This is a genomic window from Phycicoccus avicenniae (assembly GCF_050496545.1).
In the GTDB taxonomy this organism is placed as follows: Bacteria; Actinomycetota; Actinomycetes; order Actinomycetales; family Dermatophilaceae; genus Phycicoccus; species Phycicoccus avicenniae_A.
Map to the genome: position 1 here is coordinate 54,339 of NZ_JBNVZV010000007.1, position 115,343 is coordinate 169,681.

The 115,343-nt window shown below is 70.7% G+C and carries 94 protein-coding genes, 1 tRNA gene and 1 pseudogene (2 of these 96 cut by a window edge); 58 read left to right on the top strand and 38 right to left on the bottom strand.

Annotation, left to right across the window (positions count from 1 at the left end; all coding sequences use genetic code 11):
- The 5 genes from dnaG to ACQZ2A_RS08060 form a co-directional block, all read left to right on the top strand.
- Nucleotides 1-18 carry the end of a DNA primase gene (gene dnaG / locus ACQZ2A_RS08040; protein WP_430209298.1) on the top strand. 1,920 nt of this gene lie to the left of the window's left edge, so 18 of the gene's 1,938 nt are visible here — the last part of the coding sequence; its start codon lies off the left edge, out of view; it ends in the stop codon at nucleotides 16-18.
- A complete protein-coding gene (locus ACQZ2A_RS08045) occupies nucleotides 15-545 on the top strand; it encodes a hypothetical protein (RefSeq protein ID WP_430209301.1) in 531 nt (176 codons plus the stop codon). The genes dnaG and ACQZ2A_RS08045 overlap by 4 nt, the downstream gene beginning before the upstream one ends.
- A gap of 92 nt (nucleotides 546-637) precedes the next feature.
- Nucleotides 638-710 (top strand) — tRNA-Asn (locus ACQZ2A_RS08050).
- Between the two features lie 1,252 nt (nucleotides 711-1,962).
- Nucleotides 1,963-3,339 (top strand): GmrSD restriction endonuclease domain-containing protein, encoded by a 1,377-nt coding sequence (locus tag ACQZ2A_RS08055; RefSeq protein ID WP_430209304.1) that lies wholly within the window; start codon nucleotides 1,963-1,965, stop codon nucleotides 3,337-3,339.
- A 276-nt stretch (nucleotides 3,340-3,615) separates the two neighbouring features.
- Complete coding sequence (locus ACQZ2A_RS08060) at nucleotides 3,616-3,813, top strand: excisionase family DNA-binding protein (protein ID WP_430209307.1); 198 nt, start codon at nucleotides 3,616-3,618, stop codon at nucleotides 3,811-3,813.
- Between the two features lie 681 nt (nucleotides 3,814-4,494).
- On the opposite strand, the gene ACQZ2A_RS08065 is transcribed toward ACQZ2A_RS08060, so the two are convergent.
- The 3 genes from ACQZ2A_RS08065 to ACQZ2A_RS08075 form a co-directional block, all read right to left on the bottom strand.
- Nucleotides 4,495-4,986 carry a hypothetical protein gene (locus ACQZ2A_RS08065; RefSeq protein WP_430209310.1) on the bottom strand — a complete coding sequence of 164 codons (492 nt, stop codon included), beginning with the start codon at nucleotides 4,984-4,986 and terminating at the stop codon, nucleotides 4,495-4,497.
- Nucleotides 4,987-5,581: 595 nt separating this feature from the next.
- The gene (locus ACQZ2A_RS08070; protein ID WP_430209313.1) at nucleotides 5,582-5,854 is read right to left on the bottom strand and encodes a hypothetical protein; all 273 of its coding nucleotides are present in this window, start codon (nucleotides 5,852-5,854) and stop codon (nucleotides 5,582-5,584) included.
- Nucleotides 5,855-6,220: 366 nt separating this feature from the next.
- Nucleotides 6,221-6,715, bottom strand: a complete 495-nt coding sequence (locus ACQZ2A_RS08075) for a hypothetical protein (protein ID WP_430209315.1) — start codon at nucleotides 6,713-6,715, stop codon at nucleotides 6,221-6,223.
- Between the two features lie 152 nt (nucleotides 6,716-6,867).
- Here ACQZ2A_RS08075 and ACQZ2A_RS08080 point away from each other — a divergent pair, with 152 nt between their 5' ends.
- A complete protein-coding gene (locus ACQZ2A_RS08080; RefSeq protein ID WP_430209318.1) occupies nucleotides 6,868-7,416 on the top strand; it encodes a DMP19 family protein in 549 nt (182 codons plus the stop codon).
- Nucleotides 7,417-7,518: 102 nt separating this feature from the next.
- Here ACQZ2A_RS08080 and ACQZ2A_RS08085 read toward each other — a convergent pair whose 3' ends face one another.
- Nucleotides 7,519-8,058, bottom strand: a complete 540-nt coding sequence (locus tag ACQZ2A_RS08085) for a hypothetical protein (protein WP_430209320.1) — start codon at nucleotides 8,056-8,058, stop codon at nucleotides 7,519-7,521.
- A gap of 503 nt (nucleotides 8,059-8,561) precedes the next feature.
- Between ACQZ2A_RS08085 and ACQZ2A_RS08090 the strand changes: the two genes are divergently transcribed.
- The gene (locus tag ACQZ2A_RS08090; protein WP_430209323.1) at nucleotides 8,562-9,191 is read left to right on the top strand and encodes a hypothetical protein; all 630 of its coding nucleotides are present in this window, start codon (nucleotides 8,562-8,564) and stop codon (nucleotides 9,189-9,191) included.
- A 489-nt stretch (nucleotides 9,192-9,680) separates the two neighbouring features.
- The gene (locus ACQZ2A_RS08095; protein ID WP_430209325.1) at nucleotides 9,681-10,328 is read left to right on the top strand and encodes a hypothetical protein; all 648 of its coding nucleotides are present in this window, start codon (nucleotides 9,681-9,683) and stop codon (nucleotides 10,326-10,328) included.
- A gap of 179 nt (nucleotides 10,329-10,507) precedes the next feature.
- Here ACQZ2A_RS08095 and ACQZ2A_RS08100 read toward each other — a convergent pair whose 3' ends face one another.
- Nucleotides 10,508-12,025 carry an AlbA family DNA-binding domain-containing protein gene (locus tag ACQZ2A_RS08100; RefSeq protein WP_430209327.1) on the bottom strand — a complete coding sequence of 506 codons (1,518 nt, stop codon included), beginning with the start codon at nucleotides 12,023-12,025 and terminating at the stop codon, nucleotides 10,508-10,510.
- Here ACQZ2A_RS08100 and ACQZ2A_RS08105 point away from each other — a divergent pair.
- The gene (locus ACQZ2A_RS08105) at nucleotides 11,984-12,745 is read left to right on the top strand and encodes a hypothetical protein (protein WP_430209329.1); all 762 of its coding nucleotides are present in this window, start codon (nucleotides 11,984-11,986) and stop codon (nucleotides 12,743-12,745) included. The genes ACQZ2A_RS08100 and ACQZ2A_RS08105 overlap by 42 nt on opposite strands.
- A gap of 119 nt (nucleotides 12,746-12,864) precedes the next feature.
- Here the strand turns inward: ACQZ2A_RS08105 and ACQZ2A_RS08110 are convergent, their stop codons facing one another.
- Nucleotides 12,865-16,560, bottom strand: a complete 3,696-nt coding sequence (locus ACQZ2A_RS08110; RefSeq protein ID WP_430209332.1) for a DUF4365 domain-containing protein — start codon at nucleotides 16,558-16,560, stop codon at nucleotides 12,865-12,867.
- 593 nt (nucleotides 16,561-17,153) lie between these two features.
- On the opposite strand from ACQZ2A_RS08110, the gene ACQZ2A_RS08115 reads away from it, so the two are divergent.
- The 13 genes from ACQZ2A_RS08115 (at nucleotide 17,154) to ACQZ2A_RS08175 (ending at nucleotide 29,622) form a co-directional block, all read left to right on the top strand.
- Entirely contained in the window at nucleotides 17,154-17,519 is a 366-nt protein-coding gene (locus ACQZ2A_RS08115) for a hypothetical protein (protein WP_430209335.1), read from the top strand.
- Entirely contained in the window at nucleotides 17,476-18,351 is an 876-nt protein-coding gene (locus ACQZ2A_RS08120; RefSeq protein WP_430209337.1) for a transposase, read from the top strand. Before ACQZ2A_RS08115 ends, ACQZ2A_RS08120 begins: the two co-directional genes overlap by 44 nt.
- Nucleotides 18,352-19,525: 1,174 nt before the next feature.
- Nucleotides 19,526-20,038 (top strand): hypothetical protein, encoded by a 513-nt coding sequence (locus ACQZ2A_RS08125; protein WP_430209339.1) that lies wholly within the window; start codon nucleotides 19,526-19,528, stop codon nucleotides 20,036-20,038.
- Nucleotides 20,039-20,066: 28 nt separating this feature from the next.
- A complete protein-coding gene (locus ACQZ2A_RS08130; protein ID WP_430209341.1) occupies nucleotides 20,067-20,750 on the top strand; it encodes an SAF domain-containing protein in 684 nt (227 codons plus the stop codon).
- Nucleotides 20,750-21,574, top strand: coding sequence for a MinD/ParA family ATP-binding protein (locus ACQZ2A_RS08135; RefSeq protein WP_430209343.1), 825 nt, complete (start codon nucleotides 20,750-20,752; stop codon nucleotides 21,572-21,574). The genes ACQZ2A_RS08130 and ACQZ2A_RS08135 overlap by 1 nt, the downstream gene beginning before the upstream one ends.
- A 395-nt stretch (nucleotides 21,575-21,969) precedes the next feature.
- Nucleotides 21,970-23,103, top strand: a complete 1,134-nt coding sequence (locus tag ACQZ2A_RS08140; RefSeq protein WP_430209346.1) for a CpaF family protein — start codon at nucleotides 21,970-21,972, stop codon at nucleotides 23,101-23,103.
- Nucleotides 23,100-23,963, top strand: coding sequence for a type II secretion system F family protein (locus ACQZ2A_RS08145; RefSeq protein ID WP_430209349.1), 864 nt, complete (start codon nucleotides 23,100-23,102; stop codon nucleotides 23,961-23,963). The genes ACQZ2A_RS08140 and ACQZ2A_RS08145 overlap by 4 nt, the downstream gene beginning before the upstream one ends.
- The gene (locus ACQZ2A_RS08150) at nucleotides 23,960-24,877 is read left to right on the top strand and encodes a type II secretion system F family protein (protein WP_430209351.1); all 918 of its coding nucleotides are present in this window, start codon (nucleotides 23,960-23,962) and stop codon (nucleotides 24,875-24,877) included. Before ACQZ2A_RS08145 ends, ACQZ2A_RS08150 begins: the two co-directional genes overlap by 4 nt.
- 56 nt (nucleotides 24,878-24,933) lie before the next feature.
- Nucleotides 24,934-25,128 carry a hypothetical protein gene (locus ACQZ2A_RS08155; protein WP_430209353.1) on the top strand — a complete coding sequence of 65 codons (195 nt, stop codon included), beginning with the start codon at nucleotides 24,934-24,936 and terminating at the stop codon, nucleotides 25,126-25,128.
- A gap of 6 nt (nucleotides 25,129-25,134) precedes the next feature.
- Entirely contained in the window at nucleotides 25,135-25,536 is a 402-nt protein-coding gene (locus tag ACQZ2A_RS08160; RefSeq protein WP_430209356.1) for a TadE/TadG family type IV pilus assembly protein, read from the top strand.
- Nucleotides 25,533-25,970, top strand: coding sequence for a TadE/TadG family type IV pilus assembly protein (locus ACQZ2A_RS08165; RefSeq protein ID WP_430209359.1), 438 nt, complete (start codon nucleotides 25,533-25,535; stop codon nucleotides 25,968-25,970). The genes ACQZ2A_RS08160 and ACQZ2A_RS08165 overlap by 4 nt, the downstream gene beginning before the upstream one ends.
- Nucleotides 25,971-26,002: 32 nt before the next feature.
- Nucleotides 26,003-26,395, top strand: a complete 393-nt coding sequence (locus ACQZ2A_RS08170; protein ID WP_430209361.1) for a pilus assembly protein TadG-related protein — start codon at nucleotides 26,003-26,005, stop codon at nucleotides 26,393-26,395.
- On the top strand, nucleotides 26,392-29,622 hold the full coding sequence (locus ACQZ2A_RS08175) for a LysM peptidoglycan-binding domain-containing protein (protein ID WP_430209363.1): 3,231 nt from the start codon (nucleotides 26,392-26,394) through the stop codon (nucleotides 29,620-29,622). Before ACQZ2A_RS08170 ends, ACQZ2A_RS08175 begins: the two co-directional genes overlap by 4 nt.
- Before the next feature lie 21 nt (nucleotides 29,623-29,643).
- On the opposite strand, the gene ACQZ2A_RS08180 is transcribed toward ACQZ2A_RS08175, so the two are convergent.
- Nucleotides 29,644-29,967 carry a histone-like nucleoid-structuring protein Lsr2 gene (locus ACQZ2A_RS08180; RefSeq protein WP_430209366.1) on the bottom strand — a complete coding sequence of 108 codons (324 nt, stop codon included), beginning with the start codon at nucleotides 29,965-29,967 and terminating at the stop codon, nucleotides 29,644-29,646.
- 430 nt (nucleotides 29,968-30,397) lie between these two features.
- Between ACQZ2A_RS08180 and ACQZ2A_RS08185 the strand changes: the two genes are divergently transcribed.
- The 13 genes from ACQZ2A_RS08185 to ACQZ2A_RS08245 all read left to right on the top strand — a co-directional run bounded on the left by ACQZ2A_RS08185 (nucleotide 30,398) and on the right by ACQZ2A_RS08245 (nucleotide 43,367).
- Nucleotides 30,398-31,183 carry a hypothetical protein gene (locus ACQZ2A_RS08185; protein ID WP_430209370.1) on the top strand — a complete coding sequence of 262 codons (786 nt, stop codon included), beginning with the start codon at nucleotides 30,398-30,400 and terminating at the stop codon, nucleotides 31,181-31,183.
- Nucleotides 31,180-31,962 carry a hypothetical protein gene (locus tag ACQZ2A_RS08190; RefSeq protein WP_430209373.1) on the top strand — a complete coding sequence of 261 codons (783 nt, stop codon included), beginning with the start codon at nucleotides 31,180-31,182 and terminating at the stop codon, nucleotides 31,960-31,962. Before ACQZ2A_RS08185 ends, ACQZ2A_RS08190 begins: the two co-directional genes overlap by 4 nt.
- Nucleotides 31,962-32,258 (top strand): hypothetical protein, encoded by a 297-nt coding sequence (locus ACQZ2A_RS08195; protein WP_430209571.1) that lies wholly within the window; start codon nucleotides 31,962-31,964, stop codon nucleotides 32,256-32,258. The genes ACQZ2A_RS08190 and ACQZ2A_RS08195 overlap by 1 nt, the downstream gene beginning before the upstream one ends.
- Nucleotides 32,258-33,067, top strand: a complete 810-nt coding sequence (locus tag ACQZ2A_RS08200; RefSeq protein ID WP_430209376.1) for a hypothetical protein — start codon at nucleotides 32,258-32,260, stop codon at nucleotides 33,065-33,067. Before ACQZ2A_RS08195 ends, ACQZ2A_RS08200 begins: the two co-directional genes overlap by 1 nt.
- The gene (locus ACQZ2A_RS08205; protein WP_430209379.1) at nucleotides 33,054-34,460 is read left to right on the top strand and encodes a hypothetical protein; all 1,407 of its coding nucleotides are present in this window, start codon (nucleotides 33,054-33,056) and stop codon (nucleotides 34,458-34,460) included. The genes ACQZ2A_RS08200 and ACQZ2A_RS08205 overlap by 14 nt, the downstream gene beginning before the upstream one ends.
- Nucleotides 34,461-34,487: 27 nt before the next feature.
- Nucleotides 34,488-35,978 carry an SCO6880 family protein gene (locus tag ACQZ2A_RS08210; protein ID WP_430209381.1) on the top strand — a complete coding sequence of 497 codons (1,491 nt, stop codon included), beginning with the start codon at nucleotides 34,488-34,490 and terminating at the stop codon, nucleotides 35,976-35,978.
- 1 nt (nucleotide 35,979) lies between these two features.
- Nucleotides 35,980-36,192, top strand: coding sequence for a hypothetical protein (locus ACQZ2A_RS08215; protein WP_430209383.1), 213 nt, complete (start codon nucleotides 35,980-35,982; stop codon nucleotides 36,190-36,192).
- A gap of 200 nt (nucleotides 36,193-36,392) precedes the next feature.
- Nucleotides 36,393-37,712 (top strand): ATP-binding protein, encoded by a 1,320-nt coding sequence (locus tag ACQZ2A_RS08220; protein ID WP_430209385.1) that lies wholly within the window; start codon nucleotides 36,393-36,395, stop codon nucleotides 37,710-37,712.
- 16 nt (nucleotides 37,713-37,728) lie between these two features.
- On the top strand, nucleotides 37,729-38,853 hold the full coding sequence (locus tag ACQZ2A_RS08225) for a peptidoglycan DD-metalloendopeptidase family protein (RefSeq protein ID WP_430209388.1): 1,125 nt from the start codon (nucleotides 37,729-37,731) through the stop codon (nucleotides 38,851-38,853).
- Nucleotides 38,850-39,287 carry a hypothetical protein gene (locus ACQZ2A_RS08230; RefSeq protein WP_430209390.1) on the top strand — a complete coding sequence of 146 codons (438 nt, stop codon included), beginning with the start codon at nucleotides 38,850-38,852 and terminating at the stop codon, nucleotides 39,285-39,287. The genes ACQZ2A_RS08225 and ACQZ2A_RS08230 overlap by 4 nt, the downstream gene beginning before the upstream one ends.
- Before the next feature lie 10 nt (nucleotides 39,288-39,297).
- A complete protein-coding gene (locus ACQZ2A_RS08235; RefSeq protein ID WP_430209391.1) occupies nucleotides 39,298-39,747 on the top strand; it encodes a hypothetical protein in 450 nt (149 codons plus the stop codon).
- The gene (locus ACQZ2A_RS08240; RefSeq protein ID WP_430209393.1) at nucleotides 39,744-41,204 is read left to right on the top strand and encodes a type IV secretory system conjugative DNA transfer family protein; all 1,461 of its coding nucleotides are present in this window, start codon (nucleotides 39,744-39,746) and stop codon (nucleotides 41,202-41,204) included. Before ACQZ2A_RS08235 ends, ACQZ2A_RS08240 begins: the two co-directional genes overlap by 4 nt.
- A 981-nt stretch (nucleotides 41,205-42,185) precedes the next feature.
- A complete protein-coding gene (locus ACQZ2A_RS08245) occupies nucleotides 42,186-43,367 on the top strand; it encodes an IS110 family transposase (RefSeq protein WP_430209394.1) in 1,182 nt (393 codons plus the stop codon).
- A gap of 32 nt (nucleotides 43,368-43,399) precedes the next feature.
- Here the strand turns inward: ACQZ2A_RS08245 and ACQZ2A_RS08250 are convergent, their stop codons facing one another.
- The gene (locus ACQZ2A_RS08250) at nucleotides 43,400-43,834 is read right to left on the bottom strand and encodes a hypothetical protein (protein ID WP_430209397.1); all 435 of its coding nucleotides are present in this window, start codon (nucleotides 43,832-43,834) and stop codon (nucleotides 43,400-43,402) included.
- Nucleotides 43,835-44,232: 398 nt separating this feature from the next.
- Here ACQZ2A_RS08250 and ACQZ2A_RS08255 point away from each other — a divergent pair, with 398 nt between their 5' ends.
- From ACQZ2A_RS08255 to ACQZ2A_RS08265, 3 genes are all read left to right on the top strand, one after another.
- Nucleotides 44,233-44,463 carry a hypothetical protein gene (locus ACQZ2A_RS08255; RefSeq protein ID WP_430209398.1) on the top strand — a complete coding sequence of 77 codons (231 nt, stop codon included), beginning with the start codon at nucleotides 44,233-44,235 and terminating at the stop codon, nucleotides 44,461-44,463.
- Nucleotides 44,464-44,810: 347 nt separating this feature from the next.
- Nucleotides 44,811-45,584: a hypothetical protein gene (locus tag ACQZ2A_RS08260; RefSeq protein ID WP_430209401.1), complete on the top strand. Its 774-nt coding sequence runs from the start codon at nucleotides 44,811-44,813 to the stop codon at nucleotides 45,582-45,584.
- A 929-nt stretch (nucleotides 45,585-46,513) separates the two neighbouring features.
- On the top strand, nucleotides 46,514-46,891 hold the full coding sequence (locus ACQZ2A_RS08265; RefSeq protein WP_430209403.1) for a hypothetical protein: 378 nt from the start codon (nucleotides 46,514-46,516) through the stop codon (nucleotides 46,889-46,891).
- A 64-nt stretch (nucleotides 46,892-46,955) separates the two neighbouring features.
- Here ACQZ2A_RS08265 and ACQZ2A_RS08270 read toward each other — a convergent pair whose 3' ends face one another.
- A complete protein-coding gene (locus ACQZ2A_RS08270; protein ID WP_430209404.1) occupies nucleotides 46,956-47,618 on the bottom strand; it encodes a DUF4304 domain-containing protein in 663 nt (220 codons plus the stop codon).
- A 139-nt stretch (nucleotides 47,619-47,757) separates the two neighbouring features.
- Nucleotides 47,758-48,603, bottom strand: coding sequence for a carbon-nitrogen hydrolase family protein (locus ACQZ2A_RS08275; RefSeq protein WP_430209407.1), 846 nt, complete (start codon nucleotides 48,601-48,603; stop codon nucleotides 47,758-47,760).
- A 344-nt stretch (nucleotides 48,604-48,947) separates the two neighbouring features.
- Between ACQZ2A_RS08275 and ACQZ2A_RS08280 the strand changes: the two genes are divergently transcribed.
- A complete protein-coding gene (locus ACQZ2A_RS08280; RefSeq protein WP_430209410.1) occupies nucleotides 48,948-51,674 on the top strand; it encodes an AAA family ATPase in 2,727 nt (908 codons plus the stop codon).
- On the opposite strand, the gene ACQZ2A_RS08285 is transcribed toward ACQZ2A_RS08280, so the two are convergent.
- The 3 genes from ACQZ2A_RS08285 to mobF all read right to left on the bottom strand — a co-directional run bounded on the left by ACQZ2A_RS08285 (nucleotide 51,671) and on the right by mobF (nucleotide 59,212).
- Nucleotides 51,671-51,979, bottom strand: a complete 309-nt coding sequence (locus tag ACQZ2A_RS08285) for a hypothetical protein (protein ID WP_430209413.1) — start codon at nucleotides 51,977-51,979, stop codon at nucleotides 51,671-51,673. The genes ACQZ2A_RS08280 and ACQZ2A_RS08285 overlap by 4 nt on opposite strands.
- Nucleotides 51,980-52,140: 161 nt before the next feature.
- A complete protein-coding gene (locus tag ACQZ2A_RS08290; RefSeq protein WP_430209416.1) occupies nucleotides 52,141-53,322 on the bottom strand; it encodes a hypothetical protein in 1,182 nt (393 codons plus the stop codon).
- A 583-nt stretch (nucleotides 53,323-53,905) separates the two neighbouring features.
- Nucleotides 53,906-59,212, bottom strand: a complete 5,307-nt coding sequence (mobF, locus tag ACQZ2A_RS08295) for a MobF family relaxase (protein WP_430209419.1) — start codon at nucleotides 59,210-59,212, stop codon at nucleotides 53,906-53,908.
- A gap of 330 nt (nucleotides 59,213-59,542) precedes the next feature.
- Here mobF and ACQZ2A_RS08300 point away from each other — a divergent pair, with 330 nt between their 5' ends.
- Nucleotides 59,543-59,791 carry a hypothetical protein gene (locus ACQZ2A_RS08300; protein ID WP_430209421.1) on the top strand — a complete coding sequence of 83 codons (249 nt, stop codon included), beginning with the start codon at nucleotides 59,543-59,545 and terminating at the stop codon, nucleotides 59,789-59,791.
- A 145-nt stretch (nucleotides 59,792-59,936) separates the two neighbouring features.
- On the opposite strand, the gene ACQZ2A_RS08305 is transcribed toward ACQZ2A_RS08300, so the two are convergent.
- On the bottom strand, nucleotides 59,937-60,599 hold the full coding sequence (locus tag ACQZ2A_RS08305) for a hypothetical protein (RefSeq protein WP_430209424.1): 663 nt from the start codon (nucleotides 60,597-60,599) through the stop codon (nucleotides 59,937-59,939).
- A gap of 537 nt (nucleotides 60,600-61,136) precedes the next feature.
- Here ACQZ2A_RS08305 and ACQZ2A_RS08310 point away from each other — a divergent pair.
- Entirely contained in the window at nucleotides 61,137-62,558 is a 1,422-nt protein-coding gene (locus ACQZ2A_RS08310) for a hypothetical protein (RefSeq protein WP_430209426.1), read from the top strand.
- 464 nt (nucleotides 62,559-63,022) lie between these two features.
- On the opposite strand, the gene ACQZ2A_RS08315 is transcribed toward ACQZ2A_RS08310, so the two are convergent.
- Nucleotides 63,023-63,463, bottom strand: coding sequence for a hypothetical protein (locus tag ACQZ2A_RS08315; RefSeq protein ID WP_430209428.1), 441 nt, complete (start codon nucleotides 63,461-63,463; stop codon nucleotides 63,023-63,025).
- Between the two features lie 648 nt (nucleotides 63,464-64,111).
- Here ACQZ2A_RS08315 and ACQZ2A_RS08320 point away from each other — a divergent pair.
- Nucleotides 64,112-76,699: a CARDB domain-containing protein gene (locus tag ACQZ2A_RS08320; protein ID WP_430209431.1), complete on the top strand. Its 12,588-nt coding sequence runs from the start codon at nucleotides 64,112-64,114 to the stop codon at nucleotides 76,697-76,699.
- 267 nt (nucleotides 76,700-76,966) lie between these two features.
- On the opposite strand, the gene ACQZ2A_RS08325 is transcribed toward ACQZ2A_RS08320, so the two are convergent.
- Entirely contained in the window at nucleotides 76,967-77,686 is a 720-nt protein-coding gene (locus ACQZ2A_RS08325) for a Pr6Pr family membrane protein (protein WP_430209432.1), read from the bottom strand.
- 422 nt (nucleotides 77,687-78,108) lie between these two features.
- Nucleotides 78,109-78,504, bottom strand: a complete 396-nt coding sequence (locus tag ACQZ2A_RS08330) for a hypothetical protein (protein ID WP_430209434.1) — start codon at nucleotides 78,502-78,504, stop codon at nucleotides 78,109-78,111.
- 646 nt (nucleotides 78,505-79,150) lie between these two features.
- Between ACQZ2A_RS08330 and ACQZ2A_RS08335 the strand changes: the two genes are divergently transcribed.
- Together ACQZ2A_RS08335 and ACQZ2A_RS08340 are read left to right on the top strand one after the other, a co-directional pair.
- Nucleotides 79,151-80,110, top strand: a complete 960-nt coding sequence (locus tag ACQZ2A_RS08335; RefSeq protein WP_430209436.1) for an anti-sigma factor RsbA family regulatory protein — start codon at nucleotides 79,151-79,153, stop codon at nucleotides 80,108-80,110.
- A 390-nt stretch (nucleotides 80,111-80,500) separates the two neighbouring features.
- Nucleotides 80,501-80,881 (top strand): hypothetical protein, encoded by a 381-nt coding sequence (locus tag ACQZ2A_RS08340; protein WP_430209438.1) that lies wholly within the window; start codon nucleotides 80,501-80,503, stop codon nucleotides 80,879-80,881.
- A gap of 1,427 nt (nucleotides 80,882-82,308) precedes the next feature.
- Here ACQZ2A_RS08340 and ACQZ2A_RS08345 read toward each other — a convergent pair.
- Nucleotides 82,309-83,565, bottom strand: coding sequence for an amidohydrolase (locus ACQZ2A_RS08345; RefSeq protein WP_430209440.1), 1,257 nt, complete (start codon nucleotides 83,563-83,565; stop codon nucleotides 82,309-82,311).
- Nucleotides 83,566-83,679: 114 nt separating this feature from the next.
- Nucleotides 83,680-84,285, bottom strand: a complete 606-nt coding sequence (locus tag ACQZ2A_RS08350; RefSeq protein WP_430209443.1) for an NADPH-dependent F420 reductase — start codon at nucleotides 84,283-84,285, stop codon at nucleotides 83,680-83,682.
- 134 nt (nucleotides 84,286-84,419) lie between these two features.
- Here ACQZ2A_RS08350 and ACQZ2A_RS08355 point away from each other — a divergent pair, with 134 nt between their 5' ends.
- From ACQZ2A_RS08355 to ACQZ2A_RS08380, 6 genes are all read left to right on the top strand, one after another.
- Entirely contained in the window at nucleotides 84,420-85,619 is a 1,200-nt protein-coding gene (locus ACQZ2A_RS08355) for a sensor histidine kinase (RefSeq protein ID WP_430209446.1), read from the top strand.
- Nucleotides 85,616-86,329 carry a response regulator gene (locus ACQZ2A_RS08360; protein ID WP_430209448.1) on the top strand — a complete coding sequence of 238 codons (714 nt, stop codon included), beginning with the start codon at nucleotides 85,616-85,618 and terminating at the stop codon, nucleotides 86,327-86,329. The genes ACQZ2A_RS08355 and ACQZ2A_RS08360 overlap by 4 nt, the downstream gene beginning before the upstream one ends.
- A gap of 109 nt (nucleotides 86,330-86,438) precedes the next feature.
- The gene (locus ACQZ2A_RS08365; RefSeq protein WP_430209451.1) at nucleotides 86,439-87,359 is read left to right on the top strand and encodes an ABC transporter ATP-binding protein; all 921 of its coding nucleotides are present in this window, start codon (nucleotides 86,439-86,441) and stop codon (nucleotides 87,357-87,359) included.
- Nucleotides 87,356-88,213, top strand: coding sequence for a hypothetical protein (locus ACQZ2A_RS08370; RefSeq protein WP_430209452.1), 858 nt, complete (start codon nucleotides 87,356-87,358; stop codon nucleotides 88,211-88,213). Before ACQZ2A_RS08365 ends, ACQZ2A_RS08370 begins: the two co-directional genes overlap by 4 nt.
- 76 nt (nucleotides 88,214-88,289) lie before the next feature.
- The gene (locus ACQZ2A_RS08375) at nucleotides 88,290-88,721 is read left to right on the top strand and encodes a hypothetical protein (protein WP_430209454.1); all 432 of its coding nucleotides are present in this window, start codon (nucleotides 88,290-88,292) and stop codon (nucleotides 88,719-88,721) included.
- A gap of 632 nt (nucleotides 88,722-89,353) precedes the next feature.
- Nucleotides 89,354-89,923 (top strand): hypothetical protein, encoded by a 570-nt coding sequence (locus ACQZ2A_RS08380; RefSeq protein WP_430209455.1) that lies wholly within the window; start codon nucleotides 89,354-89,356, stop codon nucleotides 89,921-89,923.
- A gap of 23 nt (nucleotides 89,924-89,946) precedes the next feature.
- Here the strand turns inward: ACQZ2A_RS08380 and ACQZ2A_RS08385 are convergent, their stop codons facing one another.
- Nucleotides 89,947-90,744 carry a hypothetical protein gene (locus ACQZ2A_RS08385; protein ID WP_430209456.1) on the bottom strand — a complete coding sequence of 266 codons (798 nt, stop codon included), beginning with the start codon at nucleotides 90,742-90,744 and terminating at the stop codon, nucleotides 89,947-89,949.
- Between the two features lie 128 nt (nucleotides 90,745-90,872).
- Here ACQZ2A_RS08385 and ACQZ2A_RS08390 point away from each other — a divergent pair, with 128 nt between their 5' ends.
- On the top strand, nucleotides 90,873-91,550 hold the full coding sequence (locus ACQZ2A_RS08390) for a response regulator transcription factor (protein ID WP_430209458.1): 678 nt from the start codon (nucleotides 90,873-90,875) through the stop codon (nucleotides 91,548-91,550).
- Between the two features lies 1 nt (nucleotide 91,551).
- Nucleotides 91,552-92,925, top strand: a complete 1,374-nt coding sequence (locus ACQZ2A_RS08395) for a sensor histidine kinase (protein ID WP_430209461.1) — start codon at nucleotides 91,552-91,554, stop codon at nucleotides 92,923-92,925.
- Nucleotides 92,926-92,974: 49 nt separating this feature from the next.
- On the opposite strand, the gene ACQZ2A_RS08400 is transcribed toward ACQZ2A_RS08395, so the two are convergent.
- The 3 genes from ACQZ2A_RS08400 to ACQZ2A_RS08410 form a co-directional block, all read right to left on the bottom strand.
- Nucleotides 92,975-93,667, bottom strand: a complete 693-nt coding sequence (locus ACQZ2A_RS08400; protein ID WP_430209463.1) for a hypothetical protein — start codon at nucleotides 93,665-93,667, stop codon at nucleotides 92,975-92,977.
- Between the two features lie 419 nt (nucleotides 93,668-94,086).
- The gene (locus ACQZ2A_RS08405) at nucleotides 94,087-94,602 is read right to left on the bottom strand and encodes a SigE family RNA polymerase sigma factor (protein WP_430209466.1); all 516 of its coding nucleotides are present in this window, start codon (nucleotides 94,600-94,602) and stop codon (nucleotides 94,087-94,089) included.
- 384 nt (nucleotides 94,603-94,986) lie between these two features.
- Nucleotides 94,987-95,577: a TetR/AcrR family transcriptional regulator gene (locus ACQZ2A_RS08410; protein ID WP_430209467.1), complete on the bottom strand. Its 591-nt coding sequence runs from the start codon at nucleotides 95,575-95,577 to the stop codon at nucleotides 94,987-94,989.
- Nucleotides 95,578-95,655: 78 nt separating this feature from the next.
- Here ACQZ2A_RS08410 and ACQZ2A_RS08415 point away from each other — a divergent pair, with 78 nt between their 5' ends.
- Nucleotides 95,656-96,468, top strand: coding sequence for an alpha/beta fold hydrolase (locus tag ACQZ2A_RS08415; protein WP_430209470.1), 813 nt, complete (start codon nucleotides 95,656-95,658; stop codon nucleotides 96,466-96,468).
- A complete protein-coding gene (locus ACQZ2A_RS08420) occupies nucleotides 96,465-97,337 on the top strand; it encodes an NmrA family NAD(P)-binding protein (RefSeq protein WP_430209473.1) in 873 nt (290 codons plus the stop codon). The genes ACQZ2A_RS08415 and ACQZ2A_RS08420 overlap by 4 nt, the downstream gene beginning before the upstream one ends.
- Before the next feature lie 973 nt (nucleotides 97,338-98,310).
- Here the strand turns inward: ACQZ2A_RS08420 and mscL are convergent.
- The 13 genes and pseudogenes from mscL to ACQZ2A_RS08485 form a co-directional block, all read right to left on the bottom strand.
- Entirely contained in the window at nucleotides 98,311-98,682 is a 372-nt protein-coding gene (gene mscL / locus ACQZ2A_RS08425; protein ID WP_430209475.1) for a large conductance mechanosensitive channel protein MscL, read from the bottom strand.
- A 758-nt stretch (nucleotides 98,683-99,440) separates the two neighbouring features.
- Nucleotides 99,441-99,830 carry a hypothetical protein gene (locus ACQZ2A_RS08430; protein WP_430209477.1) on the bottom strand — a complete coding sequence of 130 codons (390 nt, stop codon included), beginning with the start codon at nucleotides 99,828-99,830 and terminating at the stop codon, nucleotides 99,441-99,443.
- 926 nt (nucleotides 99,831-100,756) lie between these two features.
- Nucleotides 100,757-100,948: a hypothetical protein gene (locus ACQZ2A_RS08435; protein ID WP_430209480.1), complete on the bottom strand. Its 192-nt coding sequence runs from the start codon at nucleotides 100,946-100,948 to the stop codon at nucleotides 100,757-100,759.
- Nucleotides 100,949-102,505: 1,557 nt separating this feature from the next.
- Nucleotides 102,506-102,730, bottom strand: a complete 225-nt coding sequence (locus ACQZ2A_RS08440; protein ID WP_430209482.1) for a hypothetical protein — start codon at nucleotides 102,728-102,730, stop codon at nucleotides 102,506-102,508.
- An 850-nt stretch (nucleotides 102,731-103,580) separates the two neighbouring features.
- On the bottom strand, nucleotides 103,581-104,978 hold the full coding sequence (gene chrA, locus ACQZ2A_RS08445; RefSeq protein WP_430209484.1) for a chromate efflux transporter: 1,398 nt from the start codon (nucleotides 104,976-104,978) through the stop codon (nucleotides 103,581-103,583).
- A 97-nt stretch (nucleotides 104,979-105,075) separates the two neighbouring features.
- Nucleotides 105,076-105,432 (bottom strand): cation transporter dimerization domain-containing protein, encoded by a 357-nt coding sequence (locus ACQZ2A_RS08450; RefSeq protein WP_430209573.1) that lies wholly within the window; start codon nucleotides 105,430-105,432, stop codon nucleotides 105,076-105,078.
- Nucleotides 105,429-106,103 carry a cation diffusion facilitator family transporter gene (locus tag ACQZ2A_RS08455; protein WP_430209487.1) on the bottom strand — a complete coding sequence of 225 codons (675 nt, stop codon included), beginning with the start codon at nucleotides 106,101-106,103 and terminating at the stop codon, nucleotides 105,429-105,431. The genes ACQZ2A_RS08450 and ACQZ2A_RS08455 overlap by 4 nt, the downstream gene beginning before the upstream one ends.
- Complete coding sequence (locus ACQZ2A_RS08460; RefSeq protein WP_430209490.1) at nucleotides 106,100-106,456, bottom strand: ArsR/SmtB family transcription factor; 357 nt, start codon at nucleotides 106,454-106,456, stop codon at nucleotides 106,100-106,102. The genes ACQZ2A_RS08455 and ACQZ2A_RS08460 overlap by 4 nt, the downstream gene beginning before the upstream one ends.
- Before the next feature lie 217 nt (nucleotides 106,457-106,673).
- Nucleotides 106,674-107,297 carry a DUF4396 domain-containing protein gene (locus ACQZ2A_RS08465; RefSeq protein ID WP_430209493.1) on the bottom strand — a complete coding sequence of 208 codons (624 nt, stop codon included), beginning with the start codon at nucleotides 107,295-107,297 and terminating at the stop codon, nucleotides 106,674-106,676.
- A gap of 68 nt (nucleotides 107,298-107,365) precedes the next feature.
- The gene (locus ACQZ2A_RS08470; protein ID WP_430209496.1) at nucleotides 107,366-107,674 is read right to left on the bottom strand and encodes a metal-sensitive transcriptional regulator; all 309 of its coding nucleotides are present in this window, start codon (nucleotides 107,672-107,674) and stop codon (nucleotides 107,366-107,368) included.
- Nucleotides 107,667-109,952: pseudogene (locus ACQZ2A_RS08475) on the bottom strand (heavy metal translocating P-type ATPase). Before ACQZ2A_RS08475 ends, ACQZ2A_RS08470 begins: the two are co-directional and overlap by 8 nt.
- A complete protein-coding gene (locus ACQZ2A_RS08480) occupies nucleotides 109,949-110,131 on the bottom strand; it encodes a hypothetical protein (protein WP_430209498.1) in 183 nt (60 codons plus the stop codon). Before ACQZ2A_RS08480 ends, ACQZ2A_RS08475 begins: the two are co-directional and overlap by 4 nt.
- A complete protein-coding gene (locus ACQZ2A_RS08485) occupies nucleotides 110,128-110,337 on the bottom strand; it encodes a heavy-metal-associated domain-containing protein (protein WP_430209500.1) in 210 nt (69 codons plus the stop codon). Before ACQZ2A_RS08485 ends, ACQZ2A_RS08480 begins: the two co-directional genes overlap by 4 nt.
- A 154-nt stretch (nucleotides 110,338-110,491) precedes the next feature.
- Between ACQZ2A_RS08485 and ACQZ2A_RS08490 the strand changes: the two genes are divergently transcribed.
- The gene (locus tag ACQZ2A_RS08490; RefSeq protein WP_430209502.1) at nucleotides 110,492-111,091 is read left to right on the top strand and encodes a phosphatase PAP2 family protein; all 600 of its coding nucleotides are present in this window, start codon (nucleotides 110,492-110,494) and stop codon (nucleotides 111,089-111,091) included.
- A 6-nt stretch (nucleotides 111,092-111,097) separates the two neighbouring features.
- Here ACQZ2A_RS08490 and ACQZ2A_RS08495 read toward each other — a convergent pair whose 3' ends face one another.
- Nucleotides 111,098-112,213, bottom strand: a complete 1,116-nt coding sequence (locus ACQZ2A_RS08495; RefSeq protein ID WP_430209504.1) for a sensor histidine kinase — start codon at nucleotides 112,211-112,213, stop codon at nucleotides 111,098-111,100.
- Entirely contained in the window at nucleotides 112,210-112,935 is a 726-nt protein-coding gene (locus tag ACQZ2A_RS08500; RefSeq protein ID WP_430209507.1) for a response regulator, read from the bottom strand. The genes ACQZ2A_RS08495 and ACQZ2A_RS08500 overlap by 4 nt, the downstream gene beginning before the upstream one ends.
- A gap of 148 nt (nucleotides 112,936-113,083) precedes the next feature.
- Between ACQZ2A_RS08500 and ACQZ2A_RS08505 the strand changes: the two genes are divergently transcribed.
- The 3 genes from ACQZ2A_RS08505 to ACQZ2A_RS08515 form a co-directional block, all read left to right on the top strand.
- Nucleotides 113,084-113,248, top strand: a complete 165-nt coding sequence (locus tag ACQZ2A_RS08505; RefSeq protein WP_430209509.1) for a hypothetical protein — start codon at nucleotides 113,084-113,086, stop codon at nucleotides 113,246-113,248.
- Nucleotides 113,245-114,744: a multicopper oxidase family protein gene (locus tag ACQZ2A_RS08510; protein ID WP_430209512.1), complete on the top strand. Its 1,500-nt coding sequence runs from the start codon at nucleotides 113,245-113,247 to the stop codon at nucleotides 114,742-114,744. Before ACQZ2A_RS08505 ends, ACQZ2A_RS08510 begins: the two co-directional genes overlap by 4 nt.
- Before the next feature lie 110 nt (nucleotides 114,745-114,854).
- Nucleotides 114,855-115,343, top strand: the 5' portion of a protein-coding gene (locus ACQZ2A_RS08515; protein WP_430209514.1) for a DUF305 domain-containing protein. Its footprint extends 129 nt past the window's final position; 489 of the gene's 618 nt are visible here — the first part of the coding sequence; it begins with the start codon at nucleotides 114,855-114,857; its stop codon lies off the right edge, out of view.

Below are 115,343 nucleotides of genomic sequence, written 5' to 3' on the forward strand. Positions count from 1 at the left end.
GAGGCCTCGAGCTCGTGAGGCTGAAGTGGACCGGGCTGCGCCGCCCGGCCGTCCCCGCCGACGTCGCCGCGGCCATCGCCCCCGATGGCGGGGAGCGGCTGCTGGCGTGGGCCACCGACGACACCGGCCGCACCCTCGTCGCAGGGCGGCACGGGGTCCACCTCGTGGGGCCGGGGGACGACGGCACGCCGGTCCTGCAGCGCTCGCGGCCGTGGCACCTCGTCGACTCCGGCACGTGGTCCGAGGGCGGCGTGCTGCGGCTCGTCTGGGTCGACGGCGAGGCACCGCTGCAGATCGTCCTCACCGAGCCGGGGATGCTGCCCGAGACCCTGCGCGAACGGGTGCAGGCCTCGGTCGTGCTCGCCGAGACCCTCGACCTCGGGCAGCGTCGCAGCGCCAAGGTCGTCGTCCGCCGCGACCTCGCGACGAACGGCCTGCTCAGCCAGGCGGTCCTCGGCCGGGGGACGAAGCCGGACGACCCGGGCGTCGCCGAGGGCGTGCGGGCCGGGCTGGCCCGCGTCCGCGAGCAGGTCGGCCTGGACTGACGGCGCACGGCGGGGCCGCCCCCCGATTTCTGCCGACGGGGCCGGTGTTGCTATCGTTGCGCGCGCTGCTGCGGCGATCCCGCGGCAGCCCTTCCCCTGTAGCTCAATTGGCAGAGCAGCCGACTGTTAATCGGCAGGTTGTTGGTTCGAGTCCAACCGGGGGAGCGCGCTCAAAGGGCCTCTGACCAGCGGAAACGCTGAACGGAGGCCCTTTCGCTTACCCGTTGCATCGGATATGCATCGTTTGCACGCCTGTGCAGAGTGCTTGCAGCGCAGCTGTGAGGCGCCGCTGGTCTCGGGTCGCAGGGTCCCCCCATCGTCGACGGCATGCACCGCGAAAGGCCCGACTGGCTGGACGCGGAGCGCCTCGACGACGGCATCACGCATCACTCCGTGGAACCTCGGCGTCCCGTTAGGGGTGATCGCCGAAGGCCCGAGCAACGTCTGTCGGAGCGCAACGCCGTGGGTGCCCGTCGAATGGCGGAGAGGCGATCACACGCCAGACTTGCAGCGTGAACACGCACCCGGCGCTGGACTGGCTGGCTCGGCGGCGAGCAGGCGAGTCGGCCGCGCTGATCGCGCACAGGGCAGGTGTGCCCGTCCAGAATGTGTGGAGAGCGACGCGCCCGTACGGGCCGTTCCCGCGCCCCACGCAGCGCCTGGGGCCCACGCAGCTCTCCGACGAGGCGTTGAGTGCGCGCGAGCGGCGGTGGGTGGACTCCCGTCGCCGCGGGGTGACGGTCACGGAGATTGCCGAGAGCGAGGGCTTGGCCCACCAGATCGTCAGTGCTGCGACCGTCGATCACGGCCCATTTCCCGCCCTCGAGGTCACCGAGGCCTGGGTGGAGGCGCGTCGGGCGGGTCAGACCCTGTCGCAGGTTGCGGAGGCGGCCGGGGTCAGGGAAGGGGTCGTGCGCGTCGCAACGAGGCCGTACGGGCCCTTCCACGCGGCCAAGGGGCCGAAGACCCCGGCGGGTCTGGAGACGGTCGAGAGCATCGCCCGTCGAGCGAAGGTCAGCGGACCCACCGCGCTCCAGTGGCACAAGGCGGGCCGCCTTCCACCGCCCGACTTCGTGACCGCTCGGGGCCGGCACGTCTGGCTACCCACGACCATCGACCGGTGGTTCGACAGTGACGACGGGCCCTCACACATGTGTGACCGATGCGGAGCGCGGTGCTGGTCCGTGAGTCGTCACGCTGCCCATGCGCACGCCCTCGACGCAGACACTGGGTCGTAGGAACTCCTCGAGCGCTGGAGCTCGCGGCTCGGTGAGCCGCCGGCGGCAACGGGCATCGGAGACCAGTGGCCACGTTGGTGAGCCGCCCCGGACGGGCGCGGTGACCGGCACCGTCCGCGCGTGTCGGCGGGACCGGCTACCGTTCCGGTTGAGACCGAGCAGGGCAGCGGGGGATGGACATGGGCAACAACGCACCGGCAGGGTGGTATCCAACCGAGGCGGGACAGCGGTACTGGGATGGCCAGCGATGGACCGAGCACGTTGTGCCGGCTCCGCCGGTCTACGTCTCGCCGGCACGACCCACCAGTTCGGCTGAGGGTCGCCGTCCGCAGCGCGCCACGCGCCGCATGGGTCCCGCCGCGTGGGCCGGGTGGGGCGGGCTCGCGTTCACGGCCGCGCTCGGCGCAGCGAGCTCCGGTCTGAGCGGCCTCTTCATCCTGACCAGCGTCTACGCCGTCCTGGTCGCGCTCGTCGGCCTGGCCCGTGGACACGTCTCCTGGGCACGTCTGCGTGGCCGCGCCCAGGCCGGAGCTGCGCTGGCTGGCGCGATCGTCCTCGCCGGAGTCGGTGGCGCCACCGCCGACACGTCACCACCCACCCCCTCCGCTGCTGGCCCGTCGGCTACCCCCTCGGCCACCGTGACCAGCACGGTGCCCACCCCCACGGCAACGGCCACGCCGACCCCTACACCCACGCCCAGCGCCACCAGCCCCTCTCCGTCACCGAGCCCCATGCCGGCCCAGACGAAGCCCGCCGCGGGTCGCGGCACCGCTCTCGCTGCGCTGGCCGCGCTCTCGGTGAAAGGCCGCGCACCGAAGACGAGCTACGACCGGTCGAACTTCGGGCAGGCGTGGGCCGACGTGGACGGCAACGGTTGCGACACCCGCAACGACATCCTGCGACGCGACCTGCGGAACTTCACCCTCAAGGCCGGCACCAACGGCTGCCTGGTCCTGTCCGGCGCCCTGCGCGAGCCCTATACCGGCAAGGACATGCGCTTCGTGCGCGGCCAAGGCACATCGTCCGCTGTCCAGATCGACCACGTCGTCGCCCTCTCCGACGCGTGGCAAAAGGGCGCTCAGAAGATGGATGCAACCACCAGAGCGCGCTTCGCCAACGACCCCTTGAACCTGCTCGCTGTTCACGGTCCGACCAACCAGTCCAAGAGCGACGGCGACGCCGCCACCTGGCTGCCTCCGAACAAGAGCTACCGCTGCGCCTACGTGGCGCGGCAGATCGCGGTTAAGGCGAAATACAAGCTCTGGGTCACCGCCGCCGAGCACGACGCCATCGAGCGGATCCTGACCACCTGCCCGACGCAGAAGCTGCCCAGCTCCAACGCGGTCGCCCTCGGTGGCGGGCGGGTGGTGACCCCACCCGCTCCCGCACCCAAGCCGAAGAAGACCACCCCGCCCCCGACCCGCGTAACCGACCCACGCTTCGACACTTGCAAGGCAGCCAACGCCGCCGGCTACGGGCCCTACTACTCCGGCAGAGACCCCGAGTACGACTGGTACCAGGACCGCGACCATGACGGAGTCGTCTGCGAGACCTGAGGTCGATGGAACGCTCGCGCACGCGCTAGGGGACTTGAGCACAGCCGCGCCTCACGCATGCGTTCGTCTTGGCCACGCCGACGCCAACTGACTGGGCGACGTGGACACCCATCTCACGACAGCGTGCCGCACCGCCCACTCGGCCAGGGATGACTCCCCGAAGGCTCGGCATTTCCCAGCGTGAGGACGTCGATTACGGTGCGTTGGCCCACAGCGGGCGGTTAGTGATGTCCACCCAATCCCGTGCGTGGCCATTCGGGGCATGGAGGTGATGACATGACGGTCATCGAGTACCGGCGACTTGAGTCCCTGGCAACGGCGGCCGACCGCACGGGTGTGAGTGTCAAGACTCTGCGTCGGCGAATCGCGGCGGGAGAGCTCGAGGCGTTCCGGAGCGGGCGCCTGATTCGGGTCGAGATCGATGCGGTCGACGCGCTCTTCGTGCCGATCCCCACCCTTGCAAGGATGCCCTGAGGGGCCGTCCGCCGAGGAGCGGCTCGACACTTGCATGACTAGGGGAGCGGGTTACGACACTGCCGACGCGAGTCGGGCTTGCGGGGTGTGACTAGCGTCGCTGACGTGATGCCGACAGAGCACATTGCTCTACGGGGCGGGTATGCGTGCTGCGACCGGCGAAGGAACGCACGTCGAACCATCGCTCATGCCGAACTGCGGGTGTCAGGATGCCGCTGGCCGTGAGTCGAGCGGGGCCGCTCCGACCAGCAGGCTGGGCTGCGGCGCTTTCCAGGGGCCATCCCATGCTTCGCCCATTTCAAATGCGCGGGCCGCGGTTTCCTGCGCTCGATCGCGCTGATCCTCTCCATCGCGGCATCATTCGGGTTGGCCGTAAGCATGGAGCTCAAGGCCCGTAGCTATGGTCTCTGATGGCGATCTGCAGCTCGTTTGACAGCTCATCCAGATTGGCCCCGTGGCGCCGGCGGGCTGGCGGTTCTGTCGTGGGCACCCGAGGATTCCGCTCTTGCCACGCCCCGCACGCTCGATCCCGTACGTGCGGCTCACAACCACCTGATGTCTGTGGAATGCACCTCTACTTCGGTGCTGCCCCAAATAGTCTACGCCGCACCCCGAAGGTGGCGGCGACGAACTCGGTCGCGATCAAGTCGGTGCCTGCTTGGTGCCAGGGCTTTAAAGGTATCATCCGAGATCCTTATCCCCCTCTGGGTCCCGCCAGACTCTGTCGAAAAGCACACCCGCGCCCTTCGGCACGTTCAGACCTGCGCCCACTAAACCCCAAGTGCCGAGAACGGTCAATAGGAGTTCTGAGATCCCGTCCTCCGACACTTGTAAATCGAGGAGTTTCGCGTAGATCACTATCGTCAGGACAAACTGAAAAGCTCGCCGAGCTGTAGCACGGTCATTACTTCCTAAAACGTCCGTTGCGTCTCCGAGTTCGACTAACATGCGCTCGGCCTCGCGGGACGCGAAAAGTATGACGTCTTCTTCGACGATCAGGTTGGGATCGTCAAACGAGAGTGACCGGACTGCTCGACGGATTATTTCGGTAGTACTGGACCCCTCAGCCTCTTGCGCCCGGCGAAGGATCTCGATCGACTCTGGACTCATGAGAACCTTCACGCGCCTTGCTGGAGATCGTGGGCTCGATCCGCGGTCACCTTCGTCGCTCACACACTCAAGGGTAGGCGGGAGCGCGAGCCGACATCAGTTGGTGGGTGCAGGCATTGGTCGGACTCCCCTCCAAGACGATTTTCGCCTCAGCTCACGTGTCCGGGAAGGTCAAGACAGGTCAACTTCGCCACACGCCATCGCCCGCGTTTCACCCGTGGCCTACCAACCAGCGCACCCGTTGCGGGACACTTAGTGCACCAACCAAGGACCCCTCGGTTGGAGTTCAGACCGCTTCGCCTGCCGGAGTGGTTTGGACAGTAGGAAGCCGGGCTTGGCTGCCACCAAGCCCGGCTTCAGAAGACCCGCAATGCCCCGTCGCATCAGGAAGGAGGTGGAGGTCTTGTGTGATCACTGTACCCAGCGAGTGGTGACTGCGCAGCCGCCTGTTCGGCGTGACTGGCTCAGCACAGTCGTGATCATGGTCGCGCTCCTTGCGCAGCACTACAGCGACATTGGCTTCATCTTGCACCGCTGACGCTCTGTCGATGACATGGTCGGCGGTCCTCCCTTCAAGGAGTGCGGGAAGACCGCCGACCAGTCTGGGAGAGCCCTCAGTCAGGACGGAACCGGGGCAGGTAGTACCGCGTCCATGTCTTCACTCGAAGAAGTAGACATGGAGGTGGTTTCGATGCTCTTCAGTCTCGCGATCTGTGACGGACGCATCCCCAACCGAGGTTCCATCCGACCAGGCCCAATTTCTGGCGGCATCATCATCATCATCCTGTGGCTGCATCAGGTTCACGAGGTGACCCTCTCCATCGGGCTGAGGTGGTGAACCTTCGCCATGCATCCAGCGCCGATTCGCCGGGATCATGTCTTCGAGGTTGTGCGGTTCCTCCTGCAGCGCAGCCACTGCTTCCCCGATCATGACGTGATCCGGGCGGGCGAAGAGGCGGCCCTTGACCCCGATGCGACCGAACCCCGGCGTCCCATGCCTCGACCTAAGAGCCCTGTGGGCGTGTCGCACGACGTTGGGTCATTCGGCGGGACGCTCGTAGCCCAAGACAGCGCACTCATCAATTCCACCGTTGACGTCCTCCCGACCGGCGGCCGCTCCCGCGGATCGGTGTGCGCAGCAGGGAGAGCGAGTTTCCACGGCCACCCAGCCCAGCGACTCGGCCCCGTCCGCTCGTCGTTTCTGCGGGCCGCAACCGGATCGGCCGCGATCCGAGTAGTCACAGGCGGCGGAAGGGGTCATGTCGACCCTGTCAGCCAACCCTGACGGTGTTGCGCTTCAGTCTGGATGAACTGCGTTCCAAGGCAGGTAGCAACTCCGGGCGACAACCGCCGTCCGGAAGAAGGCATCCGAGTCTGCGGCGACGAGGACCCAACAATCTGACTCCCAGCCGAGGTTTCCAGCATGAACCCACACCAATGGAGCGGTGCCGTCGTTCGGGCCCGACCCGGTGGCAACCCCTCTGAGGTCAAGGCAGTAGAAGCCACCGGATCCATCCATGCCCACAGGCCAAGCACCCGGCATGTACCGCGAGAACGAGTAGGCAGAGAAGATCGCTGGCCCATTCGAGCCCTCGGCTTGGAACTCGGTCTCCAGTGGTCCAAACGGTCCCGCCGGCAACGCCGCGCCGTCTAACAACAGGAAGTCAGCACCTCCACGCTGACCCTCTATCAGCGCGGCCGGGAGCACAAGCGGCTCGACCAGACCTAGCAGCCGTCCCGCCTCCACGGACATCTCGACGACCCAGACCGGCCCGTTCTCGGCCCCATCCATCACGGGTCCCCCTTCCGACGCATGCATACCCGCGCCAATCTTCTCCATACCCCAGCACCGACGCCAGCAGCTGCCACCGTCGCGGCGGACATACGCTCTTGCTTTCTGATGAGCACGCCACCGACCGCTTCCCCGTTAGGCAGACTCGCCTCGTGAGCATCCTCGACGACATCGCCGATTCGCCTCGGGAGTGGACTGCCGCACTAGTCATCGATCAGGTACTCCTCCACCAGTACGACGAAGCCGACCGCAGACGCGACCCCGACCTTCCGACGTGGCTGCGAGAGATCCTCGTCATCTGCGACCTCGAGACCCAACTGCAGATGGACGGCCTGCTGGGCTGGCTGGAGAACCGCGCCAACGAGGACCTCGACCTTGTCGCCGACGCACTCTCGGCGATCGGTCTGCCGACAGACGCGCACCTCGTCCGAGAGGCAGCGGGCATTATCGACCCCCGCACCCTGTCCGAACAGAACAACTCGCTCCCCGTGCACACGGTCTCTTCGTTCCGGGACCGCCACGGCCAGGTCACTCCGCAGGACTACGAGCGCATCTCCGAGATCCAGGGCAAGCTCTTCGCCAGCGCACCTGACGGCCTCGACATCGAGGCTCTCCTCATCGCCCACGCCCACGCCGGGCTACGTCCCGAGCGAGGAGCGAACGCCTTCGAGGTCGGCGAGAAGCGAATCGACCATCCTTGAAGCGTCCGACTGGCGGCGAAGTGACGCATGTTGAAGCGCCCGCTCATGTAGACGATGAGTGCACGCCCCGAGCCGAGGCTGATCGCACGGCCGCAGCAGCGCTCATTGTGTGATCGGCGGCAGGAGGTAGAGCCACCACACAACCGCCACCGCACCGCAAATGGGCTCGACCACGTCCATCACCGTAAGGCGCCGCCCATTGTGCGCAACTCGGTCGTTTCGCAGTCTGTTCAGTGCACTGACACTGGCCTGAGCCTGTTCTGAAAGAACGGAATCCGTATGAAGCTGAATGAACGCCAGTCGCTCAGGCAGCGTCAACAGTGATCGAGCCCGCTTGGGTAAACCCAGACTTGGCAGAATGGTCTCGGCGCGGTGTGCCGCTAGGACGTCCAAGGCGGTATGGAGATGGAGCACGGCTGCATTGAAGTCTTCATCGCCGTATGCCAGTAAGCCCGCGACTAGGAGGTCAGATGCCTCGAGGCCTGTCGGCGGCGGTGCCCATGTTGTGTGGATCTGGACCTGAGCGGCGGTCCAGTCCGCAACGGTGCGTGGTGGGGTAAGGGGATAGGCATAGAACGCCAGAGGGTCAGTGAGTCCAGGACGCCCGATCGTCTGGCCAGTCACATGGGCGAGCGCCACCATCTTTCGCCCTCGAGGGACATCGTCAGGCAGCGGTGCGCGGTGGCTCCCTCCGGGAGCCGCAGAGTCTCAAACGAAAGTTCAAAGTACTGATGCAGTGGGACGGTCAACCGAATGGTCGCGTGGCCTCCGAGTGCTAGCAGGATTGGTGGCCAAAGGTGCACCACCCGCTGGAGGACGCGGCGGAGCGCGAGCCACGCGGGCTTTTCGTGGCCCTTCCGGCATCGCGTGGTGCCGCCTGTGGCCGCGCGCCGAGCAACTTCGGGAGTCGACACATCGAGCGGTCCCGCGCCACATTCACAGGCCAAACTTCCGGGCACGCCGTCAGTAAGTACCTCGATGGACTCGGTGATCTCTCGCGGTGACCTCGGATCGTTCACGCAAGCAACATCGCACACCCACGAGGGTTTGATGGTGCCCGCCGCGACGCAGAGCTATGCCCCTGACCTCGTAGGAGCCACCCGCTTCGTGACCCGCGCCGAGGGATGAGGCGCTAGCGTCCATGGATGTCGTTCGTGAAGACATCAGGTTCCGCCGAGGCGTTCCTTGGGGTGGCGTTGGGGTCGTGGCCAGACTGGCTCGCGGCCGTCTTCACGTCCTTTGCCTTCTCCATCGCTGCGCTGACATATCTACGGAGTGCACGCGAACGACGGCAAGCCCAAGCGCGGCTCGTGTACGCGAAGATCACTGCGTACCGCACGTTCGAACCAGGGCAGATGGTTCCGCTACCGGAGGGTCTCGGCACGGGGGTCCCGCAACCGGGCGCGGTTCATAACCTTGTCTCGCCAGCTGGCGGAGGTGGCGTTGCCCTGACTTGGGTCGCCGCCACCCGTGTCGTGCGCGTAGTCGTAGAACTCCACAACGCTAGTGACGAACTGGTGCTGCGCTGGCTACCTAGACTCTACGACTACGGGCTTCGCCTCGAGTACGACATCACCTCGACGCCGCTGGGAGTGGTCGAGCCTCACTCTCACTCTTCGGTGATTCTTGTGGCGAACAACCCTCACGCTCAGGGCGAGCCGGGACTGAATGTGAACCTCACGATCGAGGATTCCTCAGGCCAGACATGGGAAAGGTTGCAGTCGAGGCCCATCCGCCGGATCACAAGGCGAGCCCGAGCTTCACAGTGGGCCTGACTGCAGAGCTCAGCGGCACTTCCACGGACCATCGTCTGGCTCACTGAGGATCAGGGTGGGCGACGCACTGAGCAGCCGGTCCCCGGTGGCAAACGTGACTATGCGGCCAACGGCTTCGTCCCCCGTTGACTGTGGAGACAGGGCTTGCATCGCTGGTACTTCGTCCTGCCGATCCGGGGGCTTGGCGCTCACGGGCGGATGCGGGGGTGGCCCGTCGGTGACTACAGGTACCCCACGAGGTTTCGCCCGCGGACGTGTTCGTCGTGACCGGAGGTCCGCAAGTCGTCGGCTAGTTCCACGTCGGATCTGTGGACTGATCTGCTGCGGGCGACAGGCGGCGAAGTGGGGCAGGTCGCAGTCCATAACAGGCTCTGACTTTCTACCGACTTGGTGCCTGTACGTCGTCGCGGGACGGACTGGGCGTTGACGGGCCTCGCGACCTTCCTAACCGCAGGCCCGCCCAGCGCGGCCCGTGGCACGATCACCATCATGCCCGGCCGCCGCGAACCACCAGTGCCGATCTGGCGTGACGGCGGAAGCCTGTGGCTGGAGCACACAGCCTTGACGGAGGCGGACCTGGAATGGCTCCGTCCAGTACGCCGCCTCACTGCGTGGGCTGTGCAGTTCTCGCCGGGGCTACTTGCCCAGCTCCCCGACCTCGAGCTGCTCGATCTGCGCGGGGGCTCCGGAGCCCACATTGAGCAGGTCCGCGGATGCAGCGACTTACGCGTCCTCGTCGTGAATCAGATCCGGGGCGTCACCGACGTCTCCGCCATAGCGTCTCTACCAAGGCTGCATCTGCTCTCCCTCTACGGTCTTCCACGCGTGACGCAGCTGCCCTCGGCCGCACACCTGCCCGAATTGACGCGCGTCGAGCTCGGATCCATGAAAGGCCTCGACGGGCTCGCGCCGTTGCTGGAGGCACCCAGTCTTCGGGAACTGCTCCTGGTTCGTGCCGTGCGGCTCACTGATGCCGACCCGACGGCGATTCGTAACCACCCAACACTGGAGCGCTTCGACTGGTTTGCCGAGGACGTCCCAGTCAAGACCTGGATGCCGGTCCGCGAGACGGTTGGCAAGCCCACGGTCAAGGTGATGCACGTGGGCGATTGGCTCGACAAGCACGGCACTCGCTAGCGCTGCCAGTCACCTGCACCTATCGCTCGACGACTTCCAGCCGGCTGCTGATGCTCAAGCGCGCGTCGACGAAACCCGTGATCCAGGCGCGTGACCGGCGGCGGTTTGACGCCTTCATCTCAAGAGACACGTGGTTCACGAGTCGCGAGGCAGGCGGCACTCCTCATGCCGAGAGCTCCTCAAAACCAGAAATGACCCTGATTCGCCGCAGACTGAAGCACGAGTTGGACGACCGCGTGGACCTCCTCCCTCGGACATCCAGGCAGCAGTGCATTCTGCATCTGCTCGTCATCCTTTAATCGGTCGACGACCGGCATCGTTCGATGGTCGTAGAGCGCTGCGAAGCTGGGGTACTGCTCGGAGGGCCCGCGGCCGCCAGCTGCGGCGACGACACACCATAGGAAGTCTGCCTGGCACACAGAGTCCAACAGCACGTCCTGGTCGGCCGGCGGAGTGCCGACTGGTGGCGGCGCATCGGCGCCGGGGACGTCAGGGCGAAGGGCGGCCACTGACGCGACCTTCTGTCGAGCAACAGCAACGAGGAGGCCAAGAACGCCGGGGTGATCCCCATCAACGTATCGAGCAGCCTGCCCAGTGCGCCCGGCCCAAACATCGGCATGACGGAGCCAGGACCTGTAAACGTAGTTCTGCCCGACAGGGCGCAAAGCAAGAGTTCTGACGGCCGGCCACTCGTCGAGTCGGACGGCGAGTGCCATCGCCGCAAGCACACGGGTTGCAATCTCGAACCAGAGCAGTGGTACCGCGTTGTTATTAGGTGGGGTCCCGTCGAATCCAACGGAGACGTACACAGCGTGCAGAGCGCCGACGCCATGGTTGATGAGGTCGAAGTCCCCCGTGAGAAGGCCAACACCAACGCACGTGATAAGCCGATCCAGCACCGTCAGCAGATCTGCGAAGTCGTCGGATTCGACATCCACGGTGTTAGCCAGTCGCCGGCCTTCGGACGCCATGGTCATCATGACCACCCGCAGCCCGCGAGTGTCTTCAATACGCGAAAGCTCCGTAATGGCGTTGGTGAAGGCGTCTTCGGGCAAACGCCAAGTGATATTGGTGAGGGCTCCCCGTGCAATGGTGGTGCCTTGCTGCTGCTGGGCCAGTTGGGCGACAAGGTCACCGACTCTTGCCTGTTCCTCTCGACGTACAGAGTCGATAAGGGGCTTGAGCAGTGGCAGGAGATCCGTGGTGCGCCAGCGGCGCGATGAGGTCCCGTCGCGCACAATTACATCACCTGCGCGAAGTGGAGTCTTGGTGTTTCCCCTGCTGTCCTTGAAAGTCACGTCGGCCTTGACGATGGGGAACAGGTGGTCGTCGCGACGCCCTAGGAAGATGACTGCCACGTCACCACCGTCGAGGGCGTGGACTTGGCTAGCCACCGGTATGTCGCCCTCCAAGTACTTGGTCAGGATGCTCCGCAGGCTGGCTGAGTCGAACATCGAGGAGTCGAGAGTGGCCCCGATGGGGGTCCCGCGGCCGTCCACCCCGATGACGAGGTACCCGCCGTCCGGTCGTGTGAGCATCGCCGCGCAGTCCTTTACGAACTCCGCTCGCCCGCCGCCCTCCGTGTCGCCGGGGTCGCACGACTCCTTGTAGTCGAGAGCGGGGTATTCGCCCTGTGCAGCTAGGAGGGATTGCAGTTGTTCGAGATCGACGCGACCGTCGACGGCGAATGGCTCCATGCTGGCAATCTTGCCTGCGATCGTCCAGCTCTCGGTAGGCCGCGACCGGTCCTGAGCCCCTCATTGACATTCCCCGAGGCACTCATCGCCTACGGTCGCGGGGTGAGCGTATGGATTACGAAGGACAACGTGGACGTTGTGGTCGCTTGGGCGACGCTGGCCGGCGTGGCCGTCGGCGCCCTGGGGGTGCTAGCTGCGATCCGTCAGTTGGTCCTCATCCGTCGCGATTCTCATGACAGAACTCGGCCGTATGTTCAGCTCGACGTGGTCCCGGGCCTCCAAGGCCCTGGTAGTTGGGACTTGGTGATTGAGAACCGCGGCGCTTCAACCGCCTTGCAGGTTGTCGTCGATCCAGGAGTGATCCACCCTCTGGACCGGGACGACCACATCTCACCGGTTGTGGGCGACTACCTAGAGACTCCAAAGAGCTTGGTTCCAGGTGCGCGACGCAGAGTGATGTGGGGGTACGACTCCGGAGGAGTGAAGGCAGGAGTCCTCGAACCGCGCCACGTCACGGTGACCTACGTCGATGAGCGGCTCGCAGCAAGACGCTGGAGGACGAAGCCATACCGCGAAACGTTGCTCGTTGGGGAGGCGCTCGGACCAGCCGCGTTTCCCGCGCCGTTTGAAGGGCCCAAGCCAACCAGCCAAGACATGCTCGCTCACATTGATCGTGCGATACGCACCCTTAACACCCACGTGGGGGAACTTCGCAGGTAGCGCGGGCCTGCCGCGCACGGGTGCGCGACATCGGGGCGATCACTTGCGACATGCCCGGGCTTTCTTCCCACGCGACGCCTTGGCTGCCATCAGGTCACTTGGGAAAGGCTCCCCGGCTGTCAACCTCCCACGCGTGCGAGCACGGTGGACGTGAAATCGTCGGCGCCAAGCAACCGGCCTTCTTGTTCGTAAACCGTGACGATCAAGGGCAACTGTGCCGCCGGATCAGCGATGCTTTCAGACTCGGCGATGAGTCGGCCGGTTCTGAGCCCGTTCGCGCAGTCCTCCACGTTCGGACCGGAACCAACTCCCTCGATTGCGATCGCAGCAACCATTGCAGCCGCGTACTGAGGGTCCACGTACGCTCGCGCGGCACCCAGCATCGCCGCGTACTGCCAGTGGAGGACGAGGTCTGGCGCATGGGTCGCAACCGAGCTGGCTATTGCGCTCCAATCGGCCAGTCCGCTAAATCGCCATGCCCACCATGCGGGCCTCGTGAGAACCGTAGCCGCCCGTCGCGGCTGCCAGTCTTCGTCACCTGCTAACTGCAGTACGTCGTCCAGTGTGGCGGGCAGGTCTACAACGCCCTCGCGCAGGAGGCGCCTCACCCACGTATGACGAACCGAGACGAGTTTCGCCACTTCGTCGTCGGCAGCTCCCGCTGGGAGCGCCTCGATTTGGGTGTCGCTTAAGGCCTCGAGCAGAGCGGGAGTGCCAAAGCACGCCACGCCTAGCGCGCGGGCGAGTCGGCGTTGACCGATTTCGTCAGTCCACAGAGAGCATTTCTCGTCGTGGGCCAGTTGGATTGCTGCCATCCAACATTCGTTGCCAGGCCTGTCGGCCAAGGTTCCCAGCAGGGGGATCTGGGTCACGACCTGAGACCTTGTTTCGGCTGCTGCGCCTTCCATGGCCTCGACTCGTCTTACGTACTGCAAGTAGTCCGTCGACGAAAGCTCATGGAGAACTGGGCGCCGCGCTGCTGAGTCCCAAGCGAGGGTTCCTGGGCTCGCGGCAAGACCTTGGATTTCGACTGTCGCTCGGAGGATGTCGCGGCGAGCATCAGTTGGGAATCTGAGACGCGCGAACCGTCCACGCAAGGCTGCGCCGTCCTCGACCAGCCCCGTCACCAGTAAGGCCGACGAGTCAACGGCGATCGCCTGTCCCAGAGCCTGTTTCGCATCTTCGACATCGCGATCATGCTCGTCGTCATCTGCCGCAGCGGCGATGATTGGCCCTGCCAGCTCCTGGACCAGGGTTGCTGCGTAGCTTCGCCTGGTCGCCCCCGCGAGAAGGCCGACTGGGACCTTTCCACGCTGTACCTCGCGAAGTAGCTTGACCAAGGCTTCTTGGTTGCGACTCTTCTCCTCAAGCACGCGGGACAGTTCCTCGACGAGATGTTCGTCTGATCCCTCGATCCGTTGGACTGAGGGACTTCCGTCCTCCCGGCGAGCATGCCGATCAATGGCCGCAAATGCATCCCGCCGAATGTCCGCTGTCACCACGGGGCGATGGTCCGGGTCCAGCGTAGGAAGCTCTGAATCTTCCGCCTCCTCAGCGGAGGTTGTCTTGGTGGTTAAGTGCCACAGCAGCGGCAGCGACACGCTGGGCTCATTCTCGAAGCGGAGCGCAAGCGCAAGCGCTTCTGACGCTGTCTCTTGATCCCAAGGCTGGACGATCATGGCGCGCAACCACGTTTCGGCGTCTTCCTGAGTGGACACTCGTGGCCTATAGCGTGTGACCGTCGCCGCCGCACTACGTGAATCCGCCAGGTGCACCTGCGCTCGCACGAGTTGCCACACGTCCGAGTCACGTACTTCGGAATGAAGCGCCAGAACCTGTGTCAACAATTCGACGGCCTCCTCCCATTCGTTCCGCTCCGCGTGTCGTGACGCCAAGAAGGTCAAGAGTCGAGAACGGTCCCGAGGAAACCCCGTACCAGCGACGGCGCGCTGAGCAGCGGCTTCGGCTCGTTGCCACTCTTTCGCGTCAATCAAGAACTGCGCTGACGCGACGAGGAAGTGCGTCTGATGGAACGTCGCGAAGGCATCCTCGGCGGCTTCAGATGCCTCAACCCGCCTACCTGAACGAGCTAGGACCAACATCAGGTGCTCTGCCGAGGCAATGTCCGTGCGGGCCAGAGCGCGCAACTCAGGCAACGCCTCTTCAAGGTCACTTGTCGCACGCGCGGCCACCCCGGCAAGCCGCATGGCCGCCTCAGGAACTATCCTCCGCGAGACGAGTGGACCGAGCCGCTGCGATTGATCGACACCCAGAGATCCCAGGTGCAAGACGGCCGTCACGAGTTTCTGAGAGTCGTCGGAGGCTGCCGCGTCATCAGCGATCATTCCCCAAAGAGATCGCTCGTCATCCTCCGAAAGGGAGATCAGATCGACCCGTGCCCGATCAAGTCGGCTTTGGTCAGAGTCGTTCAGCATCGTCCCAAGTTTCGCCAGATCTTCGTCTAGTCCAAGCTGGTAGGCCGCGATCAGGGCGTAGCGAACAACCTCTTGTCGTAGGGCCTCCTCCGGGGTCGCGGTCCCGCGTGGTGACGTCAATGAGTAGGCAAGCGTGCCCTCGTTGTCGCCGCTGAGGGCGAGTAGTCGCAAGAGCTCCCGCAGGGGCTCGCCGGTGGGGCCGTCCCACGCATGGATCTGGTCCACTGCCGCCATCAACAGTTGGCACGCCTCAGTGAGGTCATCGCGTCCCCCCGAACTGGCCATGGCGCGTCTACCCAACGCCCCCGCTAAGTCACTCATGTAGGCGGAGTTGCCAGGCTCCAACCTCAAAGCTGCTCGAGCGTGATCGACGCTCACATCGAAGTGTCCCGCGCGCAGAGCCTGGTCCCCCAGAAACGCCTGTGCTGCGGCAGACCGCTGCACGGCCGGGTCCAATGGATCGAGAGGTGGCGCCGCAACTCTCGGACCGGCATCCCCCTCGGGATGGTTTAAGAGGGCATAACCTATGCGGACAAGCACGTCGGCCTCCGGGGAGGCGGCCGCGCGGTCCAGCAACTCGCGAGACCAAGCCCTGTCGTCCCCCATGGCGTTCAGGCCCGCCGCTGCTAACAGGGGACCCCGACGGCTGTCATCCCGTTCGGCGGCCACCTCGAAAGCCACAGCGCTCTGGAGCAAGTCGTCGTGGCTCGCGGAGTACGACGCAAGGGCGCGGTAACCGTTTCCGTCCGGTGAGTCGACCCACCATGGCGAAGCAAGGAGAATCGACTCGACCGTGCTGTGAGGGCTACGGCGGCCGTCAGAGAGGTGCATTGCCAATACGGCGGCTGCTGTGGGATCCAGCGACTTCACTCGTTCAATCGCCTCCTGCGTGGACGGGGGCAGGGTCGAGAGGGCCATCTCGTACCGAGCCGTCGCTCGCGCCTCTATTCCACCGGCGATACGAGCCCAGCGGCCCTTCGCTCCTCGAAGTGTGTTTCCGATTGGAACCTGGACCTTGTAACCCTTCCGGGTCTTGCTGAGCGAGGCGTCAGAGAGTTGCTCCCAATACACCTCCTCCGTCTCTGGATTCACCACGACGAGCACAACCGGGAGCGCGTATCCAGTCCAGAGCCCAACCTGCCGCTCCCCAAATCGAAGGATCCATCCCCCTTCCGTTGACTCGCGAAAGTAGCTCGGCCCGCTCTTGATCTGTAGGGCTATGAGCCGTCCCGTCGAACGACCGCCGAGCTTCTCCTCAACCTGCGCATCAATTCCCTCGTCCGAAATCGGTTGCTCGCGAAAGATCCAGCCGAGCTCACGGAGCACGATCCCCTCCACGAGATTCACGCCAAGCCGGCCAGTCAAGTCGGTGTCAGTCAACTCTCTGCCCCTTCATGAACAAGTCAGCGCCAGCTTGCCGTTCCACTCTCACTAACGTACGTGCGAAGAGCCGCCCAGCGGCCGACGACTCAAGCCGTGGCGCGACCCAGTCGAGCGCACTCGTGCCGAAGCTCGGCGGCGGCCTCGGGCGGTAAACCGATTCACGAGTGGACTCTCGACTCGTCCGCGGGCCCTCAAAGGAGCCCAACTTGGTACATGGAACGCCTGAAGGTGTACCAATCACGCGGTGAACTCTGCGCGGTGCAGACTCAATTGCTACACCCTGCGACGAAAGTCCATCGCTAGGCGACTGAGGCACCGCGCCTGGTCGTGAGCCCACAGTGGGCTGAGGGGGACGCCCTTAGTGGGCTACTAGAGACTTCCGGCAGGGCCGGCGTCTGGCCAGACTCGGTCCAGGCACTCGGCGGGACGCTCTCTATTGGGCTGCCCCCCCGCTGCGGGTGTGGCTCACTATCGGACTGCTGCCCGCCGGGTGCCGTGACGAGGCGTGGCTCAAGAAGGGACTGCCCTGCTCCTAGTAGCACTGCCCACCTCGCCGATCACATCGGTTCGAGCGAGGCGGGAGCCAACGCATGGAGAAGGTCATCATCGGGGTCGATCCCCACAAGCTGTCGGCGACGATCGAAGTCGTGGACGAGCACGAGCGCAAACTCGGAGCGGGTCGGTTCACCACCGACAAGGGCGGGTTCGCCGCAATGCGCACCTACGCCAAGGCGTGGCCGGAGCGGGTGTGGGCGGTTGAAGGAGCCAACGGGGTCGGCCGGCCGCTGGCGCAGCGACTGCTCGAGGCCGGCGAGCACATGGTGGACGTCCCCGCGAAGCTCGCAGCCCGGGTCCGGCTGTTCGACACCAGCCGGCCGCAAGACCGACGCCCACGACGCTCACTCGATCGCAATGGTCGCCGTGCGCACCTCCGGTCTTCGGGTGCTCACCGTTGATGGAGAGCTGGAGGCGCTGCGGCTGCTGGTCGAGCGTCGTGACTCGCTGACCCGTCGACGGGTACAGACGGTCGACCGCCTCCAGGCGCTGCTCGCGGAACTGCTTCCGGGACAGTCCAAGAAGGACATCACCACCGGTCAAGCCAAGCGCATGCTTGCCTCGGTCCGTCCCCGCGACATCGCCGGCAAGACCCGACGACGGATCGCCGCCGAGGAGCTGGCTGAACTGATCTCGGTCGAGGCGAAGATGAAGAAGGCCACCGCCGAGCTGAAGCAGATGGTCCTCGCCCGCGGCTCGCACCTGATGGACCTGCACGGCGTCGGTCCCGTCGTCGCCGCCAGGATCCTGGCTGACGTCGGCGACGTCGCCCGGTTCGCCGACCGCAACCGCTTCGCGTCCTGGACCGGCACCGCACCCCTGGACGCCTCCTCCGGGGAACAGTCACGCCACCGGCTCTCCCGCGCCGGGGACCGCCGGGTCAACCACGTCATCCACATCGTCGCGATCAGCCAGCTACGCATCCACACCGACGGACAGACCTACTACCGGCGCAAGCGCGCCGAGGGCAAGAGACCGCTCGAGGCGCTGCGCTGCCTCAAACGCCGAATCTCCGACGCGATCTTCCGACAGCTCGTCAGCGACGCAGAAGCAGCAGCCGAACACGACACGGAAGCGGGTCCGGGAGGGCACCGCGGGGCGTCTCATGTATCCAGCGCGGCCGGCTTACACCCGCACACCAGCACTTTGGATCAGCCACTTCCCGGACCCGCACCCGCGACGCTACGCCCGGCCGCCACCACTGTGAAGAGCCCCCTCGCAGCCACTGGTTGACAACAGAAGGGAGCCGGTATGACGCGGGTCGCTGAGGGATTGCGGCGCTCTGTCAGCTGACGACGGGCACCTCACAGGCGCATGGCTCGGGTGGCTTCCAGTGAGTTATCCACAGGTTCAAGCACCCAGTGACGCCGAGCAAGATCCGTGCCATCTTGTTGATACCACCCCAGAAGTGAGGCGGTAGCACATCGGAGGGGCCGATGGCGAAGTGGTCAGCGAGCGTTCGAGGCGCCCATGTCGGTTGCGCCCTTACCGCGGCGGTGATGGTCACGGCCTGCCAGCCAACCAACGATTCGACGGCGCCCTCGCCGACATCCGCTAGCAGCGCTGTAGCACCTTCGAGTGCCGAGCCGATGCCAAGTGCGTCCTCCGAGACTCAACTCGAACGGAGACACCGGCTCGCAGGCCAGGCCGTCGTGCGGTACTGGGAGGTCGTCAGCGAGGTGGCAGCACATCCAAGTACGGACATCTCCAAACTCGACGCAGTGGCGGCTGACCAAGCCCTCGCCCAACAGCGTGTTGCCGTCTACACGTACCGCGCGCGGGGCTGGACTCAGACAGGCAATCCGACCGTGAGCGCAATTCGCACTTCAGGTGACGCGAGTCCGTTCACAGTTTCGGCCTGTGTCGACGTCAGTAAGGTCGATTTCGTTGACGCGGCGGGCAAGTCGGCAGTCAGCACAAATCGGCCTGACGCGCAGCGATACTCGTACCAAGTGGAAGAGCGAGCCGCTGCATTTGTCGTCGTCGTGGACACCTTCAGGGGCACGCCGTGTTGAGGCGGTTGGCGGCGGTGGTCGCCCTCGGGTTTGTCACGACGGGATTCGCTCAGGCGAACGCGGAACCCATCACCTGCCCTCCCGGCTCTGCGCCCGACCCGCTGGCCGGTCGCTGCGTCATCATCGTCGAGGGGCCCGGACGACCGAGCGACCCTGGCGGTAGCGGGGGTGGCACCGGCTCCGGGGGTGTCAAAGCGTGCACCAGCTCGCTGGGGGGAAAAGGGCGGAAGGTGCCGTGCTCGAGTAGGGCGGGTTGGTGGTCGCAATCCGAGCAGGCGTACTGCAAGGCGGCGGCCCCCCAACCGCCGAAGGGCGACCCCGTTTGGGAAGGGCGGACGGGCGGACAGGTCTATGAGTGCACACGTGTGCTCGATCCGCGCTTGGTGGGGGTCGTGTACCTCGTGTGGCTGCCTGCTCCACCGGACGGTGCACCGCCAGACCCGGCGATGCTCGCAGCTCGGGCCGCGCGCACCATGAATCTTCGAGCTGTCGCGATCGGCATCGTCCCGGAGAGCCGGCCCGAGGCGATCGGGTTGGTCGGGATGCCGGTGTGGATGTGGAACGCGAGTAGTGCGGCCGAGACCTGGGGTCCGGTGACGAAGACCGCCTCCGCCGGTGGCTACTCGGTGACGGCAACAGCGTCGGTCGACAAGGTCGTCTGGTCGATGGGAGACGGTCACGTCGTCCTCTGTCGCAATCCGGGCACGGTCTACCGCGATTCGTTCGGCAGCAGCGAGAGCCCGACGTGCGGTTATCGCTACGACCGTCAGGGCCGGTACACGGTGCGTGCCACCTCGTACTGGCGCGTGGACTGGGCGGGGCTCGGCCAGAGCGGCTCGATCCCGTTGCAGTTCTCCGACACGGCCGTCATCACGGTCGGCGAAGTCCAGGTCCTCACCCAGTAGGACTCAGCACCCAGGCAAAGGGGTCGTCATGACCACGACTGCCGACCCGAAGCGGGCCGACACCTCGCCATCAGCTCCGCCCATCGACGTGCCACCGATCCCCGTCGTGGCAGCGACCAGACGTCGCAGGCGACCGCTCCTGGTAGTGGCCTCTCTGGCGCTGGTCTGCCTGGGCGGCCTGCTGGCGGCGTGGGCGTGGTCAGCCACGAGCTCGACGGTCAGCGTGCTCGCCGCGAGAGCAACGGTGGAGCGCGGTGCCCTCATCACCGAGGGCGACCTCATGACGGTGAGCGTCAACGCGGACCCGGCCCTGCGCCCGGTGAAAGCGGGGGACGCGAACGACATCGTCGGCCGGCGCGCCAGTTCCGACATCGCTGCGGGCACGCTCATCACGCGCAGCCAGGTGGCCGAGAACCTGGTCCCCGCCGAGGGCAGTTCCCTGGTGGGGATCGGGTTGCCTGCCGCTGCCATGCCGGGGGAGCCGTTGCGGCCCGGCGACCCGGTGCGGGTGGTGGCCACGCCCGGTGAGCAGGGGGAGCTGGGCGACGTCGTGCCGGCGGTCACGTCGGCCACGGTGGTGTCGGTGTCATCGGACGAGGTGACGGGGATGCGGGTCGTGACGGTCTCGGTGCCGCAGGGTGACGCGGCGGTCCTGGCGGCGCGGGTGTCGACGGGAAACGTTGCGTTGGTGCTCGATTCGAGGCAGCGCTGATGGTCACCATCGCGTTGTGCTCGGCGGCGGGGTCTCCCGGGGTGACGAGCACGGCGTTGGGGTTGGCGATGACGTGGGCGCGGCCGGTGCTGCTGGTGGAGGCCGACCCGACCGGCGGCTCGGCCGTGATGGCAGGTCATTTTCGTGGGCAGGTCCACCCAGCCGGTTCGCTCGTCGACCTGGCGATGGCCCATAGGTCGGAGGAGCTGGTCGATGCCATCCCGGCGGTGGCGATGACGATCCCCGGGTCCGGCGTCTCGCTCCTGACCGGGACTCGGTCGCACGGGCAGGCTCGCGCGCTCGCGGGGCTGTGGGAGCCCCTATCCGCTGCGCTGGCGCGTCTGAACGACTTCGGTCAGGACGTGATCCTCGACGTGGGTCGTCTCGGCCTGAGCGGGTCGCCCGAGCGGTTGTTGTACGGAGCGGACGTGTGCCTGCTGGTGTTGCGCACCGACCTCGTGGCGTTGGCTGCGGCCCGGTCCTGGGCGGAGACGTTGAGCGAGGGATTCGAGTCCGTCGGTCACGGGCAGGGCCTGTTCGTGGTGACGGTGGGGGAGGGGCGTCCCTACTCGTCTCGGGAGATCGCCAAGGTGCTCGGGTTGCCCGTTGTGGCGAGTGTGGCGTGGGACGAGGTCGCTGCAGCGGTGTTCGCTCGGGGAGAGCCCCGCCCGCGTCGCCTTGCAACGTCCGCTTACGTACGGTCGTTGGGCCGGCTGGGTGAGACCCTGCGCGAGCGTGCGCACGCCGCACGCGGGGGATTGGACGGTGACCGTCAGCCAGTGGCGATGCCTGACGCGCTCCCCAGGGTGGAGGGGTTGGCATGAGCGCGGAGCCGCGAGACCCGGCGGCCGCAGACCCGAGCGCGTTACCCCTGTTCGCCGCCGATGCCGAGGCCCTGCCCCGCGCGGGTCGTGTTCGCGGCTCGTTCTCCCTGACCACGCCGGGAGCGCGGCCTGCGGCTTCTCCGCCGGTGTCGCTGGTGACGTCACGGCCGGCGCCGCTGCCGTACCGCGGGGACCTGGACTGGGGGCAGGTCGCCACCTTGCGGCAGCAGGCGTCCGACCGGCTCGCGGGGACTCTCGGGCACGAGCATGGTCGCCTCGACGTCGCTGCACAGCGTGCGGCTGGCCGCGCCATCATCGTGGACCTGCTCGAGGCCGAGACTGCCGACCGGATCACTGCGGGCATTCCGGCCTGGTCGGCTTCCGAGCAGTCAGCGATGGCTGTTGCCGCCGAGAACGCCCTGTTCGGCCTGGGGAGGCTGCAGCCCCTGGTCGATGACGACGCCGTGGAGAACATCATCATCACCGGTCACGACCGGGTGACCCTCGAGCTGACCGACGGGCGGCTCGTCCCTGGCCCACCGGTCGCCGACTCCGACGCCGAGCTGGTCGACTTCCTCGTCTTCCTGGCCTCGCGCAGCGAAGCCAACGCCCGCCCGTTCTCCGAGGCCCAGCCGCGGCTGCACCTGCGCCTGGACGGTGGCGCGCGGCTGGCCGCGGTGGCGTGGGTGACACCGCGGCCGTCGGTGGTCATCCGCCGGCACCGGCTGCGGCAGGTGAGCCTGTCCGACCTGGTCGCGCTCGGGGCGATGTCGGAGGTCACCGCCTCCTTCCTGTCGGCAGCGGTGAGGTCGCGGCGATCGATCGTGGTCGCCGGCGCCCAGGGCGCGGGCAAGACGACCTTGGTCCGTGCGCTGTGCGCCGAGATCCCTCCGCACGAGGCGATCGGCACGTTCGAGACCGAGTACGAGCTGCACCTGCACGAGCTGCCGGAGCTGCACCCGATCGTCGTGGCGTGGGAGGCCCGCCCGGGCTCGGGGGAGCGGGGCGCGGACGGGCGAGCGGCGGGCGAGTTCACGCTCGCCGAGGCGCTGTTCGACTCGTTCCGGTTCAACCTCTCCCGCCAGATCGTCGGCGAGGTCCGAGGGCACGAGATCCTGGCGATGCTCAAGGCGATGGAGTCCGGCGCCGGGTCCATCTCCACGACCCACGCCCGCTCGGCCGAGGCGGCGATCGCCAAGCTGGTTACCTGCGCCATGGAGGCCGGACCGCACGTGACGCACGAGTACGCCGTACGCGCCATCGCGGCGGCGATCGACGTCATCGTCTACGTCCACATGGAGACCACGCCGAGCCCGGACGGGACGTGGCAGCGACGCCGGTGGGTCGCCGAGGTCGCCACCCTGACACCGGGGGAGCAGGGCACCGGCTACGCGATCCAGCACGCCTTCCGCACCCCGCCCGGGGGACGCGAAGCCGCACCGCACGTCCTCGACGACGACTACCGGGCACTGGCGGCGTACGGCTTCGACCTCGAGGAGTACTACCGCGCCGGGACGGTGCCGTCGTGACCCCGATCGTCCCGGCGCTGGCCGGAGCCTTGGTCGTGGCCGGCCTGCTCGGGACCGTCGCCGGCCTCCGCAAGGTGGGACCCCGCCCGCCCGCGCCGACGCCGCGACCACGCCGCCGGAGAGCTCCTCGGCTGGACCGCCGGACCTGGCTGCTGGCCGCCGGCGGCGCGGTCGTCGGGGCCGCGGTGGCGGCGCTGACCGGCTGGTGGGTGGCACTGATCGTCGTGCCCGCCGCCACCGCCGGCCTCCCGGTGCTGCTCTCCGCTCCCACCGCGGGGACGAGCATCGCGCGCCTGGAGGCGATGGAGGAGTGGACCCGGTCCCTGTCCGGGGTCCTGACCGCCGGCGCCGGGCTCGAGCAGGCGCTCGTGGCGACCCTGCGGTCGGCCCCGGAACCGATCCGTCCCGAGGTAACCCGTCTCGCCGCCCGGCTGCGGGCCCGCTGGTCGACCGAGGACGCGATCCGCGCGCTCGCCGAGGACCTCGACGACGCCACCGGCGATGTCATCGCCGCCAACCTGCTGCTGGCCACGCGACGGCGCGGAGCCGGGCTGGCCAGCGTGCTCGAGGGCCTGGCGGAGTCGGTCGCCGCCGACGTCCGCGCCCGCCGCGAGGTCGAGGCCGACCGTGCCAAGCCGCGCGCGACGGCCCGCTGGGTCACCCTCATCACCGTCGGCGTCCTGACGGTCCTGGCCGTGACGGGCGAGTACGTCGCCCCCTACGCCAGCGGCCCGGGACAGCTGCTCCTCATCGCGCTCCTCGCCCTCTACGTGGCGACGTTGCTGTGGATGCGCCGGATGGCCACCGGCACCCCGCCCGCACGCTTCATCGGCCGACCCACGGAAGGCGGCGTGCGATGACGCCCTCCACCCTGCAGCTGGTCGCCCTGGCCGGCGCTCTCGTCGGGCTCGGCCTGGCCGGCCTGCTCTGGTCCTCCGCGCCGTCGCACCCTGACTTGCGCGACGCCTTGGATCGGCTGACCCCGCATCAGCACCTGCGCACCCCACCGACAGCCCCCCCGGACGCCGCCGGAGACCTGGTCGACCGCCTCGGGCGGTGGGGGGCCACGGCCCTGCCCGGCGCCGCGTGGGGGCCGCTGCCTGCCCGCGACCTGGCGCTCCTGCGCCGCCCGGTCTCCCGCTTCTACGGGGAGAAGGTGGCCTTCGCGCTGCTCGGCCTCGTGATCCCCCCAACGCTGACGGTGCTCTTCAACAGCATCGGGGCCGGGCTCGCGTTCTACGTCCCGGCTGCCGCGAGCGTGGCGCTGGCGGCGGCGATGTTCTGGCTGCCCAACTACAACGTGCGCGACGACGCGCGCCGCGCACGGGCGGAGTTCACCCGGGCGCTGAGCGCCTACATCGACCTCGTCGCCCTCGAGCGGCTCGCCGGCGCCGGACCGCGTCAAGCGATGGAGTCGGCTGCAGCAGTGGGGGACTCGTGGGTCTTCGTCCGGCTCGGGGAGGAGCTGGCCCGGACGCGCTGGTCGGGGCTGACCCCGTGGGAGGCACTGCACGCCCTGGCCGCAGAGCTCGGCGTGCCCGAGCTGGACGACCTCGCCGACATCATGCGCCTGTCCGGCGAGGAGGGCTCGCAGGTCTACGCGAGCCTGCGGGCCCGCGCGGCGGGCCTGCGGACGGCCCTGCTGACGTCCGAGAAGGCTCGGGCCAACGAGGTCGCCGAACGGATGACCATCCCGATGAGTCTGCTGGGGGTCATCTTCCTGGCCATCCTCGTCGCCCCGGCCCTGCTGCGCGTGATGGGAGGCCCCACCTGATCCCGCCCCGCGTCCGCGCCTGCCAGCCAACCTCCCTGTCCCCGAAAGGAAGTCCCATGCGATTCCTCGCCACTGTGCACGTCCTGGGCGTTCGCGCCCTCGAGTCCCTGCGTGCCCGCTCCACCGATCCGGAGCGCGGCTCGGTCACCATCGAGCAGGTGCTGTGGGCCGTCGCGCTCATCGCCATCGTCGGGATCGTCGTCGTGGCCATCAAGAGCTACGTGACCACCGAGGCCGCCAAGATCAAGTAGCACGCCGTGTCTGCCCTTCCCACCGACCAGTACCGCGCACACCGCGCGGAGCGGGGCTCGACCTCGCTCCAGATGGTCGTGCTCATGCCGGTCCTCTTCGCCGTGATGTTCCTCGGGCTGCAGGCGGCGCTGGTCTACCACGCCCGCACCCTGGCCCTGGCTGCGGCGCAGGAAGGCGCGCGGATGGCAGGTGCTGAACGCGGCACGGCAGCGACCGGCGAGAGCGCAGCCCGCGGCTTCCTCGCCGACACTGCCGGTGACGCTCTCGGCGGGTCCGTCGTCCACGGCCGGCGGACCGCGACGACCTCGACGGTGACCGTGTCCGGTCGGGCGCTGAGCGTCATCCCCGGATGGCACCCACGGGTCGACCAGTCGGCCTCGGTGCCGGTCGAACGGATCACCTCATGACCCGCCGGTCCACGCCGGGTGACGAGCGGGGGTCGGCGGCCCTCGAGGCTGCGATCGGCGTTCCCGCGTTCCTGCTGTTCGTCGGGCTCGTCCTGACCGGGGGGCGCATGGCCGTCGCGCACCAGGCCGTCGAGGCCGCAGCGGCCGACGCCGCGCGGGCCGCGTCGATCGCGCGCACCGAGACCGACGCGGACCGGGCGGCGGTCGAGAGCGCCAGGTCCTCGGTCGCCGACCAGCACCTGACGTGCGGAGCCGCCCGGGTAACGGTGGACGTCTCGGGCTTCCGCTCCCGCCCCGGGGTCCCGGCGAGCGCCAGCGTGACGGTCACCTGTCAGGTGCCGCTGGCTGACCTCGCCGTGCCCGGCCTGCCGGGCTCACGAACGGTCAGTGCGAGCGCCCGGTCACCGATCGACACCTACCGGGAGCGGCGATGAGGAGTGCGCGGTGCCGGCCGGAGAACGGCTCGGTGAGCATCTGGCTGGTGACCATGAGCGTCGCGATGATCGTCCTCGTCGGCCTGGCCGTCGACCTCGGTGGCCAGGTGCGGGCCCAGCAGCAGGCCCGTGCGGTGGCCGCTCAGGCGGCACGGGCGGGCGGCGAGCAGCTCGATGCCGCGTCGGCCGTGCGCGGCGAGGCGGTCCGCCCCGACACGGCCCGGGCCGCCCGCGCCGCACGCGCCCTGCTCGCCGAGTCGGGGGTGGCCGGAACGGTGCGGGTGACGGCCGGGACGACGGTCACCGTCGACGTGAGCGACACCTACCGCACCCTCTTCCTCGGCGTCATCGGCCTCAACCAGCTGCAGGTGTCGGGCCACGCCACGGCTCGGGTCACCCGCTCCGTCGAAGGAGTCGAACGATGAGCACCCACCACCAGCCGTCCGGGCGGCAGCGGTTGACCGGGCTGGTCGCCGTCTTCGGCATCCTGGCCCTGGTCGCGGGACTCCCGGCCGCCCTGCTCGCGGTCGGAACGGGGCCGGCGGAGCTGCCCCCTCCCGATCCCGGCCACCTGATCCCCTACCTGAGCGCACCGGACACGGGGGCATTGGCCCTCCTCGCGCTGACCATCGCAGCGTGGGGTGCGTGGGCCGTCCTGACCACCAGCCTGCTGCTCGAGGTCACCGCGCGCGTGCGCCGCAGGCGCACGCCTCAACTGCCGGGTCTGGCCGTGCCGCAGGCGCTGGCGCACAGCCTGATCGGAGCCGCCGTCCTGCTCGTCGCCGCCGGACCCCACGCCATCGCCCCCTCGACGGCGAGCGCGCTGGCCGTCGCTACCGGCGGGCACGGATCGCGACCGACAGTGGACCTGGGACCGCAGGCCGCCCCGAAACCTCTCTCACTGAGAGTGATTGAGCCCGATGTGGCGCCCGAGTCCCCGACGCACACCGTGACCCGCGGGGAGTCGCTGTGGTCGATCGCCGCTGACGAGTTCGACGACGGCACCCGGTGGAGAGAGATCGCCGACCTCAACCCGGGAGACAGCCACGGGCCCGAGCACATCCTGTTCTCCGGCACCGTCCTGCACCTGCCGACCGCCCGCACCGCGGACAGTGCCGACACCGAGTACGAGGTGCACCCGGGGGACACCCTGTCCAGCATCGCGGCCGAGCGGCTCGCGGACCCGGGCCGCTGGCCGGAGATCTACGCCGCGTCCACCGTCGCCGTCCAGCCCGACGGCACGCGCCTGCGCGACCCGGACCTGATCCGTCCCGGGTGGACGCTGAACGTGCCGACCCGCACCGCCGGCCCGGTCAGCCCGACGCTGCCATCCCCGCACGAACCCGGGCAGCGCGAGACGGGTGCCCGACCGCGACCACCGCTGCCCGCTCACGACGAGCGTCGCCCCCCGGGTCCGCCGGCTGCCTCCGAGGGCACCTCGCAGCCCGGCGGCGCCGCGCCTCGCGGATCCGCCCACTCCGGACTGACGGCGGCACCCGCGGTGCCCGCACCGGTGGAGCCCGAGGCGCCGACTGCTGCGTGGCTGCTCGCAGGGCTGAGCGGCGGGGGCCTGCTGGCTGGGTCCCTGTGGCTGCTGCTGCGCCGGCGCCGCGCCGCCCAGTCCCGCCACCGCCGCCCCGGCCACACCCTCGCGTCCCCGCCGCCGGCCCTGGCCCCCGTCGAGAAGAGCGTCGCCACCCTCGGACCCACACGCCACGTCGACGTCGAGCACCTCGACCTCGTCCTGCGCCACCTGGCCGGCGCGCAGGCCGCCCGTCAGAGGCCGATGCCGGTCCTCGCTGCCGTCGAGCTGGGTGCCGCGGGGACCCGCCTGCACCTGGAGCGCACCGCGGACCTCGCTGCGCCGTGGCAGGACGAGCGAGATGGACGGCAGTGGCTGCTCCCGCACGGCGCCGATCCCACCGACATCGGCCCGCTGCGCGCCGACCAGCCGGCGCCCTACCCGCTGCTCGTCACGGTCGGCACCACCGAGGCCACAGCGACCTGGCTCTACAACCTCGAGGACCTCACCGTCGCCCTCGCTGGCAACCCCCTCTACGCGGCCGACTACGCCCGCTACCTCGCCGCCGAGATCGCGTGCAACCCGTGGTCGGACACCGTGCGGCTGGACTGTGTCGGCGTCGCCACCGAGCTGGTCCCGATGAACCCGGATCGGCTGCGGGCCCGACCCGCTGGTGACCGGGAGGCGCTGGGGGAGAGCACCGCCCACGCCCTCGCCAGCACGCAGAGGACAGCCGCTGCCGGCCTCGATCCCGTCGCGGCCAGAGCGCTCGACACCGGCCCGGACGTGTGGACGGCGCGGCTCGTGCTGATGGCCGCGTCCGAGGACACACCGGCCGAGGTGGGGGTGCTGAGCGACCTGATCACCCAGCACACGGGATCGACCAGCTCGGCGCTTGTCCTGCTCGGCGCGCCCCCCGGGGCGGGGATGGTGACGATCGAGCTGACGGCGGGCGGCCGGGCCCGTATCCCGCACGCTGGGCTCGACCTCGTGGCGGTCGGGCTGACCCCGGACGAGGCACAGGGCTGCGCCGCCCTCGTCGCGGCGGGCGCCGGTCTATCGGACGAGCCGGTTCCCCTCCAGGAGAACGAGACCGAGGGCTGGCGGGGCGTCACTGACGACGGGGGCGCGCTACGCCCGGACCTGGTGGCTCGTCGCACCGAACCGGAGGGAGACGACGCCCTCGCGTCTCTGCTCCCGGACCCGGACGAGGACTACCTGGAGGCGGCCGCCACCCGCAGCGAGGACCTCGCCGTCCTCGCCCCGCACGTCACACCCGCGGCCCGTGATCGGGTCGCATCGGCCGACCCCGACCTGGACTCCGACCTCGACGCTTGGTTCGACGAGCAGTGCCCGCTGCCGAGGCTGACCCTGCTGGGACCGGTGAGAGCCAGAACGCGCGGGCGGGCTTTGGCGGAGCGCAAGGCCTACATGACCTCCGTGCTGGCCTACCTGGCCACCCGCCCGCACGGGGTGACCCCCGACGAGCTGGCCGAGGCGTTCGGGGTGTCCGCGACCAAGGCCCGCGTCTACGCCGGGGTGGTCCGGGAGTGGCTGGGGACCAACCCGCGGACCGGGCAGCCTCACCTGCCCGACGCGCGGCTCGCCCCCGCGGCACTCACCCGGGGGGTGCCCGTCTACCAGGTGCAGGACGTCCTCGTCGACGCCGACCTCTTCCGCCGGCTGCGCGCTCGTGGCCAGGCTCGAGGGGCCGACGGGATGGAGGACCTGACCCGCGCCCTGGACCTCGTCGATGGCGAGCCCTTCGCCCAGCTGCGGCCCGGGGCATGGACGTGGCTCTACGACGGGGACCGGCTCGACCAGCACCTCACGTGCGCGGTCGTCGACGTCGCGCACCTGGTCGCGACCCGGGCGCTGCGCGACGGGGACCTGGAGACCGCAGCACTCGCCGCAGAGACTGCCCACCGTGCCGCTCCGAGCGAGCACATCCCTCTGCTCGACCTCGCCGCGGTCGCGGACGCGCGCGGTGACCACCGGGCGAGGGAGTCCGCGCTGACGTCCGTGCTTGGGGCCGACGATGAGGAGCCGGTGCCGGAGGACCTGCCGCCGCGCACCGAGGAGATCCTCCGGCGCCGTGGGTGGACCGGCGGAGCCAGCGCCGCCAGCTGAGAGCTCGGTGCTGGTCTCGGGTCAGCGGGCGGCGAGGGCCGCGGTCGCCGCCGCGGGCAGTCGGCCCCGGTCCTTGACGTCGGGGAAGCCGTTGGCGCGCAGCCAGGCGCGGTCGTCCGCGGTGACTCCGGTCCGGGTCGATGCGCTCCGACGGGGGCTGCGCGTGGTGGTCTTGCGGGCCGCGTCCAGGTAGGGCGCGAGGACCTTCTCGAACGCCGCACGGTTCTTCTTCGACAGGTCGATCTCGTAGATCGCTCCGGCGTAGCCGAAGGAGACCGTCTGGATGTCCCGGCTCTCCTTGCCGTCCAGGTCGTCGGACAGGATCGTCACGGTGCGGCGAGCCATGGTGCTTCTCCTCGGGGTGGGGAAGGTGAAGTGCTAGGCGTCACCCTAGTGAGGCCGTGCTCGAGCACCGCGCCGTGGACCGCCCACGGGGCGCGAGTGGTGGGCTCGCTGCCACCGCCGCGAGCCCTGCTTCGGCACCGCCCCGGTTGGCGCCCATCGACGCACCGGCGATCACGCGGGCGGGCCGGCGGACCGCGGCCAGCTCCCGGCGCGCGTACAGACCAGCCCCAGAGCCTGCCCCCATGGTGAGCCGAGACCGCCGACCTTCGTACGAGTGACTTTCCTGGGTACGACGCATCGCTGCAGGTCAGAGGCATGTACCTCCTGTCGTCGACCCCGCCACCGAGGGGGGTACGACCGGTCCGGGTACGAGTTCGGGGACGTGGGGACGCCACCGTTCTGCCGTCGATGACGGTGGAAGGAGCATGCGATGAGCGTCGCCGGACAGCTGGGGCTGGTCAGTCCCGACGCGGACCTGCTGCGGGCCGCAGAAGAGCGGTGGAGCGAATGGGCGCTCGCCCATCCGGTCCTGGGTTCGGCGCCACCGCCGGGCGAGCTCCACGCGTGGATGCGCACCCTGGACTTCGGCCCGCGCAACGACGTCGTGTGCGCCCTGGGCCGGTTGGGTAGTTGCGCGGGCGCGGACGAGGTCCCGGCAGCAGCAGTGCTCGCGTGGGCGCTGGTGCCGGGCGCGGTCAACGTCGCCCGACGGCTGCACTACGCCTCCCCGAGGATCGACGAGCTGGTGGCGGCGCAGCTGTGGCTCGAGGTGCGCACGCTGCCCGTCACGGCGACCCACAAGGTCGCGGCGAACATCCTCGCGCGGGTGCGGGTCGCCGTCCGCCGCGACCTCGGGCTCGCGCCGCCGAGCGACGCGGCGTGGTCCCGCTCGACGGTCTTGGACCCCTTCGACCCGGCGTGGAGCGCCGTCACCGAGCCGGCGCCGGAACCGACGCCGGAGCGGGAGCTGCGAGCCGTGCTGGACGGCGCCGTCGCGCGCGAGGTCATCAGCGACCGCGACCGGGGACTGCTGCTGCGACTCGCGGACGAGACCCGGCCCGGTGACTGCACCCGGGCACGGGGCGGCCTCGTGAGCCGGCGGGCCGGCCAGGCCGTGGCCGGGCAGCTGCACCTGTCCGACCGGCAGGTGCGGCGCCGCGCGGCACGTGCCCTCGATGCCCTCGCCGGCGGCGTGACGCAGCGGGTGCCGGCATGAGCGCCGTGGCCGCCCGCCGGCCGGTCAGCGTCGCCGAGCTCCAGCGCGCCTACCGCGGCGTGCTCTCCGGCCACTACCGCACACCAGCACCCGGGGCCGAGCGTGCGATCTGGACGTCGGCCGCGCCTGTGCTGCCTGTCATTGGTGCCTGCGCCGGGACCGGCGCCTCGACCCTCGCCCTCGCGGTGGCCACCGCCGCGGGGCGGGCCTGGCTGGTCGAGTGCTCCAGCCCCACTACCTCGCGACTGACGGCAGCCGCGACCGAGGAGCTCGGGCGTGAGGGGGAGTGGGCCCGGGGCGCCCGTGGCCCCGTCACCCTGCTCCGCCCGGCCACTCCCGTGCACACCCTGTCCGAGGTGCAGGTGCCGCCCGACGTCGTGGCCGACGGGCTGTGCGTGCTCGATGTCGGCTGGGACGTCAGCGCCGTCGTGGCCGGTGACTGCTGGCTGACCGACGTCCTGGCCCGGCCCGGTGTGGTGGTGGTCGTCGCTCCCGCCACGGTGCCCGGGGCGCGCCGGCTCGATGCGGTCCTGCGCGTGCTGGACCACGCCGCCGTCACGGTCGCGCTGGTCGGTTCGCGCCGCCCCGCACCCGCGGTGCGGACCCTCCTCGAGACCACCCTGCGCGGGCACGAGGTGGCTGCCGCAAACATCGTCAACGTCGCCCAGGACAGCCGACTCGCCGAACGAGGCGTCGACTCCCGCCCCCTTCCGCCGGCCCTGGTGCGAGCCGCGCAGGCGATCGTCGGCGCGACCCGACAGGCCAGGGGTGCGGCGTGATGACCCGCCGGCTCGTCGTGCCGGCCGACCTGCCGGCACGGATCTGCCCGAAGGCTCCGCCGGGTGCGCAGCAGTACGCGGACCAGCTGATGGGCTACGTGCTCTGGGCGGTGGGGATGCTCTTCGTCCTCGGCGTGGTCGTCGGCATCGGCGGGGCGGTGGCCGGGCGGGTCTTCGGGATGCCGCACGCCTCGAAGGCCAGCGTCGTCGGCATCGTCGTCGTCTTCGTCGCCGTCATCGGCTACCTCGTCCTGCCCGGCATCGTCCGGGCCATGACCGGGTCGGGGTGCGTCTGATGCCCGATGCGCCCGCCTGGAGCCGCCGCCGGGTCGTCGCGGTCCTGGCCGGCGTCACCGCCATGGCCGTCCTGCTCTGCGGGGGACTGGGCTACGCGTGGTGGGACGCCACGACCGACCCGTCCACCTCGGTCCCGAGCACCACGATCACGGTGGACGACAGGCCCGTTGGGCCGCGGGTGCGGGACGAGATCGCGGCCGCGCCCCTCCCGTCCGAGGGGGCCGCGACGGGTCTCGCTGGGCTCGGCAGTCCGGGACCGGCCGCGATGACCGTCCCGGCGCCGACCCGTCTCGGGCCGGCGGGAGTGCCGACGGGGTACCCGCGTACGCCCGCAGGGGCCGTGGGGCAGCTGGCCGCGATCGACGCGACTGTCCTGACGACGATGGCGGTCCAGCGCGCCGGGCAGGTCCACGCCGCCTGGGCGCTGCCGGGGGCGCCGCCGGTCACGGACTGGATGATCGCTCGGAACGTGGACGCGTTCCTGACCGCTGCGGCGGCGGGCCCCGCAGCGGGGACGGACCCGGCGGTGACGGTCACCCCGATCGCCGCGCAGGTCAAGGGCGTCGATGGACCTGACTGGGTCCTCGCCTGTGTCCTGCTGCGGGTCCGGGCCACCCTGGCCACTACCGCGTCCATCCTCTACGGCCACTGCGAGCGGATGGCGTGGCACGAGGGCCGCTGGCAGATCGCGCCGGGCGCCGCGCCGCCGCCAATCCCCACGAACCGGCCGGGGGAGCCCGTCGCCGTCGGGTCCGGCTGGCGACCCTGGGCCGAACCCGCAGAGGTGACGCACCGTGGCACCGACTGACGGGTGGGGCGACCTGACCGACCCCTTCGCCGCGCTTGGCAACGCCGCCGGCCAGGTGGTCGCCGACGCCTGGACCGTGGCGATGCTCGGCATCTGGAACGCCGGCTTGTGGCTGCTGCGCCTGGTCCTCGGCCTGCTGGATGAGTTCCTCACCCCCGACCTGAGCGAGTCCGGCCCTCTCGCGCAGACCTACCGGCTGACGGCGTGGATCGCCGTCACGCTGGTCGTCCTGCTCATCGCGGTCCAGACGGGCGTGGCGGCGGTGCGCCGCGATGGCCGGTCCGTCGCGCGGCTGCTGATGGGGTCCGGGCAGTTCGTCATGGTGTGGGCCTGCTGGGTCACCTACGTCGTGGCGCTGCTGGTCGCCTGCTCCGGGCTGACCACGGCCGTCATGCGCGCCACCTTGGGCGTGGACTCGTGGTCGGCCTGGCGGCCGTGGGGCCCGGTGCGGGTGGAGGACCTGAGCGACGCCACCCTGGCCACGGTGCTCGGGGTCCTGGGCGTCCTGGTGCTGCTGGCGGCGATCGGGCACCTCGTGGTCCTGCTGTCCCGGGGCGCCGCCTTGGTCGTCCTCACGGTGACCGCGCCCATCGCGGCCGCGGGCCTGGTCTCTGAGGTCGGTCGAACCTGGTTCTGGAAGACCGTCCGGTGGACCCACGCAGCGGCCCTGACCCCACCGCTGATGGCCCTCGTCCTCGGGGCCGGTGCCCAGCTGTCGAGTCGGGTCGTCATCGAGGACGCCCGCTCCTTGCCGGCTGCGGTCGGCTCCGCCGTCCCGGGGGTGCTGCTGCTGGTGGTCTCGACCTTCGCCCCGCTCGCCCTGTTCAAGCTGCTCGCGTTCGTCGACCCCGGCACCAGCTCGGGCGCGGCGCTGCGGGCCGGGGTCGCCAGTGCCGGCGGCCTGAGCGGTCTGGTCCCGGGCGCGGCGGGTGGCGAGGACGGGAGCGTCGCCTCCGGCGCAGCGAGCGCGATGAGCACGGACGACTCCGGACGCTCGGCCGGAGAGGGCGCCGGCGAGGCTGCCACGACCAGCCGCTTCACCCAGGGCGCGACGGGCTTCCTCGGCACGGTCGGCGGCGCGCTCGGGACCGCCGCCGGGACCGCGTTGGGTGCCGCGGCTGGGTGGGGCGCCACGACGGCCGCGATCGGCGCCGACGCGACCAACCAGATGGGGGTCGGGCACAACACCTACGTCCCGGACACCGGTCCCCGGGGCGGTGGCAGCGCTCGCCTGCCGGTGCACCTGCTGCCCGGGACCGACGGGGCCGGCCCGGCCACACCGGACCCCCTGGCAGATCTGTCCGGCGGCGCGGGCGGAGGGAGCGCTGCCGCGTCCGGCGCCCCCGTCGAGGCCGGTGCGGCGTCGGCCGCCGTCCCGATCGTCCCGGCCTGACGCCCCGACACCACGAGGAGACCCACGATGGACCCCACCACCTACCGCGATTACTCGCGCTCCCGGATCGGGTTCTTCTTTGGCCTGACCGGGTGGCAGCTCGGCGCCGTTACGACCGGGATCCTGCCCGCCCTGTGGGAGGTCTCGCTCGGGGCGTGGGCGCTCGCGGCGGCCTGGCTGGCCGGGTGGGTGATGCTGACCGTCCTCGTCGTGACGCCGGTGCGCGGACGCTCCAGCGCCGGGTGGCTGCTGGCGGCCGCCGCCCACGCCGGCGGCGCGGCGACCGGCTGGTCGAGGTTCACCGCCCGCGCCGCCGCCGGTGACCCCGACCCGGCAGGGGCCACGGACCTGCCCGGCGTCCTGGCCGGCACGACCGTCCACGAGGCACCGCCGGCCGGACCGCTGGGACGCCGGGTCGCGCTCGTCCAGCACCACCCCACCCGGACGTGGGCGGTCACCGCGGCCGTGGTCCACCCCGGGATCGGCCTGAGCGAACCCGCCCAGCGCGACCTCTACGGGGCCGGGCTCACCCAGCTGCTGGACGCGGCGCGGGCGACCGAGCTCGTCGACGAGGTCCAGCTGATGGTGCGCACGGTCCCCGAGGACGGCGCCGAGCGGGACGCCTGGACCACCCGGCAACGCCCGCGGGACGCCCCACCAGCGGCGCGAGCGGTCAACGACGAGCTGCAGCGCGCGCTGACCTCGGCGTCGGTGCGCACGGAGAGCTTCGTGAGCGTGCTGGTCCCCGAGGGGCGCCTGGCCAAGGCCGCCCGGGAGGCCGGCGGCGGGCTCGAGGGGCGGGCCCAGGTGCTGCACGGTGTCCTCACCGAGGTCGAGGGGCACCTGCGCTCCGGTCTGGGGATGACGCAGGTGACGTGGCTGACCTCCCCGGAGCTGGCGGTGGCCTGCCGGACCGGGTTCGCCCCGGGGGACCGCGCGGGGATCATCGACGCGCTGACCCGCGAGGGATCCGTGGACGTGCCCTGGGCCGTGGCCGGCCCGTCCGGCGCGGACGTCGCGGCCCGCCACTACAGCCACGACGCCTGGAACTCGGTGACCGCCACGGTCGTCCTGCCGGTGCGCGGCGCCCTCCTCGGCTCGCTCGCACCGGTCCTGGTGCCCGGGGTGGGGGAGCGCCGCTCGATCCTCGTGGCCTACCCGATCACCGCCGAACGGGCCGCCAGCCGACAGACCGCCTCGAGCGAGTGGACCGCCGACATGGCCGAGGGGCTGCGCTCGCGGGCGCGGATGCGCCAGTCCGCGCGCTCGGCGCACGAGACCGCCCGGGTCAGGGACCTGGACCACAAGCTGGCCCGCGGTCACGCCTTGGTGCGCGCGTACGCCCTGGCCTCGGTCACCGCACCGAAGACGGCCCGGATCTCCGAGCACGGCCGCCGCCTGGACGCCGCGATCCGCGCCGCAGGGTTCGCCCCGTTGCGGATGGACCTGTCCCAGGACGCGGCGTTCGCGGCAGCCACCATCCCGCTCGGAGTCTCTCTGACCCGGGGGAGGGCCTGAGATGACCACGTACCCCCCGAGACGCGGCGACGACCCCTCCGCCGTCGAGCGCTGGGCCACGGCCTGTCGCGCCAGCGCCACCGTGCTGCGCCGCGAAGGACATCCTGCCGAAGCCGGCGACCTCGAGGCCGCCGCCCGACGCGCGAACACCACCCCGCTGCGTCGCGGCCGCGGCGCCTCCGGTGACGATGTCGGCACGCCGGGGTGGTGGTGACGATGCGGCGGACTCGCCCCGCCCCGGGCCGGCCGGTTCCCCAGCTGCTCAGCGACTTCGGGCACGAACACTCAGTGGCTGAGCTCCCACCCTCGGTGGCTCCGCCGGGGCGGCTCTTCCACGGCGCGTCGCCGGGCGGCCGCCGCGCAGCGGGACGCGGCTGGGCCGGTTCTCCGCACCCGCCGGTCTCGAGCTGGCGGATGACCTCGGACCAGGCGCCGGTTCTGTGGCCCTTCATCGCCACGCCCGGCCTGCCACCGACCGGTGCACAGATCGGCATCGACGTCCTGTCCGGAGGCGCCTTCTACGCCGACCCGCTGGGGTGGGTGCTGCGCGATGACATCGGCGTGACCAACCCCAACGTCATCTGCTTCGGCAAGCCCGGCCGCGGCAAGTCCGCCACCACTAAGGCGTTCCTGCTGCGCATGCTCGACTTCGGGTACCGAGCCCTGATCCTGGGGGACCCCAAGGACGAGTACGAACCCCTCGCGCGCCTGCTGGGGGTCAGCCCGATCGCGGTGGGGCCCGGCCTGCCCGCCCGCGTCAACCCCCTCGACTTCGGGCCCCTGGCCGCCGGGTGGGACCGGCTCTCGCGCGAGGAGGCGGGCCTGCGGGCCGGACTCGTTTTCGGACGCTGGCTCACGCTACTGCGCGGGCTCGTCGGCTCCCAGCGCGTCGGCGCCCACCCCGTCCCCTGCGGACCGGTCGAGGAGCAGGTCCTCAAAGCCGCCCTGCGCGAGCTGACCGGACACGCCCACGGCGCGACCCGTCTGCGCGAGACCACGATCCCGGCGCTGTGGCACCTACTGGCCAACCCCACCGACACCCTCGTGACCGACTGCCGCTACGCCAGCCCCCGCCAGCTCCTCGACGAGACGAGAGTGCTGCGCGACGCCTTGGGCCAGCTCGTGGACGGCGCGCTCGCCGGGCTGTTCGACGCCACCACCACGGTGGCGCTGGACTGGGAAGCGCCCCTGGCCTCGCTGTCCCTCTCGCGCCTGCTGCCGCTGGGGGACGAGGCGGTCGGGATCGCCCTGACCTGCCTGTCCTCATGGGGTCGCGGCCTGCGCGAGCAGGCCCGCCCGGGGGAGCTGCGGATCACGGTCCGCGACGAGGTGTGGAAGCAGATGCGCCTCGGTCCGGAGGCGGTGAAGTCCTTCGACGCCGACCTGCGCCTCTCGCGCAGCAGTGGCGACATCCAGTGGGCCAACGCCCACAAGCCGGCCGACCTGCTCTCGGTCGGAGCCGCCGGCTCGCAGGCCGTGACGATCGCGAAGGACCTGCTGCACCTGGCCGACACCACGATCCTGCACGGACAGGACGCCGGCGTCGCCGACGAGCTCGAGACCCTGCTCGGGCTTCCGCCGATGGCCCGCGATGTCGTGACCCGGTGGGCCATGCAGGGCAAGGGCCGCGCCCTCTGGCGGGTCGGAGACCGGCACTATAAGGTCCAGACCGTCCTGCACCCGCTCGAGGCTCGGCTGACCTTCACCAACGACGCCATCACCGGCGCGGCCTGAGTGCGAGGAACCGTCGATGCCCACGCCATCTTCCAGCCGGACCCTCACGGCGGTCGTGGGGCTGCTGTTCGCCGCCGTCGCCCTGCTCACGGTGGGTGCGGCCTTCCTCATCACAGCCGTCGCCGCACCCGTGGCCGCCGCGACCGTCGATTGCGCCAGGGCTGCTACCGGAGACGGTCGCTGGCGGGCTCCATTCGCGCAGAGCTACGTTCGCACGAGCGGATTCGGGATGCGCCTGCACCCGATCGAGCACGTGTGGCGCCTGCACTCCGGCGTGGACCTGGCCAGCCTGCCCGGTCCGGGACCGGTCGTGGCCGCGCACACGGGCACCGTCACGGTCGCCGAGTCGCGCCCCGGCATCGGGCTGAGCGTCGACCTGGCCCACCCCGACGGTGTCATGAGCCGCTACGCCCACCTGGCCAGCCTCGCCCCGGGTGTCCACCGCGGTGCCGCAGTGGCAGCCGGTCAGCAGCTCGGCATCGAGGGCTCCACCGGAACCTCGACCGGCGACCACCTCCACTTTGAGATCCAACAGCAGGGTGTCCCCGTCGACCCCGAACCCTTCATGGCCGCTCGCGGCGCCCCGCTGACCGGTCACGCCCCGACCGAACCCAGTCAGCGCGCCCCCCGCAGAGGGGCCGCAACGCAGAGCTCGTTGCCTCCCGTGACCGGCCCCCGCCTGCAGTCCGTCACGACGCCGGCAGCCCCCATCCCGGCCCGGATCAGGTCCCTGTACGTAGCGGCGGGGGAGAGCTACGGCGTGCCGTGGACACTGCTGGCCGGGGTCGGCATGGAGGAGACCCGGCACGGGATGGTGACCGGCATCTCGAGCGCGGGAGCCAGCGGCCTCATGCAGTTCCTGCCTGCCACGTGGGCCAGGTACGGCGTCGACGGTGATGGCGACGGCCACGCCCGCATCACCGACGACGCCGACAGCATCTACGCCGCCGCGCACTACCTCGCCGCCTCCGGCGCACGCGAGGGGCCGGCCGGGATCGGTCGTGCGCTCTTCGCCTACAACCACGCCGACTGGTACGTCGCCGACGTCCTGTCCTACGCCCACGCCTACGACACCAGCTCGAGCGTGTCGACAAATCCCTGTCCCACAGCAAAACCCGAACGCGGAGGGAGCCGCAGATGAGTTCGACCGACAGCAGCGAGCCCAGCATCATCGCCGGCGTGAACCGGGACCTGGGAGAGGCGGTCCGGCACGCGGGGGCTCACACCCTCTCGCCGTTCGTCGCCGCGCAACGCCTCGAGTACGAGCTCGGTCCGCTGCGCCACCGCGTCCAGCTCCTCGCGCAGCGCCGACCGGACCTCCTGGAGCGACTGGCCGAGCACTGGGGATGCCGGCCGAGTCCTGTGGACGTCGATGAGGAACTGACCGAGCACGCCCACCACCTCCTGATCCGCCGACACGCGCACGCTGGCGGCCACCTCGACGCGCTGACCGAGCCCGTTCGTCGCCCCGACCTCGGCACCTCGAACCGCCTCCTCACGAGCCAGGACCTGGCCCGCAGGGAAGACGTCGCCTCCGCCACGTCCGCCCACCCGCAGCGTCGCGACCCGAACTGAAGGAGGAGCCATGCAGTCCAGCCGCCGCAGCACGCCCTACCCGTGGACCTGGGAGATCCCGCTCGCGGCCACGACGAGCGTCCTCCTGCTGCTCACCGTGGCCGTCCACGCCGCCCGGTTGCTGGCCAACGGCACCACGGCGGGAGTCTGGTCCTTCACGTCGCGGGACCAACTGTTCACCGTGCTGCCGCGACTGCTGGCCGGCGACGCGAGGGCCGGCCTCCCTCCGGGGCCCGTCGCTACAGCGACCGCCTTGTACGTGTGGATCGCCCTCTGCGAGAGCGCGACCGTAGCCGGCCTGGGTGCCATCACGGTGACCGCCGTGCGCCGCTGGGGCCCGGGACGCGTTCGAGGGATGGCCAGCCGCGCCGAGGCCGAGGAGCTGCTCGGCGTGCGACGCCTGCGGTCGGTCGCACCGCTCGTGCGCCCCGACCTGTACCGCGGGAGGGACCGGCGATGAGCACCGTGGACCCCGCGCAGGTCGGATGGCGTCTGGGGCGTGCCTGGCAGCCCCGGGGTGGTGACCTGTGGGTTCCGTGGGACCGCACCGCCGGGGTCATCGGGCCGCAGGGGTCTGGCAAGACGCTGGACCTGCTCACCCCGGCCCTGCTCGGAGCGCCCGGGGCCGCCCTGGTCACCTTGACCAAGCCCGAGGACCTGCTTCTGACGATCACCTCTCGAGGGGCCGATGGCCGGCCGTGCGCGGTGCTGGACCCCTTCGGTCTGGTTCCCGGACTTCCGGAGCTGGTGTGGGACCCGGTCGCCGGGTGTGTCGACCCGGTCATCGCCGAGCGGCGCGCAAAGGCGTTCACCGCCGGCACTGTCGGTGCCGCCGGGCAGCGCGGTCACGGCGACGACGCCGCCCGCTTCTATGCGGGCGAGGCGGCCAAGGTCATCCAGGCCTACCTGCATGCGGCGGCCCTGACCGGGCGAGACCTCGACGACGTCCTGCGCTGGGTGGCCCACCCGGCCGCGGCGACCGAGCCGCTCGAGATCCTCGGTGGCCACCCGGACGCGGCCCCGTTCTGGCGTGGACTGCTCCATGGGGCCCTACGGGGGGACGAGCGGACCGCGGGCAACACCACGACCACGGTCCAGCAGGCGCTCTCGCTCTTCTTCCAGGAGGGGACCAGGCGGCGATGCACCCCGGGGGAGGGACGGCCGGCCACGGACGTCGCCGACCTGATCACCCGCGGCGGGACCATCTACCTGCTCGGTCGGGATAGCCCCTACGACTCCGCGTCACCGCTGATGACGGCCGTCGCTGAACACGTCCTAGACACCGCGCTCGAGCTCGCTCACCGCTCACCGTGGGGTCGCTTGTGCCCGCCGATGCTGGCCTGCCTGGACGAGCTGCCCTCGACGACACCGCTGCCCACCCTGCAGACCCGCATGGCCAACGAACGCGCGCTTGGGGTCTCGTTCATCTGGGCGGCCCAGACCCGGGCCCAGCTCAGTCAGGTCTTCGGCGAGCATGCTGCCCGGTCGGTGCTGGGGCTGACCAACGTCTTGGTCCTCTTCGGCGGCTCGAAGGACGCGGCCTTCAACCAGGAGACCTCGGACCTGCTCGGGCGCGTGCGCATCTCCCGCACGACGTGGACCTCGACCACCAACCAGCGCTCGATCAGCGGCGAGGACATCCCGATCCTCACCGGTCCGGAGATCCGCCAGCTCGCGCCCCGGCACGCACTCGTCGTCGCCGAGCACGGCCGACCCCTCGTGGCCCGACTTGCGCGATGCACGGACGGCAGGAGAGGGAGGGCGTTGACGGCAGCGGCGAGACTGGCGCGCACCGGTCTGACCGATCGCGACGCCGCAGAGGTGTCGATCGCGGCACGCACCATGGCTGCGGTCTCGCGAGCCAGAGCACTCGGTCTCGAGAGTCAACGAGAACAACCGGGCAGTGGTCATGACTGAGGACGCCGCGCCGGACGTCGAGGGCCGACCGCTGGTGCGTGCCTTCCCTCGACCAGGTCGCCTTGTCGAGCACGCGTACTGGGAGCTCCAGATCGCCGCCAACGGCACCCCGGACCAGGTGCGAGCCCTCGGTGACCTACGACGACTTCCGCGTCCGTGGGACCCACCGACCTGTACCCACCCGGATCTTCGTCTCGAGCTCTGGCTTTGGCTCGACGACGTCGTCACCTGGCTCAACGAGGACTACACCTGGGACCCCGCACCTTTCATCCCCGACTGTTGGGTGGAGCACCCACACCTCGTCCACGACGTTGCGGTACTGGCGGACCAACGGCGCCGTGCAGGCATGGCGAACACGTCAGACGCCCTGGAGGACTGGCACCGCTACGCCCTCCCGTCCTTCCACGACCGGATGAGGGATCGGCTCCGTAGCCACTGTCAGGACGGGCACCAACCGTGGCCGTCCGTAGGACGGCACGTGCGCCACAGCAGAGACCCCCACCATCGCCGCCGCCTGGCCGCTATGCGAGAGGACGTCGTAACTGCCCCGCACGGCGGCGAACCGGCTCTGGGCGGACTAAGCCTGCACCTGGTAGGCAAAGATCTCATCAGCTTGGAAACTGGAGAGGTTGTCGACTGATCTTCGTCGTCACCGAGTCAACGTCATCAACGCCAACGCCAACGCCAACGCCAACGCCAACGCCAACGCCAACGCCAACGCCAATGCCAACGCCCGCCTGCTACGCACGCTCCGCGGCTACTTAGAGACTGGTCGCAGGATCGGTGTCTGGCCAGACTCGGTCTAGGTGCTCGGCGAGACGCTCGTATCGCGGCTGCCCACCGGTGTCATTGGTGTGGCTCTCTCATGGCATGCGTTCTCGTCGGGCACCGTGCGAGGAGAGGCTCGAAAGGGGTTTGTTCCGCTCGAAGTAGCAATGCCCTCCCCGCTGTTCGTCAGCAACGGTGAAGGAGGACGCGACGATGGGCGTGATCATCGGGATGGACCCGCACAAGCGGTCGGCCACGATCGAGGTGATCGACCCCGCCGGGCGACGGTTGACGGTCGGCCGGTTCGGTACGGACAAGGCCGGCTACGCCGACATGCTCGCCGCGGAGCGGGCACACCGGGAGCGGGTGTGGGCGGTGGAGGGCTGCAACGGTATTGGTCGGCACATCGCGCACCGGCTGGTCCACGACGGCGAGACCGTCCTGGACGTGCCGGCGAAGCTGTCAGCTCAGGTGCGGACCTTCGCCACCGGCAACGGCCGCAAGACCGACCCGGTCGACGCGCACTCGGTCGCCCTCGCAGCGCTGTACGCCCCGCCCGAGCCGGGCCTGCACCAGGTGCTGGTCGATGACGACCTGGTCGTCATCGGGCTGCTGGTGGACCGGCGCGACGAGCTGGGCCGGGCCCGCACCCAAATTCTGAACCGGTTGCACCGGCTGCTGCTCGAGCTCTTCCCCGGCGGTGCCAAAAGGTACCTGTCCGCAGCCCAGGCCCGGGCGCTGGTCGTGACCACCAAACCGCGCGACCTGCCCGGCAAGACCCGGCGGCGGATCGTGGTCGAGCTGATCGGCGAGCTCGAGGCCATCGACCGCAAGATCAAGACCGCCGAGAAGGACCTGACCGCGCTGGTCACCGAACGCGGCTCGACCTTGATGGAGCTGACCGGGATCGGGCCCACCGGCGCCGCGCGGCTCCTGGCCGACGTCGGCGATGTCCACCGCTTCCGCGATAAGGACCGCTTCGCATCCTGGAACGGCACCGCACCCCTGGATGCCTCTTCCGGTGCCCAGCAACGGCATCGGCTCTCCCGCGCCGGGAACCGCCGGATCAACCGGACCCTGCACATCATGGCCGTGGTCCAGCTGCGCAACCCCACCCCGGGGCGGGAGTTCTATCGGGCCAAGAGAGCCGGCGGGACACCGTCGATGATGGCCATGCGTTCGCTCAAACGGCGCCTGTCCAACGTCGTGTACGCCCGCATGGTCGCCGACCAGCAGCGCCGCGAACACGACATGGCGACGGGCCCGAGAGGGCAACGAGGTAGCGACTCTGACTCCAGCGCGACCGGCTCCCAACCTCACACCGGCACTTCGGACAAGCCTCTTCCCGGACCCGCCACCACCAAGCCTAGAACCCCGATCCCCGCAATGTCTTGACCTAAAGGGGTGCCATGAGCGGAAGCCGCCGTCTAGCCGAGGGCCATCCCTCCCCAGGACACGTCGCCATGGGCGTAGATGACTCTCCCCTCGGTGTTTCCCCACAGCTCCAGCCACGTCGGGGCTCGGTGGCTGCCTGTGAAGACCGGTGGCGGTCCGCCCCGGAGAGAACGCAATTGCTGATTGCTGAGCCAGACCGGCGTGCAGCCGCCAAAGTCGCCACCACACCCGCAGCTTTCGGCTACTACGAGGGCCCCCGCATCGAGGGCCTCCTGGGCCGCATCAGTCGACACGTCTGCTGCCTCGAGCGCCAGCCGGTTGCCGCTGGGATCGAAGAACTCCCCAGCGACATTGGTTCCGCCCAGGCGGACGGCGTGCTGGCCAGTCCGGACAGCTGCTGTTTCTGACCACGTGGGTTCGCCCGCCAGCTCCGCGAACGTCTTTGCTCGCGGCCCCTTCTTCGCCATGAGGGCATGCTGCCATCAACGACGAGGAGCCGTCCGATACTCGCCACCCGGCCGATGAGCACGGTTCCGCAACGATCTCGCCGCCCCCTGATGCACAAACTGGGCTCGCCCTACATTCACAGTCGTGAAGCGGCTGCTCCTGACTCTGTGCGCGGTGGCCGTGCTGTCTGGCTGCACCGTTCCGGTGGTGGGCTCTGCTGGGATCGGGGTCGACCAGGGGGGACGTCCGATCGGGTATCTGGCGGTCTGCGACGAGCACATCGACGGAGCCGCCCTCTACTACGACGACGCTTCCGCTCAACCCGAAGACAGCAGCGTCGACGCCGGCCGCTGGACATCCAGCCACCCCCATCACGTCGTCGTCCTCTTGGTCGCTGTTCGAACCTCGGGAGGGATGGATGGCAACCCTGCCGCTCTCCGAACTGCAACCGGGCCGCGAGTACTCGCTCTTCGGCTGGACTGACGACAACAGCAGTTCGACGGGGTCCGTGACCTTCACCGAAGCCCAGCGCCGCGGCTTGGCGCCAGGTCAGGTCATGTTCAACGCCGGCTACGACGAGAAGACTGAACGGGACGTCCACGCCACAGGATCGCTGGACGAGTTCCACGCGTCTGCATGCACCTCTTGAGGTAGGCACACTGTGGCATGTGCGGACGCTGCCCGTCGATCCCGCTTCGTCGACACCGGCGGTCATCGGCCCGTTGGGCACACAACATCGCGAATGCTGCGCTGCATGCGAGCCCGGCCGTGTTCGTCGGATCGTGCCAATAGGCGGACCCGAAGCATGCGCCGGCGGGCCCCACAAGCGCTCACCCCAGGGGTCGGTAAGCGAGGAGCCCGCAGATGATCGAACGCAGAACCTCGCGGCCCACCGCGTGCTATAACCCCGCCGTGGGGTAGTGGGCGGTTGGTGGGGGTCATCCCTTGGGTCGCCCCTCTCCATCCAGAACCGACGGAATTGAAGGTGGGCGAATCATGGACGTTGCGTCAGTCTTGCTCGGATCCAAGAGCCTCGGCCAGCAGCGGGACGACCACCTCTGGGCGGACTCGTTCGTCGGTTTGCGGCTGAACGTAGATGACTTGCGAGTCATTGCTCAGATCATGGAGCCGTTGAGTGCCGAGGCAGTGAGAGCGGCCTCGAAGTCCTATGGGGTGTCGGACGGCGGCTGGCACCCTCAAGACGAAACGAACCTAGAAGCCGTACTAGTTCGACACCCGGTGGAGCTGCAGCGAATGCGGCTGAACACCTCTTGGGTCAACCCGGGAGGCACTCTAGGCGAATCGTCCATCCAGGTCTCGGCTGCCGAGATTCGGCTAGTCACGGTCTTCGACCCGCAGACAAGGGCCGAGGCCACGACCGCGCATCGGGCCATCTGCCGCGTCGTGGAATCTGCTCCTCGACTACCGCCCCACCAGGTCGTTGCGTGGAGGCTCTTTCGACGGTTCCGCATAGCCCTCCTCGCGGTCATCGTCGGGACGGTGTTCCTGGTCACGAGAGACTGGGTGCTGACTGGCTTGGCGTCAGCGATTGCCTGGCTCTTGGCGAAACAGGGGCCGGGAAACTTCGAGCCTCGGTATGAGCGCCTCATTGCCCGGGATTGGCTCAGTCTGCAGTCACACGCCGAGCTACACCGGTTGCGAGCGGACCGGCGGGCCAACAGGAGAGTCGCCGTATGGACGACGCTCCTCGCAGGCCCTCTGTCGGCAGCGCTAGGCGCGTTCCTCCAATGGTGGCTGACCGGCGGATAGAACCTGGCTAGCCTTCACCAGTGCCGAGTCGCGGTGGCGCGCATCGGTGCTGGGACAGGCAGTTTAGGTCGGTTCACCCCGCAGTGCAGGGGTGGCGCAGGCAATTGCAATCGGCATTCGACGGGCAAGGGCGATGTCAAGTCGGTCGGCATGTACAGCAGCGAGCAATCCGCCGAGTCAGCGATCGCGAGGGCCAGGCTGCGTGGGCTTCCGCGGTAAGACCGAGTGCTTCTACTTCGGCACGTGAACCGTCGACCAGGACCACTGGACCGAGGGCTTCGTGAGTCTGCCGCCCGGTGAGGGTGGACGGAACCCTCGGCAGCATCAGCGGAGAGTTCGCAGGACTCTTCGAACTCTTTGTGCCGACATCACGCCGTCACGAATCAGCCGTGCCTACCTGCTCTGAACGTCAAGGATGGCTTGGCGTGGGAAGCGAGCCACGACGACCTCGACTCGGGTCGGAACTGCGGGGCTTGTGGCTGAGACTTCGAACTCGTGCTGCTGTTGTGGGTCGATGTCCATTAGAACTCCGAACCGCACTTCGTGATCCTCCTCCGGTCTCGATAGCCCGGCGACGGCGTCAGCCCAGACCTCGATGAGAGTGCCATCCGTGAGAGTGACCTCCCATCGCCGTGGCGCCGCCAGCAGTACTCGCATGCCCCTCAGGCTAGAAGGACCCGCGGGCACTGCGTAACCACCCTTTGCCCAACAGCGGCATGAGCGAACGTCTCGCCCGGAATCTGTGACGATGGACGCGGTCTAGGAGAGCTAGAGATCAACGACGCCGGCGTTTGCTCTCCGAGGTCTGGCACCGCCTAGGTGTCGACCAGTGGCCCGAGGCGCGGTGGGACCGAAAGTCTTTGCTGGTTGAACGGGCACGGTAAGCGAAAGCCCACTCCTTCGACGTTTGAAGGTGCCATGCTTCGCCGATGGGCAAGTGGCGCGACGGCTTGTACGGACTGGTGTTCGTCGGCTTGGTGATCGCAAGCGACCTTGGCGGCGATTCGCCCGTGACTTTGCCCTTGGCGTCCGCATCGGCGGGGGGCTTCCTCATGGGCGTCATATGGCAGCGCTTCAATCGCAAGGACGTTGTGGGTCGGCTGACCTGGCTCGCCGCGGTTTTCGGTGTCTTCAGCGTCGTGGGGCTCGTTATGTGGCCTAGTGCGAGTGTGAAACTGTCGGGGATCCTGTTCCATCTTGGCGTGATGTCGGGTGTGATCGTCACCGAAGCTTGGCTCCGCCGTAGAAGGGCCCCGAGGGTAGGGAAACTGCAGGAGACTACGTCTGAGCGTACGAGCTCGGCGTGAAGTGCACGTGCCTGCTGGCGCCGCGAGACAGCCTTGTGCGCCGCCTCGGGAAGGCGGCGCGCAATCACGACGCGTCGTCGAGCCCCGCCCGCCGCCGGACCCACGGCAGCGTTCGCCGCGGCATCGGGGATGTGCTGTGCTCGGCGACCGACTCCAGCGTCGTGCAGGCAGCGACGAGCTCCGCACCCCCGATGTCGCTGAGGAGGACCGCGAGGGACATCTCTGGCCCGCCCGAGATTGCGGACGACGCCCCGGTCAGTGCCGCCTTGCCCGCTTGGATCGCGGCTGCCAGCTGGCCGGGACCGGTGAGCTCGAGCACAGCAGGTAGCGCGCGCAGTGCAGCGGCGGTCATCGCCTCCCCGACGCCAGTCACGTCCTGGTTGGCGTCGACCGGCCACTGCTCGCGGCGGCCCCGCGGACGTACGGCCGTCGAGTAGAGGCAGTCCCACGGCTGCTCCTTACCCGGGCGGCTCTCGCTCTCGAACAGGATGTCGCCCTGCGCGCACTCGTGGCTCCAAGCCCACCAGGCCGCGGGCACAACGCCGATGCTCAGCGCGAAGTCGCCGTACGGGCCCTCGTTGAACTTGTTGCCGAAGAGATTGACGAGCACGACGTCGCCCTCGCGCTGCAGGCGCCACGTCGGATAGGTGCCACGAAAGCCCTGGGCGCGCAGTGCCGGCGCGAGCGTGGTCTTGACGGCTTGGCGCAGGGCATCGCGGGCGAGCATGACCGCACTGTTCCACCCAATCGTGCAGCGGCACTGCGAAGCCGACGGCATCAACCGCCATGACTCCGCGTCACGAGCAACCTCGACTCCTCACAACGCGGCATATGAGTGTGTTGATCGCGGTCCTTCGGACCGAGGGCTAGAACGTCGTGCGTGTGTCGCTGCGGGGGTCGGCGACTTGGTGGTCGCGGTAGATCTGGCCAGCGCGGGCCTGCGCACGCCAGGGCCGTTTGACGGTCAGGGCGTGGTGGTTGACGGGGTCGTGCGGATCGAGCTCGACCACCTGCAGCTCGTTCGCCGGGTCGACCTCGGCCAGGACCTGTCCGTCGGGACCGATCAGGGCAGAGAGGAAGAGCTCGCTGCTCTGGGCCGGGATGGACATGGCCACCCAATAGTTGTGGATCGCCGCGTAGCCGCGCGCTTTGGTCGCGAAGATCGAGTCGACGGGGTAGGCGGGCAGCAACACGCAGTCCACGCCCAGCTGCTCGTACTCGATGAACAGGTCCGGGAAGTTGATCTCCACGCACACCACGATCCCGAACCGGTACTCGTCGACCTCGAAGACCACCGGCTCGAACCCAGGGGTGTAGAAGCGGGTGACCTCGGTGTTGGACAACACCCGCTTGTCGTAGCGATCCATCACGCGACCGTCGTCGGCGACGACGTACACACTGTTGTGCGGTCGGTGCGGCGCGGTCAGTGTGTGTGCAGAGCCAAGAATCACCCAGATCGACAACTCGACAGCCAGCGCGGCGACCGCCTCGAGTTCCTCGCGCACGACCTCGAAGTCCACATCATCCCAGCTCTGGACCTGTGCCTTCGCGTACCCCGACACCATGCCCTCGGGGAACAACACCATCCGCGCCCCGCCCTCTGCCGCGGCACGCATCAGCCGCCGCACCGTCACCCCGTTCTCCCGAGGGTCCTTCCGAACCTCAGGCTGGGCAACAGCAAGAAGAAGCGTTGCTGACATGGCTCCCACCATGTCAGGCGGCGCCGACGCCTGGCTGAGGACGTGCCCAATGCGGCATGTGCGGGCGTCGACTGCCGGCTGACCGGCGATGCCGCGCGCTGCGGATGCCGAGCTGTCAACGAGTTGGCATCAACGGTACGGGTGGTCGAGTACGACGGTGACGGCTGCCTCGACCATGCCGGCGGCGACCTGCCGACTTAGGAGCCAATCGGCTCTGTCTTCGGCGCGAGCGGGCGACTGCTGTGGGCGCTCTCGCGCATGTCGGGCGGCCGTCCCAATCTCGATGGGCAGCGCGTGAGAGTGGCAACCCTCGTTCCCGCCGCGCCCTATGCCACCACATCTGGGAGGATGCGCTGGTGCGCGGGCCCGGGCACGAGTTTGTCGGCCGCCGCCGGCACCTGCAGGAGCTGAGCGACGCGTTCACCCGCGCCGTCAACGAGCAGCCGTGCGTCGTGCTCGTCCACGGGCCCGGTGGCTCGGGAAAGACCCGCCTGGTCACTGAGGCCCTGCATGCCGCCGCCGCGAGGACAGTCAGCGCCCGGGCGGAGCCGAGCGAGTCCGGTACCGACTTCAGCCTGGCCCGCAAGCTGCTGGCCGCCGCCGGCGCCCCACCCACCGCCGTCTCGGACGTCGTCGAGATCGGATCGGCCCTGCTGGAGGTGACGGCCAGCGGCGGCGCGGGGTCTGTGACCGCGGTGTTCGCCGACGACCTGCAGTGCGCGGACCCAGCCTCCCTAGCCGTGCTGGCGTTCGTCGCGCGCCGGCTCGTCGCAGAGCGGGCGGTTCTCCTGGGAGCGGTTCGGGCACCGGCGGCCCCAGCGCCGCGCGGATACCTGGGCGCAATCGTGCGGGCGGCTCAGCCCCCGCACGGGCGCGTCCTGGAGGTCTCCGGTCTCGAGCACGACGAGGTCGCCGTTTTGGTCCGAGCCGTCATGGGACGCGACCTGCAGCCGCACGCACTCGCGCATCTGGTGGAGCTGACTCAGGGCAACCCGCTCTGGGTCAGTGCAGCGCTAAGGGAGACGACGCGTGAAAGTCTGCACGCCGGGGTCGAGCTGCCCGTGCCGCAGTCCCTGCACGAGGACTTCGCTCGCCGGTGGGCCACCACTGGCCCGGCGGCGCGTGAGCTGCTGGCCGCACTGGCAGTCCTCACCCCGCCGCGGCGGGTGTGGGAGCTGGCCCGAGTCTGCGCGGACGACGTGGGCACCACCGTCCAAGGGGCAGTGGCTGAGGCGGTCAGCGCCGGCCTGCTGCTGGCCGCCGCTGGCGACGACCCCGTCGACTTCACCCACCCGAGCGTCGCGGGGGAGGTCGGCGCGACCTACCCGCCCGCGCTCCTGCGCGCCTTGCACCTTCGCGCGGCGGGCCACGAGCCAGACCCGGCGCGCAGCCTGCGGCACCGGCTGCTGGGCACCGACCCGCCCAACGCGGAGCTGGCCGCCGAGGCCGCCCTCACCGCGCACGAACGAGCCCGCGACAGCGCACCCCTGGAAGCCGCCGAGCTCCTCGAGCTGGCTGCCCGCCACTCCCCGGACCAGGCCACGGCCGAGGCACGACGCCTCGAAGGGGCGCACGTGTGCTTGGCGTCCGGGTACCGTTCCGCCGCACGCTCACTGCTGAGCATCGAACCGCACACCCTCTCCAGCCAACGTGACTACCTCACGGCTTGGGTGGCGTGGGTCGACAACGACCTGCCCCGTGCGGTCGAGCACGCACAGGCAGCGTGGGCTGGTGGAGGCAGCGGCGCCGTCGGCGGTGCGTGGCTGCTCGGGACGATGCGCATGTTCGACGGGGACGGGGCAGCGGCACTGGAGTGGGCCCGGCGCGCCCGCCTCCGGCACAACGCCGACCACCCTGTCGAGTCGCACCTGATCACCGCCATGCTCGCGAGCTCCCTGGCCGTTCGAGGGCGGTGCAGGCAGGCCCTGTCGGTGCTTGGGCCCGAGGTGACCCACCCCGGGCCGGTAGACCTGCTGCCCGAAGCGGTGCGCGGCTACCTGCTCCTGTGGGCCGGGGACCACGCCGGCGCACAACTGGTGCTGAGCCGGTGCGCAACGGCCGCGGCACGGCTGGGTCACTACGCCTTGGCGCAGGTGCCGCAGTCCTACCTCAGCGAGCTGGAGCACCGCCGGGGCAACTGGGACCAGGCGGAGGTGTGGGCAGCCCGCATGGTCGCCAGCACGGACGCCTTCGACGAAGCATGGGCCGCGTCCCCGACCGAAGCCATCGCCTCGAGCATCCCGGCACGTAGAGGCGACTTCGAGCGCGCCAGGAAGCACGTGGAGGTAGCCCTGGCCGCAAGCCGGGCCAGCGGTAGCACTGCCCGCGTGTTCGCCCTCGTCGCCCAGGTCCAGCTGGCGCACGCCGAGGGCGACTGGCCCTCGGTGCGCCTGGCGGCCGACCAACTGACGGCCCGGGAGCACCGCGACGGACTGGACGCCCCAGGGGCCGTCATCTGGCGCGCCCTGGCCGCCGAGGAGGCCGCGCGCCGCGATGACCGGTCCGCGCTGCGCGCGCATCGTCGTGTACTGCTCGACCAGCCCTCGCCGGCCCCGGCGACGCAGGTCGGCCTCGCGCGGGTCACCGCGATGCTCGCCGCGTGCGAGGGCCGCCCGGCCCTGGCGACGCAGGCCTTCGCGGAGTCGGCGGACCGCGCTCAGGAGGCGGGGCTGGTCTTTGAGGAGGCCATGGCGCACCTGCTCCACGGCGAGCACCTGATCCGTGCCGGTCAGGGCGGCCAGGGCCAGCTGGCCGCGGCCGCGCGCATCTTCGAGCGGCTGGCCGCGGCGCCGTACGTGAACCGGGCCAGGCGACGGTCGGGCCCCGCCGAGGGGGGCGACCCACCCCCCTCGCCCTGGACCAGCCAGGAGCAGGTGATCGCGCGCATGGTCGCCCACGGGCGCACCAACCGGGAGATCGCCGGCGAGCTGGTCCTGAGCCCCCGCACGGTCGAGTACCACGTCTCCAACGCATTGCGGAAGGTCGGGCTCCGCTCGCGCACCCAGCTCGCCCGGTACGTCCTGACCTCGGACGACCCCGACCCCGTGGGCGGGGCGCGGGACGCGCCGCCCACCCGGCGCTAACCGGCTGGCGGGTTCTGCGTGCAGTCATTCATGTGCACGTACGTCACCGTGTCCCGCAACACCACCGTGCAGGTGCCCAGGTAGTCGGTTCGCATCCGCCACTGGCCCTGACGGACCCCACCGCGGGGTCCCCAGTGGAAGGTGCAGGTACCGGCTGCCGCCTGAGCGGTCAGGTTCTCGCGGCCCGACACGGTGGTGTCGGTGCCGACCGTTCCCGTGAGCGCCACCGGTTCGAGAACCCACGACACGGTCACCGTGCACACGGGCGCCTGGGAGGCCATCACCCAGGAGGCGTCGACCGCCACCGAACGGTCGCCGGCCGGCGGCGGCGACGACGGCGGTGACCCGCCCCACGGACACGCGGACGCTGACGTGAGCACCGCGACAGCGACAACACCTCCCGCGAGGACGTGCCGGCCCGCCAGGGCGCGACCCGGCCGGTCAGCACCGTCACGGCGGCGGGCTGCTACGCGGCGCATCCGGACACCCCCGGGACCTGCGCGATGACGACGTTGAGGGTCGTGAGCGACGCGGTCACCGACGTACCGCCGGCCACGCCGACGTCCACGCCCGGGGTGTCACCCACGACAGCCCACGCCTTGACGATCGACCCCCCGGATGCCGGCCGGAAGTCGATGCCGGTACTGGTGTCGCGAGCGACGTAGGACTCTACTGGGGCGGCAGGGGTGTACGAGATGATCTGCCACCCGTCGGGTGCCTCCCACAGCGGCCACGTGCTCGAACCCTCTGCGTACGTGTCACCGTTCCACCACGTCCCGGGTGGGGCGTACAGGGCTGGCACCTGCTCCTGTGCCGAGATGCTGAGCGTCGCCTGCAGTGCGGCACCGGTGTTGGTCACGGCGAACGAGACGGTGGTCAGCGGCCCGTTGCCGAAGAACTCGGCGTCGCCGCGCACCAGCGAGGCCGAGACCTGACGGTCCACCGGCGCTGCGTGACGTTCCTCGGTCCTGCACTTCGGCGGGACCGGTTGGAGGACGGGCAGCTGCCCCAGCCCGTCGTTGGCTCCGGAGATGGTGAGCAGGTCTGCGTCCGAGGGGAACTGCACGTCCTGCAGGTCCAGGACCGACAGGTACTTCGTCTGCTGGCGCAGCTTGCCGCTGATGTCGGTGGTGGTGCCGGACTTGGTCCGCACGCTGGCGTGCAACGTCTTGGGGGAGTCCATGTCGTAGCCGTAGATGCTGATCGTCTGCCAGACCTCGGCCGCAGCACCGAGGTTGACCTCGGACGGGGTGAACAGGCACACGCTCGGCGGGGGAGCGTCGTACGTCTCGTCGAGCAGCTGGGCCCGGAGCGCGCGCAACCCCTCCACCACGCGCTTCCCGAGCATGTCGACGATGCACTGCACCCCGGTGGTGGCGGCCCCGACCGCCTTCTCGGCGAGCTGGACCAGGTCATTCCGGATCAGCTCGCGAGCCTCCCTGGGCAGGTCGTCGGTCATGTGGTTGAGCGTGACCTGCCAGTCCTGGGACTGCACCGTGATGTCGTCGATCGCCTGGTCGATCGCCGAGACGGCCCGGTTGACCGTGTCATCGAGCCCGCACCCAGTCAGGGGGAAGGCGACCGACAGCGCCACGACTCCAGCGGCCAGGCGTCGCCGCCAGGCCGCCCTCGAGGTCGCAGTTGCCACCGGTCATCTCCCTTCACCCGCCAGCCACGGTAGGAGCACGGGGAAGGGCTGCGGATCCGTGAAACCACGGGGATTGAGGGCTGCCTGTGAGAAGTCGGCGACTCCGTTATGGAGACGCGACGGCTCAGACGGCGCCGGGTGTCGACGCGGACCACCCATCCACACCCGCGTCTGGGTCCCGCCGTGGCGGTCCAGCACTCACGCGCCTGGCTAGCCCCTGCTGAACATGCAACGCCGATGCATCCCTGTCGTCACTACTGAGGAGCTGGCGGCGGTGGTCAAGGGCGCATGCGTGTGCGCAGACAACCGTAGGCGTCAGCGCACGCGAAATGTGTCGCCGCCATCGCACATAGGGAAGAGGAGTTTTACCGAGAGGGCGCGGGTAGCCCCACGTGAGCTCCGGAATGTGGGGTACTGCTGGGTTCTTGCGCTCATCGGCACGAGCGGGCGATGTGTGCTTGGTAGGCCGAGGGCGGCTCCCCGGGGACCACGCGGGCCTCGCGGTAAGTGGCTCGAGGTTCCGTAGGCGTCTTGAGGCGAATGGGTGGCAAGCCAGGCCAGTGTTGGCTCTCACATTCGGAGCTCATCGAGGTGCTGATGGGTGGCCTGCCCGCAGTGGTCGTCGCCACACTTCGGCGGCCGCAGACGGCGCCCTATTCCACCTCTCGATGGTGTCGACGGCAGATGCGGCCGCGCGGTCAAGGTCAATGTTGTGGTTGCTGGCGAACTTGCCGACGAGGGACAGCCAAGCGGCGGGTTCACTTGCGGCGAGGACACCGAGGTCGTGCTCCGCATCGCCCATGAGCGGAATCGCGGCGGCCAGCGGTTGAGTGCTCGCAAGCACCCTCCGGAGAGCTAGATGGCCTTTTTGCGCAATGAGGTCCGCTGGATCGGAGCCCGCGGGGAGTGTCACCGAGCGCGGTGTGACTGAGTGCTGAGCCAACGCCCAATAGGCGGCAACGCTGGCGGCGGTCCCTGCGGAATCGGCATCGAAGGCGACGATAGGAGCGTCGTGCAGTCCAGCGATCTGCCGTGCTTGCGCTGGCGTGACGGCGGTCCCGAGCGGCGAGAGGCCGATGTGGCTTCCCGCGCTCGCCAGAGTGATGGCGAGCGCGTCGATCGGACCTTCGACCAGGACTGGAGTCGCACCGCCGACGATCGCCGCCTGATCCACCCCGTACAGCACGTCTCCCTTGTGGAACAGCGCCGTGGTCGGGGTGTTCAAGTATTTCGGTCCGTGCGTGTGGTCGGCTTCCGGAGATCGGCGACCCACGAAGCCGACCACGTTGTCGCCCTCCACGATGGGGAGGACGAGGCGATCGCGGAAGCGGTCGATGAGAGTCCCTCTCTGGGTGCGGCTGCTGAGTCCGACGGCGAGGAGCTCCTCTCCGCTTGCTCCGAGCGATCGCAGACGGTTCGTCAGGTGGGTCCATCCGGGTGGCGCATACCCGATGCCGTCGGGCAAGGAGGTGACGCGTAGGCGAGTGCGGAGGTAGTCCCCGGCCCACGCGGTATCGAGCAGGCTGGCGTAGTAGCCGCGGGCGAGCGCGTTGAGGTGGGCTGCCCGCTCGGGGGTGAAGGGTGCGTCGTCCCAGGCGGCGGCGCGGGCCACCATCTGCTCAATTTCGGCGTCGCTCGGGGGGAGGACGCCCATGGCGCTGCGGACGAGCGCGGCGGCGGTCAGGCGGCTTTGGACGTCTTCGACAAGCCTCGTCCGGGGTGGTCCCGAGTGAACATCGGTTGCGGGCGACTCCGGGGGCGGTTGCCACTCGGGCGTGGTGTCTGCGTAGTCCTCGGGCCGGGGGACGGTCTCCTCGACAGGCGGGTCGGTGAGGAGGCTGAGACGCCATGTGAGGGCCTGGCACAGGTCGAGGTCGGCCTCGATGCCTGTCGAGGCCGACAGCAGCGCCTTGAGGTCATGAGGTGGGGTCCCACGGGCGATGGCGTGCTCGAGGCTGGCGACGAGGGCCGGCCACCAAGGACTGCCACGGAGCGTCGCCACCACCTCGGGGCTCAGACCGTCGGTGAGCTTTTCGACCCAGTCGCTGCCGAGATGGTTCCCCCGCTCTATGTGGTGTGCGACGGCGGGGGAGAGGTGGCGGCTGATCCGCCACCAGAGGGCGGCTGCGGCGTGGTCGTCAGGTAGCGGCACGTGCACCACGGACTGGACGAGCGCGCGAGCGTCGAGTCCCGCGCGGTGGACGGCGGCGAGCCGTTGCGCGAGATGTGGGGTGAAGTCGTCGTCGCGTGTCCCGGGGAACAGTCGGTGCAGCAGGTCGCCCCATTCGGCGAGGGCGGGGGAGTGGGTGCCGAGCCGCGCGTCGAGGGCGCGCTGCCAGAGCGCTGGTGCTTTGGTGCGCTCGCGAAGTCCGGTGGGGCGGTGGTCGCTGTCGGGAACGCCGTGTGCGGCGCGCCAGATCAGGACGTCGGCGAGGAGCTCCTTGTCCGGCCGGACGCCTGTAGGCCACCACGGCGGGGCGCCCGCGTTCTGGGCCTCGAGCCGAACCTGCCGGGCTAGCTTGGTGACGAGGTCGCAGCGGGCGTGCAGGTAGGCGCTGCACTCCTCGTCGTGCTCCAGCAGGGTGGGGATCGCGGGGAGCCACGGAAGCGGTCCCGGGCCGATGTAGTGGAGAGCAGCGTCGTCCAGTCGCCACGTGAGCACGGCGGACTGGTCCGCCGCCGAGTTCAGATCGCGCACCCCGACGGCGGTTCTGAGAGCGTCCACGGGATCGCGCCCCATGGCGGCCAACAGGGTGAGATGCGAACGCAGGGTCGGCCACGCGGGGTCGTCGCCGATGCCCGGCACGTGCGTGTCTGCCGCCCGGTCCAGGTCTGTGAGGGCGTCGGGTCCGAGGTGGCGGGTTGCGGCCAGGTGAAGGGCGTCGGCGTAGCGCGAGACGGCCGCGTGGAGCAGGGTGGCAGGGGCGGCGGCCTCACGTTCGAGGGTGGTGGCGGAGCGGGGAGCCTCGTCGCGGGACAGGGCGGCTTCGAGGACGTCGGTCGCGGTGGCGGGGTGGGTCGCCTCGGGTCGGATGACGCTGTGGGGGTCACCGTCCGCGGCGAGCTGGAGGTAGAGGTGGTTGGCGTCGGCGCCGCGGGTGAGCAGGGTGTAGAGCAGCTGGCGGTTCTCGGTGCCGGTGGCCAGGCCGTGCACGGTGTCGACCGAGATGCCCTGGGCGGCGTGCACCGTGGTGGCGTAGCCGAGCTCGACACTGTCGCGCACGTAGCCGGCCGGGAGGGTGGTGCGCTGTCGGGTACGGCTGTGGCAGACCCCAAGTGACCCGTCGGGTGCGATGGTCTCGATGGTCCAGCGGTCGCCGTTCTTGACCCAGTCGGTGCTCGACAGGGGCAGGCGTCGGTCGTTGCGTCGGGTGATGACGATGTCCCCGACGTGGCCCTGTGCCCCGTCGGCGAGCAGTGCGCCGTGGCCGGCTGCCGCCGCGCCGAGGTGGTGGGCTTGCGCGCGCTGGTTGAGGCCGGCGACGAGGTCTCGGGTGGGGGCGAGCAGGAGGGTGTCGCGACCGGCGTCGCGGTCTCGTGCCCACGCGGTGAACGCCTGCTCGGTGGTCGTGGTCAGGTCGCCGACGTGGACCCGCTGGTTGTCGAGGTAGTACCCGAGGGCCTCGGGGCGTCCCTCGCGTAGCGCGAGGGAGGCCAGGCCTTCTGCGGGATCGGTAAAGCGCATCAGCTCGCTGAGGTGGAGCGCACCGTGGGTGTCGGCGATGTCCCGGAGCACTCCGCCGGCCCCGATCGCGCCGAGCTGGTGCGTGTCCCCGATAAGCCGGACCTGGCCGCCGCGGGCCACCACGTACGAGATGGCGGCGTCGAGGGAGAGAGTGTCGGCCATGGCGGCTTCGTCGAGGATCACCAGCGTGCGAGAGCCGATGTCGCGCACCCAGTCCGGTCGGTCGGCCTCGGGCCGGGTGAGGGACCAGGTGAGCTTGGCGAGGGTGTCGGTGGCGGTCCCGGTGCTCTCGCGCAGGACGGATGCGGCGGCGGCCGAGGGTGCGAGGCCGATGACGGTGCCGCCGCCCTCGATCCAGGCGGAGGTCAGGGCCTGCATGGCGGTGGTCTTGCCGGCACCGGCGGGGGCGAGTGCGAGCTGCGCCCGGGCGCCGGAGGTGGCCATGCCGCGGACGAGGGCTCGCTGTCCGGGGTTGAGTGGCGCCCCGTTCGCGGCGTGCTCGAGCAGGGTCAGGGACACGGCGTCCTCGGCGCAGGTGGGCCGGTCCGCGATGCCGGCGGCGGTGACGATGCGCTGCTCGGCAGCGAGGATGGCGGCGCTGGTGTAGAGGGTCGCGCCGGCCACGTCGTAGACGCTGGACCCGTCGCTGCGGCGCAGCGGTGGCGGCTCGGTGATGCCGTCGTCGGTGGCGGCGAGTCGCACGGACGCGGCCAGGGCGGTGTGGGTGACCGCGCGCACGGTCGCCTCGAGGTCCACGGACGCGATGTCGGCGCCGCGCACCTGGCGCAGCGCCTCGGCGCGGATGTGCCACACCTGCCAGGTCGAGCGTTCGGACTGCACGCGTGTGAGGACCTCTCGTGCGGTCTCGCGCAGCCACGCTGGGTCCGGACGCCGTGGTGTGTCGTGTCGGGCCACTGCGGTGACCGCGCGGAGCATGGCGTCGACGGCGGCGGCGTCACCGAGGGCTTCTTCCGCCTCCCGGCGCCACGCGGTCCGCTGCTCGCTGAAGCGGCGGGGCGGGTGCTTGGCTCCTCGGGTCTCGAGGGTGGCCTGCTGGGCCAGGTGGATGGCTTCGGCGCTCGTCGGTGGGCGACCGTGCTCACCTTGGAAGGTGTGCGCGAGCTCGCCGCGGCGGGTGTCGATGGCGCGTCGCCGGGTGGACCATCGTGCGAGTAGGGCGGGGGCGATGCCGGTGATCTCGCGGACTGGTCGCGCGTCCCGGCTCGTGCTGGGGCGTGGGGCGAACTGGACTCCGAGCCGGCGTCGGAGGTGCGCTTCGAGGGCGGTGTTGTAGGTCTCGGAGGCCGAGACGTGCGCCTTGTAGAGGAGCCGGCCGTCGATGGCCAGCCATGACCCTGAGCCGCGCGCCTGAACCTTGTTGGCGACGGCGACGTGGGTGTGGAGGTCGGGGTCGCCGGCGCGGGAGTCGCGGTGGGTGAAGGCGGCGGCGATGAGGCCGGTGGTCTCGACCTGGCGGACTCCGTCGGTGCCTTCGCGGGTGAATAGGGCGTGGGTCTCGAGGTAGGTGAGGGCGTCGCGGACGGCATCGTGGTGCGCCCGCTCGACCTGGGCGGCGACCTCGGGAGGGGCGAGGGCCCACAGGGCGGAGACGGACTTCACGGGGGAGAAGGTCAGGTCGTAGCCGCCGACGGCCCGGGTCCGGGGGCGGGAGTAGCGCGCGACCGCGGCGGCGAGCTCGCGGGCGCCCGAGGGCGCGCGGCTGTGCTCGGCCGTGAACATCTCCGTGGCGACGGCGGAGCGGATGGCGGCCTTGGTGTCGTGGTCGACGGGGTAGTGGCGCGGGTGCCCGAGTGCTGCGGCGTGGTCCTCGATCCGGCGGGCGACCTCGACGAGGAAGTGGGGGCTGTCGTGCGTGTAGACCTTGTATGGGGTGCCGAGCCGGGTCGCGGCACGCAGGTCCTTTTGGGTCAGGTTCGGGCCCTCGAGGCGGGCGCTGCGTTGCGTGGCGAGCGGGTGCAGCCCGGCGCCGAAGAGTGAGCGCATCTGGTCCTCGGTGACCTCGTCGCCGGGCGCGAGGCCGTCGATCCCGACCAGCCCGGTGCCGAGCCAGCGGCCGGGGGTCTCGCCCTGCTCGGTGTAGTAGGACGCCAGCGAGGCCCGCGCAGCGGGGCTGCGGTCGTGCGCGGCGACCTGTCGGGTCAGGTACGTGTACCCGGTGCCCGCGGTAAGTTTGTGCAGGCTCATCGTCACACCCGCCCAAGGGCCCCCGCTCTCGGCGGGTGGACGCCCCGGTACGACGGCACCGACCCGAGATGCATGAGGTGTGCAGTGGACGAGGTTCCGGATTTCGAGCTGTCGGGTCTGTTGGGTGGGCGGTGGCTAGGGGTTCGCGGGCCGGTCAAGAGCGGGGCGAAGAGGTGTCCACGAACGGGTGGGGCGGTGCTTTGGGGTTGTGGAGGTGTGGTGATGAGTCGTCGAGATGATGAGCAGCGGGCACGGCGGGTGGCGTTGGAGGCGCAGGGCGCGTGGCGGGCTGAGCGCGCGGCGAAGGACGCCCGGTGTAGCCGGTTGGGGGTGGAGGTGGCGGTCGCCTTGAGGGAGCGGGACGGGTGGGTGGCGGCGTGCGAGGAACGGGCGGCGGTGGCCTTCTCGGCGCTGACGGATGGCGAAGGGCTTTCGGTGGCGGAGGCGCTGCGGTGGTGCGGCGGGCTGCTCAGTGGGCAGGAGGCGGCACGGCTGCGCCGCCTGATGCGGGGGTCGACGGTCGATGGCGGCGGTGGTGGTGCGGCTGGCGCCTCGCCGCCATCATCGGGTGGCCAGTGACGGACGCGGCGTGGGCAGGCCATTGGCAAGCGATGGTCTGGTCGACGGCGAGGAGCGTCTGGTGGTGGGTCGTGAGGCCAAGTGTCGCCATGGCTTCGTCGCCGGGAGCGGGCTCAGGCGGCAGGGAGTCTTTGCGTGCCCACGATCAGCCGTACGAGAGCCCGATGATGAGGGTCGTGAGGGCGGCCATGACGGTGTGCCCGGAGAGAACGAAGTTCGTGCTGGCGACTACACCAGGGATGGCTCTGCCCCGCCATGCGGTGACGATGACATGGGCGGGCGGCCACACGCGCGCGACCGCGGCACACATGCGGGAGGGCAGGAGCCACGGGGCGCGCAGGAGCGCGCGGAGCGGGCGCGGTCGTGTGCGACCAGAGCGGACGGTGGCCGCCGCGTGGATCAGCGTGGCGGCCGCCTCAACCGGGCCGATCGCTCCGTGCGCCAAAGCGTCGATGAGGCCTGAGGGCGCCATGACGGTTCGGTGTCCGATCGCTGTCGCGACGAGTTGTCGGTCGGCGCCCCGGACGACAAGCGTGACGAGGGGTGGGCCGTGCTGCGCGCGGCACATGATGGTCAGGGCCGGTGCCATGACGACATGCTCGTGGGCAGTCGGGGCCCGGGCGCCCGCGAGACGGGCCCGAAGGTAGTCGTTGCGCGCCGCGCAGACCCAGAGGACGACGGGGATGAGCAGCAGCGGTGCATAGACGCCGGCGCCGATGAGCAGCGACGGTCCGAGACAGAGCCAGATCGCTCCGCCGGCAATCAGCGGCACTCCTTCTCGGATCGAGCGCTTGATGATCGATGTCATGGCTTCCTGCAACTGCTCGTGGTCCTCCGAGGGTCAGAGGGCCTGATAGTGGTTCACGGTCCTCTCGGGCACTGTCACTGTCGGCCGACGTTGTCCACCGCTGTTGTGAGCACGGGGTGGTTGGGTAAGCGCGTCCACCCGGTCGTTTGGTCATCCCTTGGGAGTCATGACGCGACGATCCCTCTCGACCGCACCTCTCCACGTGCTGCATGGTGGGCCGCCGGTGGGGGCAGGAGTGGGGCACCGCTTGGTGCGTTTGCTGGAGGAGCTCGGGGACGAGGCCTCACGTGTCGTGGCTCCTTCGGACGTTCGTCTGCACCTCGTCAGCTGTCAGGCGCACTACTTGGCGATGTCTGTCGCGCTGCGCTGCGGCTGGCCCGCTCTCGAGGATTACCCGTCGCTCCCGGGGCGGAGCATCGACGAGATCGCACGCGAGGTTCATGGCGTCCTGGCGCAGATGCCGCGACCACATCGGGACGTGCGATTCACTTCGGAGGCAGAGAGACTGGTCGCTCTTGCGCAGGCGGTGAGTCCGTGATGGGTGAGGAGTCGCGCAGCGTTGGCGAACTGCTCACCGCCTGTGACCTCAGCGCCCGCCAGATGCTGCTCGAGCCTGAGCACTTGGCGGCAGCCGAGCTGCTGCGGTCCTGGCCGGAGCTGGTCCAGGCAGGGCAGGAGCTGCTGGCCGCGACCCGCGTATCGTCGGCCTCGGGGTCTACGATCCTGGAGCGGGCGGACGAGGTGGCGGAGCGAATCCGGCTGATCGGGGACGGTCTGCATGCCCAGCTGGAGCGTCGTGGCTGGCCGGGTCCGGGTCCTGGTGATCCGCGGATGGTGGCCCTCAGCGACGTCTTCGTTGGAGTGCACGACAGGGTGGAGCGTCGCTGGCGCCGCGCGCAGGCCGGGCGAATAGACGTCGCTGCAGATGCCGCAGCACTGCGAGCACGGGTGATGCACACGCTGTACATCGCCACGCACGCGGTGCTGCTCGCGGTACGCCAGGAGTCGACGGAGGCTCGACTCCGACCCCGCGGGCTTACCCGGGTCCAGACCCGCCGGCTCGCAGCGATGCGATATTGCGACGGACGGCTCGAGACTGCGGAGCGGATGCTGGCTGTTCCCGTCTACCGGGTCTTCCCGTCGGCCCTGACCGGGCAGCACACCGAAAAGCCCCATCCCGATCGGCTGGCGGCCGCCCTCGGGCTCTGGGAGCTCGAGGCCCATCGCGCCATGGCCCGGGAGCCCCACTTGGGCACGCTGATGGAGGTCAGTCGGGTGCAGGCGGCGTCGGTTGCGATGACCCGGGCGGTCCTGGTCGCCCTCTGCACCGGCGATGAGGATGACCGGACGTCCCCTGCGTCGGTCGTTGACGAGCCACTGGCCTCTGCCGCAGGGGCATGGCAAAGCCTTCACGCAGATGTGCGTGACGTGACGCACCTGGCGGACCGGGTCACCCGTCTGGAGCTTGCTGCGGCCGGGGCAGAGCTCGTCGCAGCCTTCTCGGAGGTGCTCACGACTGGGACCGAGAACGCGAGCATAAGGATGATCCGTCGGGCGACCGGCGAGGACACGGCTGCTGCTCTACTCGGTAGCCTCACGTCGCAGGTCGACCTTGCCACGGTGGTGGTCGACATCCTCGCCGGCGAACCGTTGGGCGTGACCGCCCGCACGGCACGCCAGTTCGCTCGTCGCTTTGAGGTCGACGCGCTCGGGACAGCCCTGCAGGCCATGGTCACTCCCCAGGATCTCGCAGCCGACCGGACCGTACCCTTGCCCCCGGAGATCCGGGACGCGTTGATCCACCGCGCTGCCCACGTCCGAAGAGTCGCTGCATTCGTGAGTTCGATTCCGTTCGTCCATAGGCCGGTCGGCGAGACGCCCCAGCGGCATGTCCGGGATGGTCAAACGCTGCACCACCGAGAGCCGGACAGGCTGGTTGCTGGAGGACTCTCTCGGTGAGTCGTGACTCGATGCGTGCCCGCCATCTCGGGCGAGGTCGGCTCGCGAAGGAGAGACATCCCAAGCTCGGCTTGTTCGTGCGTTGCCATGTCGCTCGGGGATCTGCCGGCGGCGAGCGCGACCGGTCACGCCGTGGCGGTACTCAGAGGCCGGGAGGGGGACGTCCCGCACCGCACGCGCTGGGCGGCGCTGACGGTCCGCCGGTCCGACGGCGCCTCCGCGTCATCGGACGGCGACAGGCGCCGAGCGACGTCGACCGTAGAGGCGTCGCGCCCCCTTCGTCGGTGGCAGGGCGTGGCGCCACTGATCTCGCCATGCGGCGTGAGGAAGGCACCGGCCGAGGCGAATTGGGCGACGAGTGCGGGTGCGCGGTGGGTCGGCGGGCGCCCACCCGCCCACCGGTCGTGGACCATAGTGAGCGGAGGGACAGGGGTGGGGCTGAGACGCCGGTCTACCGGCGATGTTCAGACTCGGATGGTGCAGTTGCGGGCCGGGTATTCGATGTAGGCCGAGTATGTGCCGGAGATGTAGTCGTAGTCGTCCGGGGTCCTCGAGCGGTCGATCGTCCAGTTGCCCCAGTACAGGACGTTGGGGCAGGTGCGATCGCCGGCGGTGTATCGCTCGACGAAGTCGTAGTCGCACACCTTCCACGTGCCCGCACCATTGGATTTGACGCACCATCCTGGGCCGCCTCCGGCGGCCGTCGTCCACCGCATCGCGGCGGACGCACCGTCGGGTTCGGCGTCGTACACCCACACCTGGTCGTTGTACGGGTCGAGGCAGGCCTTGACGTAGTTGTCATTCGGCGAGCAGGTCGCGCGGGATGGCGGGGCCGCGCTGGCGGTGGGCGCAGTGAGGACCACAAGCGCGATGGCGGACAGACTGACGGCGATCTTGCGGACCATGGCCGCTCCCCTTTGACGATCCGGGTCGTACCCTCGGTGGTGGGGTGGCGTCCAGAGGTGGCCGGGGCGCATCGGGTTGGGGTGTGCGTGCGGGGCCCCCGATCCCGGCGAGGCGCCGAGGGTGAGGTGGTGACCTCTCGGGTCAGAGCCGGGCTGGTCCTCACGTCGTGCGGCGGGTTCATCTGACGCAGACGGTGAGGGCCGGGTGGCCAGCCATGACGTTGCGATCGCCCGAATGCATTCTGTTGGTGAGGGGCCCGCGTTCTGTGCGTGGCCCCCCGACACGCTGGTCGTCGAGTGCGGCCTCCCGTTAGGAGGACTTCCCGCGACGCCGGACAGGTAGCGACGTGCGCTGGCCGCACACGAGCGGCGTAGAGCACGTCGCTGTCTAGTCCCGCGTTGATGCATCCCGGGCACTGGCATGCGGGGCGGCCAGGGATGGCAAAGCAGGGGCGGTCACGCGGCAACCGCAGGGTCTATGGGGGTTTAACCCTGGCGCGCTCGAGGTGACGGCTAGCGCTCTCGACCCTACGATGACCGTGTCCCGTCAGTGCGACGGGCGGTCTCCCGGTTCTCTGTCCGAGGTGGGCGATGGAACGGAACGGTGATACGCGTCGGCGGGGCGCGCGCCTCCTCCGGTCTGTCCTGGTGTTGCTGCTGACTGTCGGCGGCTCGCTCGCGTTCCCTGCCGACTCTCAGGTTGCGCTCGCCGCCACCGTGCGCAGCTTCGGCAAGCTGTTCTCGCAGCAGACCAACGGGTCGATCGTCATCACCGGCAACAGGGTGCTGACCTGTCCGGCCTCGACAGCTTGCACCGATGCTCTCGCAGGGACGACGGCCTCGAGCAACAACAACTTCACGATGACCCAGCTCGACCTCGACGGCATCGCCGGGACGGCCGACTCATCGTCGGCGAACGTCGCGATCCCGAGCGGTGCTCGCGTCCTGTACGCGGGCCTGTTCTGGGGTGCCGCCCGCACCGCCGGGACCGGCGGCTCGGCCGCAGCAGGGACCGCGAACCAGATCAAGCTCCGAGCGCCCGGCGAGGCCGCGTACACGACCCTGACCGCAGACACGATCGACAGTTCGGGCCTGGCCACCAACGACTACTCGGCCTACAAGAACGTTACCTCGATCGTCCAGGGCGCCGGCGCCGGGACGTACTGGGGCGCTGACATCTCGGCCGCCACCGGCGCCGATCGGTACGGCGCCTGGAGCCTGGTGGTCGCGATCGGCGATCCCACCGCGCCGCTGCGCGATCTCTCAGTCTTCAACGGGTACGCCACGCTCACGAACACCGAGACGGTCACGACGAACATCTCTGGCTTCCTCACCCCCGCGACCGGGACGGTGAACGCGAAGTTCGGCACCGTCGTCTACGAGGGCGACGCGGGCATCAGCGGTGACTACATGACCGTCGGGTCCACGCGTCTCGCTGATGCCGAGAGCCCGTCGGCGAACTTCTTCGGCAGCCGGATCACGGCGGGCGGGGCCAACCTGGGCAACCGCAACCCGGCCAGCGTGAACAACCTCGGGGTCGACGCCAAGGTCGTCGACGCCCCCGGAGTGGTCGCCAACGGGTCGACCTCCACGAACGTCACCTTTTCCACGGCGGGGGACTTCTACTACCCGGCCGTCCTCACGACTCAGATCGACCTCTTCGCCCCGACCATCTCCGGATCGAAGTCGGTGACCAACCTCAACGGCAACTCGCCCGCGAAGGTCGGTGACACGCTCGAGTACACGGTGGCGTTCACGAACTCCGGAGACGACAACGCGACGAACGCTGTTGTCGAGGACGCGCTCCCGGCGAACACGACGTTCGTCCCGGGGTCCCTCACGATTGCCGCCGGCGCCAACGTGGGGTCCAAGACCGACGGCGCGGGCGACGACCAGGCAGAGTACGTCTCGGCGAGTCGGCTGGTCCGGTACCGCGTCGGCACCGGCGCGAACGCCACGACGGGCGGAACTCTCGCCAAGGGCGGAACATCCGGCGTGCGGTTCAGGGTCACCGTCGACACGGCTGCGGCCGGGACCACGGTCACCAACTCGGCGAACTTGCTCTACACGGCCGCCACCCTTGGCACGCGCTACACCTACCAGACGGCTGACGTGAGCACCCCGGTGGCCGCGCTGGCGGACCTCTCCCTGACGAAGTCCGCGTCACCCTCGTCAGTGAACGCCGGCAACACGATCACCTACGCGCTGCGAGCGGCCAACGCCGGTCCGACGGCCGCTGGCGACGTCGTCGTCACCGACACGCTTCCCACCGGGACGACCCTCGTGTCGAACACGCCGTCGCAGGGCTCGTGCTCGGCCGCCGGGCAGGTCCTGACCTGCGCCCTCGGAACTGTTGCTAACGGGGCTGACGCCACCGTCGCTGTCGTCGTGCGCGTGCCGGCGGGCACGAGTGCCACGGGGGTGACGAACGTGGCCGAGGTGACGAGCTCCACCTCCGACCCCTCCACCACCAATAACCGCGCGACGGTGACGACCCTGGTCACCCGCTCAGCCGATGTGGCCATCACCAAGGAAGCGAGCACGGCGACCCCGGTTCCGGGCAGCCGGGTGACCTACACGGTGACCGCGACGAACAACGGACCCTCGGCGGCCACGGGCGTCGTCGTGACGGACTCGTTGCCAACGGCCTTCTCGGGGTTGTCCGCGACGACGACGGCGGGCACGTGCACCGTGACTGGCAACGGGGTCTCGTGCGCCGTCGGCGCCCTCGACCCCGGGGCGGGCGCGACGGTCCGCATCACCGCCACGCTCGACTCGGCCATCATCGCCGGGGCGCTGACGAACCGGGCCCAGGTGCAGTCCGACACCCCCGACTCCACCCCGGGCAACAACACGGCTGCGGTCACCGTCACACCGGGCACCGCCTCGGCCGACGTCCAGGTGAGCAAGTCGACGGTCACCTCGCCCGTCGTCGCCGGCGCACCCGTTCAGTACCGCATCGCGGTGACGAACGTCGGCCCGTCCGTGGCGCGCGACGTCACGGTGACCGACGCCGGGCCGGCCGCCCTGGCCCTCGTGACCGCCACCTCGTCGCTGGGGTCTTGCACCGTCACCGGCACGACGGTGACGTGCACGATTGACCCTCTGGCGAGCGGGGCGACCGCTACGATCACCGTCAACGCGACGGTCCGGAGCACGACGACCGGCACCCTGACGAACTCCGCGTCGGCGACCTCGACGACCGTCGACCCGAACCCGGGCAACAACTCGGGCACGACCAGCGACGCGGTGACGACCCGCGCCGACCTCGACGTCTCGAAGACCGCGGCGCCCAACCCGGTCATCAACGGGCAGAACGTCACCTACACGATGACGGTCCGCAACATCGGGCCCTCGGTCTCGCGCAGCGTGGTCCTCAGTGACCCCGTGCCGGCACCGCTCGGCTACGTCTCGTCCAGCTCCACCCAGGGGACCTGCAGCCAGGCCGGCGGCACGGTCACGTGCGCCATCGGCGACCTCGCCCTCGGCGCGGCGGCGACCATCACCGTCGTCGCGGCGGTGCCAGGGGGCGGTGGCGCCGAGGGGGTGGTCAACACCGCGACGGTCACCTCGCCGACGACCGACCCCGTGTCCGGGAACAACTCGGCGAGCTACGCCCTCACGACCGGGGCCTCGGCCAACATCGTCCTGTCCAAGACCGCTGCGCCGCAGCCGGTCACGGCCGGCGCACAGATCACCTTCACGTTGACGGCCCGCAACGACGGGCCGTCGACGGCGTCGGTCGTCACGATCACCGACCCCCTGCCGAGCAGCGTCGCCCCCGTGTCCGCGACGACGACCACCCCGGGCGCCTCGTGCTCGATCGCGGGTCAGGACGTCACCTGTACGGCACCCACGCTCGCCAGCGGCTCCAGCCTCGTCGCGACCGTCGTCGGCACCGTCGCTTCGGGCACGCCCGCGTCCACCCTCGTCAACACCGCCACCGCGGGCGCGCAGACCCCGGGTGACCCGACGCTGTCCGACAACACGGCCACGTCCACGACCCGCGTCCAGACCCGGGCCGACCTGTCCATCGACAAGACCGGACCGGCGACCGTCACAGCCGGTACCGGCATCACGTGGACCATGACGGTGCGCAACGACGGCCCCTCCGTGGCCGACACCGTCGTCGTCCAGGACACTCTCCCGGCGGGCGTGACCTTCGTGAGCGGCACCGGCACCGGTACCACCTGCGACGAGCAGGCCGGCGGGGGCGGCGTCCTCTGCGACGTGGGCACGCTCGCGAGCGGTGCGACCCGCACGATCACCCTCGTGGGCCGAGTCGACGCGGACGTCGCCTCCGGCGCCACCCTGACCAACTCCGCCACGGTCTCCTCAGCGACGACCGACCCGACCCCGGGCAACAACACGGACACCCATACGACCACCGTCGCGACCTCGGCCGACGTGTCCCTGACCAAGACCGCCGCCCCCGACCCGCTGACCGCCGGAGCCCCGGCCACCTACTCGGTGGTGGCGACGAACGGGGGGCCGTCGACCGCCCAGGGCCTCACGGTGACCGACACGGTCCCGGCCGGTCTGACCATCCGGTCCGCCACCTTCGCCGGGGGGACCTGCGCCGTGGCCGGCCAGGTCGTCACCTGCACGAGACCCTCGCTCGCCAGCGGCGCCTCGGCCGAGGTGCTCGTCCAGGTCACGGTGGGCGCGGACCTGACCGGCTCGGTGACGAACACCGCGTCCGTCGGGACCACCTCAACCGACCCCACCCCGGGCAACAACACCGCACAGGTGGCCAGCCCCGTGGAGCGCGCCGCCGACCTCCAGGTCATCAAGACCGCCGACCAGCAGAGCGTCGTCGCGGGCAGCGGACTGACCTACACGATCACCGTCGTCAACAACGGGCCGAGCACGGCGACGGGGGCCGCCGTCACCGACACCCTCCCTGCGGGCCTCACGTACATATCGTCGACGACCTCCGCCGGCTCCTGCTCGACCTCCGGGCAGCTGTTCTCCTGCGCACTGGGAGACGTCGCCCCCGGCACTGCGGTGACCATCGCGGTGAGCGCCCGCGTCGGTGCCGGCGCGGCGCCCGGGACCATCACGAACACCGCCGGCGCGGCCTCCACGACGACCGACCCGACGTCGGGCAACAACTCCGCGTCGATCGCAGTCGACGTCGTCGCGAGCGCGGACCTGTCGATGACGAAGACCGCCTCGTCCGAGACATTGGTGCCCGGAACCCCGTTGTCCTACTCCGTGACCGTCACGAACAGCGGCCCGTCGACGGCGCGCACTGTCACGGTCACCGACGCGGTGCCCAACGGCGTCGAGGGCGTCACTGCCTCGTGGGGCCCGTCGGCGACCCCGTGCGCCGTCACCGGCCAGGACGTTGCGTGCGACATCGGCACCCTCCCGGTCGGCCAGGTCACCGTCACGATCACCGGGACGCTGGCCAGCCAGTTCTCGGGCGCCTCGATCTCGAACACGGCGCGGGTTACCAGCACGACCGACGACCCCGACGCGGACGACACGACCGCGACCGCGACCTCCCGGGTCGTCGGCCAGGCCGACCTCGCTCTCATCAAGACGATGGCGCCGGCCAACCCCGTCGCCGGCCAGCAGGTCGTGTTCACCCTCACGGCGACCAACAACGGCCCCTCCGCCGCGCTGAACCCGCAGTTCATCGACCAGCTGCCGGCCGGCCTGACCGACGTGTCGGTCGTCCCGCCCCCGGGCGCGACGGGCTGTGACGTCATCCCGCCGGTCGACCCGGGGAGGGCCGACAACCCGAACGCCCCGACCGTGGTCTGCTCGGGCCCGATCTTCCGCGCCGGATTCACGGTCAGCGGCACCATCACGGCCACCGTCTCGCCGGGCTTCACCGGCGTCCTCAGCAACACGGGCCGGACGTCCTCCGACACCATCGACCCGGTCGCGTCGAACAACGAGTCGACCGTCTCGGGCACCGTGCGCCAGTCGGCCGACCTGTCGATCACCAAGACGATGAGCCCGACCGTCCCGGTGCCGGGCCAGCCGGTCACTTACACCCTGACCGTCCGCAACGCCGGTCCGTCGTCCGCGACCGGGGTGACCGTCGCCGACTCCCCGCCGGCCGCCCTCACCGGGGTCACCGCCACGAGCACCGTGGGTAGCTGCACCGTGGCGACGGGGAACGCGGCGAGCTGCGCCCTGGGCACCCTCGCCCCGAGTGCCACCGCCACCGTGACGGTCACCGGCACCTTGCGTCCGGACTTCACCGGGACCCTGTCGAACACGGCTTCCGTGTCGTCGTCGACGGCCGACCCCGACACGACGAACAACAGCGCGACCGCGACCGGGACCGCGGCCCCGAGCGCCGACGTGTCGATCGTCAAGACGATGTCACCCATCAACCTCGTTCCGGGACAACCGATCTCGTTCACGCTGGCCGTCCGCAACAACGGACCCAGCACGGCGACCGCCGTGTCGGTGACCGACGACCTCGACCGGGCGATCGGCGGCGCGAGCGCGACGACCACGGCCGGGACCTGCGCGGTCAACGGCAGCAACGCGCTCTCCTGCCAGCTCGGCGCCCTCGCCCCGAACGGCACCGCGACCGTATTGGTCACCGGCACCCTCGCTCCGTCCTTCACCGGCACCCTCTCGAACACGGCCACCGTCTCGTCGTCCACCCTCGATCCGACGCCGGCCAACAACACCTCGTCGGTGAGCGGCGGCTCGGGCCCCTCGGCCGACGTCGCGGTGACGAAGACGATGAGCCCGGCCGCGCCCATCCCCGGCAGCGCCGTCGGCTACACGGTCGTCGTCCGCAACAACGGACCGTCGACCGCCGGCGGGCTGGTCGTCACCGACCAGCTGAACGCCGCCATCTCGGCCGTCACCGCGACGGCCGACAACGGGTCGACCTGCTCGGTCAATGCGTCGAACCTCATGACCTGCTCCCTCGGCGGCCTCGCCCCGGGTGCCACCGTGACGGTCTCGATCACCGGCACCCTCGCGGCCGGCTTCACGGGGACGCTCTCGAACACCGCGAGCGCGAGCTCGGTCACGGCCGACCCCGACACGACGAACAACTCCGCGACGGTGAGCGGCACGGCACGGCCCTCCGCCGACGTCTCGGTGACGAAGTCGATGTCGCCGACCATCCCGGTGCCCGGCCGCCAGGTGACCTTCACCCTGGCGGTCGCGAACGCCGGCCCCTCGACGGCCACCGGCGTCACCCTCGCCGACCAGCTCAACCCGGCCCTCACCGGCGCCACCGCGTCGACGACCGCGGGCACGTGCACCGTCGGCACCGACAACGCCCTCGCCTGCTCGATCGGCTCCCTGACGCCCGGTGGCACCGCGACGGTCACCGTTCGGGCGACCCTCTCGCCGATGTTCACGGGCACCCTGTCGAACACCACGACCGTGGCCTCCCCGACGCCCGACCCCGTGCCGGCGAACAACACCTCCACCGTGACCGGCGACGGCGCCCCCTCGGCCGACCTCGCCATCACGAAGACGATGTCACCCAATGCTCCGGTCCCCGGCCAGCGGGTCACCTTCACCCTCACCGTGACCAACGCGGGTCCGTCGGCGGCCACGGGAGTCACCGTGGCCGACCAGCTGAACACCGCCCTCACCGCGGTCGCCACGACGACGACGGCCGGGACGTGCACCGTGTCCACCGGCAACGCCTTGTCCTGCGCCGTCGGGACAGTCCTGCCCGGCGGTAGCGTCACGGTGACGGCCTCCGGGACCCTCGGCCCCGCCTACACCGGGCCGCTGTCCAATACGTCCACCGTGTCGTCGCCGACCGGGGATCCCAACACCGTCAACAACTCCGCGACCGTGACCGGGCAGACCGCGCCGACGGTCGACCTCGTCGTCGGCAAGACGATGTCGCCGACCAACCCCGTTCCGGGACAGCAGGTCTCGTTCACAGTGACGGTCCGCAACGAGGGCCCGTCGACCGCGCAGGGTGTCACCGTGTCCGACGCCCTCAACGGGGCGATCACCGGGGCCACGGCCACGAGCGCCACCGGCACGTGCACGGTGGGGACCGACAACGTCGTCGGCTGCTCCCTCGGCGCGCTCGCCCCGAACGCCACCGCCACGGTGACCATCACCGGGACGCTCGCCCCCGGGTTCACCGGCACCCTGGCGAACACGGCGTCCACGAGCACCACTACGACCGAGCCCGACACCTCGGACAACTCGGCGACCGTCTCTGGGGTCGCCGCCCCGTCGGCCGATGTGTCCATCGCCAAGTCGATGTCGCCGACCGCCCCCATCCCCGGCTCGGCGATCTCCTACTCGCTCGTCGTGACGAACGACGGCCCGTCGTCGGCCTCCTCCGTCGTCGTCGCCGACCGCCTCAGCTCCGCCATCTCGGCGGTCACGGCGACCGTCGACAACGGGACGTCGTGCACGCTCGGCGCGGGCGACCAGCTGACCTGCCCGGTCGGCACCCTCGCCCCCGGGGCGACCGTCACGGTCAGCGTCACGGGCACGCTCGCGGCCGACTTCACCGGGACGCTGTCGAACACCGCGACCGTGTCGAGTCCGACGCCCGACCCCGACCCGGCCGACAACACCTCGACCGTCACGGGGACGTCCGCCCCCTCCGCCGACCTCGTGACGACCAAGTCGCTGAGCCCGACGGCGCCGGTTCCCGGGCAGCCGGTCACGTACACCGTCCAGGTCCGCAACGCCGGCCCGTCGACGGCCGTCGGGGTGACCCTGTCCGACCAGCTCGGGGCGTCCCTGACCGGTGCCACCGCGCGCACGACCGCCGGCACCTGCACGATCAGCGGCACCAACGCCGTCGCCTGTGCCCTCGGCTCGCTCGCCCCCGGCGCCACGGCGACGGTGACGATCACGGCGAACCTCGCGCCGGACTTCACCAGCACCCTGTCGAACACGGCCACCGCGTCGTCCGACACCCCCGACCCCAGCACCGCCAACAACACGGCCACCGCCTCGGGCACGGCCGCGCCCTCCGCCGACGTCGCCGTCACCAAGACGGTGTCGCCGACCCGCCCGGTGCCGGGCCAACAGGTGACCTTCACGCTCACCGTCCGCAACACCGGTCCGTCGGAGGCCGCCGCGGTCACTCTCTCCGACCAGGTCGCCGCCGCGCTCACCGGCGTGACCGCTCGGACGACCGCCGGGACCTGCACGGTGGGAACCGACAACCTCATCGGCTGCTCGGTCGGCGCCGTCGCGCCCGGTGGCACCGTCACCGTCACGGTCGTGGGGACCCTCGACCCGGCCTTCACCGGCACGCTGTCGAACACCGCGACCGTCGCGAGCCCGACGCCCGACCCCGACACGAACAACAACTCGGCCACCGCCTCCGGTGACGCCGCGCCCTCCGCCGACGTGTCGATCACCAAGACGATGGCACCGGTCACGCCGGTCGCCGGCGAGCCGGTGACCTTCACCCTGACGGTGCGCAACGCCGGCCCGTCGACCGCGACGGGCGTCCGCGTCACCGACGAGCTAGACCCCGCCCTGAGCGGCGCGGTCGCCACCTCGACGACCGGCTCCTGCGCCGTCGACGGCGCCACGCTCGCCTGCGACCTCGGGACCCTGCCGCCGACGCCGGGCACGCCGGTCGTCATCACCGTCACCGCCGACCTCGACCCTGACTTCACCGGGACCCTCGAGAACACGGGATCGGTCACCGCGACGACCCCCGACCCCGTCCCGGCGAACAACTCCGCCACCGCCACCGCGGGCAGCAGCGCCACCGCCGACCTGACGTTGACCAAGGCGATGAGCCCGACCGCCCCGATCCCGGGGTCGGCCGTGACGTTCACCCTCACGGCCCGCAACGAGGGCCCGTCGACCGCGGTCGGCGTCGTCGTCACCGACCGCCTCGACCCGGCCATCGGCGCCGTCACGGCGACCGCCGACGACGGCACGGTGTGCACCGTCGACGGCGGCGAGCTCAGCTGTCCCGTCGGCACCCTGGAGCCCGCGACCGAGGTCACGGTGACCGTCACCGGCACCCTTGCGACCGGCTTCACCGGCCAGCTGACGAACACCGGCACCGTCGGCGCGACGACCCCCGACAGCGACCCGTCGAACAACAGCGACACGGTCCAGGGGGTCGCCGCCCCCTCGGCCGACGTCACCGTCGCCAAGAGCCTCGCCCCGACGAGCCCGGTCCCCGGACAGCCGGTCACCTACACGATCACCGTTGACAACACCGGCCCGTCGGCCGCCGCCGCGGTGACGGTCACCGACCAGGTCAGCCCCGCCCTCACCGGAGTGACGGCCACGACCACGGCGGGCAGCTGCGCGGTCTCCGACGGCAACGCCCTCACCTGCGCGGACGGCACCGTGGAGCCCGAGGCCACCGTGACCGTCACGGTGCGCGGCACCCTCTCGCCCGACTTCACCGGACCGCTGTCGAACACGGCCGCCGCGACCTCCTCGACGCCCGACCCCGACACCTCGAACAACCGCGCCACGGTCGACGGCGACGCCACCCCGAGCGCCGACCTGTCGATCACCAAGCGGATGACGCCCGCCGCACCGGTACCGGGAGAGACGGTCACCTACACGCTCGACGTCCGCAACGACGGCGCGTCGTCCGCGGCGTCGGTGATGGTTGCCGACCGGCTCGACGAGGCCCTCGTGGGCGTCGTGGCCCGGACCTCGGTGGGCTCGTGCACGGTCGGCTCCGGCAACGTGCTCTCCTGCTCGCTCGGCACGCTGGCGCCGGATGCCGACGCGTCCGTCACCGTGACGGCCACCCTCGACCCGGCCTTCACCGGGACACTGTCGAACACGGCGACCGTGTCGAGCCCGACCCCCGACCCGAACGCCACCGACAACACCGACACGGTGAGCGGTGACGCGGCTCCGAGCGCCGACCTGTCGGTGCGGAAGACGATGAGCCCCGCCGCGCCGGTCCCCGGCCAGGAGGTCACCTTCACGCTCACCGCCCGCAACGACGGACCCTCGACGGCGGTCGACGTCAAGCTGGAGGACCAGCTGGCGGCCTCGCTGGCCGACCCGACCGTGACGACGACCGTCGGCACTTGCGCGGTCGACGCCGACGACCTCCTCGCCTGCGACCTCGGCGACCTGGCACCCGGAGCCGTGGTCGTCGTGACCGTCACGGCCGTCCTCGACGCCGACGCCACGGGCACCCTGTCGAACACCGCCACCGTGTCCTCGCCGACCGACGACCCCGACCCCACCGACGACAGCGCCACGGTCTCCGGGACCACCGCACCCAGCGCGGACCTCGCGGTCGACAAGACGATCAGCCCGGCGGCCCCCATCCCGGGCAGTGCCGTGACGTTCACGATCACCGTCGACAACCTCGGGCCCTCGACCGCCACCGACGTCGTCCTCACCGACCCGCTCGACGGGGCGCTCGGCGACGTCACGGCGACCGCCGACGACGGGAGCACCTGCACCGTCGACGGCGACGGCGTGCTGACCTGCGAGCTGGGCGACCTCGCACCGTCCGACGACGTCGTGACCGTCACCGTCACCGCGACCCTCGCGCCGGACTTCACCGGCACCCTGTCGAATACCGCCAGCGTCTCGTCGGCGACCGACGACCCCGACCCCACGAACGACGTCGACACCGTCACGGGTGATGCCGCCCCGTCGGCCGACGTCGCCGTCGACAAGGCCGTGTCGCCGACCGCCCCGGTCCCGGGCGAGCGGGTGACGTTCACCCTCACGGTCACGAGCACCGGACCGTCGACGGCGGAGGACGTCACGCTCTCCGACCCGCTCGACGCCGTGGTGTCCGACGTCGACGTCTCGACCACCGAGGGCACCTGCGAGGTCAACGGCGGGGTGCTCGAGTGCGACCTGGGCGACCTCCAGCCCGACGGCCAGCCGGTCGTCGTCACGGTGTCGGCCCTCGTCGCGGCCGACGCGACGGGCACCCTGGCCAACACCGCGACCATCCACTCGACCACGCCGGACCCGGTGTCCGACAACGACTCCGACACCGTCACCGCCGAGCTGGAGCCGAGCGCCGACCTCTCGCTGACCAAGACGATATCGCCGACCGACCCCGTGCCCGGCGGCGAGGTGACCTACACGATCACGATCGAGAACGCCGGGCCGTCGGCCGCCACCGGTGTGACCGTCACCGATACCCTCCCCGAGGGCCTCTCCGGCATCGACGCCGCGACGCTCGACGGCACGTGCGCGCCGGTGGACGACGACCGTGTGCTCACCTGTGACCTCGGCTCCCTGCCCGTCGGGGACGAGGCGACCGTCGTCGTCACGGCGATCCTCGACGCGGAGTTCACGGGCACGCTGTTCAACACCGCGACGGTCTCGTCGGCGACCGACGACCCGGACCCGTCCAACGACTCCGACACCGTCACGGGCGACGCCGCCCCCGCGGCCGACCTGTCGGTCGTCAAGGAGGCCGACGGCGCGACCGCGGTCGCCGGCGGAGAGGTCGGCTACACGATCACCCTGCGCAACAACGGTCCCTCGACCGCGACCGACGTCACCCTCAGCGACCCGCTGCCGGACGTCCTCGCCGACGCCACCGCGACGACCGACGTGGGCACCTGCGCCGCGATCGGCACCGACGGCCTGCTCGAGTGCGACCTTGGCGACCTGGCGCCCGGGGCCGTCGTCACGGTCACCGTCTCCGCGACGGTCGCGGCCGACGCGACCAGTGACCTGACGAACACGGCGACCGTCGACTCCCCGACGGCCGACCCCGACACCGACGACCGCGAGAGCAGTGCCGTCGTGCGGGTCGTCGCCGACACCGACCTCAGCATCACCAAGGACGCGTCGACCGACGACGCCGAGGTCGGCGACGTCGTCACCTACACGATCACGGTGGCCAACAGCGGACCGTCAAGCGCCGCCGGCGTCGTGGTGACCGACCGCCTCCCCAACGGACTGACCCTCGCCGGCGAACCCCGGACAGACACGGGGAGCTGCGCGAGTGCCGCTCAGGTCGTCACCTGTCGCCTGGGCACCCTCGGGCCGGAGCAGCGGGCGGTCATCGTCCTGCGCGTCCGGGTCGGGCCCGGTGAGGTCGGTCGCGACCTGAAGAACGTCGCGACGGTGACGTCCGCGACCGGCGACCAGGTCTCGTCCAACAACGAGGATGAAGCAACGGTGGTCGTCTCGGCCAGCGCGCCCCCACCGTCCGGCGGCCCGTCAGCGCCCCCGCTCGCGAGGACCGGAGCGATGATGACGCTGCAGGCACAGCTGGGACTGGTGCTGCTCGGCATCGGTACCGTGCTCGTCTTGGGTTCCCGACGGCGTCGTCAGGACCGGTGACGCCCCATTCCGAGACCGTCGCCGGTCACGACATGACTAGGCACGGTGGCCTCTGGCGTCAGCCCGGTGGCTGCCGTGGCCGTCACGCCCCGCCGAACGAGCTCGCGGCCCCGTCCAAACGGAGAGCGTCGACCCAGGCCGCAGGCCGGTTATCATCATCGACAACCGCGGACCGACTCCGGCACGCTCGGTCGGTCGGTCCGGCGCTCGACACGCCGGACGCGGCTTTCCAGGCGGCAACCTTCTGGGGCTCGTGGCTCAGATGCGCTACGCAACCGCGTTCTTGGCAGCGGCCGACGAACGGCGCCGCAGCACGACATCGATGCCCCAGTACACCCCGGCCACGACGACGCCGAACACGAGGATGAGTGCGAGGGTGAAGGTGACGGCGCCGTACCCGTGGACGGTCACGTTGGCGAAGTCATAGGGATAGGCGCCGACGACGGCACCACGCGCGAGCATCCACGCGATCCACCCCAGGGGCAGCGCGAGCGACAGGACGACGGTGCGCGCACCGATCCAGCCTCGGGGCCCGTAGGCGAGCCAGACGAGGACGGTCAGCAGCGGAGTGAGCACGTGGAGGATCGGGTCTGTCAGACGGGACCAGCCCACGACCGTCGTCGTGGGCGCGAGCAGCACCTGGTAGACGATCGCCGTGATGGTGATCATCAGGACCGCATCCAGCCGAAGCACCCGCTCCGGTGTTGTCCCGCGCGCTCCTCGAGCAACGAGGGAGGCGGAGATGGCGACGACGATGTTGGACCAGATCGTGAAGTAGCTCAGGGTGTCCGCAACTCGTGAGAGCACCCCGGGAGCGCCGGCCGGATGGACCCCGTACATCCCCGCAACCGGCGCCGACGCGACGTATCCGTTCGCGGCGGAGATGGCGACAGTGAGCGCGACCCCCACCCAGGCGACGAGGGCGTTGAGGAGGAACGCACGACGGGCCGCGCGTCCGTCAGTGTCCGAGCCGAGGAGTGCAGCCACGACCCGAGTATGCCCCCAGCCCGCCGCACCCGTCGTGCGGGACGGCTGGCACCACGCGGAGGCGGGCGCGCGTCAGGCTGGGGGCCACACCACGCCCCGGGGGCCGTCGCGGTCTTGGGGTGGGGCGCCGATGGTGCGGGAGGGTTGACGCCCGAGGCGTAGGACGAGGAGAGGTGGGGGCGCTCGAGCGGTGGTGATCAGGACGACCGGGGAGGTGGGGGCCCAGAGCAGAGGCAGTCCGACCTCACCCGCCGCTGGCGGTACGCCGTCAAGACATCAGAGCGGACCGGACCACGCTCGGCGCGAACGACCAGCGGGGTGAGCACCCGGCCCGCGTCGTCTGGCGAGGGTGGGGAATCGTCTTGAGCGGGCTCGCCCGTGTGGGTGCTGCTGGCGCGGTGGGCGCTCTCTGTGAGAAAGGCTCACGGCGCGCGGTGACGGCCTTGGTGAGCTGCCGGCTCGTCGACAGCTGCTCCTCGGACCAGGTGGGCCAGGCTGGCAAGGGTCCGTGCGAGATCCTGCAGTAGCCCGTCATCCATCTCGATGAGTCGTAGGCGCGTCGCTCCTTCCCGGCACGCTCGCAGCTCGGGTGACCACGAACTGACGTGACCTGGCTCTCGAGCCAGGACGGGCAGGTGCACGACGATGTCATGGCGGCCCTGCTGGACCGCAGCCAGCAGTCGGATGCGCGGGTCCACACCGTCCAGGTCGACGCAGCATCCGAGCTCGCCATAGTCGTTGATGACGGCGTTTGGAGCGGACTGCGAGGCGACTCGCCGCACGGTGCGGTACAGCACGGTGAGCTTCTCCGCATCCACGCGCGGAGCCTAGGGGGTGCAGGGAGGGCTTGTCAGCCCTCCGGGACGCGAGACCCTACGACGGACCCGTGGCTAGGGCGCCGCTGGGTTTTCGGTGTGTCAGTCACAGGCAACGCCTGGCAACCGCCAGGGGTGCGTCAAGGCAGAGGCGAGCGTGGACGGACCGCAGACGGTGGTCGACGATGCGTCTCGTGGAGGTGGGGCCTCTCCGCCGCGTCGGAGAGGCCCGAAGTCCGGTCGTGGCGCGGCCCCCCGTGACTGCGACGAGCACCGCGGTGCCGCGACGTGAGACCAGCTAGGGGCCGCCCGCCGGAACCGAAGAGCGGGCGCGACGGGTGCCTGCGTGAGCGAGGGAGACCGAGAGCGCCGTCAGGGTCACGGCAGCCGGAGACGTTCGCGTGGGGTTCGACGAAGCGGCCGGCGTTGCCCACAGCGCTCCGGCGTGGCTCTATCGTGGTGCGCGAACCTCGGGAGGAGGTCCGATGGGCTCACCGACGGCGAGGCCTTATCTGCCGTGTCGTCGTCCCGTCGAGTCCGGGGTGCCGGGGTCGTGCGTCGGGATGGCGGCGCTGGAGTGGTGGACGCCTCGCCGTGGTCGCGCAGAACGCATCATGCGTGTGCGCCCTTGCTGGAGCGGACGACGCCGATGACGGGCCACCCGGTCGCTGCCGGCTGGTCGGAGGGGGACGGTTACCACCACGGCGCGGCGATCTATTCCTCGGACGAGCAGTTCGTGGATCAGATGGGCGTCTTCATCGGGGACGGGATCGCCCGCGGCGAGCCTGTTGTCCTCGCGCTGTCGATGGAGCAGGAGGCGCTGCTGACCTCGGCGGGTGTTGGATTGGATGCGCGGAAGCTGGGGGCGAACTACTACCGCGACCCGTTGAGCGCATTGAGCGGCTATCGCACGTTGGTGAGCGACTACATCCAGGCAGGGTCAGCGCGGGTCCGGCTGGTGGGCGACCTACCGAGCCACAACATTCAAGCGTGGGATGGGTGGGCGCGGTACGAGGCCTCGTGCAACCACTTCTTGGCCGACCTTCCGGCGCTTGCTCTGTGCACGTACGACACTCGGACCTCGACGCCGATCGTGCTGTCGGACGCGGCCCGCGTGCACCCGTTCCACACTGCATCCGACGGTCGACAGGTCTCCGCCAGCGAGTACGTGCCCCCGGTGGCGTTCCTCGAGGAATGGACGGGACGAACGACAGACCGACTGGAGGTCACCGCCCCCGCTCTGGTTCTGACGGATCCCGTGCTTGGTGCGGCGCGGCAAGCGGTGGCTCGCCTGGCAACCCGTTTCGGTGTCCCGGAGAGCGGGTTGGTGCTGGCGGTGAGTGAGGTTGTGGCGAACGCGCAACGTCACGGTCGCCCCCCGGTGACGGTCCGGGCCTGGGGCTCTCCGGGGAGGGTGGTCGTGACTGTCACCGACGAGGGTCCTGGGCCCACAGACCCGTTCGCGGGGCTGCTGTCTCCGGATCTCGAGGCCACTGACGGACGTGGGCTGTGGATGGCCCACTACCTTTGCGACGTGGCCGCCATTTCGTTGGTTGAAGGACGATGCACCGTCCGGCTCGTCGCGTCAGCCGCAACACCGGACTTCTAGGCCTCTTCGGGATCGACTCTGTGCGAGGGTAATTCGCCATGTGAGGCCGGCGGCTGGCCGCTGGGCGGCTGTGTGGCCTAGCCACGAGCCCTCGCGCCGGCCGTCGACGTGACCACGACGCCGCAGGCCAGGCTCTGGCATGCTCGCATCCCGCGTACTTCAGATCCGCTGCCGCTCTCGCCATTCGGGTCATGCGGGGCCCGACGTCGTCGACGGCGGTCGAGCTCCGTGTGCGTGCACGAAGTGCGGCCGCAGAGGGGACCGAGCCCAGCCGCCGATCTCCCGGTCTACGGGGGACCTGGCAGCACCGGTCCGTGGTGCGTCGAAGCGGGCTCGCTGGCGATCCGGACGGGCGACGCGCACTTCTCAGGGATTCTCAAGGGAGCCGGCATGGCCCAAACTGTCGTCGTGACTCGTGATGAGGTTCGCGCGCTGCTGGTGGCGTCGTCCGGGCCCGCAATCGCGACGTGCCTCGCCGCACTGGCCGCGCCGGACACGGACCTGGGCGCCGGCATCCTTCTGGACCATCACGTCGACAGCGCGCACCTGCTGGCCACACTTCGCAGGCGCTCGCAGCAAGCCGAAGCCGTCGGGCTGACCACGATCGGGCTGGAAGACGCTGCCACTCAGCTGGCCGCCACACCCCACGAGAACGTTCGGCTGATCACGATTGCCGCGCGTTCAGGTCTGCCCTGGTGCCTACTTCTCCTGGCACCCGACGAACACGCGGTGGTTGCGGCGTTCGTCGTAACGCGGCAGGTGCGCTCTTGAGCCTGCGGGTCGCGAAGGGGTCGACCGCGGATCCAGCCCGAACTGCCCCTCGAACACTCGACTGAAGCATCAGGGGCCCGATATAGCAGGGTTGAGGCGGTGGTGCGACACCGACCGGCCGGGTCGGCTCTGCTCGAGGCTGCAGATGGTGGTGGATCCCTCCGAGGACGCCGTGGCCCCGCTCCCTCTGTGCCTCCTCGGGAGCTCGCACCTGCTCGAGGACCGAGCCCGGGGTGGACGTTGTATTAGGCCCCTTCGGTGAGCCATTGACGTTACGGGGAGTGCGCGCCACCCTGTTGCTCATGGGTCACAGCCCGGGGATGCCGGGAGACGCGCGGTTGCTCGTCCTCGAACGAGGGGCCGTCCGGCCCTCGAGCGGTTGGGGCAGCTCAGGAAGAGGCAGGGCTCTGCCTGGGCCCATCCTCGGGACATCGGGCCGCACGCGGCATGCGTTGGTGTTCGCGGCGTTGCCGACGTCGCACTGGACGGTGCGCAAGAACAGCGCGACGTGGGGGTTGTACCGGTCGGCTCTGCGACGTCCGACGAACCGGCTGTTCCGCTCCGCAGGCGAGCGGAGGTGGCACCGGCTTCGTCGGTTCGACACCATCGGCCTGCGCGCACAGCCGCCGCACGGAGAACGGTGTCCGCGAGGTGGTGTGCTGGTCGGAGCGGTCGGTCAGGTGGCGTGATGTGGTGGGAGCAGGGAGTGTTCTATCTGGGTGTTCTCGCGGTTGCTCTGGCGATCTACTGGGGGGTCATCGCTGGCTCCTGGCGGCGACACCGTCGGCCGCCGCGATCGGCAAGACGGTCGGTGCGGACGCGAGGCCAGACCGGGCAAGGCGGAGTGTTGGTGACGAGTCCGCTGGTGAGGGTTGCCGGTTCGTCACGGTGGTTCCGCGTAGAGGTCACCAATGCCGGTTCGCAGCCGCTGACCGACGTCTCCTGCTGCCTCCTGAACGACGACGGAGCCGTTGTGTCGGCGCCTGAGCCTCCGGGTGTGTACCTCGGATCTCTGCTTCCTGGTCAGTCCGCGAGCGCGGACCTCAACGTTCCAAGGAGGTTCGCGTGGGAACGTCCCGCGACGGTGCGCTACGTGTATCGGAGCGTCGACGGGAACAAGCGAACGTTCCTGTCGAAGGCCCGTCTGCTGGAGCCCAGAGCGGACGAGAACGATGAGGACAGCGCAGATCCGTGGCCGCACGACGGCGGTTGGGTGGACCGTCCGCGCCCGTGGCGAGCCGACGGTCGCTGGTGACAGCGTCTGATGCGTCCTCAGAGTTCGCGACCGCCCCGCGAGGCGACGGCAACGCCGAACACCCCACGCGTCCGTCGGTGTCCGGCCCGGTGAGTCCGAACGCGACCGCATCCGGACGAGGCCTCCTCGGCGCCTGTGACAACCGTTCCCCCGACCGTCGACGCAGAGGACGTCATGCAGGCCCGGCGAGCCAGGCCCGGGCTGCCGCGGTCAGTGCCCGGACACCGATCGTGATGGTGGGTTGAAGGACAGGGGCGTAGGAGGGGGAGTGGTTGGAGGGCTGTATAGCGGTGATGGCTCGGACGTCCTCGGCGGAGCGGGCGGTGGCGAACAGTGCGGGGTCAGCGCCGCCGAGGAGCCAGAAGGTCAGGGGGGCGTCGACGGCGTCGGCGAGGTGGGGGACGTCCTCGCTGCTCGGCAGGGGTCCGTGGTCGACGACGTGTCCGGGGCCGACAACCTGCTCCAGGGCGGCGACGGTGCGTTCGGTCGCGGCGGGGTCGTTGGTCAGGGTGGGCGCGCTCTCGAGATGCTCGATCTCGGGCGGTCGAGGCGTGCCCGCGGCGGCCGCCTCGCCGGCGACGACCCGCTGCAAGGCGGTGAGTACCCGATTGCGGACCTCCGGGGTGTAGCTGCGGATGTTGACGAGGAGCTCGGCGCTGTCCGGGATGATGTTGGCCTTCGTGCCGGACCGGGAGGCCCCGACGGTCAGGACGGCGGTGTCGGCGGCGGGGACCTCGCGGGAAACGATGGTGTGCAGGCGTTGGACGGTGCTCGCGGCCAGCAGTACCGGGTCGACCGTGGTCTCGGGACGCGAGCCGTGCCCGCCGGCGCCGTGCAGGGTGATGCGCAGGCTGTCCGAGGCCGCCCAGGATGGCCCGGGTCGAAGGCCGAGGTATCCGGCCGGAAGGGGGGCGACGTGCTGGCCGAGGACGACGTGCGGGCGGGGGACGCGGTCGTAGAGCCGGTCGTCGAGCATGGCCTGGGCGCCCTGCGCGGTCTCCTCCGCGGGTTGGAAGAGCAGCACGAGGGTGCCGGCCCACTGGGCGCGGGTCGAGGCCAGGGTGGCTGCCGCACCGAGCAGGCAGGTGACGTGCATGTCGTGCCCGCACGCGTGCATCACCGGTACCTCGGCGCCGGCGGCGTCGGTGGCGCGCGCGGTGCTCGCGTACTCGAGGCCGGTGGCCTCGAGCACCGGGAGGGCGTCCATGTCTGCTCGCAGGGCGATCACCGGGCCGTCGCCGTTGGCGAGCACGGCGGCGACGCCGGTCCCGCCGATTCGCTCATGCACCTCGTAGCCGAGGCCCCGGACCCAGGCCGTCACGATCTCGGCGGTGCGACGCTCCTGGAAAGACAGCTCCGGGTGCCGGTGCAGGTCACGGTAGAGCTCCTCGAGCCGAGGCGTCAGGTTCGCAGGCCAGCTCGGGTCCATCTGTGCCCATCCCGTCGTCGAGGCCACCACCTGCCTTGAGCATGTTCCGCTCCGGCCGGACACGCAAGGCATGGACGCTGCCGCGCACTGCGGGATGAGCCGGCCGTCGCCTCGTCAGCGCCTCAGGAGTCGGAAGGCGTGATCCCAGGTGCCGTAGCGCGCGCCGTACAGGACCCAGGCGAGACACATGGGTTCGAGGTAGCGGCTGACCTCGATCCCTCCGAGGTCAGCGACGTCCCATCCTGTGGCCCCGAGGAGGTCGCTGACCACCGTCTTGGCCGCGTCGTCGTCCCCGCCGATGAACATCGACGGTGGGCCGGCGGGAAGGTCGGGGTCGACCATGAGGGCGTTCCCGACCGTGTTGTAGGCCTTGACCACGAAGCTGTCGGGGATGGCCCGCTGCACCTGCTCCCCGAGCGAGTCGGTGTGCCCGACGAACAGCTCGGGCCGCCCGGCGGAGAAGTCAAGGGGGTTGGTGGTGTCGACCACGACCTGACCCGCGAGCGGCTCGCGCAGGGAGGTGACGACGTCAACGGCGGCCGTGCCGAGGACCGACAGGAAAACCAGGTCTGCGCCGGTGACGACCTCGGCCGGCGCGCCCACCGGCAGGTCCTCGACCCGCTCCTGCCGCGTGCCGATCCGGACGTCGTGACCGTGCCGGGCCAGTCCGCGGGCCAGGCTCCGACCGACCTCGCCGCTGCCGAGGATGCCGATGCGCATGCCGCCACGATAGGCCCGCCCGACCGCCCACGCCATGGCGTGGCGCTCACGGGCGGAGCGCCGCGCGGCCTGTCACCGCCTGCGGAGCGCCGTGGGTCGGGGGAGTCTCGCCGGTGGCGGCCTACGCTGCCACCATGACCTCGGGACTGCGCGGGTGGATGGCAGGGCACCCGCGGGCGGTCGACGCGGGGATCGCCACCGCCGTCTTCGTCTTGTCCCTCCTGGCCGTGCCCGCGACGCCCGACACGGTGGCGGTCACCCTGCCGCCGGCCACGCCGACGGTCGTGGCCCTGCTGGCGGTCGGCTGTGCTGCTCTGCTGCTGCGGCGCATCCGCCCGGTGCTCGCGTGGGTCATCGCGCTGACGGCGGCCGTCGTCCCCATCCCGTCCGTCGCGGTGGGGCGCGGCCTGCCGGCGGCCGTGGCCGCGCTCTACGCGGTGGCCGCGCACGGTGGCCGGCGTGCCGCGCTGGCCTGCACCCTCGCGACAATGGGGCTCACGCTCGTGCTCCTTGACCGCGGAGGGTTTCTCGCGGCTCGCGATCCGGTGTCCTACGCCGTGATCGCGTGGTGCGGCCTGGCGGCTGCCCTCGGTGACGCCGCCCGGAGCAACCGCGAGGTCCTGCGCGCCGCCCTCGATCGGGCCCGTCAGGCGGAGGAGAGCCGGGAGCAGGAGGCGGATCGGCGCGTTGCCGCGGAGCGGCTGCGCATCTCGCGCGAGCTGCACGACGTCGTCGCGCACCACCTCGCGGTCGTCAACGTCCAAGCCGGCGTCGCCGAGCATCTCGCGGCGAGTGACCCCTCGGCGGCAACAGCGGCGCTGGCCCAGGTGCGCGCCGCGAGTGCCCGGGCGCTGCGCGAGATGGGTGCGCTCGTCGGACTGCTGCGCAGTCCAGCGGAGCCGGCCGAGCCGGCTCCGACCTCTCCGGCGCCGCGGGTGGACGACCTCGGCGCCCTCGTCGAGGCCGCGCGTTCCGGTGGGCTCGAGGTCACCTGGACCCACGAGGGGCCACCGCTCGGCGGCACCCCCGGCGATGATCTCCACCTGTACCGGCTGGTCCAGGAGGCCCTGACCAACGCAGCCCGCCACGGCGCTGGGCGGGCGGTCATCAGCACGCGGCAGGCAACGGACCGCGTCGTGCTCGAGGTCGTGAACGACGTGACCCCGCCCGGCCCGACCAGCGTGCCGGAGGATGTGCCGGCCGAACCTGCTGGAGGGCACGGGTTGGTGGGGATGCGGGAGCGGGTGGCTTTGGTGGGCGGCGTTCTCGAGGCCGGGGTTGTCGATGGACGGTTCAGGATCCGGGCCGTGCTGCCCGTGGGGGAGCGGGGGTGAGCGGCGAAGCATCGCGTGGGGCGACGAAGGACCCGGGGCGCGTCAGTGTTGTCCTCGCCGACGACCAGGCGCTCATCCGGGCCGGTTTCGCGGCGCTCATCGGGTCCACTCCCGACCTCGTGGTCGTCGCCGAGGCCGCGAACGGGCACGAGGCCGTCGCCGCCGCGCGGTCCCTCCGTCCTGACGTGGTCCTCATGGACGTCCGCATGCCCGGCCTGGACGGCCTGCGCGCCACCGAACAGATCAGTGGTGACCCCGACCTCGACGGCGTGCACGTCCTCGTGCTGACGACCTTCGAGGCCGACGACCACGTCCTGGCCGCCCTGCGCGCCGGGGCCGCGGGCTTCCTCGGCAAGGACGTCGGCCCGGCCGCGCTGCTCGACGCCCTGCGCACGGTCGCCGCCGGGGACTCGCTGCTCTCACCGAAGGCCACCCGCAGTCTCATCGCGCGCTACCTCGCGACCCCGATGGCGGCCAGCCGCGACGTCACCGACACCGCGCTCGCAGCGCTCACCGACCGCGAGCGCGAGGTGGTCGGCCTCGTCGGGCACGGGCTGAGTAACGACCAGATCGCCCAGCGGCTGGTCCTGTCGCCGGCAACCGTCAAGACGCACGTCAACCGGGCGATGGCCAAGGTCGGCGCACGCGACCGCGCCCAGCTCGTGGTCCTGGCCTACCAGACCGGTCTGGTCCGCGTCGGCGAGGGCTGAGCGGTACCGCGCCTGCGGTACGTCGAGGACACCCCACCGGGCTGACGACGACGACCGCGCTCCGGTCGCAGGATCAGTCAATGGTCTCCTCACTCCCCGGGCGCCTGCGATGATCGTCGTTGACTCCCTCGTCAAGCGCTACGGCGACACCACCGCCCTCGACGGCATGAGCTTCACCGTGCACCCCGGACGGGTCACCGGTTTCCTGGGCCCGAACGGGGCCGGCAAGTCGACGACGATGCGCCTCGTCCTCGGTCTCGACCGCCCCACGTCGGGGCGCGCCACGGTCGACGGACGCGACTACCGCGAGTCCCCGGCCCCGATGGCTCACGTCGGCGCCCTCCTCGACGGCAAGGCGTTCGACCGTAGCCGTTCGGCTCGCAACCACCTGCGCGTTGTCGGTGCGGCCATCGGCGTGGGCGCGCGCCGCGTCGATGAGGTGCTTGAGCTGGCCGGTCTGACCTCGGTGGCGAGCCGGTCCGCTGGTGCGTTCTCCCTCGGGATGGGCCAGCGTCTCGGGATCGCCACCGCCCTGCTTGCCGATCCACCGGTCGTCATGCTCGACGAACCCGTCAACGGTCTGGACCCGGACGGCATCACGTGGATCCGCAGGTTGGCTCGCACGCTCGCCGACGAAGGTCGCACCGTCCTGATCTCTTCACACCTCATGAGCGAGATGGAGCTCACGGCCGACCACCTCGTCGTCGTCGGCCACGGCAAGGTGCTCGCCGACACGTCCATGCGCGACTTCATCGCCGGCACGTCCGGTGAGCTGGTCGAGGTCAGCAGCCCGCGGGACGCCGAGCTGGCCCGCCGGCTGGCTCGTCCCGGGGTCGAGGTGACCGCAGTCGGCGGGGGAGGCCTCGAGGTCCGGGGGATCGCGGCGGCTGACATCGGCGACCTCGCGGCCGAGCACGGCCTACCGCTGCACCAGCTGACCACCCGGCGGGTCTCCCTCGAGGAGGCCTTCATGACCCTGACCCGCGACGCCGTCGAGTACCGCGGCGGCACAAAGGAGAGTGCCGCATGAGCACGCCGAACGCGGCCGCACCACCGGCCACCACCCCTACGACGGCCGCCGCAGGGCTCAGGCTCACCGGCACACGCCTGCTGAGGTCCGAGCTGCTGCGGTTCGTCACCGTCCGCTCCAACCTGCTGACGCTCGGGGCGCTGGCCGCGCTCATGGTCGTCATCGGGCTCGTGGCCTCGGCGACGGCAACCGGCCAGGTGGAGTCGGTCGCACCCGGCGGTGGTCCGGGACCGGGGTTCGCGGGCGGAGACCCGCTGACGACGGTCCTCGCAGGGCAGACGCCCGGGGTCCTCGTCGTCGGCATCCTCGGGGTCCTCGTCGGGGCACGGGAGTACGGCAGCGGCATGATCCGGACGACGATGGCCGCAGCACCTCGGCGGATCGGTGTTCTCCTGGCACGGATCGGGGCGTTCCTGACCGTTGTCCTGCCCGTCGTCATGGTCGCCACGCTCGCGGCCTGGGCTCTCGGAACCGCGGTGCTCACGGCAGGAGACGCGGACGTGGCCGCCTGGTCCGACCCGGGTGTGCCGCGGGCCGTCATCGGGACCGCGCTGTACCTCACCGGGATCGGCGCACTCGGGGTATGCCTCGGGATGCTCACCCGCAGCATCGGGCAGGGCATCGGATGGCTTGTCGGTCTGGTCCTGGTCGTCCCGGGGTTCGGTGCCCTGCTCCTCCCGGACGACTGGCAAGACGCGCTGCGCTACCTCCCGTCCAACGCCGGCGCGGCCTTCACCTCGATCACCGAATCCGCCGACCGGCTGGACCCGGGCCCCGGGGCCCTCGTGTTCGGGACCTGGCTCGCCCTCGCCGTCGGCGGCGCGCTGGCCGGCCTGCTCCGTCGGGACGTCTGAGATGCGCGCCCGAGGAGTCGTCGCGGACGGGTAGCAGTACTCAGGCGTCAGTCGGCACCACGCGGGACCCTCGGGCATGACCTTCCTCATCGCCCTCGTCCTGCGCTCGCTCGCCCTCCTGGGCATCGCCTGGGGGGTGCTCGAGCTCGTCGACGCCACCTCCGGCCCGGTCATCGGCGCGAACATCGGGGCCGGTCTCGCGGCTTTCGGCGCGCTCGCGCTCGCCGCCGGCTTCGGAGGGCTCGTCGACGGCCGGTACCGGCCGCCGCTGCGCTCGGCCGCCGCGCTCTGGGGGCTCGTCGGTGTCGTGGTCGCGCTCGGGCTCCCCTTCCTGCCACAGGGGGGCCCCGGTCCCGAGCTCACGGTCTACGTGGAGGACCTGCTCGTCCTCGGCTGGTTCGACCTGCTCCTCGTCCTCGGGCCGGCCGGACTCGGGCTCGCGCTCGGATACACCACCCGCGGGTCGGGGGCGCCGGGTGCCGCTGGGATGACCGAGCGGCCCTCCTGACGGGGCAGGCCCCAACCGGTCGGTCTTGACACGCGACCGGCCGCGGGATGGGGTGGTCATGTGCCGGTTCCCCTGCCCACCCCGGCGGACACGTTGCTCACCCCGCCCGACCCCGCGGAGGTGGGGATGATCTGGCGGGGCCTCGTGGCGGCCGTCGGTGGCACGGCGGCCGGCCTCTCGCCATTGCAGGACGTGCTGCTGCGAGCGGTCACGTCGTCGATGACCGGCGTCGACGACCTACCAACCCCGGAACCGTTGTCGCCGAACGGCTTCGCCATGGCGATGGCCCGTCGCAACCGGGCCTTCCGGGAGCGCGTGGGGCAGGTGATGCTCCTCGGCGCCCTCGTCCGGCGACCGCCTGACCCGCAGGCCATGTCCCGCGTCGCGCGCTTCGTCGAGGAGCTCTCGCTCGACGGGAAGCTCCTCGACGTCGTCGCCTCGTTCTCCGACGGCGGGTGGGACCTGGCGGTGCGCGACTTCGACCGGCTCGGGCACCTCGGGGCCGCCGACCCCGGCTCGCTGCTCACCGACGCTCCACCCACCTCGGCGTGGGTACCGAGCGAGGCCGACGCGCGGCTCGTCGCTCGCTGGCGGTCCCTGGGTGACCTCCCGGCCGGGACGATCGGGAGGGGGTGCACGACTTCTACCGGTCCCGGGGGTTCTCCTTCCCCGGCGCGGCGGGATCCGCGCCGCCGCTGCTCGCGCAGCACGACTGGGTTCACGTCCTGGCCGACTACGGCACGACCGTGGACAACGAGGTCGAGGTCTTCGGCTACATCGCCCGGGCCAACGACGACCCCCGCGCCTTCAGCCTGCTCGCGATGGTCGTCTCCCTCTTCGAGACCGGGTTCGTCGAGACCGGCCTGGGTCTCTTCGTCGCCGATCCCGGGCATCTCGCCGCACGGGGGATGCCCGAACGGCTGGGCGACGCCATGCGCCGGGGTGCCCTGACCGAGGGCAGCCACGACTTCCTCGCCCTCGACTGGTTCGAGGTCGCTGATCGACCCCTCGAGGTGGTTCGCCGCGAGCTCGGGGTGCCGCCGAAGGCCGCGTCGGCGGTGGCCCGGGGGAGCCGGGGGCCGTGGCAGGACGGTGGGATCTCGCAGTTCCAGGTGGCCGCCGGGCGGGCCCGGGCGACGTCGGAGGGATGGGACTACGACGCCCTCGGGGTCCCGCGCCCGCAGCACGCGCGACACCGGTAGGGCCGCGCGTGCCGGGTCGGCTCTCAGGGGTGGGTCACCCCGGTGAGGACGACCGTTCCGATCTCGGGGGAGAGGTCGACCTCCATGACCGGTCCGAGACCCCGGGCGTAGAACTTGTTCTCGAGCAGGTCCGCGTGCAGGGGTGTGGTGTTGGCCGTGTGCAGGACGTTCCGGTAAAGCGTCGTGCCGACCCGCAGCGGCTCGCGCGTCGACAGCACGCGCGCCTGGTCCTCGGCGACGCCGGCGCGGTACTCCTCGCGATACCCGCAGTCGGGCACCGGACGGGCGGGCACCGCCACCCCGGCCTGGGCGCCGTCCTTCCCGTGCTCCCATGACCCCTCGGTGCTGACGACCTGACCGTTCTCGAAGGTCTTCGTCGCCTCGCCCAGGTACCAGATGCTGCCCCCCTTGTCTTGGGCGTACCAGTCGTAGGTGTCCTCGACGAGCTCGCCGCCGGAGCGGACGCTGTCGTGGACCACCCGCGCGGTGACCCCTTGGATCACCCGCGTGCGGTTCGTCACGGTGATGGTGACCCGGGCGGTCTCGCCACCTGAGGTCTCGGTGTACCGCCAGGTCGTGCCCGGGCGCATCGGCCAGTAGGGGTTGTCGATCCGGGTCGTGAAGTCCGCCGGGTCGAGGTGCACGGGGCGGCTGCCCTGCGGCAGCCGGTGGCCACCGGGCTGACGGCAGGACTGGCCGTGGTGCTTGCCGTGGGAGCCAAGGGCTGCCGATGCGGGAGCGGCGGCCGCGACGCCGGCCACCAGGGCCGTTGCGACCAGGAGAGTGCCTGCACGGTGGGTCGGGCTGCTGGAGAACGACATCGGCTTGATCCTTTCGAAGAGCGCCGGTGTGACGCGGGTCGGGGAGCTCCACGATGGACCGGACGCGCTGAGGCGGCCCTGAAGCGCGGCTTCAGCGGGCCTTCAGCCGGCCCGTGGGACGCTGGGGCATGCGGATCCTCGTCGTGGACGACGACGTCCGGGTCGCGTCCGCCGTGCGGCGCGGCCTGGAGGCGGAGGGGTACGCCGTCGACGTGGCCGGCGACGGGGTCGAGGGCCGCTGGCTGGCGACGGAGAACAGCTACGACGTGCTCGTCCTCGACGTGATGCTGCCCCTCGTCACCGGCGACCGGCTGTGCGCCGATCTGCGCGCCGCAGGGAACTGGACACCCATCCTCATGCTCACCGCCCGCTCGGCGCCCGAGGAGGAGGTGCGCGCCCTGGACGCCGGCGCCGACGACTTCCTCGCCAAGCCCTTCTCCTACGTCGTGCTCCTGGCCCGGGTTCGGGCGCTCGTCCGGCGCGGGACCCCGGAGCGCCCGGCCGTGCTGACAGCGGGCGACCTGCGGCTCGACCCGGCCTCGCGCCGGGTGCACCGTGGCCCGGTACCCGTCGAGCTCACCCCGCGCCAGTTCGCGCTCCTGGAGTTCCTCATGCGACGCGCCGGCCAGGTCGTGTCGAAGGCGACGATCATCGAGCACCTCTGGGACTTCGCCTACGAGGGCGACCCAAACATCGTCGAGGTCTACGTGCGCCAGCTGCGGATGCGCATCGACGAGCCGTTCGGGCGGCGGAGCATCGAGACGGTGCGCCTCGTCGGCTATCGCCTCGACCCGAACGGCGGCTGAGGTGCGCACGCTGCGCGCGCGGACCACGCTGCTCGCCACCGCGGTCTCGGCGGTCGTGCTCGCCGCGCTCGCGGTCCTCCTCCTCGCCACCCTCGAGGCACGGCTGACCGAGGGCGGTGACTCGGTATCACGGCTCCGGGCGCGCGAGCTCCTCGAGGCCGTCGCGGCAGGGGGTGTGCCCCGCGTGCTCGACCAGCCGGACGACGAGTCGGTCTCCCAGGTGCTCGACCGGCACGGGATCGTGCTCTCCTCCTCCGACAACATCGCCGGACGGCCTGGCCTGGTCGCGCCGCTGTCCGCCGCGGCCCCGCTCGCCGTGCGCACCGTCGACGGCCCCGATGACCGTGAGACCGAGAACTACCGCCTCTGGGTGGGTGCGCGCGACACCCCCGACGGCCCCGTCACGGTGGTGGTCGGGCGAAGCACCGAGTCGGTCCGGGAGGCCGGCGCCACCCTGCGCGACACCCTGGTGGTCACCCTCCCGGTCGCCCTGGCCCTGCTCGCGGCGGCCACCTGGTTCGTCGCGGGCCGGGCGCTGCGCCGCGTCGACGCCGTCACTCGGGCGGTCGACGCCGTGACGGAGGTGGGAGCGGGGCGCCGGGTGCCGGAGTCGGGCGTCGAGGACGAGGTCGGCCGGCTGGCCCGGACCATGAACACCATGCTGGCCCGGCTCGACGACTCCTCGGCACGTCAGCGAGCCTTCGTCGCCGACGCGTCACACGATCTGCAGAGTCCGGTGACGGCCCTGCGCGCCCGGCTCGAGGTGGCCCTCGCGCACCCCGCTGCGGTCGGGACGACCGAGCTGGCGGAGGACGTCCTCGGGAGCGTCGGCGAGATGGAGTCGCTGGTCGGCGCACTCGTCGAGCTGGCCCGCGGCGAGCGCATGACCCCGGTGCGTCGGGAGCCGCTCGACCTGGACGCCCTCGTGCTCGAGGAGGCGTCTCGCTGCTCGGCGGGCAACCGCGTGACGATCGACACCCGGGCGGTATCCGCGGCGCCGGTGCTCGGTGATGCCAGGGACCTGCGCCGGCTGGTGCGCAACCTCCTCGACAACGCGGTGCGGCACGCGTCAGGACGGGTGGCGGTCCGGCTCCACCTCGAGGGGGGCTCCGCGGTGCTCGAGGTGTCCGACGACGGTCCCGGCGTGCCGTCCGCGCTGCGCGCCCAGATCTTCGACCGGTTCACCCGGGGCGACCCGACCCGGGTCCGGGATCCGGCGCATCCGCACTATGGACTCGGGCTGGCTATCGCCGCGGCGGTTGCGGAGCGCCACGACGGTCTGCTCGAGCTCGTCGGCGACCAGGGGTCGGCCTTCAGGCTGCGCCTCCCGACGACACCCGGCCCGGGGAGACCAGCGGACGCCACGGCTCAGTGAGCGCGGACGGGCCTCGAGATCGTGGCCGACAGGGGTGGTCCGGACGCGGTCAGCGGGCGATCTTCGTCGAGTGTCGCGCGCCTGAGGCGTCGGTCCACGCGATGCTCCGCAGCGGGTCGACACTGCTGTCGTCCATCCCGGTGAGCTGGATCGCGGTCGCCCACAGGCCGTCCCGCAGCTCGACGCTGGTGGATCGCCATCCTCGCGTGAAGCGGCTCGGACGGTCACCGACGGGAGTGATCGACATCGGCTCCGACGTGGTGAGTCCGTAAACGGAGGCGTAGTCGCCGCCGTCCCCGCGCACGAAGGTACCGGGGGATGGTGGCAGGAGTGCCAGCATCGGTGCGGAGCGCATGTCGGACCCGGCCGCGTGCTCGACGTTCACGAGTGGTCCGCCGAGCGACGGTCGGGACGTGAAGCGGACGGTGATGGGTTGCCAGCCCTGGTCGCCCTCCAAGCCCGGGACCTCGGTGATCACCGAGGGGGGAGCGGGAGTGATGCCGAGCCCGCCGGCACGGGTGGTCCAGTGCATCTCTGGCCACGCCTGTAGCCACGTGCTGGGCAGTTCGGCGGTGCTCAGCCACCACGGGCTTCCGGGCACGGGTGCGGACGTCACCTGGGTCAGGACCGGTCCTCGATCGCCCAGCCGGACGGTGGACAGCGGCTCGTGGGTCACGAGAACGGCCATCGGCCGGATCCCGTCGACGATGTCGACGGGAGGCTCGTCGACGTCGGTGACCACGGCGGACACGGCCCGTCCCTCGCTGGTCGAAAGGGCTGCCAGCCGCCGCCCGGCGGAGGTGACCCCACGGACCTGGTACTCAGACTCCGACCCGGACGGCCGCAAGCGTGACACCTCACCGAAGGTCCCGGGGTTGACACTCGGTGTGGCCGCACGTGGTGCGGCCGAGGGGCCGCTCGTCGGCGTACGGGCGGCCTGGACGGTGGCTGCTCTCGGCTGCCCGAGGTCGGCGGCACCAAGGCCGAGCGCGGCCATGGCGACACCGCAGAGCGCCGCGGCGGCGGTGCGCCGCCAGCGCCGGTGCACCGCGGCCCGTTCGCCGGCCGCGATGACCGCGCCCGGGTCAAACCAGTCCTCGGTCGTAGCGTCCGCGACGGCTGCGTGCAGCTCGGACCGCAGGACGTCTTCGAAGTGGGTGCTCATCGCAGGCTGCCCTCCTTGGGGTCGATACCGGAACGGGCGGCGCGCAGCGCGGCCAGCCCGCGGGACGCCGAGCTCTTCACCGTGCCGACGGAGACGCCGAGGATCTGCGCGACGGCCTGCTCGCTCAGGTCGTGGTAGTACCGGAGGACGACCACCCGCCGTTGACGCTCGGGCAGCGCGGCCAGGAGCCGGACGATCTCGTCACGGTCCTCCGGGCCCGTCCCGTCCTCATGACGACGGTCGGGAGGTTGGGCCACGACGACCTCGCCCCGCCTCCTGCGCCATCCATCGGTGCGAAGGTTGACCAGGATGCGTCGGGCGTAGGGCAGGGCGTCCTCCTCGCGGACCCGGTCCCAGGCGAGATAGGTCCTGACGAGGGTGGCCTGCACGAGCTCGTGCGCCGCATCGGGGGAGCCGCTGAGCAGGCGCGCCGTGCGCATCAGCGACGCGGTCGAGGCGGTGACGAACTCCGCGAACGCTGCATCACGTTCGGCCTTCTTGCCAGTTCCCACCGCGGCCCCTTCGTCAAGCGTCTCACCCCCTACTACGCACGGGTCAGCCGAAAGGTTGAGCCGTGCGTGGCACCGCCGCGTGCGACGCGTCCCTCGCGGCAGGTCCGCCACGACCGATCTCGATCCGGGGCGCCCATGCCGCGCTCGGTGCTAGCTCGTGGACCCAGCAATGAGTGGGCGGGGTGCCACGAGGACCGGTCCCCCTGACCGTGGCGCCGACGCCGCCACCGCTCCGGACGACTCTGTGCAACCCAAGCCTTCCAGTGCCGACTCTGGTCTCACCCAGGGGAGCGGGCCGTCTCGGGTGGCGTCGGCTCCATCGGTTCGCGTCCGTCGACCGGAGCATTGATGGCAGCCCCCTCGGCTCGAAAGGGCGCCATCTGCTCAGGCCGCTCCGAGCGACGCACGGACGGCGCTGAAGAAACGGGTGCGTGACGCCTCGTCGGCCGAGAGCCTCCCCTCGCGCTCGAGGAGCGCTCGGCCGTGCACCGCAGGCCACAGCAGGTCCTCGGCTGTCGCGCGGACCTGCTGCCGCACTACGCCGACCTCGACACACCGGTCGAGCTCACGCGCCAGCACCTGCGCCGGACCGGGTCGGCCGTCCTCGAAAGTCGGGCGGGCCTCCCGGTCGCGCGCGGCGAACATCAGGTCGAAGAGCGCCGGGTGCTCCGCGGCGAACACGAGGTAGGCGCGGCCGGTGGCCTCCACCCGCTCGAGGGGGCCCGGGGCCCTCTCCACCGCAGCCTCCATGTCCTTGGCCAGGTCGCGGAAACCATCCGTGGCGACCTCGCCCAGCAATGCGTCCCGATCGGAGAAGTGGTGGTAGACGGCGCTCGGGGCCACCCCGACCGCACGGACGACGGCACGCAGGCTGAACTCGGAGACTCCGACTCGGGTCAGCTCGGCCCGCGCTGCGGAGACGAGGGCGGCCCTTAGGTCCCCGTGGTGGAAGGTCTCCCGAGTCCGCGTCGTCACGCGACGACCTTGACACGCGGGATCGCAGAAGGCAATCTGAACACTGTTCATTTTCTGAGTTCGTCGTGAGGCATGGTCATGGAGCACCCCGTCCTCGAATCCGTCCGGATCAACACCCGGGTCGGACAACTGGCGGTCTGGCACCGGCCGGGCGCCGGGACGCCGTTGCTGCTGTGGCCCTCGCTCTTCACCGACCACACCTTGTACGAGCCGCTGGTGGCCGCGCTGGACGCCTCGTGGTCGCCCGTCCTCGTCGACGGCCCGGGCTTCGGTGCGAGCGACCCACCCCTGCCGCGCGTCCAGCCGGACCAGTACGCCGCCGCCGCACGGGAGGTGCTCGACGCCTTGGAGCTGGGGCGAGCCGGGTGGCTCGGCACCTCTTGGGGCGGCCAGATCGGTGCCTACCTCGCCGCCGACCATGCCGACCGGATCGCGTGGGCGTTGCTGGCCAACACCCCGGTCGAACCAGCTCGTGGCGCGAGCTGGGTACCTCTGCTCGCACGGCTGCTGGGTCCCACGCGCTTCTACGGCGGTCGCGTCGCCGCATCGATGTTGTCGTCCTCTTCGCGCGCCCGGCCCGAGGTGCTGGAGCAGATGGTCGGGCGATTCGTTGGCTTTGCTCGGAGACCGATGGGGCGCACCGCCGCCACCACCCTGCAGCACTTTCCGGGGGTGGTCGATGAGCTGCTGCGCGCTCGGGTTCCGGTGACGGTGCTCATGGGGGCTCAGGACCGGCTGTATCCGCCGGAGAGCACGCAAGCGGCCTTGGCCGACCGGCCGGCGCGCGTCCTCCTTGTCGAGGTGCCGGGGTGCGGTCACCTCCTGCCCCTCGAGGCGCCGCAGGCGGTAGCCGACGAGCTGGAGCGGCTTCGGGAGAGGGCCGCCGAATGACCCGCCCGCCCGTACCTGGCCCGGTGGCCGTGCTGGGGGCGACCGGTCGGCAAGGCGGCGCAGTCGTCCGGCACCTGCTGCGTCGTGGCATCCCCGTGCGTGCCGTCAGCAGAGCGCCGGACGGCTCGGCCGCACGCTGGCTCGCTAGGGAGGGCGCCGAGGTGGTCGGGGCGAACCAGGTGGACGAGGCGTCCCTGAGGGTGGCCTTCAGAGGCGTTCGAGCCCTGTTCTCGGTGCAGGATTTCTACGGTGCCGAGGGCGGGCCGGCGGGCGAGGTGGATCAGGGTCGCGCGGTGGCCCAGGCCGCTCGGTGGGAGCGGGTTCCGGTCGTCGTGCAGTCCACCATGGCGGCCGGCCAGGACGTGGCCGCCGTGCCGCACTTTCTCAGCAAGCGCCGGGTCGAAACCGAGCTTCTCCGAGTGGGCGTCCCGCACGTCCTGCTCGGCACGGTCTGGTTCATGGACAACCTCTTCGACCCTGCGGTCGGCGGGATGGCCACCCTGCCGGTCATGGCGGGAGCTCTGGGCCGGCATGCTCCGGTCGCCGCGCTGGCCGTCGACGACATCGGTGCCGTTGCGGCGGCCGTCTTGGCCGACCCCGAGCCGTACCTGGGTGGCCGTCTGGACCTTGTCGGTGACCGACTCAGCGTGGCGCAGATGATCGACCTGTTGCGCCGCGCCGAGATTCGTGTTCCCGCGTGGGCTGTGGTGCCTCTGCCGGCGCTGATGGCCGCCGGTCGGGCCCCCGAGTTCGTGCAGCAGCTGCGGTGGCAGCGACGGCAGGGCTTCCAGGTTCGACCGGCACCGCTGCTCGACGTCCCTCGCTTGAGGAGCTTCTCTGAATTTCTGCGCGGACACAGGTCGGGGTAGCCCAGGCAGGGGCTGACAGCCTCAAGGAAGAGGTGTTCATGATCGCAGTGTCGGACGCAGCGGCCCATGGCGTCTTCGAAGGATCGCCGTCCGACGTGGGCGTCGCGGGCACGTGGTAGCTGGGCGGGCGGCCGCCGATGTTTGCCGCGGGGGTCATGCCGGCCGGGACCTGAACTCGTTCACCAGGTTCGGGTGGGAGGGCAGTAGGTCTTGGTAGGCGGAGCCGTGACCGACCTCGTGGCGTTTCGTGAACTGACCGTCGAGATTCGCCCCCCCACGACCGGCTGACACGCCGGCTCGAGCGGACCGCTCGCCGGACGGCCACGGCCACGTCGTGAGGATGCCGGACGGCCACGGCCACGTCGTGAGGATGCCGAGGGGAAGCACGCAGGTCGGTCCCGGCCTCGAGAGGATGCGGCAATGGGCGTCGGGGGCAGCGCAGTTGTACCCGCGTCCTTGCCGATGTCCCTCCGGAAGGGACCGACCAGCACGCTCGAACGCAGGGCGGCCGACGGTGCTCGACCCATCCCGAATCTCGATTTCCGGTCAGCCCCGCCAGCCAGGAGGAGTCGGCCGGCTCAGGCTGCCGACGGGTCAGCGCCGCCCTCTGCTCACGGCGCCGACGCCGCCACTGCACCGGACGACCTCGCGCTACCCAAGCCCTCAGGTGTCGAATCCGGTCGGACCCACCGTAGCGCGGCCCCGACGCGGTTGGCGATAGCTCCATCGAGCCGCTGCTGGTCGACCTGTCCACCGGTGGCAGCCTCGGTCTCAGACGGATGCCCCCTGCTCAGCCCCCTCCGGTCAGGGAGTGAGCTGAGTGCGACGTTGACGCTCGCACACGCGGGTCGTCGTTGTTGTCCACGTGGCCTGGCGCAGACGTGCTCCCTGAGCACAGTGCGCGGGACAGGCGTCCGCACGAGACACGACGCATCCCGTGCAGCATGACGCTGCGGATGCGCCTTCCGCGGGATCAGGCCGAGCCGCGCCCCACCCTCAGCTCGTCGCGGATCTCCTTGAGCAGCTCGGTGTTCGGGTCGATGGTCTCGGCCTCCGGCTCCTTCGGGAAGAACCGCGCCTGAGCGGCCGCATACGGCTTGACGACGCCGAAGTAGACGACGGCGGCGACGATGAGGAAGGCGAGCAGGGCCGTGATGAAGGCGCCGACCGACACGCCTCCGGGCTTGAAGGTGGAGAAGTCCTGCTTGCCGCCGATCTTGCCGATGATGTCCATGAACATGGCGGTGAAGGCCGTGACGACCGTGGCGAACGCGCCGCCGATGACGAAGGCGACGGCGAGCTCGACGAGGTTGCCGCGCATGATGAAGTCCTTGAAGCCCTTCATGGCGAGAATCCTTTCTGCTGCGGACGCTGTCCGCCCGGTCGCCCTCGAGGTGTCGAGGGTCGGCCGTACCATCCCACGGACTGACATCGTTGTCACCCGTGGTCGGATGGTGGCCGACCCCGGTCACGGCGAACCCGTCGCACGGGGCTCATGCATTCCTCGCGGGGCAGGGCCGAAGCCGTGCGTTCGGGGCCACCTGGCTCGGACGCTCGGGGAAGTGCAGGACGGGGGCTTGTGGCGAGCCCTTGCGTGGGGTGGTGGTGTCCCGCCGATGCACGGCCGGCTTCGACGTACGTGCGGCCGTTGCCCGATCCGGACGTGGCGCCGACAGGGGCCGGACCCGCGACGTCATCGGAGCCCTGCGCCCCGGATCTATTGGCGTAGACGGTCGTCGGCGCTTCGCGAGGTCAACGGCCACGATCGAAACCCCATCCGGCCGAAGTCCTGGCTGGTGGCGAGGGTCTGGTGGGTGCAGCGGCGCGAGATGCCCGGGACTGAAGGGTGCGCCGATCTCGCGAGCTCTCTCGGTGGACTCGCTGCGCTGGACCCCCGACGGGTCAGCTCTCCCGTCGCCGGGCGAGCTCCGCCGTGATGAGGCGCTGGCGTCGGACGAGTGCCCGGCGGTGACGGCCGTCGGCTTGGTCGCGCAATTGCTCCTCGGTCTGCGCCAGTTCGGCGATGAGTTCACGAAGGCCAGCGCTGACGGGCCACGCCAGCCCGTGGCCGTCATGGGCGTGCTCTTGCCCCGAAGACACGTCTCAGTCCCACGAATGGTGACGGTGCAGCCGAGGCTGCTGGATGGCCGTTCGCAGCTGAGGGTCGAGGTCGGCCAGGACGTGCACGAGGTCCTGGATCACGGCATGCCTCGCCTCGGTGAAACGCACGCGTGTGGCGCCATCCCAACAGTCTCGCAGGCGTGCTGGCCAGGAGTCAGCGTGCCCGGGCTCTCGAGCGAGGAATGGCAGGTGCACGACCACGTCGTGCTGGCCCTGCTGGACCGCTGCGAGCAGGCTGAAGCGCGGGTCGATTCCACGCAGGTCGAGGCAACATCCGAACTCGCCGTAGTCGTGGATTCGCAGGCCTGGAGCGGAGTGGGCCACGGCCCAGCGCACCGTCCCGTACAGCCGTGTCAGTTCCTGCGGGTTCACGCGCGGAGCATAGGGGATCGGGACCGGGGCACCAGCCCACGCGAGGGCTGGACGTTCTGCCCGGGGCGAATCGGCCTCGCACGTCTGCCCCTGCGTGGGAGGCCCGCGACGCCCTCCTTCGTCCACACACCGGGGTGGGATGCGCCCGACAGGTCAGTCTGGTCGACGACCCCACCACGTTCGCCATCAGCGAAACTGCCGGAGGCAACCGACCGCGCAGGAGTCAAACCACAGTGATCGAAGGTTGCGTCGTGGTCGGTCAGCGAGCGCTCCCGGCAGAATGCCGGCGTCCGCAGTCGCCGGTGCCGGCCCGGATGGGCGACGCCAGGTCCTGCCGATGTGGCCACGGTGGTGGGCATTCTGTGGTCGTGGAGCGTGGGGGACCTGCGGATCGGCTTACTCTGCGATTGCACCCCATGGACCAGGAGCGACGCGGAGCCTGGCGCGGCGGAGAACCGCGGGGAGCGCGGTGTCCCTGAGCTGTGAACCGGCCCGTCGCGGTGGGTCGACGGCGGACTCCCGGCCAGTCGCCGTGGTTGGCCGGCCCGCCTGGAGGCCCCGTCAGCGAGGGAATGACCGCTCCGCTCTGGGCAACCGATGATCCACGTCACCCGCTGTCGGCGCCATCCACTCTGGGCACCAGCCGCACGATCCCGGGAGGTGGCTCCGGTGTCGAGCCGTGTACCGCGCTCGCGCCGTCGCGGGTCGGCGGCGGGAGGGTTGCTCTCGGTAGGTGCGGGCCCGTCGGGCGACGAGACAGCGAGCGTTCCGCGGCGCGTGGACCGTGACGTGGGGCAGGTATGGACGTTCATCCCGTCGCGTCATGGAGTCGGCAGCGACTGGCCGGTTGTGCGATTGTCAGCTGTCGATGGACGCTACCGGTCGATCGGGTTCGGGGAAGGTGCCCGCACCCATCACCAGCTGCCTCATTCTCGAGGTGCTTGTTGGCTGAGCAGCCCGATCACGATGAGTGCGACGCCTACAAGGGTGAACGCAGCAGCGATCGCGTCCCACCAGATGAAGTCTTCTGTGAGTACGGGGGCGTCAAGGCCCTCCGCGAAGGCCCAGCCGGCGAGGGCGAGTAGGGCCACCCCCATGAGCACCACGCGCTTGCGCACGGGGGTCCTGTCGTCGCTGGGGCGGTCCCGGTGAGTGGGGTCGCGGCGTAGTCGCCGCGTCACAGCCGGGCTCGTTCGGTGACCCGCCTGGGCTGGGCCGAGCGAGCGCACGGCAGGGACAGTCTGCACTGGCGGGAAGTGGCTCGCTGCGGGGGAAGGTGGCGGCCCGGGCACGCCTGAGCGGGCACAGTGCCATCCACTGGGCCTCCCGGAAGGATGTGGAGAGTGGGGTCACGCATCAAACCGTTGACGTGACTTCGCCGCTCAACGAGTCACCAGTCGACGAGAAGTCTAGACAGGATGGTGACATCGATGTCAACGCTCTGTCACGCTGGATCAGGTATGCGAAGGCCGCGCACCCTCGGTCATTTCTGGAACGGAGCCGTCGATGCAGGGCACGAGGTCGCGTGAGCGCCCCTCTGTGGACGTAACCCGTCAGCCACACGTGGGCGTCGGGTGCGCGCCGGACCCGACGCAACGTCATTCGGCTCAGTCCGTTCGTCAGATGGGGGGCGCGACAGCCCGCGGCGATGAACGGCCCTGTCGAGGCGGTTCGACCATGACGTGGGTCAGCGTGCGTGCTGAGCGATCGATGGCACGTCGACTCGGTGTCGCACGTCCATCAGCAACGGGTCGGGCCGAACCGATGCTCCCGCATCGCTCTCGCAGCACGATCGGTTGTCCGACCACAGGTTTCCCTCAGAAGGCCTGTGCTGAGCTGCGGGTCTGGCGCAGGACCCCCTGACCCCTCGCTAGACCTGCGGACGAGGCGGTGGCCCTTGGGGGCCGCCGCCTCGGTCGTTTGGCCGCCGTCTCTGGTGCTCGGTCTGCCAACGCTGAGGGTGGGATGCGGGGCGCAGGCCGTTCGTTGCGCCACACTCACGTAACGGTCACGGCGAGGAGGGCTACTTTGGTGGGTGGTGCCGTTGACCGTGCAGGGACAACGGCACCATCACACTCGCATCTTGACCGTGTCGTGGGGCTGGCGCTCCGCGTGCTGCGGGTTCCCGACCCGCGGCGGTGCACCAGAAGCGCGAGGGCGACCCGGCGCGTGTCGCCCAACTGGTGCAGTCATCGAGGCCCGGCGCAGAGGATGGGCCGGATCGTCCTACCACTGGGCGTGTAGCAACCGCTGGTCGAGGGTCGCGGGCGTGCGGGAGTGTCGCTGTTCCCCCTCAGCCGTTCGGTCAAAGCTTGGCCGACTCGAGTTGCGGGTTTCCGGCTGACGAGAAACGCTGCTTCCAGCGCCCGAATACCCTGCCACCGAGCGCCCACGGGGTCCGGCGGTCGGCACGCCTGTCCGCTGCTGACCGCCGGAGCCCGACCCAGTACCGTTGCCCCACGCCAACCGACGGCGATGAGCTTGTCGGGTTGTTGAACGGGTCCTCAGCGGCGCCTACGGGCCACGCGCTGAACTTCCTCGGAGGCTCTCGAGCGGGTCCTGCGTTGCGGACGCATGCTGCTGGGAGCGCCACGAGATCGGCCGACTACCTGCCCGTGGCCGGTGCACCTTGCGGCTGAATGAGGGAGAGCCGGTCGGTGGGATGAGGCGCCGGGCTAGACGGGTGCCGTCGGGTGGTGGTGTCGGCGCCAAACCTCCCAGATGTCATGAGCCACGTCGCTGTACCGAGTGAGCGGATCCGCCGATGAGGCGTCGAACCACTCGACGAAGACTGCATGAACGAGGGCGCGCACGTCGATCGCCCCCGAGGTGGTGGGCAGCCCGGCGACGATCGCTTTCGCTTCGTAGGTGTACTCGTCGACATTGACCTCGAAGGCCACACCCATGAGATCGGCTACGAAGAGGATCCGCGAGACGGTCTGGACGAGTTCCTGCTGCTCGCTTGTGAGGCCCCATCGCCACCGTCGCTGGGTGGGGAAGGAAGCCGCGTATCGGTGGTGCGGTGGCCATCTCGATGAGCGAGTTCTGCGTTCAAACCACGGCACGGCGGGCAGTATTGCAGGGTCCGCTCGCATGCGCGCACGATCGGTGGCTCTCGCCATGGCCCGGCTGCGCGAGCGCATGGCGACCGGGGGTACGGCGCCGGCGGCGTGCCCCGGGTGGTCCAGGGGGGTGGACGAAGCACCAGTTCTGGCCATTTGACCCTCGCGACAGCTTGAGCGGCATCAAGTCGAGGCCCCTGTGCAGGTCAGAGGCCATCTGTGGCCTTGGGTGCCCAGTCGGGTCCAACAGAACCGATTGTTCGTTTCAAGTCCAACCCGGCGATCCAGGCGTAGGGCCCTGACCAGCGGAAACGCGGGGCGGAGGACAGTTGCTTCTCCCGTTGCATCGGATATGCATCGTTGGCACACCTGTGCAAAGACTGTTCGGCGCGTGGATCTGGGCTCTCGCAACGACATCAGGACGTGCGGTGAGCACGGCCTCGACATGTGCACCTTCGCGCGGAGGCAGCCTTGCGGGTGGTGGCCAGCAAGGGCTCTCCTTGTGTCGGCGGTGTGGGGAGCCCGCGCGCAGTGACGTTGTCGTGGCGTCGCACGCGCCACGGGCCAGTGCAACACTCGAGCGTCCAACTTCTGTCACACCAAGGTGTGGTGCCCGCATTCGCTCCGCTAATGCTCGGTGCGCAACCTTGGGCAGACGTTCTAGCAACCAAGACGCGTTCGACGTCGGTTAGGTGACCAACTGGCGTGCCAGGGCGACGACGAGCCCGACAAGGGCGCACGCACCGAGGGTGCGCAGGACCGACCACCCGCGCCACAGGAGCAGGGCGCCGGCGAGCGTGAGGTAGGCGAAGGCGACGGGGTCGAGGGCCCGCGGGTCCGGGAGTTCGAGCGAGACGGGTCCGAGCGTGGCGACGAGGGTGCGGTCGGCGACGGTGTGGACCGCGAGGTAGACGCCGAGGTGGACGATGACGCCGACGACGGCCGCGGTGACCCCGGAGAGGGCGGCCGCGAGGCTTCGGTTGCCGCGCAGGCGCTCGATGAAGGGGGCACCGAGGAAGACGAGGACGAACGAGGGGACGAAGACGACCCAGGTCGTGAGCAGCGACGCGAGGATGCCGGCGGCCCACGGGGAGAGGGCACCCGGGTCGCGGAAAGCGCCGAGGAACGCGACGAACTGGACGACCATGATGAGCGGCCCGGGGGTCGACTCGGCGAGCGCCAGCCCGCGCGTCATCTCGCCCGGGGCCAGCCAGCCGTAGACCTCGACCGCGCGTTGGGCGACGAAAGCGAGCACGGCGTACGCGCCGCCGAAGGTGACGAGGGCGGTCCCCGTAAAGAAGAGCCCCTGCTGCGTGAAGACGCTGCCCTGCCCGGTAAGCAGCACGACGCCGGCCATCGGCACCGCCCAGGCCAGCAGACCGACGCCCAGGACGCGGGCCGCGTACTCGCGGGTCGGGCGGACGTGGTGGAGGGCGTCGTCGCCTACGATCGGGACGGCGTCGCCGCGAACGACCGGGACGGCGTCGCCGGACGGGGAGGGTGCGATCAGCGGGGGCGGACGTCGACGGCCGGCGACTAACCCGACGACACCGGCCAAGAGAACGACGAGGGGGAAGACGGTGTGCAGCAGAGTGAGGGCGAGGAACGCCGCGACGGCGATGGTCACGGCGACGGGGGTCGTCAGGGCCTTGCGGCCCACCCGTAGGACCGCTTGGGCGACGACGACGAGGACCGCCGGTGCGACGGCCGCGAAAACACCCGACACGATGGCGCTCTCGCCCCAGGCGACGTAGACCGCTGAGAGCCCGAGGAGGGCCATGAGCCCGGGGAGGACGAAGAGCGTCCCCGCGACGAGGCCGCCCCGGACCCCATTGAGGAGCCACCCGACGTACACCGCGAGCTGCTGGGCCTCCGGGCCCGGGAGCAGCGTGCAGAAGGAGAGCGCGTGGAGGAAGCGCTCGTGCCCGATCCAGCGGCGTCGCTCGACCAGCTCGCGCTCCATGACGGCGATCTGCCCGGCCGGACCCCCGAAGGTCTGCAGCGAGATCGCGAACCAGGCGCGCACGGCCTGGCCGAACGGCACCAGGTCGGTGGGTCGGTCGGCGGTGCGGGGGGCCTCGGGCACGATGCTCCTCCTAGGTCGCGCTCCAAAGTAGGGCACGCCGCATTGTCGGCGGGGCAAGGCCGGCATCCTCGCCCAGTGTCGTGGACGACGGCGGACCTCAGCGGGCGGCGCAGGCCACAGCGCGCACTGTGACCGCGACCGCGCCGACGTGGGGGAGATCGGCGCGTAGGTGCTCTTCGACGTGAGCGGCAACCCCGTCTGCCTGGGGGAGCGGGGTGGACGCGTCGACCGACACGGCCACGACAGCCAGCAGGGTGTGACCTGACCACCGCAGGCGTACGTCGTTGACCGTGCGGACTTCGTCGACGGTGGAGGCCGAGGTCCGGACCCGCCGGGTGAGGTCGGGTTCGACGGCGTCGAGCAGGCGTGCGCCGGCGGAGCGTGCGGCGGCGCGCAGGACTCCGAGGATGGCAACGGTGATGAGGAGCCCGACGACGGGTCGGCCCAGTCTCAGCCGACGGCGACGCCGCCTGTGCCGACGAGGACCGCCAAGGAGGTGAAGCCGTCTGTGCGGGCGTGCAGGCCGTCGGCGACGAGCGCTGCGGACCCGATCTTTCGGCCGACGCGGATGCGGTAGCGGGCGACCCCCTCGTTGCCGATGAAGCCGACGACGGATGCGACGGCGATGGCCCAGAGGTAGTCGACGGGACGGGGGTCCAGCAGTCGGGCGATGCTCTCGGCGCCGACGAGGACGCCGGACAGGGCGATCATCAGGATGAGGACGAGGCCGGCGACGTCCTCGGCGCGACCCCAGCCGTGAGTCATCCGATCGGAGCGGCCACGGGCAGCGAGAGCGAATGCGAAGAGCAACGGGATGGCGGTGCCCGCGTCGACGAGGTTGTGCAGGGTGTCGCCGAGGAGCGCCACCGACCCCGACCATGCGACAACCACGCCCTGCAGCGTCGCGGTCACGAGGAGACCGGCGAGGCTGACCCACAAGGCCTTGCGGCCGGCGGTGGTGCCCTCAACGGCGTCGTCGATGCGGTCGGCGGCGTCGTGCGAGTGCCCGCCGAGCAGACCGGACGCCGCATGCCTCAGCCGGGCGAGCAGGGTGCCACCGAGGTCGTGGTCGTGGTCGTGGTGGTCATCGTGCTGACTTGCGGCGGCCCGGCTGGCGTGGCTCATCGCGCGCGTGCCTTGCTGCGATGGTGGGCGGGGACGTTCTCGAGGAGGTGCTCGACGTGCCCGACGGTGTCGAGGACGAGCTGGCGCACGTGGCCGTTCTCGACCCGGTACAGCACGGTCTGGCCCTGGCGGCGGGAGGCGACCATTCGCGCCATGCGCAACTTGGCAAGGTGCTGGGAGACCGCGGGGACCGGCCGCTCGAGGACCTCGGCCAGCTCGGTGACCGAGCGCTCCTCGTCGAGCAGCAGCCCGACCAGCTGCAGGCGGGTGGGGTCGGCCAGCATCCGTAGGACCTCGACGGCGAGGGTCACCACGTCCTCGCCCCAGACCGGCGGTTCGATGTTTGCGTGCATGCGCAAAGGCTAGCGGTTTTGGCCGGAGTGGTCGTGGCGCGCAGCCGCGCCAGCCCGGTTGCCGGGTGACAGGACTGGGTGCCGCTTCATCGGCCGCACGGTCGAGGCGGTTGTCGGCCAAGCCGTGGGGTGGACGAAGAGCCCTGGGGGTCGAGCAGCCGGCCCCCAGGGGTCCTGAGGTCAACTCGGTCAGCGTGACCACCTCAGCTGGTGGGCGTCAGGCGAGGCTGTCGGCGATGGAGACCACGAGGCCTCCGAGCATGAACGCGGTCAGAGTGGCGATGAGGGCGCCGGTGCCGAAGGTGGGGATGAGGCGTCGTGCTCCTTGGGCGGGTGCGGCGTCGTGGTACGCGTGGGTGAGGGCGTGGCCCTTGCCGCGCTTGAGCAGGTAGGCGTTGACGGGGTAGGCGGCGAAGAAGGCGACGGTGAGCGAGATCGCCATGCCGACCCAGAAGACGATGTTGACCAGGCCGGCGTTCATGGCGCCGGGGATGAGGGCCATGACGACGTTGTCGGTGACCTCCATCGTCGCGATGGAGACGGTGTCGGCGGCCAGTACCACGCGCAGAGCGGTGCCGACGGCGAGCCCGGCCTTGAGCAGGGGGAGGGTGGAGAGCGTGTAGCCGAAGAAGAAGGCCAGGGCGATGGAGATGGCGATGGTGCTCGCGTTGCCGAGCCCGGCGGCGGTGCCGATGATGAGGCCGGCGATCTCACCGATGGCGCAGCCGGTCAGGCAGTGCAGGGTCGCGCTGACGGCCATGCGGGCGATGCCGCCGGTGGCGTGACCGCCGTGCTGGTCGTGGTCGGCGTGGGTGGGGGCGTGCTCGGCGTGGCCGGCCATGGGTCCTCCCGGGGATGAGTGGTGGGGACGTACCCGCGGTGCGTCGGCACGCGGGGGGCGGGGCGTGGTCAGGAGCGCACGAGGCGCCGGATGGCGTCGGAGGCTTCCTTGAGCTTGGCGGCGCCTTCGTCCTCGCCGGCGCGTGCGGCGTCCAGGACGCAGTGGGCGAGGTGGTCGTCCATGAGGCCGAGGGCGACGCCTTCAAGGGCCCGGTTGAGAGCGCTGATCTGGGTGAGGATGTCGATGCAGTACTGCTCCTGCTCGATCATCCGGGCGATGCCTCGGGCCTGGCCCTCGATGCGGCGCATCCGGTTGAGGTAGCCGTCCTTCTCGCTGATGTAGCCGTGGTGGTGCTCGGGGCTGGTGGGTTCAGGCATGGGGGTCCTCGGGTGTGTCGGTGGGCTGGGTGGTGGTGCCGGTGAAGGCGCGCAGGCGCAGGCTGTTGCCGACGACGAAGACGCTGGAGAAGGCCATGGCGGCGCCGGCGAGCATGGGGTTGAGCAGGCCGAGCGCGGCCAGGGGGAGGGCGGCGACGTTGTAGGCGAACGCCCAGAACAAGTTGGTCTTGATGGTGCGCAGGGTGGCGCGGGAGAGGCGGATGGCATCCACGGCGGAGCGCAGGTCTCCGCGCACGAGGGTGATGTCGGAGGCCTCGATGGCGACGTCGGTGCCGGTGCCCATGGCCAGGCCGAGGTCGGCCCGGGCGAGGGCGGGGGCGTCGTTGACGCCGTCGCCGACCATGGCGACCGTCCGGCCCTCGGCCTGGAGGCGGGAGACGACCTGGGCCTTGTCCTGGGGCATCACTCCGGCGATGACCTGCTCGATGCCGACCTGGGCGGCGATGTGCCGGGCGACGGCCTCGTTGTCACCGGTGAGCAGGACCGGGGTCAGGCCCATCGCGCTCAGCTCGCGGACCGCCAGGGCGCTGGTGGGTTTGACGGTGTCCGCGACGACGAGCAGGCCGCGCGGCTGCCCGTCCCAGCCGACGGCGACGACGGTCTTGCCCTCGGACTCGGCGCGCGTCCTGGCCTGCAGTAGTGCGGGGGAGAGGTGCTGGGACCAGTCGGCGAGCAGGGAGGGGCGCCCGACGACGACGGCGTGGCCGTCGATGACGCCCTGGACGCCACGACCTTCGAGGTTGGTGAAGTCCTCGGGCGCCGGCAGGGGCCCGGTCTGCTCGGCGGCGGCGCGGGCGACGGCCTGGGCGATGGGGTGCTCGGAGGCGGCTTCGAGCGCTCCGGCGAGCCGCAGCACCTGAGCACGGTCCTCGCCGGGCTCGGTGACGACGTCTGTGAGAGTCATCCGGCCAATGGTGACGGTGCCGGTCTTGTCCAGCACCACGGTGTCGACGGTGCGGGTCGACTCCAGGACCTCGGGGCCCTTGATCAGGATGCCGAGCTGGGCTCCGCGGCCGGTCCCGACGAGCAGCGCGGTGGGGGTGGCCAGGCCGAGGGCGCACGGGCAGGCGATGACCAGGACCGCGACGGCGGCGGTGAAGGCCGCGGAGACGGGGAACCCCGCTCCGAGCCAGGCGCCGAGGGTCGCGACGGCGAGGGCGATGACGATGGGCACGAAGACGCCCGAGATGCGGTCGGCCAGGCGCTGCACGGCGGCCTTGCCGGTCTGTGCCTCCTCGACCAGCCGGGCCATCTGGGCCAGCTGGGTGTCGGCACCGACCCGGGTGGCGCGCACGACCAGGCGGCCGCCGGCGTTGACGGTGGCGCCGGCGACGGCGTCGCCGACGGTGACCTCGACCGGCACCGACTCACCGGTGAGCATTGAGGCGTCGACGGCGGAGGTCCCGGCGACGACGACGCCGTCGGTGGCGATCTTCTCGCCGGGCCGCACGACGAACTCCTGGTCGGTCGTGAGCTGCTCGACCGGGACCTTGGTCTCGACGCCGTCACGCAGGAGAGAGACCTCCTTGGCGCCCATCTCCAGCAGGGCGCGCAGGGCGGCGCCGGCCTGGCGCTTGGAGCGCTTCTCGAAGTAGCGCCCGGCGAGGATGAACAGGGTCACGCCGGCGCCGACCTCGAGGTAGATGTTGGCGGCGCCCTCCGAGGGGGCGATGGTCAGCTCGAACGGGTGGGTCATGCCCGGTGTGCCGGCCGTGCCGAGGAAGAGGGCGTAGAGGGACCACATGAACGCGGCGAGGGTTCCCATCGAGATGAGGGTGTCCATGGTGGCGCTGCCATGGCGGAGGTTCGCCCAGGCCGCGCGGTGGAACGGCCACGCGGCCCACAGGATGACCGGCGCCGCCAGGGCGAGGCTGGCCCACTACCAATACGTGAACTGCAGCGCGGGGACCATCGACATCGCGATGACCGGGACCGACAGGGCTGTCGCGCCGATCAGCCTCTGCCGCAGGCCGGTCAGCTCGGGGTCGGGTGCGTCCTCGTTCGGCGGGCCCGCGGCGACAGTCGGCGTCGGCAGGGCCGCCGTGTAGCCGGTCTTCTCGATCTCGGCGACCAGTGCGGAGGGGGCGTAGCCCGCGGGCGTGAGGACCGTGGCCTTCTCGGTGGCGTAGTTGACGCTGGCCTGGACGCCGTCGAGCTTGTTCAGCGTGCGTTCTATGCGGTTGGCGCAGGAGGCGCACGTCATGCCGCCGATCTGCAGCTCGACGGACTGGCTCGTTCCGGGTGTGGTGGTGCTCATCGCTCGGATCCTCCGTGCGGGTGCGGTGTGGTGGAGGCGGGTGCGTGCGGGGTCTGGTCCTGGTGCTCCCAGCGGGTCACCACGGCCTGCGGCACGAGGGCGCCGGCAGCGGTGAAGGAGGCGACGAAGACCAGGGCCAGGGCAGCCCCGAAGAGCGCCAGCCGGGTGGCGGCGCTCATCGGACGGGCTCGGCGGTGTACCCGGCTTCCTCGACCGCGGCCAGCACCTGCGCCTCGTCGACCTGGTCTCCACCGACCACGAGCCGCCCGGACGCGGCGTCGACCTCGAGGACCTGAACGCCCGGGAGCTCGCTGATCTCTTCGCGGACCGACATCTCGCAGTGCCCGCAGGTCATGCCGATGACTCGGAACTCGGTGTTGCGCATGGTGTCAACCTCTCGTGGGGATACCCCTACCGGGTACATGTACGTTGTAACGTATGCCCCTGGGGGGTATTCCGCAAGGGGCTGGTGTCCCACAGGTTCGGCACAGGTGGGAGCGGCACACTGCGGTGTCCCTTCCGAGAAAGGCCGCACCTGCATGCCCACGTCCTCGCTCGACGAGCGACTGTTCGCCGCGGTCCAGTCCTTCGCCCGATCCACCCCGTGGCTGCACGGACCGGCCGTGCTCTTCGCGACCTACGGGGTCGTCCTTTTCGCGGGGCTGGCCTTCTGGGCGCTGCTGCGGGCCCGGCGTGCGGGCGACCGTGACCTCGCCGCCGCCGGGTGGGTGGCTCTCGGGACGCTCGTGGCCGTGACCGTGAACCAGCCGGTTGCCGCCCTGTTCGGCGAGGCGCGCCCCTATGCGACGCACCCCGGCGCGCTCCTGCTCGTCCAGCGCACGACCGACGTGTCGTTCCCGTCGGACCACGCGACGATGGCCGGCGCGATCGCCGTCGGTCTGCTGGTCGCGGCGCCACGTCTGGGTCGCTGGGCCGTCGTGGCCGCGGTCGCGATGGCGTTCACGCGTGTGTACGTGGGGGCCCACTACCCGCAGGACGTGCTCGCCGGGCTGCTGCTCGGCGGGCTCGTGGCGGAGGCCGGTTGGCTGCTGCTGCGTCGCCCCCTGACCGCGCTCACGGGATGGCTGCGCCGCCGTCCGGTCGTGCGGGAGGTCTTCCGGCCCGTTGCGACCGGCTGACCCCGGTCAGGCGCGCGGCAGCCGGAGCGCGAACGTGGCGCCGGTGCCTGCGCCGTGGCTGCGGGCGGTCAGGGTGCCGCCGTGGGCCTCGGCGATGGCGCGGCTGATCGTCAGGCCGATGCCCGAGCCGCCGCCGTCCGCGGCGGTGCGGGAGGAGTCGGCGCGGTAGAAGCGCTCGAAGACGTGGGGCAGGTGCTCGGCGGTGATGCCCTCGCCGTCGTCCACCACGTGCAGGACCGCATGGGTTGACTCCTGCGCGGTGCGCACGGTGACGGTGCCCCCTGCTGGTGTGTGCCGCAGGGCGTTGCGCAGGAGGTTGGTCAGGACCTGACCGATGCGCTCGGGGTCGGCGTCGACGAGCAGGGGTGCCGGGGCGACGTCGGTGCGCAGGGTGACCCCGCGGGCCTCGAAGGCGTTCGCCTCGGTGGCCAGGACGTCGTCGACGAGCGCGCCGAGGTCGACCCGAACGGGGTGCAGATCGAGGCGGCCTTCCTGGGCGCGGCTGACGTTCCCGAGGTCGTCGGCGAGGCGGCGCAGGCGGTGGGTGCTCGAGCGCAGCAACGCGAAGGTCGCGGCGTCGGGGGCGATGACGCCGTCCTCGAGGGCCTCGAGGTAGGCCTCGACGGTGGCCAGCGGGGTGCGCAGCTCGTGGCCGAGGTCGCTGAGCATCCGGCGGCGGGTGCCCTCGACCTGCTCGAGGCGCGCTCCGAGCTCATTGATGGTGCTCGACATCCGGTCCAGCTCGACTCCGAGGCCGGAGGCGGGGACGCGCACGTCGTAGCGCCCGGCGGCGACGTCGGCGGCGGCGTCGACGACGCGGCGGGTGGAGCGCTGGACCCGGCGGGTGAACCACGCGCTGATGGCGAGCGCGGCGCCGACGGAGACGAGCAGTGCGACCCCCATCGCCACGAGGAGCGCGTCGCGGAAGGCCATCTCGAGGTGGTAGGTCTCCGAGCTGCTGGGGTCGGTGCCGGCCTCGAGCAGGTGCTGGTGGAAGAGCCCCGGGCCCACGAGGGAGGCGACGAGGTAGGCGGTGACGGCGCCCGCGACGAGCAGCAGGGCCTGCGCGAGGAGCAGCCGCGCGCCGAAGCCGCGCGCCGCCCGGGGACGGGGGTGGCTCACGCTCCGGGACCCATCCGGTAGCCGACCCCGCGCACGGTGCGCACGAAGACCGGGTCGGTGGCGTCGTCACCGAGCTTGCGCCGCAGGTGCCCGACGTGGACGTCCACGAGGTGCTCGTCGCCGACCCACTCGGGCCCCCACACGGCGTCGATGAGCCGGCGCCGCGAGAAGGCCATCCGAGGGTTGCCCGCGAGGGCCGCGAGGACGTCGAACTCGGTGCGGGTCAGGTGGATCGGGTCCTGGTCGAGCCACACCTCGCGGCCGACGGGGTCGACGGCGAGCCGGCCGACGGTGAGGGCGTGGTCGGTGGGTTCGGGGTGGGTGGGTCGGCGGGGGCGTCGGAACATCGCATAGATGCGGGCGACGAGCTCGCGCGGGCTGAAGGGCTTGGTCAGGTAGTCGTCCGCCCCGACGGACAGGCCGATGAGGGTGTCGACCTCGTCGTCGCGGGCGGTGACCATGACGACGTAGGCGTCGGAGAACGTGCGCAGCTGCCGGCAGACCTCGATGCCGTCGAGGCCCGGCAGGCCGAGGTCGAGCACGACGACGTCGGGGTCGACCTCGCGGGCGGCCGCCACGCCGGCGGGCCCGTCGTGGACGACGTGCGCCTCCATGCCGGCGCGCTCCAGGTAGCTGCCGATGAGGCGCGCCATGTGGACCTCGTCCTCGATGACGAGCGCGCGGACCCCCGGGGTGGTCGGGGAGGTCGGGACGCTCTGCATGGGGCCGATCGTGTCACGAGGCCAGGGTCCGTGTGCGCGCGTGCGGGTACCCCCGCGGGCATCTTCATCGAACCTTTACGCCACCTCGACGGGACCGTCGGGCTCGGCGCGCACCCTCGGGGAGGAGGCGAAGGAGATGGTCCCGATGATGACCGGGTTCGTGGGCACCGGCTGGGTCATGTGGCTGGTCATGGGTGGCGTGGTCACCGCGCTGTGGGCGCTGGTGGTCCTCGCCGTCGTGGCGCTGGTCCGTCCTGTCGCTCGGCCGGCGCAGGACGCGAGGGCGCCGCAGGACCGGGCGGCGCGTCGATGACCGCCGCGCGCCGCACCCTCCTCACCGGTGCGCTGGGCCTGGCGGGACTCGGTGCGTTGACCGCGTGCGGGGGCGGCTCCCGAGCAGTGGGGCCGCGCTCGGCCGTCGTGGCCTCCACGGAGGCCTCCCGTCACGCCCGGGGTCAGGTGAGCACCTCGATGCGGGCGGCCCCCACCACCGTCGACCTCGGCGGTGTGGTCGTCGACACCTGGGCCTTCGGCACCGCCATCCCAGGGCCGACCCTGCGCGTCGGGGCCGGCCAGGTGCTGCGTGTCGACGTGCGCAACGACCTGCCCACCGACACCTCGGTGCACTGGCACGGCATCCGGCTGCGCAACGACATGGACGGCGTGCCGATGATGACGCAGGACGCGATCCGCCCGGGCGGGGCCTTCCGGTACGAGTTCACCGCACCGAACCCCGGCACCTACTTCTTCCACCCTCACGTCGGCGTGCAGCTCGACCGCGGCCTGTACGGCGTCCTCGTCGTCGAGGACCCGCACGAGCCGAGTCGCTACGACGACGAGTGGGTCCTCGTCCTCGACGACTGGGTCGACGGCACCGGGCGCACCCCGGACGACGTGCTGGCCGGGCTGACCGCCGGCTCGAGCGCGTCCGACGGTGGCTCGTCCGGAGGCCATGGCATGGGCGGGATGATGGGTGGCTCGACGAGCGGCATGGGCGGCATGGCTTCCGGCGGGATGGGCGGGATGTCGGGCGGCGGGGACGTCGTCTACCCGCATTACCTCGTCAACGGACGCGTGCCGTCCGACCCGGACGTCCTGCACGCCCGACCCGGCGACCGCATCCGCCTGCGCGTCGTCAACGCCGCCTCGGACACCGTCTTCCGGCTCTCCCTCGCCGGACACCGCCTGACGGTCACCCACAGCGACGGCTGGCCCGTGGAGCCGGTCGAGGGCGACGCGCTCCTCATCGCGATGGGGGAGCGCTACGACCTGCTCGCCACCCTCGGCGACGGCGCCTTCCCGCTCACGGCGATCCCCGAGGGCAAGGACGGGCAAGCCCTGGCCCTCCTGCGGACTGCGAGCGGCGCGCCCGGGATCCCAGCAACGGCGGCCGCGACGTCCGGGACCGTCCTGTCGTTGGAGAGCCTGCGTCCTCTGGCGGGCACCACTCTCGGCGAGCGCAGCACGGACCGCACGCACGACCTGGTGCTCTCCGGGTCGATGAACCCCTACCGCTGGGCCATCAACGGCCGCAGTTTCCCCGACACCGACCCCCTCGAGGTGCGCTCGAGCGAGCGGGTCTCGCTGGCCGTCAGCAATATGTCGATGATGGTCCACCCCTTCCACCTGCACGGGCACACCTTCTCGGTACGCGGCAGCGGGGTCCGCAAGGACACCGTCCTGCTGCGGCCGATGCAGCGCCTCGTGCTGGACCTCGACGCCGACAACCCTGGACAGTGGGCCGCTCACTGCCACAACGCCTACCACGCCGAGACCGGCATGATGACGACGCTCGGCTACGTCACCTGACCGGGCTGCCATCGAGCTTCTTCATCGAACCTTCATGGAGCCTTCGGGGTAGAACCGCACGCCCGCGCGAAGGTGTGGACGTTCCCGCTCTCCATCACCGAAGGACACCCGTGCCCTCCACCAGCCGTTCCACCCGTCGCCTCACACTCGGCGCCGTCGCCCTCACCGCCGCGACCCTGCTCGCCGCCTGCGGCTCCGACACCGACCACTCCGGCATGCCGGGGATGTCCGGGATGTCGAGCTTGAGCGCGTCCGCATCCGCCGGCGGGACGGCGGCGCGGGGCGCGCCGGGCGACGTGATGTTCGCGCAGATGATGATCCCGCACCACCAGCAGGCCGTCGAGATGGCCGACCTCGCCCTCGACGCCAAGGCCGGCGCCTCCGAGCAGGTGCGCGCCCTCGCCACCAACATCAAGGCCGCCCAAGACCCCGAGATCCAGAAGATGCAAGGCTGGCTCACCTCCTGGGGTGCCCCCGCCGGGGCCGGCATGGACCACGGCATGCCCGGCATGATGAGCGCGACCGACATGACATCCCTCAAGGACGCCACCGGCACCGACTTCGACCGCCAGTGGCTCACCATGATGATCGCCCACCAC

Excerpts from the sequence above, each read along its gene's own strand:
- ACQZ2A_RS08055 (WP_430209304.1), top strand. The coding sequence starts at position 1,963 with ATGGGCAACAACGCACCGGCAGGGTGGTATCCAACCGAGGCGGGACAG.
- ACQZ2A_RS08060 (WP_430209307.1), top strand. The coding sequence starts at position 3,616 with ATGACGGTCATCGAGTACCGGCGACTTGAGTCCCTGGCAACGGCGGCC.
- ACQZ2A_RS08070 (WP_430209313.1), bottom strand. The coding sequence starts at position 5,854 with ATGATCGGGGAAGCAGTGGCTGCGCTGCAGGAGGAACCGCACAACCTC.
- ACQZ2A_RS08075 (WP_430209315.1), bottom strand. The coding sequence starts at position 6,715 with ATGGATGGGGCCGAGAACGGGCCGGTCTGGGTCGTCGAGATGTCCGTG.
- ACQZ2A_RS08085 (WP_430209320.1), bottom strand. The coding sequence starts at position 8,058 with ATGGTGGCGCTCGCCCATGTGACTGGCCAGACGATCGGGCGTCCTGGA.
- ACQZ2A_RS08090 (WP_430209323.1), top strand. The coding sequence starts at position 8,562 with ATGTCGTTCGTGAAGACATCAGGTTCCGCCGAGGCGTTCCTTGGGGTG.
- ACQZ2A_RS08095 (WP_430209325.1), top strand. The coding sequence starts at position 9,681 with ATGCCCGGCCGCCGCGAACCACCAGTGCCGATCTGGCGTGACGGCGGA.
- ACQZ2A_RS08100 (WP_430209327.1), bottom strand. The coding sequence starts at position 12,025 with ATGGAGCCATTCGCCGTCGACGGTCGCGTCGATCTCGAACAACTGCAA.
- ACQZ2A_RS08115 (WP_430209335.1), top strand. The coding sequence starts at position 17,154 with ATGGAGAAGGTCATCATCGGGGTCGATCCCCACAAGCTGTCGGCGACG.
- ACQZ2A_RS08120 (WP_430209337.1), top strand. The coding sequence starts at position 17,476 with ATGGTCGCCGTGCGCACCTCCGGTCTTCGGGTGCTCACCGTTGATGGA.
- ACQZ2A_RS08130 (WP_430209341.1), top strand. The coding sequence starts at position 20,067 with ATGACCACGACTGCCGACCCGAAGCGGGCCGACACCTCGCCATCAGCT.
- ACQZ2A_RS08135 (WP_430209343.1), top strand. The coding sequence starts at position 20,750 with ATGGTCACCATCGCGTTGTGCTCGGCGGCGGGGTCTCCCGGGGTGACG.
- ACQZ2A_RS08140 (WP_430209346.1), top strand. The coding sequence starts at position 21,970 with ATGGCTGTTGCCGCCGAGAACGCCCTGTTCGGCCTGGGGAGGCTGCAG.
- ACQZ2A_RS08150 (WP_430209351.1), top strand. The coding sequence starts at position 23,960 with ATGACGCCCTCCACCCTGCAGCTGGTCGCCCTGGCCGGCGCTCTCGTC.
- ACQZ2A_RS08155 (WP_430209353.1), top strand. The coding sequence starts at position 24,934 with ATGCGATTCCTCGCCACTGTGCACGTCCTGGGCGTTCGCGCCCTCGAG.
- ACQZ2A_RS08165 (WP_430209359.1), top strand. The coding sequence starts at position 25,533 with ATGACCCGCCGGTCCACGCCGGGTGACGAGCGGGGGTCGGCGGCCCTC.
- ACQZ2A_RS08175 (WP_430209363.1), top strand. The coding sequence starts at position 26,392 with ATGAGCACCCACCACCAGCCGTCCGGGCGGCAGCGGTTGACCGGGCTG.
- ACQZ2A_RS08180 (WP_430209366.1), bottom strand. The coding sequence starts at position 29,967 with ATGGCTCGCCGCACCGTGACGATCCTGTCCGACGACCTGGACGGCAAG.
- ACQZ2A_RS08185 (WP_430209370.1), top strand. The coding sequence starts at position 30,398 with ATGAGCGTCGCCGGACAGCTGGGGCTGGTCAGTCCCGACGCGGACCTG.
- ACQZ2A_RS08190 (WP_430209373.1), top strand. The coding sequence starts at position 31,180 with ATGAGCGCCGTGGCCGCCCGCCGGCCGGTCAGCGTCGCCGAGCTCCAG.
- ACQZ2A_RS08195 (WP_430209571.1), top strand. The coding sequence starts at position 31,962 with ATGACCCGCCGGCTCGTCGTGCCGGCCGACCTGCCGGCACGGATCTGC.
- ACQZ2A_RS08200 (WP_430209376.1), top strand. The coding sequence starts at position 32,258 with ATGCCCGATGCGCCCGCCTGGAGCCGCCGCCGGGTCGTCGCGGTCCTG.
- ACQZ2A_RS08210 (WP_430209381.1), top strand. The coding sequence starts at position 34,488 with ATGGACCCCACCACCTACCGCGATTACTCGCGCTCCCGGATCGGGTTC.
- ACQZ2A_RS08215 (WP_430209383.1), top strand. The coding sequence starts at position 35,980 with ATGACCACGTACCCCCCGAGACGCGGCGACGACCCCTCCGCCGTCGAG.
- ACQZ2A_RS08220 (WP_430209385.1), top strand. The coding sequence starts at position 36,393 with ATGACCTCGGACCAGGCGCCGGTTCTGTGGCCCTTCATCGCCACGCCC.
- ACQZ2A_RS08225 (WP_430209388.1), top strand. The coding sequence starts at position 37,729 with ATGCCCACGCCATCTTCCAGCCGGACCCTCACGGCGGTCGTGGGGCTG.
- ACQZ2A_RS08230 (WP_430209390.1), top strand. The coding sequence starts at position 38,850 with ATGAGTTCGACCGACAGCAGCGAGCCCAGCATCATCGCCGGCGTGAAC.
- ACQZ2A_RS08235 (WP_430209391.1), top strand. The coding sequence starts at position 39,298 with ATGCAGTCCAGCCGCCGCAGCACGCCCTACCCGTGGACCTGGGAGATC.
- ACQZ2A_RS08240 (WP_430209393.1), top strand. The coding sequence starts at position 39,744 with ATGAGCACCGTGGACCCCGCGCAGGTCGGATGGCGTCTGGGGCGTGCC.
- ACQZ2A_RS08245 (WP_430209394.1), top strand. The coding sequence starts at position 42,186 with ATGGGCGTGATCATCGGGATGGACCCGCACAAGCGGTCGGCCACGATC.
- ACQZ2A_RS08250 (WP_430209397.1), bottom strand. The coding sequence starts at position 43,834 with ATGGCGAAGAAGGGGCCGCGAGCAAAGACGTTCGCGGAGCTGGCGGGC.
- ACQZ2A_RS08255 (WP_430209398.1), top strand. The coding sequence starts at position 44,233 with ATGGCAACCCTGCCGCTCTCCGAACTGCAACCGGGCCGCGAGTACTCG.
- ACQZ2A_RS08260 (WP_430209401.1), top strand. The coding sequence starts at position 44,811 with ATGGACGTTGCGTCAGTCTTGCTCGGATCCAAGAGCCTCGGCCAGCAG.
- ACQZ2A_RS08265 (WP_430209403.1), top strand. The coding sequence starts at position 46,514 with ATGGGCAAGTGGCGCGACGGCTTGTACGGACTGGTGTTCGTCGGCTTG.
- ACQZ2A_RS08270 (WP_430209404.1), bottom strand. The coding sequence starts at position 47,618 with ATGCTCGCCCGCGATGCCCTGCGCCAAGCCGTCAAGACCACGCTCGCG.
- ACQZ2A_RS08275 (WP_430209407.1), bottom strand. The coding sequence starts at position 48,603 with ATGGTGGGAGCCATGTCAGCAACGCTTCTTCTTGCTGTTGCCCAGCCT.
- mobF (WP_430209419.1), bottom strand. The coding sequence starts at position 59,212 with ATGAGCCTGCACAAACTTACCGCGGGCACCGGGTACACGTACCTGACC.
- ACQZ2A_RS08305 (WP_430209424.1), bottom strand. The coding sequence starts at position 60,599 with ATGACATCGATCATCAAGCGCTCGATCCGAGAAGGAGTGCCGCTGATT.
- ACQZ2A_RS08310 (WP_430209426.1), top strand. The coding sequence starts at position 61,137 with ATGGGTGAGGAGTCGCGCAGCGTTGGCGAACTGCTCACCGCCTGTGAC.
- ACQZ2A_RS08315 (WP_430209428.1), bottom strand. The coding sequence starts at position 63,463 with ATGGTCCGCAAGATCGCCGTCAGTCTGTCCGCCATCGCGCTTGTGGTC.
- ACQZ2A_RS08335 (WP_430209436.1), top strand. The coding sequence starts at position 79,151 with ATGACGGGCCACCCGGTCGCTGCCGGCTGGTCGGAGGGGGACGGTTAC.
- ACQZ2A_RS08340 (WP_430209438.1), top strand. The coding sequence starts at position 80,501 with ATGGCCCAAACTGTCGTCGTGACTCGTGATGAGGTTCGCGCGCTGCTG.
- ACQZ2A_RS08345 (WP_430209440.1), bottom strand. The coding sequence starts at position 83,565 with ATGGACCCGAGCTGGCCTGCGAACCTGACGCCTCGGCTCGAGGAGCTC.
- ACQZ2A_RS08350 (WP_430209443.1), bottom strand. The coding sequence starts at position 84,285 with ATGCGCATCGGCATCCTCGGCAGCGGCGAGGTCGGTCGGAGCCTGGCC.
- ACQZ2A_RS08355 (WP_430209446.1), top strand. The coding sequence starts at position 84,420 with ATGACCTCGGGACTGCGCGGGTGGATGGCAGGGCACCCGCGGGCGGTC.
- ACQZ2A_RS08365 (WP_430209451.1), top strand. The coding sequence starts at position 86,439 with ATGATCGTCGTTGACTCCCTCGTCAAGCGCTACGGCGACACCACCGCC.
- ACQZ2A_RS08370 (WP_430209452.1), top strand. The coding sequence starts at position 87,356 with ATGAGCACGCCGAACGCGGCCGCACCACCGGCCACCACCCCTACGACG.
- ACQZ2A_RS08375 (WP_430209454.1), top strand. The coding sequence starts at position 88,290 with ATGACCTTCCTCATCGCCCTCGTCCTGCGCTCGCTCGCCCTCCTGGGC.
- ACQZ2A_RS08385 (WP_430209456.1), bottom strand. The coding sequence starts at position 90,744 with ATGTCGTTCTCCAGCAGCCCGACCCACCGTGCAGGCACTCTCCTGGTC.
- ACQZ2A_RS08390 (WP_430209458.1), top strand. The coding sequence starts at position 90,873 with ATGCGGATCCTCGTCGTGGACGACGACGTCCGGGTCGCGTCCGCCGTG.
- ACQZ2A_RS08415 (WP_430209470.1), top strand. The coding sequence starts at position 95,656 with ATGGAGCACCCCGTCCTCGAATCCGTCCGGATCAACACCCGGGTCGGA.
- ACQZ2A_RS08420 (WP_430209473.1), top strand. The coding sequence starts at position 96,465 with ATGACCCGCCCGCCCGTACCTGGCCCGGTGGCCGTGCTGGGGGCGACC.
- mscL (WP_430209475.1), bottom strand. The coding sequence starts at position 98,682 with ATGAAGGGCTTCAAGGACTTCATCATGCGCGGCAACCTCGTCGAGCTC.
- ACQZ2A_RS08455 (WP_430209487.1), bottom strand. The coding sequence starts at position 106,103 with ATGAGCCACGCCAGCCGGGCCGCCGCAAGTCAGCACGATGACCACCAC.
- ACQZ2A_RS08460 (WP_430209490.1), bottom strand. The coding sequence starts at position 106,456 with ATGCACGCAAACATCGAACCGCCGGTCTGGGGCGAGGACGTGGTGACC.
- ACQZ2A_RS08465 (WP_430209493.1), bottom strand. The coding sequence starts at position 107,297 with ATGGCCGGCCACGCCGAGCACGCCCCCACCCACGCCGACCACGACCAG.
- ACQZ2A_RS08470 (WP_430209496.1), bottom strand. The coding sequence starts at position 107,674 with ATGCCTGAACCCACCAGCCCCGAGCACCACCACGGCTACATCAGCGAG.
- ACQZ2A_RS08480 (WP_430209498.1), bottom strand. The coding sequence starts at position 110,131 with ATGAGCGCCGCCACCCGGCTGGCGCTCTTCGGGGCTGCCCTGGCCCTG.
- ACQZ2A_RS08485 (WP_430209500.1), bottom strand. The coding sequence starts at position 110,337 with ATGCGCAACACCGAGTTCCGAGTCATCGGCATGACCTGCGGGCACTGC.
- ACQZ2A_RS08490 (WP_430209502.1), top strand. The coding sequence starts at position 110,492 with ATGCCCACGTCCTCGCTCGACGAGCGACTGTTCGCCGCGGTCCAGTCC.
- ACQZ2A_RS08500 (WP_430209507.1), bottom strand. The coding sequence starts at position 112,935 with ATGCAGAGCGTCCCGACCTCCCCGACCACCCCGGGGGTCCGCGCGCTC.
- ACQZ2A_RS08505 (WP_430209509.1), top strand. The coding sequence starts at position 113,084 with ATGACCGGGTTCGTGGGCACCGGCTGGGTCATGTGGCTGGTCATGGGT.
- ACQZ2A_RS08510 (WP_430209512.1), top strand. The coding sequence starts at position 113,245 with ATGACCGCCGCGCGCCGCACCCTCCTCACCGGTGCGCTGGGCCTGGCG.